Origin of the sequence: Mobilicoccus pelagius NBRC 104925, assembly GCF_000247995.1 — a bacterium.
GTDB classification, from domain to species: Bacteria; Actinomycetota; Actinomycetes; order Actinomycetales; family Dermatophilaceae; genus Mobilicoccus; species Mobilicoccus pelagius.
Map to the genome: position 1 here is coordinate 1 of NZ_BAFE01000007.1, position 112,510 is coordinate 112,510.

111 protein-coding genes and 2 tRNA genes (1 of these 113 cut by a window edge) are annotated in these 112,510 nt (G+C 72.3%); 42 read left to right on the forward strand and 71 right to left on the reverse strand.

The window, feature by feature from the left end:
• Position 1 precedes the first annotated feature (1 nt).
• The 5 genes from MOPEL_RS01520 to rpsB all read right to left on the reverse strand — a co-directional run bounded on the left by MOPEL_RS01520 (position 2) and on the right by rpsB (position 4,272).
• Entirely contained in the window at positions 2-835 is an 834-nt protein-coding gene (locus MOPEL_RS01520; RefSeq protein ID WP_040632346.1) for a phosphatidate cytidylyltransferase, read from the reverse strand.
• Between the two features lie 32 nt (positions 836-867).
• Positions 868-1,425 (reverse strand): ribosome recycling factor, encoded by a 558-nt coding sequence (frr, locus tag MOPEL_RS01525; protein WP_040632316.1) that lies wholly within the window; start codon positions 1,423-1,425, stop codon positions 868-870.
• A 145-nt stretch (positions 1,426-1,570) separates the two neighbouring features.
• Positions 1,571-2,296 (reverse strand): UMP kinase, encoded by a 726-nt coding sequence (gene pyrH / locus MOPEL_RS01530; protein ID WP_009481084.1) that lies wholly within the window; start codon positions 2,294-2,296, stop codon positions 1,571-1,573.
• A gap of 166 nt (positions 2,297-2,462) precedes the next feature.
• Positions 2,463-3,290 (reverse strand): translation elongation factor Ts, encoded by an 828-nt coding sequence (gene tsf / locus MOPEL_RS01535; protein ID WP_009481085.1) that lies wholly within the window; start codon positions 3,288-3,290, stop codon positions 2,463-2,465.
• Positions 3,291-3,339: 49 nt separating this feature from the next.
• Positions 3,340-4,272, reverse strand: coding sequence for a 30S ribosomal protein S2 (gene rpsB, locus MOPEL_RS01540; protein ID WP_009481086.1), 933 nt, complete (start codon positions 4,270-4,272; stop codon positions 3,340-3,342).
• 390 nt (positions 4,273-4,662) lie between these two features.
• On the opposite strand from rpsB, the gene MOPEL_RS01545 reads away from it, so the two are divergent.
• Entirely contained in the window at positions 4,663-5,835 is a 1,173-nt protein-coding gene (locus tag MOPEL_RS01545) for an aminotransferase class I/II-fold pyridoxal phosphate-dependent enzyme (protein ID WP_009481087.1), read from the forward strand.
• A gap of 663 nt (positions 5,836-6,498) precedes the next feature.
• The gene (locus tag MOPEL_RS17520) at positions 6,499-6,957 is read left to right on the forward strand and encodes a M23 family metallopeptidase (RefSeq protein ID WP_051992166.1); all 459 of its coding nucleotides are present in this window, start codon (positions 6,499-6,501) and stop codon (positions 6,955-6,957) included.
• Here the strand turns inward: MOPEL_RS17520 and MOPEL_RS01555 are convergent.
• The 4 genes from MOPEL_RS01555 to MOPEL_RS01575 form a co-directional block, all read right to left on the reverse strand.
• On the reverse strand, positions 6,933-7,730 hold the full coding sequence (locus MOPEL_RS01555) for a DUF3152 domain-containing protein (protein WP_040632318.1): 798 nt from the start codon (positions 7,728-7,730) through the stop codon (positions 6,933-6,935). The genes MOPEL_RS17520 and MOPEL_RS01555 overlap by 25 nt on opposite strands.
• A gap of 79 nt (positions 7,731-7,809) precedes the next feature.
• A complete protein-coding gene (locus MOPEL_RS18690; protein WP_040632319.1) occupies positions 7,810-8,961 on the reverse strand; it encodes a tyrosine recombinase XerC in 1,152 nt (383 codons plus the stop codon).
• 420 nt (positions 8,962-9,381) lie between these two features.
• Entirely contained in the window at positions 9,382-10,578 is a 1,197-nt protein-coding gene (dprA, locus tag MOPEL_RS01570; protein WP_009481092.1) for a DNA-processing protein DprA, read from the reverse strand.
• Between the two features lie 67 nt (positions 10,579-10,645).
• The gene (locus MOPEL_RS01575) at positions 10,646-11,947 is read right to left on the reverse strand and encodes a YifB family Mg chelatase-like AAA ATPase (protein ID WP_009481093.1); all 1,302 of its coding nucleotides are present in this window, start codon (positions 11,945-11,947) and stop codon (positions 10,646-10,648) included.
• Positions 11,948-11,966: 19 nt separating this feature from the next.
• On the opposite strand from MOPEL_RS01575, the gene MOPEL_RS01580 reads away from it, so the two are divergent.
• From MOPEL_RS01580 to MOPEL_RS18695, 13 genes are all read left to right on the forward strand, one after another.
• Positions 11,967-13,379, forward strand: coding sequence for a recombinase family protein (locus tag MOPEL_RS01580; protein ID WP_009481094.1), 1,413 nt, complete (start codon positions 11,967-11,969; stop codon positions 13,377-13,379).
• Positions 13,376-13,768, forward strand: a complete 393-nt coding sequence (locus MOPEL_RS01585; RefSeq protein ID WP_040632322.1) for a hypothetical protein — start codon at positions 13,376-13,378, stop codon at positions 13,766-13,768. The genes MOPEL_RS01580 and MOPEL_RS01585 overlap by 4 nt, the downstream gene beginning before the upstream one ends.
• A gap of 190 nt (positions 13,769-13,958) precedes the next feature.
• Positions 13,959-14,204 (forward strand): phiRv1 phage protein, encoded by a 246-nt coding sequence (locus MOPEL_RS01590; protein ID WP_009481096.1) that lies wholly within the window; start codon positions 13,959-13,961, stop codon positions 14,202-14,204.
• On the forward strand, positions 14,201-14,536 hold the full coding sequence (locus MOPEL_RS01595) for a hypothetical protein (protein ID WP_009481097.1): 336 nt from the start codon (positions 14,201-14,203) through the stop codon (positions 14,534-14,536). Before MOPEL_RS01590 ends, MOPEL_RS01595 begins: the two co-directional genes overlap by 4 nt.
• Entirely contained in the window at positions 14,533-14,832 is a 300-nt protein-coding gene (locus MOPEL_RS01600) for a hypothetical protein (protein WP_040632324.1), read from the forward strand. The genes MOPEL_RS01595 and MOPEL_RS01600 overlap by 4 nt, the downstream gene beginning before the upstream one ends.
• On the forward strand, positions 14,829-16,097 hold the full coding sequence (locus MOPEL_RS15590; RefSeq protein ID WP_009481099.1) for an AAA family ATPase: 1,269 nt from the start codon (positions 14,829-14,831) through the stop codon (positions 16,095-16,097). The genes MOPEL_RS01600 and MOPEL_RS15590 overlap by 4 nt, the downstream gene beginning before the upstream one ends.
• Positions 16,098-16,407: 310 nt before the next feature.
• Positions 16,408-16,911 (forward strand): hypothetical protein, encoded by a 504-nt coding sequence (locus tag MOPEL_RS01610; protein WP_009481101.1) that lies wholly within the window; start codon positions 16,408-16,410, stop codon positions 16,909-16,911.
• 164 nt (positions 16,912-17,075) lie between these two features.
• Positions 17,076-17,765 (forward strand): hypothetical protein, encoded by a 690-nt coding sequence (locus tag MOPEL_RS17525; RefSeq protein WP_169316265.1) that lies wholly within the window; start codon positions 17,076-17,078, stop codon positions 17,763-17,765.
• Positions 17,762-19,231, forward strand: a complete 1,470-nt coding sequence (locus tag MOPEL_RS01620; RefSeq protein ID WP_009481103.1) for a terminase large subunit domain-containing protein — start codon at positions 17,762-17,764, stop codon at positions 19,229-19,231. The genes MOPEL_RS17525 and MOPEL_RS01620 overlap by 4 nt, the downstream gene beginning before the upstream one ends.
• A 13-nt stretch (positions 19,232-19,244) precedes the next feature.
• A complete protein-coding gene (locus MOPEL_RS01625; protein ID WP_009481104.1) occupies positions 19,245-19,523 on the forward strand; it encodes a zinc ribbon domain-containing protein in 279 nt (92 codons plus the stop codon).
• Between the two features lie 83 nt (positions 19,524-19,606).
• Positions 19,607-19,915 (forward strand): hypothetical protein, encoded by a 309-nt coding sequence (locus MOPEL_RS01630; protein WP_009481105.1) that lies wholly within the window; start codon positions 19,607-19,609, stop codon positions 19,913-19,915.
• Positions 19,912-20,424, forward strand: coding sequence for a hypothetical protein (locus MOPEL_RS01635; RefSeq protein WP_009481106.1), 513 nt, complete (start codon positions 19,912-19,914; stop codon positions 20,422-20,424). Before MOPEL_RS01630 ends, MOPEL_RS01635 begins: the two co-directional genes overlap by 4 nt.
• A 156-nt stretch (positions 20,425-20,580) precedes the next feature.
• Positions 20,581-20,712: a hypothetical protein gene (locus MOPEL_RS18695; RefSeq protein ID WP_009481107.1), complete on the forward strand. Its 132-nt coding sequence runs from the start codon at positions 20,581-20,583 to the stop codon at positions 20,710-20,712.
• Between the two features lie 12 nt (positions 20,713-20,724).
• Here the strand turns inward: MOPEL_RS18695 and MOPEL_RS01640 are convergent, their stop codons facing one another.
• From MOPEL_RS01640 to rpsP, 11 genes are all read right to left on the reverse strand, one after another.
• Positions 20,725-20,970, reverse strand: coding sequence for a hypothetical protein (locus MOPEL_RS01640; RefSeq protein ID WP_040632327.1), 246 nt, complete (start codon positions 20,968-20,970; stop codon positions 20,725-20,727).
• Between the two features lie 66 nt (positions 20,971-21,036).
• On the reverse strand, positions 21,037-21,312 hold the full coding sequence (locus MOPEL_RS01645) for a magnesium chelatase domain-containing protein (RefSeq protein WP_009481109.1): 276 nt from the start codon (positions 21,310-21,312) through the stop codon (positions 21,037-21,039).
• Positions 21,312-21,674 carry a YraN family protein gene (locus MOPEL_RS01650; RefSeq protein WP_009481110.1) on the reverse strand — a complete coding sequence of 121 codons (363 nt, stop codon included), beginning with the start codon at positions 21,672-21,674 and terminating at the stop codon, positions 21,312-21,314. The genes MOPEL_RS01645 and MOPEL_RS01650 overlap by 1 nt, the downstream gene beginning before the upstream one ends.
• A gap of 673 nt (positions 21,675-22,347) precedes the next feature.
• Complete coding sequence (locus MOPEL_RS01660) at positions 22,348-22,665, reverse strand: DUF2469 domain-containing protein (RefSeq protein WP_009481112.1); 318 nt, start codon at positions 22,663-22,665, stop codon at positions 22,348-22,350.
• Positions 22,662-23,408: a ribonuclease HII gene (gene rnhB, locus MOPEL_RS01665; RefSeq protein WP_009481113.1), complete on the reverse strand. Its 747-nt coding sequence runs from the start codon at positions 23,406-23,408 to the stop codon at positions 22,662-22,664. The genes MOPEL_RS01660 and rnhB overlap by 4 nt, the downstream gene beginning before the upstream one ends.
• Positions 23,409-23,524: 116 nt before the next feature.
• The gene (gene lepB, locus MOPEL_RS01670; protein WP_009481114.1) at positions 23,525-24,349 is read right to left on the reverse strand and encodes a signal peptidase I; all 825 of its coding nucleotides are present in this window, start codon (positions 24,347-24,349) and stop codon (positions 23,525-23,527) included.
• 199 nt (positions 24,350-24,548) lie between these two features.
• Positions 24,549-24,890, reverse strand: coding sequence for a 50S ribosomal protein L19 (gene rplS / locus MOPEL_RS01675; RefSeq protein WP_009481115.1), 342 nt, complete (start codon positions 24,888-24,890; stop codon positions 24,549-24,551).
• 217 nt (positions 24,891-25,107) lie between these two features.
• Positions 25,108-26,313 (reverse strand): tRNA (guanosine(37)-N1)-methyltransferase TrmD, encoded by a 1,206-nt coding sequence (trmD, locus tag MOPEL_RS01680; RefSeq protein WP_009481116.1) that lies wholly within the window; start codon positions 26,311-26,313, stop codon positions 25,108-25,110.
• Between the two features lie 9 nt (positions 26,314-26,322).
• Entirely contained in the window at positions 26,323-26,832 is a 510-nt protein-coding gene (rimM, locus tag MOPEL_RS01685) for a ribosome maturation factor RimM (protein WP_009481117.1), read from the reverse strand.
• Positions 26,833-26,989: 157 nt separating this feature from the next.
• The gene (locus tag MOPEL_RS01690) at positions 26,990-27,226 is read right to left on the reverse strand and encodes an RNA-binding protein (RefSeq protein WP_009481118.1); all 237 of its coding nucleotides are present in this window, start codon (positions 27,224-27,226) and stop codon (positions 26,990-26,992) included.
• A 2-nt stretch (positions 27,227-27,228) separates the two neighbouring features.
• On the reverse strand, positions 27,229-27,741 hold the full coding sequence (gene rpsP, locus MOPEL_RS01695) for a 30S ribosomal protein S16 (RefSeq protein WP_040632356.1): 513 nt from the start codon (positions 27,739-27,741) through the stop codon (positions 27,229-27,231).
• A gap of 411 nt (positions 27,742-28,152) precedes the next feature.
• Between rpsP and MOPEL_RS01700 the strand changes: the two genes are divergently transcribed.
• Together MOPEL_RS01700 and MOPEL_RS18700 are read left to right on the forward strand one after the other, a co-directional pair.
• On the forward strand, positions 28,153-28,704 hold the full coding sequence (locus tag MOPEL_RS01700; protein ID WP_009481120.1) for a PAS domain-containing protein: 552 nt from the start codon (positions 28,153-28,155) through the stop codon (positions 28,702-28,704).
• Positions 28,701-29,621, forward strand: coding sequence for a methyl-accepting chemotaxis protein (locus tag MOPEL_RS18700; RefSeq protein WP_051992167.1), 921 nt, complete (start codon positions 28,701-28,703; stop codon positions 29,619-29,621). The genes MOPEL_RS01700 and MOPEL_RS18700 overlap by 4 nt, the downstream gene beginning before the upstream one ends.
• Before the next feature lie 78 nt (positions 29,622-29,699).
• Here the strand turns inward: MOPEL_RS18700 and MOPEL_RS01710 are convergent, their stop codons facing one another.
• Complete coding sequence (locus MOPEL_RS01710) at positions 29,700-30,632, reverse strand: GNAT family N-acetyltransferase (protein WP_009481122.1); 933 nt, start codon at positions 30,630-30,632, stop codon at positions 29,700-29,702.
• Positions 30,616-31,707, reverse strand: a complete 1,092-nt coding sequence (locus MOPEL_RS01715; protein ID WP_009481123.1) for an amidohydrolase family protein — start codon at positions 31,705-31,707, stop codon at positions 30,616-30,618. The genes MOPEL_RS01710 and MOPEL_RS01715 overlap by 17 nt, the downstream gene beginning before the upstream one ends.
• Before the next feature lie 274 nt (positions 31,708-31,981).
• Between MOPEL_RS01715 and MOPEL_RS01720 the strand changes: the two genes are divergently transcribed.
• Positions 31,982-32,518, forward strand: a complete 537-nt coding sequence (locus MOPEL_RS01720; protein WP_009481124.1) for a PAS domain-containing protein — start codon at positions 31,982-31,984, stop codon at positions 32,516-32,518.
• Entirely contained in the window at positions 32,515-33,426 is a 912-nt protein-coding gene (locus MOPEL_RS01725) for a methyl-accepting chemotaxis protein (RefSeq protein ID WP_009481125.1), read from the forward strand. Before MOPEL_RS01720 ends, MOPEL_RS01725 begins: the two co-directional genes overlap by 4 nt.
• A gap of 896 nt (positions 33,427-34,322) precedes the next feature.
• Here MOPEL_RS01725 and ffh read toward each other — a convergent pair.
• Together ffh and MOPEL_RS01745 are read right to left on the reverse strand one after the other, a co-directional pair.
• Positions 34,323-35,999 (reverse strand): signal recognition particle protein, encoded by a 1,677-nt coding sequence (ffh, locus tag MOPEL_RS01740; protein ID WP_009481128.1) that lies wholly within the window; start codon positions 35,997-35,999, stop codon positions 34,323-34,325.
• A gap of 213 nt (positions 36,000-36,212) precedes the next feature.
• The gene (locus tag MOPEL_RS01745) at positions 36,213-36,566 is read right to left on the reverse strand and encodes a TraR/DksA family transcriptional regulator (RefSeq protein WP_051992168.1); all 354 of its coding nucleotides are present in this window, start codon (positions 36,564-36,566) and stop codon (positions 36,213-36,215) included.
• A 140-nt stretch (positions 36,567-36,706) separates the two neighbouring features.
• On the opposite strand from MOPEL_RS01745, the gene MOPEL_RS16985 reads away from it, so the two are divergent.
• The 9 genes from MOPEL_RS16985 (at position 36,707) to dsdA (ending at position 47,093) form a co-directional block, all read left to right on the forward strand.
• Positions 36,707-38,056: an NYN domain-containing protein gene (locus MOPEL_RS16985; protein WP_009481130.1), complete on the forward strand. Its 1,350-nt coding sequence runs from the start codon at positions 36,707-36,709 to the stop codon at positions 38,054-38,056.
• A 326-nt stretch (positions 38,057-38,382) separates the two neighbouring features.
• A complete protein-coding gene (locus tag MOPEL_RS01755) occupies positions 38,383-39,105 on the forward strand; it encodes an AIM24 family protein (RefSeq protein ID WP_009481131.1) in 723 nt (240 codons plus the stop codon).
• Between the two features lie 411 nt (positions 39,106-39,516).
• Positions 39,517-40,146, forward strand: a complete 630-nt coding sequence (locus tag MOPEL_RS16375) for a DnaJ family domain-containing protein (RefSeq protein WP_083841685.1) — start codon at positions 39,517-39,519, stop codon at positions 40,144-40,146.
• Positions 40,146-41,642, forward strand: coding sequence for an alanine/glycine:cation symporter family protein (locus MOPEL_RS01765; RefSeq protein ID WP_009481133.1), 1,497 nt, complete (start codon positions 40,146-40,148; stop codon positions 41,640-41,642). The genes MOPEL_RS16375 and MOPEL_RS01765 overlap by 1 nt, the downstream gene beginning before the upstream one ends.
• A gap of 52 nt (positions 41,643-41,694) precedes the next feature.
• Positions 41,695-43,779, forward strand: coding sequence for a prolyl oligopeptidase family serine peptidase (locus MOPEL_RS01770; protein ID WP_009481134.1), 2,085 nt, complete (start codon positions 41,695-41,697; stop codon positions 43,777-43,779).
• Between the two features lie 71 nt (positions 43,780-43,850).
• On the forward strand, positions 43,851-44,015 hold the full coding sequence (locus MOPEL_RS17530; protein ID WP_009481135.1) for a hypothetical protein: 165 nt from the start codon (positions 43,851-43,853) through the stop codon (positions 44,013-44,015).
• Between the two features lie 596 nt (positions 44,016-44,611).
• Positions 44,612-44,818 carry a hypothetical protein gene (locus tag MOPEL_RS01780; protein ID WP_009481136.1) on the forward strand — a complete coding sequence of 69 codons (207 nt, stop codon included), beginning with the start codon at positions 44,612-44,614 and terminating at the stop codon, positions 44,816-44,818.
• A 172-nt stretch (positions 44,819-44,990) separates the two neighbouring features.
• Positions 44,991-45,668 carry a GOLPH3/VPS74 family protein gene (locus MOPEL_RS01785; protein WP_009481137.1) on the forward strand — a complete coding sequence of 226 codons (678 nt, stop codon included), beginning with the start codon at positions 44,991-44,993 and terminating at the stop codon, positions 45,666-45,668.
• Positions 45,669-45,794: 126 nt separating this feature from the next.
• Positions 45,795-47,093, forward strand: coding sequence for a D-serine ammonia-lyase (gene dsdA, locus MOPEL_RS01790; protein ID WP_009481138.1), 1,299 nt, complete (start codon positions 45,795-45,797; stop codon positions 47,091-47,093).
• A gap of 213 nt (positions 47,094-47,306) precedes the next feature.
• Here dsdA and MOPEL_RS01795 read toward each other — a convergent pair whose 3' ends face one another.
• Positions 47,307-48,683, reverse strand: a complete 1,377-nt coding sequence (locus tag MOPEL_RS01795; RefSeq protein WP_009481139.1) for an ammonium transporter — start codon at positions 48,681-48,683, stop codon at positions 47,307-47,309.
• Positions 48,684-48,931: 248 nt separating this feature from the next.
• Between MOPEL_RS01795 and MOPEL_RS01800 the strand changes: the two genes are divergently transcribed.
• A complete protein-coding gene (locus tag MOPEL_RS01800; RefSeq protein WP_009481140.1) occupies positions 48,932-49,327 on the forward strand; it encodes a DoxX family protein in 396 nt (131 codons plus the stop codon).
• A gap of 74 nt (positions 49,328-49,401) precedes the next feature.
• Here the strand turns inward: MOPEL_RS01800 and ftsY are convergent, their stop codons facing one another.
• From ftsY to smc, 4 genes are all read right to left on the reverse strand, one after another.
• Entirely contained in the window at positions 49,402-50,580 is a 1,179-nt protein-coding gene (gene ftsY, locus MOPEL_RS01805) for a signal recognition particle-docking protein FtsY (protein WP_040632331.1), read from the reverse strand.
• An 83-nt stretch (positions 50,581-50,663) separates the two neighbouring features.
• A complete protein-coding gene (locus MOPEL_RS01810) occupies positions 50,664-50,930 on the reverse strand; it encodes a hypothetical protein (protein WP_009481142.1) in 267 nt (88 codons plus the stop codon).
• A 130-nt stretch (positions 50,931-51,060) separates the two neighbouring features.
• Positions 51,061-51,741, reverse strand: coding sequence for an isochorismatase family protein (locus MOPEL_RS01815; RefSeq protein ID WP_009481143.1), 681 nt, complete (start codon positions 51,739-51,741; stop codon positions 51,061-51,063).
• A gap of 10 nt (positions 51,742-51,751) precedes the next feature.
• The gene (gene smc / locus MOPEL_RS01820; protein WP_009481144.1) at positions 51,752-55,543 is read right to left on the reverse strand and encodes a chromosome segregation protein SMC; all 3,792 of its coding nucleotides are present in this window, start codon (positions 55,541-55,543) and stop codon (positions 51,752-51,754) included.
• A gap of 327 nt (positions 55,544-55,870) precedes the next feature.
• On the opposite strand from smc, the gene MOPEL_RS01825 reads away from it, so the two are divergent.
• Positions 55,871-56,728, forward strand: a complete 858-nt coding sequence (locus MOPEL_RS01825) for a hypothetical protein (RefSeq protein ID WP_009481145.1) — start codon at positions 55,871-55,873, stop codon at positions 56,726-56,728.
• A 176-nt stretch (positions 56,729-56,904) separates the two neighbouring features.
• Here MOPEL_RS01825 and MOPEL_RS01830 read toward each other — a convergent pair whose 3' ends face one another.
• Both MOPEL_RS01830 and MOPEL_RS15600 read right to left on the reverse strand, forming a co-directional pair.
• Complete coding sequence (locus MOPEL_RS01830; RefSeq protein ID WP_009481146.1) at positions 56,905-57,213, reverse strand: acylphosphatase; 309 nt, start codon at positions 57,211-57,213, stop codon at positions 56,905-56,907.
• Positions 57,214-57,257: 44 nt separating this feature from the next.
• Positions 57,258-57,857 carry a hypothetical protein gene (locus tag MOPEL_RS15600; RefSeq protein WP_009481147.1) on the reverse strand — a complete coding sequence of 200 codons (600 nt, stop codon included), beginning with the start codon at positions 57,855-57,857 and terminating at the stop codon, positions 57,258-57,260.
• A gap of 189 nt (positions 57,858-58,046) precedes the next feature.
• Between MOPEL_RS15600 and MOPEL_RS01840 the strand changes: the two genes are divergently transcribed.
• Positions 58,047-59,072: a Gfo/Idh/MocA family protein gene (locus MOPEL_RS01840; RefSeq protein WP_009481148.1), complete on the forward strand. Its 1,026-nt coding sequence runs from the start codon at positions 58,047-58,049 to the stop codon at positions 59,070-59,072.
• A gap of 71 nt (positions 59,073-59,143) precedes the next feature.
• Here MOPEL_RS01840 and MOPEL_RS01845 read toward each other — a convergent pair whose 3' ends face one another.
• The 11 genes from MOPEL_RS01845 to MOPEL_RS01895 all read right to left on the reverse strand — a co-directional run bounded on the left by MOPEL_RS01845 (position 59,144) and on the right by MOPEL_RS01895 (position 70,226).
• Positions 59,144-60,352: a cysteine desulfurase-like protein gene (locus MOPEL_RS01845; protein ID WP_009481149.1), complete on the reverse strand. Its 1,209-nt coding sequence runs from the start codon at positions 60,350-60,352 to the stop codon at positions 59,144-59,146.
• Between the two features lie 119 nt (positions 60,353-60,471).
• A complete protein-coding gene (locus tag MOPEL_RS01850; RefSeq protein WP_051992170.1) occupies positions 60,472-61,113 on the reverse strand; it encodes a biliverdin-producing heme oxygenase in 642 nt (213 codons plus the stop codon).
• A 239-nt stretch (positions 61,114-61,352) separates the two neighbouring features.
• Positions 61,353-62,252, reverse strand: coding sequence for a bifunctional DNA-formamidopyrimidine glycosylase/DNA-(apurinic or apyrimidinic site) lyase (gene mutM, locus MOPEL_RS01855; RefSeq protein WP_009481151.1), 900 nt, complete (start codon positions 62,250-62,252; stop codon positions 61,353-61,355).
• Positions 62,252-63,139: a ribonuclease III gene (gene rnc / locus MOPEL_RS01860; protein WP_009481152.1), complete on the reverse strand. Its 888-nt coding sequence runs from the start codon at positions 63,137-63,139 to the stop codon at positions 62,252-62,254. The genes mutM and rnc overlap by 1 nt, the downstream gene beginning before the upstream one ends.
• Before the next feature lie 11 nt (positions 63,140-63,150).
• Entirely contained in the window at positions 63,151-63,345 is a 195-nt protein-coding gene (rpmF, locus tag MOPEL_RS01865; RefSeq protein WP_009481153.1) for a 50S ribosomal protein L32, read from the reverse strand.
• 1 nt (position 63,346) lies between these two features.
• The gene (locus tag MOPEL_RS01870) at positions 63,347-63,922 is read right to left on the reverse strand and encodes a YceD family protein (protein ID WP_009481154.1); all 576 of its coding nucleotides are present in this window, start codon (positions 63,920-63,922) and stop codon (positions 63,347-63,349) included.
• Positions 63,923-64,115: 193 nt separating this feature from the next.
• Positions 64,116-64,607, reverse strand: a complete 492-nt coding sequence (coaD, locus tag MOPEL_RS01875; protein ID WP_040632332.1) for a pantetheine-phosphate adenylyltransferase — start codon at positions 64,605-64,607, stop codon at positions 64,116-64,118.
• Between the two features lie 68 nt (positions 64,608-64,675).
• Positions 64,676-65,137, reverse strand: a complete 462-nt coding sequence (locus MOPEL_RS18270; protein ID WP_009481156.1) for a glutaredoxin domain-containing protein — start codon at positions 65,135-65,137, stop codon at positions 64,676-64,678.
• A gap of 86 nt (positions 65,138-65,223) precedes the next feature.
• The gene (gene rsmD / locus MOPEL_RS01885; RefSeq protein ID WP_009481157.1) at positions 65,224-65,838 is read right to left on the reverse strand and encodes a 16S rRNA (guanine(966)-N(2))-methyltransferase RsmD; all 615 of its coding nucleotides are present in this window, start codon (positions 65,836-65,838) and stop codon (positions 65,224-65,226) included.
• 9 nt (positions 65,839-65,847) lie between these two features.
• Positions 65,848-68,232, reverse strand: a complete 2,385-nt coding sequence (locus MOPEL_RS01890; RefSeq protein ID WP_009481158.1) for an ATP-dependent DNA helicase RecG — start codon at positions 68,230-68,232, stop codon at positions 65,848-65,850.
• Complete coding sequence (locus MOPEL_RS01895) at positions 68,232-70,226, reverse strand: DAK2 domain-containing protein (RefSeq protein ID WP_009481159.1); 1,995 nt, start codon at positions 70,224-70,226, stop codon at positions 68,232-68,234. Before MOPEL_RS01895 ends, MOPEL_RS01890 begins: the two co-directional genes overlap by 1 nt.
• A 459-nt stretch (positions 70,227-70,685) precedes the next feature.
• On the opposite strand from MOPEL_RS01895, the gene rpmB reads away from it, so the two are divergent.
• On the forward strand, positions 70,686-70,883 hold the full coding sequence (gene rpmB / locus MOPEL_RS01900; RefSeq protein ID WP_009481160.1) for a 50S ribosomal protein L28: 198 nt from the start codon (positions 70,686-70,688) through the stop codon (positions 70,881-70,883).
• Between the two features lie 431 nt (positions 70,884-71,314).
• Here rpmB and thiL read toward each other — a convergent pair whose 3' ends face one another.
• On the reverse strand, positions 71,315-72,286 hold the full coding sequence (thiL, locus tag MOPEL_RS01905; RefSeq protein ID WP_009481161.1) for a thiamine-phosphate kinase: 972 nt from the start codon (positions 72,284-72,286) through the stop codon (positions 71,315-71,317).
• A 170-nt stretch (positions 72,287-72,456) separates the two neighbouring features.
• On the opposite strand from thiL, the gene MOPEL_RS01910 reads away from it, so the two are divergent.
• Both MOPEL_RS01910 and MOPEL_RS01915 read left to right on the forward strand, forming a co-directional pair.
• Positions 72,457-72,690, forward strand: coding sequence for an Lrp/AsnC family transcriptional regulator (locus MOPEL_RS01910; protein WP_009481162.1), 234 nt, complete (start codon positions 72,457-72,459; stop codon positions 72,688-72,690).
• Between the two features lies 1 nt (position 72,691).
• Positions 72,692-73,189 (forward strand): DUF3515 family protein, encoded by a 498-nt coding sequence (locus MOPEL_RS01915; RefSeq protein ID WP_009481163.1) that lies wholly within the window; start codon positions 72,692-72,694, stop codon positions 73,187-73,189.
• Between the two features lie 39 nt (positions 73,190-73,228).
• Here MOPEL_RS01915 and MOPEL_RS01920 read toward each other — a convergent pair whose 3' ends face one another.
• Positions 73,229-74,344 (reverse strand): D-alanine--D-alanine ligase family protein, encoded by a 1,116-nt coding sequence (locus MOPEL_RS01920; protein WP_009481164.1) that lies wholly within the window; start codon positions 74,342-74,344, stop codon positions 73,229-73,231.
• Between the two features lie 415 nt (positions 74,345-74,759).
• On the opposite strand from MOPEL_RS01920, the gene MOPEL_RS01925 reads away from it, so the two are divergent.
• Complete coding sequence (locus MOPEL_RS01925; RefSeq protein WP_009481166.1) at positions 74,760-75,983, forward strand: FUSC family protein; 1,224 nt, start codon at positions 74,760-74,762, stop codon at positions 75,981-75,983.
• A 147-nt stretch (positions 75,984-76,130) separates the two neighbouring features.
• On the opposite strand, the gene MOPEL_RS01930 is transcribed toward MOPEL_RS01925, so the two are convergent.
• The 5 genes from MOPEL_RS01930 to leuC form a co-directional block, all read right to left on the reverse strand.
• Entirely contained in the window at positions 76,131-77,138 is a 1,008-nt protein-coding gene (locus MOPEL_RS01930) for an NAD(P)H-dependent glycerol-3-phosphate dehydrogenase (protein WP_009481167.1), read from the reverse strand.
• Positions 77,135-77,890 (reverse strand): lysophospholipid acyltransferase family protein, encoded by a 756-nt coding sequence (locus MOPEL_RS01935; RefSeq protein ID WP_009481168.1) that lies wholly within the window; start codon positions 77,888-77,890, stop codon positions 77,135-77,137. Before MOPEL_RS01935 ends, MOPEL_RS01930 begins: the two co-directional genes overlap by 4 nt.
• Positions 77,891-78,086: 196 nt before the next feature.
• Positions 78,087-78,494: an HU family DNA-binding protein gene (locus tag MOPEL_RS01940; protein WP_009481169.1), complete on the reverse strand. Its 408-nt coding sequence runs from the start codon at positions 78,492-78,494 to the stop codon at positions 78,087-78,089.
• Positions 78,495-78,975: 481 nt separating this feature from the next.
• Positions 78,976-79,563 (reverse strand): 3-isopropylmalate dehydratase small subunit, encoded by a 588-nt coding sequence (leuD, locus tag MOPEL_RS01945; protein ID WP_009481170.1) that lies wholly within the window; start codon positions 79,561-79,563, stop codon positions 78,976-78,978.
• Between the two features lie 28 nt (positions 79,564-79,591).
• The gene (gene leuC / locus MOPEL_RS01950) at positions 79,592-80,983 is read right to left on the reverse strand and encodes a 3-isopropylmalate dehydratase large subunit (RefSeq protein WP_009481171.1); all 1,392 of its coding nucleotides are present in this window, start codon (positions 80,981-80,983) and stop codon (positions 79,592-79,594) included.
• Positions 80,984-81,100: 117 nt separating this feature from the next.
• On the opposite strand from leuC, the gene MOPEL_RS01955 reads away from it, so the two are divergent.
• On the forward strand, positions 81,101-81,859 hold the full coding sequence (locus tag MOPEL_RS01955) for an IclR family transcriptional regulator (RefSeq protein ID WP_009481172.1): 759 nt from the start codon (positions 81,101-81,103) through the stop codon (positions 81,857-81,859).
• 271 nt (positions 81,860-82,130) lie between these two features.
• Positions 82,131-82,940, forward strand: coding sequence for an alpha/beta fold hydrolase (locus tag MOPEL_RS01960; protein ID WP_009481173.1), 810 nt, complete (start codon positions 82,131-82,133; stop codon positions 82,938-82,940).
• A gap of 134 nt (positions 82,941-83,074) precedes the next feature.
• On the opposite strand, the gene MOPEL_RS01965 is transcribed toward MOPEL_RS01960, so the two are convergent.
• Both MOPEL_RS01965 and MOPEL_RS01970 read right to left on the reverse strand, forming a co-directional pair.
• Positions 83,075-83,147, reverse strand: a tRNA-Glu gene (locus MOPEL_RS01965).
• A gap of 69 nt (positions 83,148-83,216) precedes the next feature.
• Positions 83,217-83,288, reverse strand: a tRNA-Gln gene (locus MOPEL_RS01970).
• A gap of 218 nt (positions 83,289-83,506) precedes the next feature.
• Between MOPEL_RS01970 and MOPEL_RS01975 the strand changes: the two genes are divergently transcribed.
• Both MOPEL_RS01975 and MOPEL_RS01980 read left to right on the forward strand, forming a co-directional pair.
• Positions 83,507-85,204, forward strand: coding sequence for a glutamine--tRNA ligase/YqeY domain fusion protein (locus MOPEL_RS01975; RefSeq protein WP_009481174.1), 1,698 nt, complete (start codon positions 83,507-83,509; stop codon positions 85,202-85,204).
• 98 nt (positions 85,205-85,302) lie between these two features.
• A complete protein-coding gene (locus MOPEL_RS01980; RefSeq protein ID WP_245544685.1) occupies positions 85,303-86,214 on the forward strand; it encodes an NAD-dependent protein deacetylase in 912 nt (303 codons plus the stop codon).
• 279 nt (positions 86,215-86,493) lie between these two features.
• On the opposite strand, the gene MOPEL_RS01985 is transcribed toward MOPEL_RS01980, so the two are convergent.
• Positions 86,494-87,786, reverse strand: coding sequence for an L-cysteine desulfidase family protein (locus tag MOPEL_RS01985; RefSeq protein WP_009481176.1), 1,293 nt, complete (start codon positions 87,784-87,786; stop codon positions 86,494-86,496).
• Positions 87,787-87,848: 62 nt separating this feature from the next.
• Entirely contained in the window at positions 87,849-88,142 is a 294-nt protein-coding gene (locus MOPEL_RS18040; RefSeq protein ID WP_009481177.1) for an amino acid permease, read from the reverse strand.
• Between the two features lie 540 nt (positions 88,143-88,682).
• Here MOPEL_RS18040 and MOPEL_RS01995 point away from each other — a divergent pair.
• Positions 88,683-88,934 (forward strand): PAS domain-containing protein, encoded by a 252-nt coding sequence (locus MOPEL_RS01995; protein ID WP_040632337.1) that lies wholly within the window; start codon positions 88,683-88,685, stop codon positions 88,932-88,934.
• Between the two features lie 62 nt (positions 88,935-88,996).
• On the opposite strand, the gene MOPEL_RS15605 is transcribed toward MOPEL_RS01995, so the two are convergent.
• The 5 genes from MOPEL_RS15605 to MOPEL_RS02020 form a co-directional block, all read right to left on the reverse strand.
• Complete coding sequence (locus tag MOPEL_RS15605; RefSeq protein ID WP_009481179.1) at positions 88,997-91,345, reverse strand: putative bifunctional diguanylate cyclase/phosphodiesterase; 2,349 nt, start codon at positions 91,343-91,345, stop codon at positions 88,997-88,999.
• Positions 91,346-91,430: 85 nt separating this feature from the next.
• Entirely contained in the window at positions 91,431-92,231 is an 801-nt protein-coding gene (locus tag MOPEL_RS02005) for an HAD family hydrolase (RefSeq protein WP_009481180.1), read from the reverse strand.
• A complete protein-coding gene (gene gltX, locus MOPEL_RS02010; protein WP_009481181.1) occupies positions 92,228-93,778 on the reverse strand; it encodes a glutamate--tRNA ligase in 1,551 nt (516 codons plus the stop codon). Before gltX ends, MOPEL_RS02005 begins: the two co-directional genes overlap by 4 nt.
• Positions 93,779-93,901: 123 nt before the next feature.
• Positions 93,902-94,678, reverse strand: coding sequence for a fumarylacetoacetate hydrolase family protein (locus MOPEL_RS02015; protein ID WP_009481182.1), 777 nt, complete (start codon positions 94,676-94,678; stop codon positions 93,902-93,904).
• 1 nt (position 94,679) lies between these two features.
• Positions 94,680-95,546, reverse strand: a complete 867-nt coding sequence (locus MOPEL_RS02020; protein ID WP_009481183.1) for an SGNH/GDSL hydrolase family protein — start codon at positions 95,544-95,546, stop codon at positions 94,680-94,682.
• 302 nt (positions 95,547-95,848) lie between these two features.
• Between MOPEL_RS02020 and MOPEL_RS02025 the strand changes: the two genes are divergently transcribed.
• Positions 95,849-96,709: a hypothetical protein gene (locus MOPEL_RS02025; protein WP_009481184.1), complete on the forward strand. Its 861-nt coding sequence runs from the start codon at positions 95,849-95,851 to the stop codon at positions 96,707-96,709.
• A gap of 269 nt (positions 96,710-96,978) precedes the next feature.
• Positions 96,979-97,335: a hypothetical protein gene (locus MOPEL_RS02030; RefSeq protein WP_009481185.1), complete on the forward strand. Its 357-nt coding sequence runs from the start codon at positions 96,979-96,981 to the stop codon at positions 97,333-97,335.
• A gap of 111 nt (positions 97,336-97,446) precedes the next feature.
• Here MOPEL_RS02030 and MOPEL_RS02035 read toward each other — a convergent pair whose 3' ends face one another.
• The 13 genes from MOPEL_RS02035 to MOPEL_RS02100 all read right to left on the reverse strand — a co-directional run.
• Positions 97,447-97,935, reverse strand: coding sequence for a DUF1707 domain-containing protein (locus tag MOPEL_RS02035; RefSeq protein WP_141631123.1), 489 nt, complete (start codon positions 97,933-97,935; stop codon positions 97,447-97,449).
• A 130-nt stretch (positions 97,936-98,065) separates the two neighbouring features.
• The gene (locus MOPEL_RS02040) at positions 98,066-99,151 is read right to left on the reverse strand and encodes a branched-chain amino acid aminotransferase (protein WP_009481187.1); all 1,086 of its coding nucleotides are present in this window, start codon (positions 99,149-99,151) and stop codon (positions 98,066-98,068) included.
• 197 nt (positions 99,152-99,348) lie between these two features.
• Positions 99,349-100,452, reverse strand: coding sequence for a 3-isopropylmalate dehydrogenase (locus MOPEL_RS02045; protein ID WP_009481188.1), 1,104 nt, complete (start codon positions 100,450-100,452; stop codon positions 99,349-99,351).
• A gap of 64 nt (positions 100,453-100,516) precedes the next feature.
• Entirely contained in the window at positions 100,517-101,770 is a 1,254-nt protein-coding gene (locus tag MOPEL_RS02050) for a C40 family peptidase (RefSeq protein WP_083841686.1), read from the reverse strand.
• A 454-nt stretch (positions 101,771-102,224) separates the two neighbouring features.
• Positions 102,225-103,253, reverse strand: a complete 1,029-nt coding sequence (ilvC, locus tag MOPEL_RS02055) for a ketol-acid reductoisomerase (RefSeq protein WP_009481190.1) — start codon at positions 103,251-103,253, stop codon at positions 102,225-102,227.
• A 65-nt stretch (positions 103,254-103,318) separates the two neighbouring features.
• Positions 103,319-103,822, reverse strand: coding sequence for an acetolactate synthase small subunit (gene ilvN / locus MOPEL_RS02060; RefSeq protein WP_009481191.1), 504 nt, complete (start codon positions 103,820-103,822; stop codon positions 103,319-103,321).
• Positions 103,819-105,657: an acetolactate synthase large subunit gene (locus tag MOPEL_RS02065; RefSeq protein WP_009481192.1), complete on the reverse strand. Its 1,839-nt coding sequence runs from the start codon at positions 105,655-105,657 to the stop codon at positions 103,819-103,821. Before MOPEL_RS02065 ends, ilvN begins: the two co-directional genes overlap by 4 nt.
• A 399-nt stretch (positions 105,658-106,056) precedes the next feature.
• A complete protein-coding gene (locus MOPEL_RS02070; RefSeq protein WP_051992171.1) occupies positions 106,057-107,844 on the reverse strand; it encodes a M12 family metallo-peptidase in 1,788 nt (595 codons plus the stop codon).
• A 342-nt stretch (positions 107,845-108,186) separates the two neighbouring features.
• The gene (locus MOPEL_RS15610) at positions 108,187-108,696 is read right to left on the reverse strand and encodes a SixA phosphatase family protein (protein WP_009481194.1); all 510 of its coding nucleotides are present in this window, start codon (positions 108,694-108,696) and stop codon (positions 108,187-108,189) included.
• Positions 108,697-108,719: 23 nt separating this feature from the next.
• Complete coding sequence (gatB, locus tag MOPEL_RS02085; RefSeq protein ID WP_009481195.1) at positions 108,720-110,288, reverse strand: Asp-tRNA(Asn)/Glu-tRNA(Gln) amidotransferase subunit GatB; 1,569 nt, start codon at positions 110,286-110,288, stop codon at positions 108,720-108,722.
• The gene (gene gatA, locus MOPEL_RS02090) at positions 110,285-111,820 is read right to left on the reverse strand and encodes an Asp-tRNA(Asn)/Glu-tRNA(Gln) amidotransferase subunit GatA (protein WP_009481196.1); all 1,536 of its coding nucleotides are present in this window, start codon (positions 111,818-111,820) and stop codon (positions 110,285-110,287) included. The genes gatB and gatA overlap by 4 nt, the downstream gene beginning before the upstream one ends.
• 49 nt (positions 111,821-111,869) lie before the next feature.
• Positions 111,870-112,166 (reverse strand): Asp-tRNA(Asn)/Glu-tRNA(Gln) amidotransferase subunit GatC, encoded by a 297-nt coding sequence (gatC, locus tag MOPEL_RS02095; protein WP_040632343.1) that lies wholly within the window; start codon positions 112,164-112,166, stop codon positions 111,870-111,872.
• Positions 112,167-112,239: 73 nt separating this feature from the next.
• Positions 112,240-112,510, reverse strand: the 3' portion of a protein-coding gene (locus MOPEL_RS02100) for a secondary thiamine-phosphate synthase enzyme YjbQ (RefSeq protein ID WP_009481198.1). Its footprint extends 140 nt past the window's final position; only the last 271 of its 411 coding nucleotides appear in the window; its start codon lies beyond the right edge, outside the window; it ends in the stop codon at positions 112,240-112,242.

Consider the following 112,510-nt stretch of genomic DNA (forward strand, 5'->3'; position numbering starts at 1 on the left):
CTCAGACGAGCAGACTCATGACGAGCCACGCGACGGGCGCCGTGAGCAGCAACGAGTCGATGCGGTCCATGATTCCCCCGTGGCCCGGGAGGATGTCACCGAGGTCCTTGATGCCGAGGTCTCGCTTGAGCATCGATTCGGCGAGGTCGCCGAGCGTGGCCGTGGCGACCGAGAGCAGACCGAGCAGTGCGCCGACCCACACCGGCCCCCCGAGTAGCAGCGGGACGGCGACCATCCCCGCGACGAGACAGCTCACGGCCGAGCCGGCGAGCCCCTCCCACGACTTCTTCGGACTCACCGAGGGCGCCATCGGGTGACGCCCCGCGACGACACCGACCGCGTACCCGCCGATGTCGCTGCAGATCGTCACGAGGACGAACGTCACGACCCGCCACTGCCCGTCCTCCTCGGTGAGCATGAGGGTGGGGAACGCCGAGAGGAACGGCGCATACGCCGCGATGAACACCCCCGCGCTCACGTCACGCGTGGCCCGGCCGATGCCGAGGACACTGCGCCACGTGACGATCGCGAGGAGGGTCGCTCCGAACGCGACCATGAGGCCCGGGCCACGACCGAAGTACGCCCCGAGATGCATCGCCACCGTGCCGAGGAGGATTGGCACCACCGGTACCGAGAACCGCCCCGAGGCGAACGCTCGGGACAGCTCGACCACGCCGATGCCGAGCGCCGGCACGACGAGGACGAGCCATCCCCAGCGGACGATGAAGAGGCTCGCGAGGATGAGCGCACCGAGACCCACGCCGACGCCGATGGCGACGGGCAGGTTGCGTCCGGCCTTGCTCGGCGGTCGCTTCGTGGTCGGAGGGGCCGTCATGTCCCGTGTCAGCATCTCTCGCGTCGGCCGGCTCACACCTCGGAGAGCTCGGTCTCCTTGCCCTTGAGGAGCTCGTCGACGAGGTCGACATGCTTCTTCGTCATGGCCTCGAGCTCCTTCTCGGTGCGCACGCCCTGGTCCTCACCGATCTCCCCGTCCTTGACGGCGCGGTCGATCTGGTCCTTGGCGTGACGACGCACGTTGCGGATGGCCACCTTGGCCTCCTCGCCCTTGCGCTGCGCCATCTTCACGTACTCCTTGCGGCGCTCCGCGGTGAGCTCGGGGAGGATGCAGCGGATCGAGTGGCCGTCGTTGCTCGGGTTGACGCCGAGGTCGGACTCACGGATCGCCTTCTCGATGTTCGCCATCGCGCCCTTGTCGAACGGCGTGATGAGCATCGTGCGCGCTTCCGGCGACTGGAACGACGCGAGCTGCTGCATCGGGGTCGGGGCGCCGTAGTACTCGACGAGGAGCTTGTCGAACATCGCCGCGTTCGCGCGACCGGTGCGGATCGAGGCGAAGTCCTCCTTGGCCACCTCGATGGCCTTGCCCATCTTCTCCTCGGCCTCGAACATCGTCTCGTCCAACATGTGGGTGCCTTTCACTGTCACGTTCGCTCGCCGTGCCGGATGTCGGCACGGGTGGATCCCATGCTGTCAGACGTCCGCGCGTCTCGCCGGGCATGGACCGGGGTGATGTGGATCGGGGCGGGGCGCCCGAGGCTGTGGTGCCGTGTCAGCCCGCGTAGACCTCCGTGCCGAGCGCCTCGCCGCGGAGAACCCGGGAGATCGTCGACTCGCCCTGCATCGCGAACACGATCATCGGCAGGCCGTTCTCCATGCACAGGCTGAACGCCGCAGCGTCGACGACCTTGAGATTGCGGGCGAGGGCCTCGTCGTAGGAGAGCCGGTCGAGCTTCTGCGCGTCGGGGTTGATGCGCGGGTCGGAGTCGTAGACGCCGTCGACGCCGTTCTTGCTCATGAGCACCGCGTTGCAGCCGATCTCGAGGGCGCGTTGCGCAGAGACGGTGTCGGTGGAGAAGTACGGCATGCCGGCACCGGCGCCGAAGATGACGACGCGGCCCTTCTCGAGGTGGCGGATCGCACGGCGCGGGATGTACGGCTCGGCGACCTGGCCCATCGTGATCGCCGTCTGCACACGCGTGTCGATGCCCTCCTTCTCGAGGAAGTCCTGCAGCGCAAGGCAGTTCATCACGGTGCCGAGCATGCCCATGTAATCGGCGCGGGACCGCTCCATTCCGCGCTCCTGCATCTCAGCGCCACGGAAGAAGTTGCCGCCGCCGACGACGACGCCGACCTGGACGCCCTCACGGACGGCCTCGGCGATCTGCCGCGCGATCCCCCGCACGACGTCGGGGTCGACCCCCATCGATCCTCCGCCGAACGCTTCGCCGGAGAGCTTGAGCAGCACACGCTGGTACGCACGCGGGGTGTCGGTCACGGGTTTCTCCCTGTCAGTCGAGTCCAGGTCATCCTCCCATCGGCGCCCGGCTCGTCCCAAACCATGGCGGCCGCCCCGAGGGTGGCGGATGTCACCCGCCCCGGACGCGACGGAGCCCGCCGCCCCGAGAGGGGCGACGGGCTCCGTCGTGAGGAGAGGTAGACGATCAGGAGCCGACGCGCAGACGCGCGTAGCCCTTGGCCGTGACACCGGCCTCCTCGAGGACCTTCTTGACCTGCTTCTTCTGGTCCTTCGCGAACTTCTGGTCGAGAAGGACGTTCTCGGCGAAGAAGCCGTTGACGCGACCCTCGACGATCTTGGGCAGAGCCTGCTCGGGCTTGCCCTCCTCGCGAGCGGTCTCTTCGGCGATTCGACGCTCGTTGGCGACCATCTCCTCGGAGACCTCCTCACGCGTCATCACGGTCGGGCTGAACGCGGCGACGTGCATCGCGACGTCGTGCGCGACGGAGTCGTCGTCACCCTCGTAGCCGAAGAGGACACCGATCTGCGGGGGCAGGTCGGGGCTCGTCTTGTGGAGGTAGGAGACGACCTTGGGGGCCTCGACGCGCGCGACGCGACGGATCTCCATCTTCTCGCCGATGCCCGCGCTGGCCTCGTCGAGGAGCGTCTTGACGCTCTTGCCCTCGACCTCGGTCGCGAGGAGGGTGTCGGCGTCGGACGCACCGGAGGTGACGGCCGCGTCGAGCACCTTGGCGGCGAGCTCGCCGAACTTCTCGCCCTTGGCGACGAAGTCGGTCTCGCAGTTGACCTCGACGAGCGTGCCGACGCCACCGTCGACGTGAGCGGTGACGAGGCCGTTGGAGGCGCTGCGGCCCTCACGCTTGGTGACGCCCTTGAGGCCCTTGACGCGAAGGATCTCGGTGGCCTTGGCCTTGTCGCCCTCGGCCTCGTCGAGCGCCTTCTTGACGTCCATCATCCCGGCGCCCGTGGCTTCACGGAGCGCCTTGATGTCAGCGGCGGTGTAGTTCGCCATGCGTAATCCCTATCTGTTCGAGTCGGAAGGGGGGTGCGAGCGAGAGACCTCAGGCCTGCTCGCCGTCGGCCTGCTCGACCCCCGCCGCGGCAGCGGCCTCGGGCTCGGTGGCCTCGGCGAGGGCGGCGGACTGCGCCGGGTCCTCGGTCGTCGTCTCGGCGCTGGCTTCGGTGGCCTCGGCCGCAGGAGCCGCGGCGTCGGTCGCGTCGGCGGCCTTCTCGCCGGCGAGGAGCTCGCGCTCCCACTCGGCCATGGGCTCGGCCTGGGCGGCGTCCTCGGAGGAGGAACCCTGGTTGCGGGTCATGAGACCGTCGGCGACGGCGTCGGCGACGACGCGCGTGAGGAGCGTGACGGAGCGGATGGCGTCGTCGTTGCCCGGGATCTTGTAGTCGACCTCGTCGGGGTCGCAGTTCGTGTCGAGGATCGCGATGACCGGGAGCTTGAGCTTGCGCGCCTCGGTGACAGCGAGGTGCTCCTTCTTCGTGTCGACGATCCAGACCGCCGAGGGCACCTTCTGCATGTCGCGGATACCGCCGAGGGTCTTCTCGAGCTTCTCCTTCTCGCGACGGAGGACGAGGAGCTCCTTCTTCGTACGACCGCTGCCGGCCACGTCGTCGAAGTCGATCTCCTCGAGCTCCTTGAGGCGCGTGAGGCGCTTGGAGACCGTCTGGAAGTTGGTGAGCATGCCACCGAGCCAGCGGTGGTTGACGTACGGCATCCCGACGCGCGTCGCCTGTTCGGCGATGGCCTCCTGGGCCTGCTTCTTCGTGCCGACGAAGAGCACCGTGCCACCGTGCGCGACGGTCTGCTTGACGAACTCGTACGCGTCGTTGATGTAGGTGAGCGTCTGCTGCAGGTCGATGATGTAGATGCCATTGCGCTCCGTCATGATGAAGCGCTTCATCTTGGGGTTCCAGCGACGCGTCTGGTGCCCGAAGTGGACGCCGCTCTCGAGGAGCTGGCGCATGGTGACGACGGCCATGCCGAGGTCTCCTTCTCGTTCGTACCGGTTCATCGCCCCGCCGCGGGAGTGCGGACGGAGCGCCTGGTGCTCCCGGCGCCCGCCACCGCTCCTCCGAGGAGGGGCGGACCTTGCGGCGGGACGTCCCGGTCGCGTCCGTTCCGCGAAGGGACGGACGGGCCCGGTGTGGGGCACGCGAATTCCACCGCCAGGCCCGGGTCGAGGCGGTGAGCCGCGACACGACACAGTGGTGGTGGGCTCCATTCTAGTGGTCGGAACGGCACGGAGGCGAATCCGCGGGGGCGGACGAGCCACGTCCGGGGCCGGCCCTCGCGAGACCACACCCCGCCTCCGCCGAGGGTCCCTCCACCGCCCCGCCCGCCGCCCCGTCCCGCCCGCTAGCCTCGCCGCATGGAGAACCCGCTCGTCCCCGTGATGGCCCCCTACGCCTCGACGATCTTCTCGGAGATGAGTGCCCTCGCGCTCCGCACGAACTCCGTCAACCTCGGGCAGGGGTTCCCCGACGTCGAGGGGCCGCAGTTCCTCGTCGACCTCGCGTGCGAGGCGATCCGCGGCGGGCAGAACCAGTACGCCCCCCGGACGGGGCTCCCCGAGCTCCGCCGGGCCATCGCCGACCACCAGCGCCGCTTCTACGGTCTCGACGTCGACCCCGAGACCGAGGTGCTCGTCACCGCCGGCGCGACCGAGGGCATCGCCGCCGCGATCCTCGCGCTCGTCCGCCCCGGCGACGAGGTCGTCACGTTCGAGCCGTACTTCGACTGCTATCCGCCGATGGTCGCCCGCGCCGGCGGCACGCTGCGCACCGTGCCGCTGCGGTTCCCCGACCACGCCGTCGACGAGCAGGCCCTCGCCACCGCGTTCTCCGACCGCACGCGACTCGTCGTCCTCAACACCCCGCACAACCCCACAGGCAAGGTGTTCACCCGCGACGAGCTCCGCCTGATCGCCGAGCTCGCCCGCCGCCACGACGCGTGGATCCTCACCGACGAGGTCTACGAGCACCTCGTCCTCGACGACACCCCCCACGTGCCGATGGCGACCCTGCCCGAGGCCGCCGACCGCACGCTCACGATGTCCTCGGCGGGCAAGACGTTCTCCATGACGGGATGGAAGGTGGGGTGGATCACCGGCCCGGCCGAGGGCCTCGCCGCGGTCACCTCGATGAAGCAGTGGCTCACGTTCACGACCTCCGGGCCGTTCCAGTACGCGATCGCCCACGGCCTCGCGATGGACGACGCGGCCTACGCGGTCACCGCCGACGAACTCCGCGCCCGGCGCGACCAGCTTCTCACCGGTCTCGCCGACCTCGGCATCCGGACGAACCACCCCGAGGCGACGTACTTCGTCCTCGCCGACCTGTCCCCGCTCGGCCTCGACGACGCCCTCACCGGCACGACCGCGTTCGCCGAGGAGCACGGCGTCGTGGGCATCCCTGCCGCCTCGTTCGTCACCGGAGCCGAGGTCGAGGCGACCGCCCCGCTCGTCCGCTTCGCGTTCTGCAAGCGCGAGGAGATCATCGCCGAGGGGTTGCGTCGCCTCGGTGCCGTGCTCGGACGCGGCTGAGGCCGCGCCCGCTCCGGGATCACCCCCGCCACCCGCACCGCCGCCGCCACCTCGGGTCGCTACCTCGGGTCGCCACGGAACGGGGGGCGGCCCTCCACAGGCGGACGAGACGTCGCGCGCCGTCCACCGGTCCACCGTCGGGTGGTCCGGGCGACGGCGTCCTCACCGCATCCTCACCGGGTGAAGCTCTCCCCCGCGCTCCTCGCCGCCGGGCTCCTCCTCCCGACCTCGGCCGCTGCGGCCGCCGGCCTCGGCCCTCACGTCGCGGCACCTCCACCGACCCCACGGCCTGCCGCGACGTCCCTCCCTGCGCCCGGGGCGGCCCCGTCCACCGCGCACGGCGGCCGGTCCTCCCCGTCGTCGCCGGCGCCACCCACGGCCTCGTCCTCCGAGCGGTCGCAGGCGCGGGCACACACGCCCGACCCCGGCCCGTCCGCCGCCTCGGCCGGAACGGCCGCCTCCGCGACGACCTCGCCCCCGCCGTCGCCGTCGCCGTCGCCCTCGCCACGGCCCATCCAGGCGGCGGGCTCGTCTCCCCCGGCGACCCCGTCCGTCCGGACACCCGGGCGGGGTGCCGCCGCCGCTCCGGGACGCACCACCGGGGGTCCCCCGCCGCCCGGTGACACGTCGGTCCCGTGGACGGCTCCGGTCGTCCCGCCGAAGGTGGCGAGACCTTTCGACGCGCCGGCACAGAAGTGGCTCCCCGGTCACCGGGGTGTCGACCTCGTCGCGGCGGAGGGGACGTCCGTGCTCGCTCCGGCCGACGGACGGGTCGCCTTCGTCGGCAGGGTCGCGGGCCGCGCCGTCGTCTCCGTCGACCACGTGGCCCCGGACGGTGTGGGGATCCTGCGGACGACGTACGAACCGGTCGTCGCCGCCGTGGCCGTCGGCGCGACGATCCGCCGCGGCGAGGTCCTCGGAGACCTCGGGCCCGCCGCGTCGTCGCACTGCGCGGCGACGGGATGCCTGCACTGGGGAGCCCGTCGGGACGAGACGTACGTCGACCCGATGAGCCTGCTCGGCGGCCGGGTCAGGTTGTGGACCCCGCGAGAAGGGTCGGTCCCGCCACGGGCGACGCACGGGCGGGACGTCTCGGGTCAGCGCGCGCCCGGAACCGGGTAGGGGTGCGGCCGGCAGCCCTCGAGACGGAGTGTCTGCTGAAGCATGACGGGTGCCTCGGCGCCCTTGCCCGGGCAGGAGCGGTGGCTGTGACCGATCGCATGCCCGACCTCGTGGTTGACCAGGTAGATGCGGTAGTTCGCGAGATCGTCGCCGTACGTGGGCGCACCGTGGACCCACCGCCACGCGTTGATCATCACCTTGCCGTGGTGGTGGCAGGAGAGACGCCCGCCCGTGCGCATCGGGGCACAGACCTCGTCGACGAGGCGCGGGCTCGCGAACTGGATCCGGATATCGGGCCGCACCCCGGCCTCATGTCGGGAGGGCGAGACGTTGACGAATCGGACTCCGTCCTTCTTCTGCCAGCCGCGGGCGTCGGTGAGGTCGGCCCGCACGGCGGCGGGGAACCCCGCGGCGATCTCCTCCAGCCCCTCCTCGACCTCGGCGGTGTACCGCACGACGTGGCCGGGGGCCTCCGCCGCCGGGGTGTCGGCGCCGGGGACGGGGACGACGCGGGTCCTTCCCGAGGCGGACTCGGGCACGGTGAGATCCGCGGGGTCTCCGGCGGTCGCAGAGATCTCCCCCGGGGTGGGCGCCGTGGTGGGCGACGAGGAGGCGGTCTGCGGAGTCCCCGACACGGCGGGCATCGACGAGGCCGACGTCGCACCGGGGGTGGGCGCTCCGGGGCCGTTCGCGCCGGCGCCACAGCCTGCGAGGAGCAGGGCCGCGCCCACCGCGGCCCGTCCCCGTCGTCGACCGGTCGCACTCGTCGTCATCGTCCTGCCCCGTTCCTCGCTCGTCCCCGGATCCGTCGGTCGGATCGGCGCCACGCCGGCGCCCCTGCATCTGCGGCGATCACGCCCGCGGGTGTGCCTGCGTGTAGGACCGCAGCAACCGGTCGGTCGACACGTGAGTGTAGATCTGTGTGGTCGAGAGGCTCGCGTGGCCCAGGAGTTCCTGCACGGTGCGGAGGTCGGCGCCACCTTCGAGGAGGTGCGTCGCGGCGGAGTGTCGGAGCCCGTGCGGCGAGAGATCCGGGAGCCCCTCCCCTGCGGTCGCCCGGTGGACGAGTTCGCGCACGCGCCGCGGGTCGAGCCGCCCGCCGCGCACGCCGAGGAGGAGCGCGGGCCCGCTGTGCGCCGTGGCGAGGTGGGGCCTGCCGTCGGTGAGCCACCGCCGCACGGCGTCCCTCGCGGGGGTGCCGAACGGGACGACGCGCTCCCTGTCGCCTTTGCCGACGACCCGGGCGGTCCTCTCGTGGAGGTCGACGTCGTCGACGTCGAGACCGACGAGCTCACCGACGCGACATCCCGTCGCATAGAGGAGTTCGAGGACCGCCTGGTCGCGGAGACGGACGGCCGCGTCGACGGGATCGTCCTCGGGGGTAACGGCGATCGCATCACTGAGCGTCGTGGTGGCGGACGGGGTGGTACGGCACGTCGCGTCGTCGCGCGTGGGGACACCGTGTGTGGCGTCCTCGCGTGGGGGAGGGTCGCCGTCGGAGAGGTCATGCGTGAGGAGGTCGCGCGTGGGGTCGCCGTGTCCTGGGGGGCCGCCGCAACCGTCGGTCTCGGGCCGGGGAGCGACGGGCGCGGACCCGCGCGCCGAGGACCGGGGGCCGTCGAGGAGGGATTCGACCTGGTCGACGCGGAGGACGCTCGGGAGGGGTCGGCCGCGGCGGGGCGAGACGAGCCGGGCGGCGACGTCGGTGTCGAGGTGCCCTTCACGGGCCGCCCAGCGGGAGAACGCGCGGGCCGAGGCGGAGCGGCGGGCCGTCGTGGAACGGGCGTCCCCGCGTGCGGCCCCGTCGGCGAGCCAGGCTCGCAGGACCTCGAGGGTGAACGCCGTGAGCCCGTCGCCGCTGCCCTGGATGGTTCGGGCGAACGCGAGGAGCGAGGCGACGTCCTGGCGGTAGCCACGCACTGTGTGCGGCGACCGGCCGCGTTCCGCCTCGAGGTGACGGACGAACGCCGCGAGCACCCGCTCGTCGCCCTCCCCACGTGTCATGTCCTCACCGTCGCAGAGGGACGAGTGCCATGCCAACGCGGCACGCGGGCCTCACCGATCTCCCGAGTTCACACGAAGGCCGACCACCCGTGAACGAGCCGGATGGGTGAAGGCGGGGAACGGGGTGCGGGGGTCGCGGCGCGGGGAAGTCGCGGTGCCGGGGGGCGCGGTTCGGGGGGTCGCGGCGCGGGGGGCGCGGCGCGGGTGGAGTAGGTGGGGGTGGAGAAGGCGGGGGCGGTCGAGCCCACGGGTTCGGGGCGGCGTCCTCGACGACGGACCGGACGCGGAAAGAGGGCAACCGCCCGCCGGGGCCGTCGTCCTGCTCGACGGTCTGCGCCGTACGACGGATGCGGTGATCTCGGCGCGCCGCGTTCCTTCGAGGAGGGCGCGGCGACGACGACGCATGGGCGCGTGGGAGGGTCACGCGAGTCGCCAGCCGTCGTCGGTGCGGCGGGCGAGGCCGAGGAGTTCGAGACGTCCGAGGGCGGCGCGGACGGTGTTCTCGGTCTCCCCGGCGAGCACGCTGAGCCGTTCGACGTCGGCGGCCTTGCGGCGGGGCAGGACCTCGAACACGCCCCGGTCGGCGCCGTCGAGGCCGTCGCCGGGGCGGCGGGGTACGGGCGTCTCGGGGGCGAGGTCCTCCCCCATGACGCCGACGAGCTCGACGACCTCGTCGGCGTCGGTGACGAGCTGCGCCATGCCGGACCGGATCATCTCGTGGCATCCGACGGAGGCGATGGACGTGACCGGTCCGGGGACGGCGACGACGACCCGGTGGTGGGCGGCGGCCGTGCCCGCGGTGTTGCGGGAGCCGGAGCGGCGGCCCGCCTCGACGACGACGGTGCCGAGCGTCATCGTCGCGATGAGACGGTTGCGGAGCAGGAACCTCGAGCGGAGCGACGTCGCTCCGGGAGGCATCTCGCTCACGAGTGCGCCGGTGTCGGCGACGTGGCCGAGGAGGCGGTGGTGCGCGGCCGGGTAGGGGCGGTCGACGCCCCCGGCGAGGACGGCGACCGTACGTCCCCCGACCGCGAGGACACCACGGTGGGCGGCGGCGTCGATGCCGAACGCCCCGCCGCTGACGACGGTGACGTCGCGTTCGGCGAGCCCGGCGGCGATGTCGGCGGCGACGGACTCGCCGTACGCCGTGGCGGCTCGCGCACCGACGACGGCGACGGACCGGCGCATCGCCGCGCCGAGATCGAGCGGTCCGCGGACCCACAGGACGTGCGGCGGGCACGCGAGATCACCGAGTCCGAGCGGCCATTCGGGATCGGTGGGGACGAGCAGGCGCGCAGCGCACGCGGCGGTGTCGTCGAGGACCGAGGCGAGGTCGAGGCGGGTGAGCCGCGGCCGGAACCGGTCGAGGGCGCTCTCGCTGCGGCCGAGCAATGCACGGAGGGCCCCGACGGCGCCGAGCTCGCGGACGAGGCGGGAGGCGACGGGATCGCCGGGCTCCGCGAGCGCGCTCCAGGCGACCCGCGCGAGGACCTCGGGGTCGAGACCGTCGAGTCCTGCTTCGACGGCGTCGAGGACGGGGTGGCCGAGGCCCGGGAGAACCGTGGCGGCGCGGGACGCGTCCTGGGGCCCGACCGTGCCGGGCGAGGTGGAGGTCATCGTGGGGTCTCCTGGATCGGGAATGGGGCGCCGTCGGGGTGGGAGGGGCCGGTCGCAGGAGGGGCGGTCATGCGGCGACCCCTGCCTGGGTGCGGAGTCCCAGGGCGAGGCCCACGTCGTCGCGGCCGGGTGAGTCCCCGCCCCGCAGGTCGGCGACGCTCCACGCGATGCGGAGCACGCGGTCGTACCCGCGGAGGGTGAGCATCCCCCGATCGAGGGCGCGGTCGAGATCTCCGGTGACGGCCTTGGAGAGGCGCATCCTCGTCCCCCGCAGGGCGGGCCCGGGGACGTGGGCGTTGAGGTGGAGGCCCAGGTCGGCGAGCCGGACGCGCTGCGCCTTCCTCGCGGTCGCGACGCGGGCGGCGACGACGGCGCTCGACTCACCGCCTGCCTCGGCGAGCGCTGGGCGGGTGACGGCCGATACGCGCAGCTGGAGGTCGACCCGGTCGAGGAGAGGCCCCGCGAGCTTGCCGAGGTAGTCGCGTCGCGCCCGCGGCGAGCAGGAGCAGTCGAGGCCTTTGCCGTGGGCCTTGCCGCACGGGCACGGGTTGGCGGCGAGGACGAGCTGGAACCGGGCGGGGAACCGCGCCGCCGACCTCTGCCTCGCGACGACGACCTCTCCCGATTCGAGCGGTTGACGCAGGGATTGGAGAACCCGGGCCGAGAACTCGGGGCTTTCGTCGAGGAAGAGGACCCCGGCGTGGGCCTGGGAGATGAGACCCGGGCGGACCATGCCGCTGCCGCCACCGATGATCGCGGCGGGCGAGGCGCCGTGGTGGGGTGCGACGAACGGGGGGCGTCGGACGAGGTGCCCGCCGGCGAGGAGGCCGAGGACGGAGTGGACGGCGGACACCTCGAGCGCCTGCTCGTCGGGCAGATCGGGTAGGAGTCCCGGGAGGCACTCGGCGAGCATCGTCTTTCCGGCCCCGGGCGGCCCGACCATGAAGAGGTGGTGCCCGCCGGCCGCCGCCACCTCGAGCGCGAGGCGGGCCTCGGGCTGGCCGACCACCTCGGCGAGATCGCGCTGTCGCGGGGTGAGGGCGGCGACCTCGGGCGGTGGGGTCGCGTCCTCGACGTCGGTGCCCTTCTCGACGGCGAGGTGCCGCCCGACGATCTGGGCGAGCGAGGACGCGCCGATGACCTGGACCCCGGAGACGAGGGCGGCCTCCCGCATGTTCTCGACGGGGACGACGACCTTCTCGTAGCCGGCGCGGCGGGCGGCGAGGACGAGCGGCAGGACCCCGGTGACGGGCCGGACGGACCCGTCGAGCCCGAGCTCGCCGAGGTGGACGATCTCGTCGACGACCCGTGCCGGTGCCTTCTCGGCGGCGACGAGCACGGCGATGGCGATGCCGAGGGGCAATGTCAAGCGGGTACATACTTAAGCCATGACCAACAACCGGGCAGCGATCTACGCGCGCATCTCCCGCGACGCCGACGGCCGAGCGATGGGCGTCGGGCGCCAAGAGGAGGACTGCCGCGCCCTTGCCGATCGGCTCGGGCTGAGCGTGGTCGAGGTGTTCACCGACAACGACATCGGCGCATCGACCCGCAGCCGCAAGCGACGCCGCCCCGGATACGAGGCGCTGCTCGACGGGGCGCGAGAGGGCCGGTTCGGCACGATCCTGGCGTACTCGAACAGCCGCCTCACGCGCCGCACGCTCGAGCTCGAGGATCTGATCGTGCTGCACGAACGGCACGGCGTGCGGATCCGCACCGTCGTGTCCGGGGATGACGACCTGGGCACCGCCGACGGCCGGATGATCGCCCGGATCAAGGCCAGCGTCGACGCCGCCGAGGCCGAGAGGGTGAGCGAACGTGCTCGCCGCGCCAAGGACCAACGGGCGCTTTCCGGGACGCCCCTGGGTGGGCGGCGACCGTACGGGTACGAGCCGGGCGGTCTCATCATCCGTGAGGACGAAGCGGCTCGGGTACGGGAGGCGACGGCGGAGATTCTCGCCGGGGGGTCCGTGCGCGGACTTGTGGCCCGGTGGAACCGGGAGGGTGTGCCGACCTCGACGGGCGGCCAGTGGGGGCAGTCGTCGCTGCGGGCGATGCTCCTGCGCCCGAGGAATGCGGGCCTCATGGTCCACCGTGGGGCGATCGTCGGCGCCGCGGCGTGGCCGGCCATCGTTCCCGAGGAGCAGTGGCGTGCCCTCGTGGACCTGTTGAGCGACCCCGGGCGTCGGACAAGTCCCGGCCCCGAACGGAAGTACCTGGGGTCCGGCCTGTTCCGCTGCGCCGTGTGTGGAGGGACCGTGGTCGGCGGGCACGCGAATCAGCTCCTCGTGTACCGCTGCCGTCCTGGGTGTGTGTCCCGCGGAATGCTCGAGGTTGACGACCTCGTCACGGGCGTCATCATCGAGCGTCTCCGCCGACCCGACTTCGCCGACGCGCTCGCCGTCGCCGCCGCGCCGGGCGTCGACGTGCCCGCCCTCGAGCTCCGCACGACGGTCCTGAGAGACCGGCTCAACCGACTCGCCAAGGGCTACGCCGCGGGCGTCATCGACTCGTTGCAGCTCGCGGCGGGATCGAAGGTGCTGCGCGCCGAGCTCGAGGGGGTCCGCGAGCGCATCGCCGCGGCGTACCAGGGGTCGGCTCTGAGCGGCATCGCCGATGCTCCCGACCCGGGTGAGCGATTCATGGACGCGGACCTAGCCCGGCGGCGTGCGGTCCTCGACGCGCTTGTGGTGGTGACGTTGGACAAGTCGGGGCGGGGGCGGCCGAAGGGGTGGGCGCCGGGTGACTCGTACTTCCGGCCCGAGACGGTGCAGATCGAGTGGAGGGGGGTGACGTCGTGACCGGGGAGCACAAGGTGCGCGAGAGGTTGTTCCGCGAGCTGAACGGCAAGCTCGAGGTGCCGGAGGGGGCGGTGCGGGTCGTGTGCATGAAGCACGAGCGCCCGAAGCGGCTGCTGCTGGCGCTCCCCGGTGCTGACGGGTGGACCCTCTCGACGATGCGGGGGTACGCGCCGGGGGCGTCGGATGAGGGGGCAGGGCATCCCCACGTGGAGCGGGGCGGGGCGCGCCTGTCGTTGGATCAGGGGCAGATGGGGGACGTGGTCGTGATGCCGTGCCCGAGCTGTTCTGCCCGCCCGCGGGTGACGTTCGAGCGGGTGTGTCGCGTCCTCGACCGTGTGAGGTCCGCTGGGGCGGTGAGGGTTCCGCTTTCGGCGTTTGACCAGCGGTAACGCTGCTGGATCGGAGCGGCTGAACAACGTAGACTGACGTCACCAGGCACATCGAGCGCGCATCAAGTCACACGCGCTGCGGATGCCCTGGGGGCAGACTCACGAGACGCCACCGGCCAGACGCCGACGAGTCGTGGGACCGAGGTCCTCCATCGGGACCTCGATTCCACCGTGCTCGGACGGAGTCACAGTGCCCACACAGCAGCTCAAATCTCGCGAGACCCGCGCCCTCGCCGGCCGCATCGCCGCCCTCTCCCGGTCTCGGACCGCCGATGACCCTGAGTTCATCGACACCCGCCGCCGCCACAAGGAATCCGCCCTGGCGGACCACATCAAGGCCGTCGTCGATACCGCTCCCCCGCTGACCGACGAGCAGCGGGAACGCCTCGTCGTCCTTCTCCGCCCCTCCGCGACGAACGGGGGTTCGGGGCGATGACGACACGAGAAAGCCGCCGCACCTCCCAGCACGACGGCATCCCCAACAACAACGCCCATCGTACCCGCGCCGTCGCTGGTGAACTCACTCTCGACCTTCGTGGCGCTGCGTCCCGCGAGATCGTCTCGCGCCTGTACGAGGTCCAGGTAGTGCCCGTCGGCACCATCGTCGTCCTCGACGTCGATAGTGCGTCCGAGTGGACACCGAGTGTCAGCTCGGCCGTGCGTGCAGTCGGGTGCCGGGCCGACTTCGTGGTGACGTCGACTGACGGTCTCGCCCTCTCCCGCTGGTACGGCGCCATCGCTGACGTGCTCGAGCGAGACCAGTCGTGAATCGCCGCCGAGGACCGTGGTTCGTCCACGCGTGGATCGTCGGCCCGCGGGGTCGGTGGGTGCTGCTGCGGGGCGTGCGCTCTGCGCTGCTACGTCGCTACGGCATCGTCGCAAGCTACTCGGCGTCGCACCGCGGCGTGGTCGTCCTCGCCCGCCGGCGGGGCGACGTCGAGGCCGTCCTCGAGGCCGTCGGCGCTCGGCTCGTCGTGCACGAGGACGTCCCGGAGGCGACGGTCGCCCAGGTCGTGCCCACCCCCGAGGCGATGCAGCTCGAGTTGCTGGGGGGTGCCGCATGACGTTCGCCGACTACCCGGATGTTGACGTCCCGCCGCCCTACGACGAGGTCGAGGACGAGGGTGTCATCGCCGAACGGACTCGCCGACTGTTCCCCCGGATCGATTGGCACGCCCTCTGGGCCGACGAAACCGAGGAGGAGTGGCTACTCGAACCCCTCATCTCCGCCCGGCGCCTCGTCTCCCTCTACTCGCCACCCAAGGTCGGCAAGTCCCTTCTCCTCCTCGAGGTCGCCGTCGCGCTGTCCCGCGGCACACCGTGCCTCGGCACCCGTCCACCCCGCCGCGTGAGAGTGCTCTATGTCGACTTCGAGAACGACCCCCGCGGGGACGTTCGCACCCGACTCCGCGCCATGGGCGTCGGACCGGACGACCTCGACCACCTCGACTACCTGTCCTTCCCCTCGATGGCCGTCCTCGACAGCGAACGCGGCGGCCTCGAGCTCGCCGAAGCTGTGCACGCGTACGGCTCCGAGGTCGTCGTCATCGACACCGTGTCCCGCACTGTCGCCGGCGAGGAGAACAGCAACGACACGTGGCTGAACTTCTACCGTCACACCGGGCTACGGATGAAGCAAAACGGCGTGGCGATGATCCGTCTGGACCACTCCGGCAAGGACGCCGACAAGGGCGCGCGTGGCGGGTCCGCGAAGGCCGGCGACGTCGACGCCGTGTGGCGCTTGACGCGTGTCACGGAAGACAGGTTCCGCCTCGAGTGCACCGACTCCCGCATGCAGATCGACAACAAGGTCTTGCACCTCACCCGCCAACGTCTGCCGCACCTGCATCACGAGGTGGACGGCGCGTCTGTCCTCACCACCCGTGAGGAGCGCATCGAGCACCTCATCGCCGTCCTTGAGGTGCTCGAGGTTCCCGCCGACGCCAGCCGGACGGCCGTCAAGAAGGCTCTCAAGGAGCGCGGGGAGAGCGCCCGGACTGAGGTCCTCGCCGAGGTCGTCCGACGCCGCAAACACCTGTTCCCGAACCTTGGGAACAGGCCCGAGGACGGGGCCGTGGGAACAGCCGGGGACAACCAGCCCGCCGATTCACAGAATGCCTGCTCACCACCTGTTCCCACCCTCCGGGAACAGGTGGGAACAGGTGGGACAGACACCTGTTCCGCTGTCCCCCCCTCTATAGAGGGGGACAGCGGACAGAACAGGGAACGGGACGGCGCCTGCCGGGTGTGCGGAGAGGCCCTGCACCCCGCCCTCGTCGAGGGCGGAGACACCGTTCATCCGACGTGCGACGCCGGGGGTGACCGATGACGACCACCTACCCCGGCCCCCGCCCGGCGCCTCGTCCGGGCGTCTGCGATCTGCATGACCGTGAGCCGCTCACGGCATCGGGCACATGCCCGTGGTGCCGCGCGGAGGCGCTCGCCGCGACGCCGCCGCCGATCCCCGGCCCGCTCCGTCCGGCGCGGCTCGGCGAGCTCGTCACCGCACTCCCCACCACACCGAAGCGGCAGAGGACCGCCATGCCGCCGGACTACGCCCGAAGCCCATCCGTACGCGATTGGGACGTTTCACGTACGACGAGCGTGACCAACACCACATTGACGACCGAGGAGACCCGATGACCCACCCCGGGCCCAACATCTGGGCAGACGCCGACCCCGAGCAGCTCGCCCACCTCCGCCAAGCCGCATGGAGGTGGTTCGACTGCGACCTCCACGAGCTCAACGACCACGGCCTCCGCGGCCTGCTCCACACGCTCGAAGCGCACGCCAAGGCCCTCGCGGAGAAGGCCGCCAAACTCGACCGACGAGTGATCGCCCTCCGCGCCATCAAGGACCAGCACGACGCCTGGCTCCGCGAGGAGGACGACGACGCCCTCACCCTCCCCGGCCTCGTCGCCACCGTCTGCCGCGTCGACGGCGTCGAGCTCGGAGTCACCGCCAACCCGCACGAGGCCGTGGAGGACGCCCCGTTCTCCGTGTTCGTGCCGTGGCCGGTGATCGTCGACCCGTCGATCCCGCGGCGGCTACGGGTGGACCTCATCGAGTGGCCGCTGCACGAGCTCGTCGGGCCGCTCCCGGCTGAGGTGCTGGCCCGTGTCCGTGGTGAGGGGGAGGCATGACCGAACAGGATGGGGTTTTCCCGGGCCCTGGGAAGGCCGGGAAAAGTCCGAAGCGGGGTAGGCCGCCCAAGTACTCGCAGGAGCAGCGGGACGCGGCTGTGCGGCTCGCAGAGGAGTTCGGTCATGCCGAGGCGGGACGGCGTACGGGCATCCCGCCTCGGACGGTGGAGTACTGGACTCGGCAGGCCGGTGTGCGGGTGGCGGAGTCGCCGTCGGCCGAGAGGACGGCGGTGGCGCGCACCCTCGCGGCTGAGCGTCGCGCGGAGCTACAACGGGTCGCGGTGGAGGAGCTCGAGGCGCCGCTTCGTGCTGCTCTCGGCGATGTGACGCGCCGGTTGGACCTGCGGCGGGCGTTGACGGAGGGTATCGCCGACGCACCCGAGGAGGACCTCGAGGCCGTCATGGACCCGAAGACGATGGCGGTGCGTGCTGAGGTCGAGACGGGTGACCTTGGGCGCCTGCTGCGCAAGGTGCGCCTGTTGGAGCTCGGCGCCGGCATGTCGACGGCGGACGCCGTGCGGGCCCTGTCGACGCTGCTGCGGGACCGGGCCCTCGTCGGGCAGGCTCAGGCGGCCGGAGAGGGTGCGTGCCCGGCGTGTGGCCGCTCCGGTGAGGCGGGCGGGGATGTGCTGTTCGTGGAGCGGTACGCCCTGACGGAGCCGGGGCAGGCGGCGCGGCTGCTGCGCACGGATCGGGTCGAGGGCGGGGCGACGGTGCCGTTGTGGGCCGGGTCGCGGGTCGTCGACGCCGCCGGCCGCCAGGTCACGCACGAGGGGCGTCCGTTGCGGGACCCGCGGTTGTCGGAGGACGGCACGGTCGTCGTCGACGCCGAGATCGTCGAGGAGGACCGGTGAGGGTCATCACGACGGAGTACGCCCCGACGCCGCGGCAGCGGGAGCTTCACGAAGCCGTCGAGCCGCTCGTGCTGTACGGCGGCGCGGCCGGCGGCGGGAAGTCCCGGGCGATCCGAGAGGAGGCGTTGTCGTTCGCGCTCGCGGTGCCGGGGTCGCGGCAGCTCGTCCTGCGGCGGACGTTCCCGGAGCTGTCGCGCTCGCACGTGCAGGCCTACCGGCTCGAGCTGCCCGCCGAGCTGGGCACGTACGCCGACGCCGCGCACGAGGTGCGCCTCGTGAACGGGTCGGTGATCGAGCTCGGCCACTTGCAGCACGAGGGCGACGTGCAGCGTTACCAATCGGCGGAGTACGCCCGTATCTACCTGGACGAGGCCACCGGCTTCACACCGTTCCAGATCACGTACATGCAGTCGCGCCTGCGTGTCGCAGGGCCGGTGCGGGACCGCATGGACGAACTCGGCCTCGTCCCGTCGATGCGGCTGTCGGCGAACCCGGGCGGACCGTCGCACGCTCACGTGAAGGCCGAGTTCATCGACCCGGCCCCGGCGGGGACGACGTTCACCCCGGCGGCGACGCTCGAGGACCCGAACCCGGCGGCGCGCCGGTTCATCCCGGCCCGGGTGACGGACAACCCGCACATCGACGCGTCGTACGTCGACCGGCTCAACGGCCTCGACGAGGACACGCGGCGAGCTCTGCGCGACGGCGACTGGGACGTGTACGCGGGCATGGCGTTCGGTGAGTGGCGCCGCGAGGTGCACGTCGTCGACCCGGCACGGATGCCTGGCCCGGACGAACTCGCTGCGTACCCCCGCGCAGTCGGGTGCGACTACGGCCTGTCGGCGCCCTACGCCGCGGTGTGGCTCGCGCGGCTCGGCGACGGCCTGCTGTACCTGTACCGGGAGCGGTACGCGCCCGAGCTGACCCCTCATGAGCAGGCCGAGCAGATCAGAGACGCAGAGACGCGGGCGGAGAGGGATCGGCCGTGCCCGGTCGCGCTGGACCCGAGCACGTGGGCGCGCAACCCTCACCACGTCACCCGTCACCCCGGCCGCACCGTCGGTGATCTCGAGCAGGGACCCCCGGCTGGTTCCATCGCCGCCGCCTACCGGGACGTCCTCGGCAGCCGGGTGGAGAAGGCCGACAACGACCGCATGGCCGGCGTGGCGTTGCTGCGCGACAAGCTGCGGGTGCGCGCCGACGGTGCGCCGCGTCTGGTCGTGTCGGCCGCGTGCGTGGAGGTCATCCGCACGTTGCCCGCCCTGCCGCGTGACCCTCGACGGCCCGAGCTGTACCTCTCGACGGGCACCGAGGACCATCTCGCCGACGCGCTGACCTACGGCGCCAAGGTCCTCGCCGCCGCCCCGGCCGCTCTCCCTGAACCGGCTGGCATCGGCCGCTTCGCCGAGGGGTACGGCCCGGTCATCCCCACCGCCACCCGCGGTATCGCCAACATGCGCTTCTGAGAGGAGACACCCCATGCCCGACGCACTCGCCGCCCTACTCCGTCCAGACGACAACGACAAGCGCGAGAAGCCCCAGCCCGGCCGCACCGTGAGGTGCCAGTCCTGCGGCACACGTGTGCCCATCGACGACGAGGAGGTCCGCCAGCGGCACGCCCGAGGGCGTTGCACCCTCACAGCTCAGCTCGACGCCGCGCACGAGCAAGTTCGGGAGGAGGTCGCAGTCACCCATGCCGCCCTCGCCGCGCCGGTCGTCGGGTCCGATCTCGGGCACGTGCGCGACATGCCGTTCTGACCCGCGAAGGGTTGTCGGCCCCCACCGATAGAGTGTGACTCAGATCACATGAACGTTCCCTCGACTGGAAGGACACCCACGTAATGCGTTCCACCACAATCACGTTCGGCGAAGGACCGGCACCTGCCGGGCGACGCATCAAGGCTCAGGACGGCACCGAGACCATCACCCTCACCGGTCTGACCACCCACCTCGCCGACAAGATCACCACCGTCATGCAGGCCCTCGATGTCACCATCGAGACGAGCAAGGCCACCACCGAACAGCCCGCGGAGAAGACGTCTCCGAAGCCGAAGGTGACGGACCTGAGCGAACACGCGCGCGCCGAGATCGCCAGCATCGACCAGCAGCGCGCCCTGGACCGCTGGGCCGAGACGGGGGTGCTCGCATGAGCGTCACCGACGCCACCGTCGAGCAGGTGCAGCCCTTCGACGTCGAGCGGAACTGCTACGTGCGCCTCGTCGGCCCCGAGACGAAGGCCGCGGCCCGCAACGAACTCGGCGGCGTCGTCCTCGGCGGCGAGGTGATCCGGTGCTCCGTCGTCACCGCGCGGTTCTACATCGACAGCCTCCGTGGCGTCGCCTGCGATGAACGCGGGGTGAAGCTCGAGGGCCGCGACCTTCCCGTGTGGGCACGCGGCCGCACGACCCTCTCGGCCGAGGAGGCGTCCTCCCAGACGTCTGGTCAGGACTTCCGCAAGCCCGCGCTCCGCAATGGCGACCCGATCGAGTTCGTCGCCGCGGACGAGGCCGAGGGTGCCCTCGTCACGTTGAAGCTGACCAAGGTGACGCTCACCGACGGCCACGGGCGGGAGTACGGCCCCGGCAGCGTGATCCGCGGCCGACGGACTGACCTGGCCCGGTACGCCGCCCGCGGACGCGCCGAGGTCGTCGAGGCGTAACCCCCAGACCCGACCCGCGTGTTCGTCCATCCTCACCGGGTCACGGGCGCTCCGGTCACAGCCTGCTCGGGAGCACCCACACCGAGGCCGGCACCGTGAAGTGGAAGCACGGTGCCGGCCTCACCCTTTCCCGTTGCGATAGCGGAGGATTCACGCATGGAGATCACCGTGGAGTTCACCACCGACGAGTTCGAGACGATCACGGCCGCCGCCGAGCGGCACGGCATGAGCGTGGAGGACTTCACCCGATCCCCCTGGTTCAGACTGCATGCCCTCATGTCAGCCTAACCCGTTGAAGCTCTAGCGTGCTGCGCTGGAAGCGGTCAAGCGGCGCCGATGTTTGAGCACGGATCGCCGGCGTCGGAGGCCGAGCGCCCGGTCGTGCTGTGCCGCGTGCCACCCGTTGCACCAGGCGATGCCCTCGGGCGTCGGCGCACGATGTGGGGTGTGGTGGGCGGGGACGCCGTCGATGTAGGCGATGGCGCCGTCGACGAACGCGTCGCGCACGGACGGCGTCGTCATCGGTTCCATCTTGATCGGGTCCACGCTGGACACGGTAGCGGCAAGGCAGGGCACCGTATGCGCTGTGTGAGATACCGGACGCCCGACGATCTAGTAACGCGTTTGCGTGTCGATTGACAGGTCGAAGTGGGAGCCCATCTTGGGCAGTGAGGCGGGCGAGAGGTTGACCGTGATGCGACGGTTGGGGATCTCCAGCCCGCTGTTCCCGCCGGCGGCCTTGATGCGGTCACCCGACTGACGGCAGGCGGCATCGGGCAGACCGCCGATGACGAAGGCGGGGAGGCCGGGGACGATGTCGGCCTCGATGTGGACCACAGCCCCCTCGAGGCCGGTGAGGGTCACGCTCGTCGTGCGTCCGAGGGTCATCACGCCACCGCCACGAGGTGTTCGACGGTGGCTGGGCCGGTGGGGGGCCGCATGACGGCGACGACGTCGATGCGGACGTCGCGGGTGCCGGTGCCGGGGTGGGCCTCGACCCAACACCCGGCCAGTCGACGCAGACGCGCGACCTTGACGGGCGTCACCGCAGCGGCGGGCCCGCCGTAGTCGAGGCGCCTGCGGGTCTTCACCTCACAGACGACGAGACAGTCATCCTGTCTGGCGACGAGGTCGATCTCGCCGACCTCGCACCGCCAGTTGCGGTCGAGCACCACCATTCCCGCCTCGGTGAGATACCGGGCGGCGAGACGCTCGCCGTATTCGCCGAGGGCCCGTCGTTGGTCCGTCATCGTGCGTCACCTCCGCCGCCCAGCCTGGCGGCGAGGTCACACGGCCGTCGGACGCAGCGGGCGGGCTGTGGACGCCGCCCCACCCCCGGTCGAGGTTGTGGAGCCGGGGCGACCGGCCCCGTGGACCGCCACCCGATCGAGACACCACGGCCACTGAGGACCACGGTGGATCGACGCGGAGGGCCGGCGGTTCGGCGCGGCGCAGGGACGAGCCGTGCGGCGAGGTCGGGATGCCCCTCGACGGCGCGGACGGCGAAGCGGGCCGTCTCCCCGGCGTGCAGGTGGAGGGGGCTCCCCGTGACGGATCCCGGGCAGGCGAGCCCATCGTCCACGGAGCCGTCGCGGCCGGAGAGCTCCAGCTCGACGTGCCCTTCCCCACGCAGTCGGCCACGACGACGAGGTCGCGGTCGGCGTCGATCGGTACGGTGGCCGAGACACCTCCCCCGACAGGCTGGAGAAGGGCGAGGGAATCCGGCCGCGCAGTCGGCGGCGCGGTGCGCTGCACGGGAGCGTCGTCCTCGGCCCCACACCCCGACAGGGCGGCGGAGGCGGGGACGACCATCACCGCTCCGACCACACGGCAGTGAGGCGGACGAGGCGGCCCTCGCGTCGTGCGCGGCACGAGGGAGGAGTTCGGGTGGGGTGCCACGTGCGGCGCCCTACGCGCGCGGCGTCAGAAGCGTCCGTCCTCCGGCACCTCGAGATCGCTCTTCGCGAGTTCCTCGATGTTGACGTCCTTGAACGTGACGACGCGGACGTTCTTGACGAACCGGGCGGGGCGGTAGACGTCCCACACCCACGCGTCGGACATGCTCACGTCGAAGTACACCTCGCCGGAGTCCGAGCGGACCTTCACGTCGACCGCGTTGCACAGGTAGAACCGGCGCTCGGTCTCGACGACGTGGGTGAACAGCCCGACGACGTCGCGGTACTCGCGATAGAGCTGCAGCTCCATCTCGGTCTCGTACTTCTCGAGGTCCTCGGAACTCATGACACCTTCCCCTTCACCGATCCATCATCACCCATGTCGGGCAGCACGTCGCCCTCCGGGACGTCGTCCGTCGTGGCCGCACCGCCCGTCGCAGTCCCCGCGTCGGCCCCTCGCCGTGGCGCGACGGGCTCGTCGCCGAGGAGCCGCCACGACCGTCGGTGCAGCTCGCACGGGCCGTGGTCGAGGAGCGCCGCGCGATGCTCGGGGGCGGCGTATCCCTTGTTGACGTCCCACCCGTAGTGCGGGTGGGTGCGGGCGAGGTCGATCATCCGGGCGTCGCGCTCGACCTTGGCGAGGATGCTCGCGGCGGCGACGCTCGAGCACGTCATGTCGGCCTTGATGCGGGTCTGCACATGCGGGACGGCGACGTCGGGCCACGGCGGCACCGGTGCGAGGTCGAACAGTGCCTCCTCGGCGGCGCGGCCCGTGAGCCAGTCGTGCTTGCCGTCGAGGACGACGACGTCGGGGACGACCCCGCATTGCTGCAACGCCCGCATGCCCGCGAGGCGCAGAGCGGCGACAATCCCGAACTCGTCGATCTCCTCAGGCCCGGCGTGGCCGACGCCGTGGGTGTATGCCCAACGTCGGACGCGGGGGGCCAGCGCCTCCCGGACGGGCGCGGCGACGAGCTTGGAGTCCTTGACCCCCACGGGCGCGGTCGGCGTCTCGGCGGTGACGACGACGACGCCGACCGAGACGGGCCCGGCGAGGGCGCCGCGACCGACCTCGTCCATGCCCGCCACGAGGACGTGTCCGTCTCGGGCGAGACCTCGTTCGACGCGCAGGGAGGGTCGGGTCGACGTCGCGCCAGGTCGATGCCGGGGCGCGGCTGTGGCGCGGGACGTGGTGTGGGCGGAGGTCACGGTGCCCCGGTGGGAGTCGGCGTGGAGCCGGGCGTCGGTGTCGCCGTCGGCTGCGGCACGGTGCCGAAGGTGTACTGCTGCTCCCCCAGCCACGTGAGGCGGTCGAGGGGCCACACGACGGCGAAGGCGCGTCCGACGACGTGGTTGATCGGCACGGAACCGACCATGCCGGGGTCGCCGTCGCCCTCCTGGAACCGGGAGTCGCGGGAGTCGGAACGGTGGTCGCCGAGCACCCATACGCGTCCCGCGGGGACGGTGACGTCGAACTCGAGATCGCTCGGGGTGTCGCCGGGGTGGATGTAGGGCTCGTCGATCGCGGTGCCGTTGACGGTGATCCGCCCGTCGGCGGAGCAGCAACGTACGTGGTCGCCGGGCAGGCCGACGACGCGCTTGACGAGGTGGTCGCCCTCGTCCTCGGGCAGGAGACCCGCCCACGTGAGGGCCTCGTTGACGCGTTCGCCGAACCCGCCCTGCGTCGGGGGCTCCACACGCGGGTCGAGCCAGCCGCCCGGGTCGGCGAAGACGACGACGTCACCGCGTCGGAGGTCGAACGGCGTGGGGGTGAGCTTGCTGACGAGCACCCGGTCGTCGCGGACGAGGGTGTTCATCATCGACGCGGACGGGATCCAGAACGTCTGGACGAGCCAGGTCTTCGCGACGAGGGAGAGCACGACGGCGAGCGCGACGACGATGACGATCTCGCGGACGAACACGAGCGTGCCGTGGAGGAAGGGCGATCGCCCCGATCCGCCTGCGGCGATCGCGCCGCCGGCGTTCCCCGCCTGCGAGGGGCGTCCCCCGGTGTCGTGCGATCGGCTCATGTTCGTCCTGTCGTCGTGTCGTGTGGGCGGTCGAGGCGTCCTCGGACGACGACGGGCCCCGACCCATCGGGCACCGTACCCCCTGGGCGACGCGTGGCCCGGGAGGGGGCATCGACGAGAGGGCCCGCGCCGGGTACGACCGCGCCCCGGTCGACGAGGTCGGGCCGGGGCGCGGTGGTGAGCAGCGGGTGACGCGTGGTCAGCGCTTCTCGCGGATCTTGGCGGCCTTGCCGCGCAGGTCGCGCAGGTAGTAGAGCTTGGCGCGACGGACGTCGCCGCGGGTGACGACCTCGATCTTCTCGACGACGGGGCTGTGCAGCGGGAACGTCCGCTCCACGCCGACGCCGAAGCTCACCTTGCGGACGGTGTAGGTCTCGCCGATGCCGCCGCCGTGACGACGGATGACGACGCCCTGGAACACCTGGACACGGGTGCGGTTGCCCTCGATGACTCGCACGTGCACCTTGACGGTGTCACCGGCGCGGAACTCCGGGATGTCGGTGCGCAGGTTGGCCTTGTCGACCATGTCGAGCTTCTTCATGACGTCTTCGCTTTCTCGGCGGTGCCACGGGCCACCCCGGGTGAGTGGGTGATGCTGCGTGCGTCACGAGGCCGCATGCGCCGGGCACCTCCTGCGACCGCAGGCGGGCGGAGGAGCCGAGCTGCACGTCCCCCCGTGGTAGGGGCCGTGTGAATCGTGACGCGACGATCCATCTTGCCAGAGAGCGGGCGGGCGCGGAAATCGGTCCCGCCCCTCGTCAGGCCCCGCGTCGCAGGGAACGGGTGAGGACGACCGTCCCCGGCTCCGTCGCGGCGCTGCGGGCGGGGCGGAACCCCGCATTGCGGTACAGACGGCAGGGGCGGGACCCGCGGCGGGGCACGTCGATCCGGGCGAAGCGCGCCTCGGGGTCCGCCTGGGCGAGCGCGTGGTCGAGGAGAGCGCCGCCGATCCCCCGTCCGGCTACGTCGGGGGCGACGACGAGCCCGTCGATCTCCCAGGCCGTCGGGCCTGCCTCCCCGGAGGGGTCGTCGTGGCGCGTGCGGCCCCGGACGGCGGCGACGAGTCGCCCCTGCGGATCACGCACGGTCCACGTGCGCCAGGGCGCGCCGGCGGCCAGCGTCGCGCGGACGTCCTCGATCGTCTCCTCCCCTGCAACCTCGGGGAGGCAGCAACGGCGGAGGACGAGGAGCTCCCCGGCGTCCGCGGGCGTCGCGGTCGTGATCGGCAGCTCGGCCTCGCCGGAGAGCACCGCCGAGGGAGGTAGGAGGTCGGGCCGGCGGGCAGCGGTGCGGGCGAGGCGCTGCTCGTGCCGCCACCGGGCGATCGCGCCGTGGTCGCCGCCGAGGAGGACGGACGGCACGTCGCGCCCCTCCCACGAGGCGGGCTTGGTGTAGACGGGGTACTCGAGGAGACCGTCCTCGTGCGACTCCTCGACGAGGGACTCGGCGTTGCCGACGACGCCGGGGACGAGCCGGGCGATCGCCTCGACCATCGCGAGCACGGCGACCTCGCCGCCGTTGAGGACGTAGTCGCCGAGGGAGAGGATCTCCACCCGCCCCTCGAACACGTCGCGGGCGTGGTCGTAGACGCGTTCGTCGATGCCCTCGTAGCGGCCGCACGCGAACACGAGGTGCTCCTCGCGGGCGAGACGGTGGGCGGTCGCCTGCGTGAACGGCGCCCCGCCCGGGCCGGGGACGACGAGGCGCGCCCGCGGGGACGCCCCCTCCCCCGGCGCCTCGCCGAGGACCGCGTCGAACGCCTCGGCCCACGGCTGTGGCTTCATCACCATCCCGGCGCCACCGCCGTAGGGCGTGTCGTCGACGGTGTGGTGCCGGTCGTGGGTGAACCCCCGCAGGTCGTGGACCCGCAGGTCGAGCAACCCGTCGCGACGGGCCTTGCCGATGAGGGACAGGTCGAGCGGCGCGAGGTACTGGGGGAAGATCGTGACGACGTCGAGACGCATCCGGGCCCCTCAGGACTCGAGGTCGAAGAGACCGGGCGGGGCGTCGACGACGACGTGGGGGTCGTCGGAGTCGACGGCGACGTGGGGAACGAGGGCGGCCACGAACGGGACGAGACGGGTGCGGCCGTCGAGGAGACGCACCTCGAGAAGATCCTGCGCGGGCCGCACCTCGAGGGCGACGACCTCGCCGAGGCGGGTGCCCGCCGGGTCACGGACCTCGGCCCCGACGAGATCGTCCTCGTACCAGGCGTCCTCGTCCTCGGCCTCGTCCTCCTCGGCGACGAGCCGCGTGCCCCGGAGGGCCTCGGCGCCGGTGCGGTCGGCGACCTCCTCGAACCGGAGCAGCCACACGCCCTGGTGGACGCGGGTACCGGCCACGGTGAGCGTGCCGCGGTCGGGCTCGGTGTCGAGCACGGCGCCGGGGGCGAACCGCTCCTCGGGAGCGTCCGTGTGGAGCTGCACGGTGACCTCACCCCGCAATCCGTGGGGCTTGCCGATACGGGCGACGACGGCGGTCATCGTTCTCCTTCTGGGGTCACGAACTGAGGTCCCGGGCGGGGCGGCAGAAGCGGAGCCCCGCCGACGACGGCGCGGAACCGGGGAAACGGCGCGGATCCCCGCACCTACTCTGCCGGAGGGGCAGGAGGAGCGGGGATCCGAGGTGCGTCGGGAGGCGTCAGCGGTCGAGATCGACGATGTCGATCCGCACCTGACGGCCACCGGCGAGAGCGCCGACGATCGTGCGGAGGGCACTCGCGGTGCGGCCGGAGCGTCCGATGACGCGGCCGAGGTCGTCGGGGTGGACCCGCACCTCGAGCAGCTCGCCACGGCGGAGCTCACGGTGCCGGATCTCGACGTCGTCCTCGTGGTCGGCGATGCCCCGAACGAGGTGCTCGAGCGCTTCTTCGAGCATGATCAGGCTTCGGTGGGCTGCTCGGTCGCGGCCTCGGCGGCCTCAGGAGCGGGAGCGTCCTCGACCGGGGCCTCGGCCGGAGTGGTCTCGGCAGCCTCGGCGGGAGCCTTGCCGGCCTTCGCCTTGGACTCCTTCTTCTTCGGCGGGTTCTTCTCGTAGTCCTCGTCGGCCTTGCCGGCAGCGGCCATGGCGGCCTCGTAGAGGTCCTTCTTGCTCTGCTTCTCCGGCTGGGCCTTGAGGGTGCCCTCGGCACCGGCCTCGCCCTTGAACTTCTGCCAGTCACCGGTGACCTTGAGGAGGGCCGCGACCTGCTCGGTCGGCTGGGCGCCGACACCGAGCCAGTACTGGGCGCGCTCGGAGTCGATCTCGATGACCGAGGGCTCACGGGTGGGGTGGTAGAGGCCGATCTCCTCGATCGCACGCCCGTCGCGCTTGGTGCGCGAGTCCATGACGACGACGCGGTAGAAGGGGCTGCGGATCTTACCCATCCGCTTGAGACGAATCTTGACGGCCACGGTGGTGGTCTCCTCGTTGGATCGTGAGCACGGCGAGACCGGCGGGAGGAAGAATGCCGGGGAACCGATGCTCGGGGTGTAGGCGCCCGAGATCCCGGCGAACTCTGGGCCGGGCGGGTACAGCGACCCATTCTGCCAGACGGCGACCGCCGCGGGGAATCGCACCCACCTGCTCGCCGCGCGCGATCACACGCGCGTGGGAGGCGCGTCCATGAGGATCCCCCGCCCCGCCCCGCCCCGCCCCGCAGCGGGACGCGCGCGACGCCGAGGACGACGAGGGGGACGGTGATGGGCGAGGTCGCGCCCCGGTCGGGCGCAGGGGACGAATCACTCAATCCGGCCCCGGCTGCGCCGACAGGAGGGAGTCCCGCCGCCCACCGTGGACGACCCACCGAGAGAACGGAATCATCGATGCGCCGCACGTCCGTCACGCCGACCGGCAGGGAGGTCACGTTCGGCGACGACGAGGTGGTCGTCAGCAAGACCGACCCCAAGGGCGTCATCACCTACGCCAACGACGTCTTCCTCCGGGTCAGCGGATACGCCGAGCACGAACTCATCGGGCAGCCGCACAACATCATTCGCCACCCCGACTTCCCGCGCGGGGTGTTCAAGCTGTTGTGGGACACCCTCGAGGCGAAGCAGGAGATCTTCGCCTACGTCAAGAACATGACGAAGAGCGGCGACACGTACTGGGTGCTCGCCCACGTGACGCCGAGTCTCGACGCGTCGGGCCGGATCGTCGGCCACCACTCGTGGCGGCGTCGGCCGGAGCCGGCGGCCGTGCGGGAGGTCGAGGGGGTGTACGACGTCATGCGGGCCGAGGAGGCGCGGCACACGCGGACGATCGAGGCCGCGGAGGCGTCCCTCGCGCTCGTCGGCCGGGTGCTCGCCGAGCGAGGGCTCTCCTACGACGAGTTCGTGTGGGATCTCATCGCACGGACGACGAGTCTCACGCGATGAGGCGCCACACGCGGCACGACGACACCGCACCCGCGACGTCTGCCCCGACACCGGAGGCGTGCGACGCGATCGAGTCCGTCCTCGAGCGTGCCCTCGCCGGTGACCTCGACGCGCGCATCGTCCTCCTCGACGCGCCGGAGGAGCAGGTCCGGATCGCCCACCGGGTCAACGACCTCATCGACCTCTTCCAGGCGTTCGCGCTCGAGACGGAGCTGTCCCTCCGCGCCGCCGGGGAGGGGCGTTACCACCGCCTCTTCCTTCCCCGCGGCATGCCGGGGCCGCTCAAGAAGAGCGCGCAGCGGATCAACGCGGCACGTCAGTCGATGCTCGACCGCGACCGGACCCTCGAACTCCGGGACGCCGAGCGTCAGGGTCTCGCCGACGGGGTCTCGGAGATCTCCGAGCGTCTCACGCACGCGGCACGGGACCTCCACACGTCGGCGACGGGCCTGTCGGACTCGACGCGCACGGCCGTCTCCGAGGCGGAGTCCGCTCTCGCGACGGTGACGCGGCTCGAGCAGGCGAGCGCCGACATCGACCAGGCCGTCCGGCTCATCGCCCAGGTGGCCTCGCAGACGAAGCTCCTCGCCCTCAACGCGACGATCGAGGCCGCCCGCGCCGGGGACGCCGGCAAGGGGTTCGCCGTCGTCGCGGCGGAGGTGAAGTCGCTCGCCGAGGAGACGACGACGTCCTCGGACCGTATCGCCGAGCAGGTCGCGGCGACGCAGGCCGCCGCGCGGGAGGCGGCCGACACGATCGGCGCGATCACCGCCGCGATCGAGGGCATCGACGGCCGCGTCGCGGAGATGTCGACGGCCATCGAGGGCCACGACGGCCTCGAACCGTTGTCGTTCTCGCTGCAGACGGAGGTCGACCGCCTCCAGGCGTCGGGCAGCGACGGCCCCGACGATCACTGATCGTCACGAGGACGATCCCGGCGAACGTCACGACCGTCGACGAACGTCCGTCGAGCACCCGGTGAGCACCCGTGGGCGTCAGCGCCGTGTGGCGTGGGCGAGCCGGTGGGCGTCGAGGGCGACCCGGGTGACGGCGGAGGGCCCGTCGAGGTCGGCGGTGGTGACGGCGGTGTGTGCCCAGGGCGCTCCCGTCGAGGGGACCCCGCCGCCCCGTCCGACGAGGACGACGGCGCCGGTGGCGGCGTCGGCGAGCCGTTCGGCCCAGGCGGCGTCCGGCCTTCCGGTCGCCGGGCCCGTCGGACGCAGGACGGGCACGCCCATCTCGGCCGCGAGCGCGCGGGCGGCGGCGACGTCGCGTGGTCCGGGTTCACCGGCCCCGGCCTCGACGACGACGACGGGACCGGCGACGTCGTCACGGTCGTAGGGCTCCGCGGGCCAGTCGTAACGGTCGACGCCGTAGACGACGTGGTCGCGCCATGCGTCGCGCCCCTCGGCGTCGGCGAGCCACAGGTAGCGGGGGTAGGCGCCGCGGCGACGGAACCCCAACGAGCGGAGCAGTCCCGCCGACCGCACGTTACCGGGTTGCACGGCCGCCTCGACCCGGTTGAGCCCCAGACCGTGGGGCATCGGGGCGAACGCGACGTCGACGACCAGCCGCAACCCCTCGGCGAACAGGCCCTTCCCGGCGTACGGGTCGTAGGCGTCGTAGCCGAGGACGCCGCTGAACGCGCGACCTCGTTGGATGCCGGTGAGATTGACCTTGCCGACGATGTCGTGACCCCGCACGCGGACGTGCGGCAAGGCCCGCACGAGGAACGTGCGGTGCTCGTCGCTCTGCCGCCGCAGGTGGAACGCGAGGTCGTCGGGGTTGACGGGGTTCCACGGCCGGATGCGTTCGCGGGAGGTCTCGACGGCTCGCCGGTAGGCGGGGACGTCCGTCTCGACGACGGTGTCGACACGTACCCGCTCCCCCACCGCGGACAAGGGGCGCAGCTCAGCGGACAACGGCACCCCGCAGGACGATCCGGTGCGGGTCGGCGATCGTGCGGACGTCCTCGCGGGGATCGTCGCGGTAGACGACGAAGTCCGCCTGGGCGCCCTCGACGAGGCCGTCGCGGTCCAGCCATTCGCGGGCCCGCCATGTCGCGGCCGAGATCGCCTCGAGGGCGGTCATGCCCGTCTTCGTGAGTTCGGCGATCTCCTTCGCGACGAGACCGTGCGGGAGGCTGCCGCCCGCGTCGGTGCCGACGAAGATCGGCACGCCGGCGTCGTGGGCTGCGCCGATCGTGTCGTAGCGGCGCTCGTGGAGGTCGCGCATATGCGCGGCGTAGCCGGGAAACTTCTTCTCCCCGGCGGCGGCGATGTCGGGGAACGTCGCGATGTTGACGAGGGTCGGCACGATCGCGATGCCCTGCCGCGCAAAGATCTCGACCGACTCGGGCGTGAGGCCCGTGGCGTGCTCGATGCAGTCGACGCCCGCGGCGGCGAAGTCGAAGAGGGACTCCTCGGCGAAGCAGTGGGCGGTGACGCGGGCGCCCTCTTCGTGGGCGGCCTCGACGGCGAGGTCGAGTGCGGACCGCGGCCAGCACGGGCCGAGGTCACCGGCGGAGCGGTCGATCCAGTCGCCGACGAGCTTGACCCAGCCGTCGCCGCGACGCGCCTCCTCCCGGATGCACGTGACGAGCTCCTCCGGCTCGATCTCGCGAGCGAAGTTCGGGATGTACCGGCGCGTACGGGCGATGTGCCGCCCGGCGCGGATCAGTTCGGGCAGGTCGTCGCGCTCCTGCACGAAGCGGGTGTCGAGCGGCGACCCGGCGTCGCGGATGAGGAGCGTTCCGGCGTCGCGGTCGGTGAGGGCCTGCTCGACGGCCCGCTCGGGTTCGACCGCGCCGCGGGAGTCGAGGCCGACATGGCAGTGCGCGTCGACGAGCCCCGGCAGCACCCATCCGTCGACGGTCTCGACGTCGCCGGCGGCCTGCGCGGGCCGCTCGAACGTGAGGCGGCCGTCGACCACCCACATCTCGTCGACGATGTCCTCCGGCCCGCGGAGGATCCGACCTCGGACGTGCAGTACGGGCGCATTCATGCCCCGACACTACCGATCTCGCCCCCGCCCGGGACGTGACTCGCGCCCGCCGCGTCGGAGCCGCCGCGTTCGAGGCGTCCTCCCCCGCCGCATCCGGCCGCCGTGTCCCGACCGCGGCCACCGCAGGCGACGTCCTCCTACGAGCCCGCCGCCATTTCGCCCGGCATGCGGAGGAATCGGACAATGCGCACCTCGCAGGACAATCCCCGCGAGGACGACAGGACAGGCGGCGGCGTCGTGCCGCCATTCGCTCGTCCTGATCACGGAGGAACGCGTGGCACCCATCCCCACCGGACGCGAACGCACGTTCTCCCCGGACGACCTCATCGTCTCGAAGACCGATCCGAAGGGCCGCATCACGTACGCGAACGACGTGTTCCTCCGCATCTCCGGCTACGAGGCCGAGGAGGTCGTCGGGCAGCCGCACAACCTCGTCCGGCATCCCGCGATGCCCGCCGGGTTGTTCAAGCTCCTCTGGGACACGATCTCGGACGGGCGGGAGGTCTTCGCCTACATCAACAACCTCGCGAAGAACGGCGACCACTACTGGGTGCTCGCCCACGTCACGACCGCCGACGACCGGGGCCACCTCGACGGATATCACTCGAGCCGCCGCGTTCCCGACCCGCACGCCGTGCGTGCGGCCGAGGCGGTGTACCGGGACATGCTCGCCGTCGAGTCCCGCACCTCGGGCGGGCGCGCGGCCGCCGAGGCCGGTCTCGCCCACCTGAACGGCGTCCGCGAACGGGACGGCCGCAGCTACGACGAACTCGTCTGGTCGCTCATCGAGACGGGAAGGCGCTCCGCATGAGACGCCGACGCAGAACGCAGGGACTCCCCACGGCCGGAACCGAGAGGCCGGCGGAGACCGGTGAGCACGCCGAGGGGATCTCCCACGTGCTCGGCGTCGTCCGGTCCGCCGCCCGCGGGGATCTGCGCCCGCGCGTCGACGTACGGCGCACGTTCGGGCCGTGCACGGAGATCGGCACGGAGGTCAACCGTCTCCTCGACCTCATCGACGCCTACATGCGGGAGGCCGAGGCGTGCCTCGAGGCCGCCGCCGAGGGTCGGGCGTATCGCCGCATCATGCTCACCGGCATGGTGGGGGCGTTCGGTCGGGGCGCGGCACAGATCAACGGTGCCCGCGACCGGATGCTCGCCGCGGGCGAGGAACTCGCGGCCCAGGAACGGACCCGCAGCGAGGTCATCGCCTCGACGGTCGACGTGTCGGCGCGGGTGGCGGAGGCGGCCGACCGGCTCTCCGACGCCGCAGCCGACCTCGGCGCTGCCGCGGGTTCCGCCGTCGAGCGGGCGCGGGACGCGATGGCGTCGGTACGTTCCCTGGAGACCGCCGGTGGCGAGATCCAGAAGGCGTTGACGATCATCTCCTCGGTCGCCGACCAGACTCGGCTCCTCGCGCTCAACGCGACCATCGAGGCCGCCCGCGCCGGCGAGTCGGGCAAGGGGTTCGCCGTCGTCGCCGGCGAGGTGAAGACCCTCGCGAACGAGACGACGAGTTCGTCGGCCGACATCGCGGCGCAGGTCGAGGTGACGCAGTCGGCGGTGCAGCAGGCCGTCGCGGCGATCTCCGCGATCGCGGAGACGGTCGACGGCGTCCACGTCCGCGTCGAAGAGGTCCACGGCGCGGTGAGCGGCGACGGTGGGCTCTCCCACCTCGCCCGCGACCTCGACCGCGAGGTGGGCCGTTTCGCCCACTGACCCTGTGCGGGGTGACGGGCCGAGCCGAGGCCGGGACCGCCGCTCCGGGAGTGCGACGTCGGACGAGGAACGACAGTCCGGGGGCGAGCGCGAACCCGAGGACGGTGAGGGGCCCGGCGGACTCGCCGGTCTTCTGCCGGGCCTCGGGGACGAGGGAGTCGACGAGCATGACGAGCAGGACGCCCGCGGCGAAGGCCCGGATACCGCTCTGGACGGGGCGCTCACGACGTCGGCGACGAGGTAGTCCGCCGTACTCGCGAGGCCGCAGACGGCGGTGACCCCGCCCCACAGGGCGAGGATGAACTCGCGGCCTCGGCCGAACCCGCGCATGTCGGTCGCCGAGCCGATGGCCTCGGGGAGGTCGGACACGAAGATCGTGACGAGCAGCGCGATGCCGACCCCGCAGGAGGCGAGACCGATGCCGAGGACGGCCTGTTCGGGGATGCCGTCGAGGAACGCGCCGAGGGCGAGGGCGGCGCCGCCCTGCTCGCGGCGACGTCCCTACACGGACGGCTGCGTGGAAGGCGTCGCGTCGACGCCGTGGTGGCGGCGCAGGTGGTGACGGGGTTCACCGTTCCCCGCCTTCTCGGCGAGGGCGTTCGCCGCGAGGTAGACGAGGGCGCCGAGGGGAGGCAGATCGCGACGGGCACCAGGCCGCCGTGACGGAGGCCCTCCTCGAACAGTTCGAAGGAGATGCTCGCGATGAGCGCGCCCCCACCGAAGCCGAGCACAACCCCGACGAGCCGTGACGACCACGGATGCAGGACACCGAGCAGGGCGCCGAGGAGCAGTGACGAGGCGGCGACGAATCCTCACACGGCAGCAGCAGACACGCCCTTCATCATGACGCGACGCGGCCGGAGGTCCGAAGATCCCCGGCCGCGTCGACCGTCACGTCACTTGAGGAACTTGTCGAAACCCTTGGGGAGGCGGGAGGCGTCGAAGTCCTTCATCGCCTCGGCGAGGTCGGCGGGGTCGGGCTGGCCGCCCTTGCCGCCGCCGAGCGCACCGAGGGCGCTGCCGGGAGCCGCGTCGCCCGCGGCCCCACCGCTGAGGGCGGCCTCGATGGCGGCCTCACGCGCCTGCTGCGCCTTGACCTCGAGTTCCTTCTCCTGCTGGGCACGCTTGGCGGGGTTGCCGCTCTTGCCCTTCTTCTTCTGCGCCGGCTTCTTCTTGCCGCCGGGGCCACCCATGCCGGGCATCCCCGGCATTCCGGGCATCCCGCCGCCACGCTTGAGCTGGCGGATCATCTTCTGCGCCTCGCCGAAACGTTCGAGGAGCGCGTTGACCTCGCTCACGTGCACGCCGGACCCCTTGGCGATGCGGGCGCGGCGGGAGCCGTTGATCTGCTTGGGGTGGGTGCGTTCGAACGGCGTCATCGAGCGGACCATCGCCTCGACGCGGTCGAACTCCTTGTCGTCGAGCGCGTTGAGCTGGTCACGCATCTGGTTCATCCCCGGCATCATGCCGAGCAACTGCTTGAGGTTGCCCATCTTGCGGACGGCGGCCATCTGCTGCAGGAAGTCGTCGAACGTGAAGTCCTCGTCGGCGAGGAACTTTCGGGCCAGCTCGTCCTGCTCACGACGGTCGAACGCACGCTGTGCCTGCTCGATGAGGGTGAGGACGTCACCCATGTCGAGGATGCGGGAGGCCATCCGGTCGGGGTGGAAGACCTCGAAGTCCTTCGTGTTCTCACCCGTCGAGGCGAACATGATCGGCTTGCCCGTCACGTGCGCGACCGAGAGGGCGGCACCACCGCGGGCGTCACCGTCGAGCTTGGAGAGGACGACGCCGGTGAAGTCGACGCCGTCGGCGAACGCCTGGGCGGTCTCGACGGCGACCTGACCGATCATCGCGTCGATGACGAAGAGGACCTCGTCGGGGCTGATCGCGTCGCGGATGTCCCGTGCCTGCTTCATCAGCTCCATGTCGATGGCGAGGCGGCCGGCGGTGTCGACGATGACGACGTCGCGCTGTTGACGCCTGGCCTCCTCGACACCGGCCTTCGCGACGGAGACGGGGTCGCCGTATCCGCGGGTGCCGGAGCCGTACTCGACGGCGGCGTCGTACCCGGCGACGTTTCCGCGCTCGGGCGCGTACACCGGCACGCCGGCCCGCTCACCGACGACCTCGAGCTGGGTGACGGCGTTCGGGCGCTGCAGGTCGGCGGCGACGAGCATCGGGGTGTGCCCCTGCTGTTTGAGCCAGTGACCGAGCTTGCCGGCGAGGGTCGTCTTACCGGAACCCTGCAGACCGGCGAGCATGATGACGGTCGGCGGGTTCTTCGCGAACTGCAGGGTGCGCGTCTGACCGCCGAGGATGCCGACGAGTTCGTCGTTGACGATCTTGACGACCTGCTGGCCCGGGTTGAGCGCCTCGTGCACCTCGGCGCCGAGCGCACGCTCGCGCACGGCCGACGTGAAGGCGCGCACCACCGGCAGGGCGACGTCGGCATCGAGAAGAGCGACTCGGATGTCGCGGATCGTCTGGTTGACGTCCTTCTCGGTGACGCGGCCCTTTCCCCGCAGGTGCTTGAAGGTCAGCGTGAGGCGGTCGGACAGGTTGTTGAACACGCCCCCAGGCTAACGGACGCCACACGACGCCCCCGCGCCCGAAGTCCGCACACGGAACGGCACGACCGGCGGCGTGCCGGGACACGGCCCGTGCCCGCGGCGGAAGCGGGCCCTCACCCGGCACTCGCTCCGCCCGGTCACCCCGGGGTGGACGGGGGATGCCGCACGACGCCGATCCCCCACCCGCACGATTCGTCCGGCCCGGCCCTGTCATCACCGCCGCGAGGCGCACTCCACGCAGCGGTCGGCCTGGGGTCGGACTGCGAGACGTTCGACGGGGATGGGGCGGCCGCACCCGACGCAGGTGCCGTCCCACCCCGCCTCGACACGCGCGAGGGCGGTCTCGACGTCGGCGAGACGCTGCCGTGCCGAGTCCGCCGTCGCCGCGCTCACGGCCCGGTCCCACGCGATCGTCGTCCCCTCCGGGTCGTGCTCGTCGTCGGTGTCCGAATCCCCCCGCGCCTCGGCGAGTATCCTTGTCGTCTCATCGAACTCGGCGACACGCGCCGCCACCTCCGCCCGCGCCTCCCGCAACGCCTCGGTGAGGCCCACCGCCCGATCGTCCATCACCCCAGGCTACGGACGCGGCGCCCCCGCCGCCCGCTCCCACCACGTCGACCGATCCGTCGACCGGCCTTTCGACCACCAGGTCGCCGCGAGCCCCCGGCGCAGGTGGACACCCGGCGGGACTCTGAGAGGGTGGAGGCATGAGGTCCTGCTGCGCGGTCTATGTCGATGTCGGTTACCTCCTGGCGGCTGCGGCCACCCGTGTGACCGGCAGCTCCCTGCGTCGCGGCGTCCAGGCGGACTGCGCCTCCCTCATCACCTGGCTCGTCGGCCACGCCGAGGCCGACTCGGGCCTCCCCCTCCTCCGCGTCAACTGGTACGACGCCGGCGGACGCCCCGGCGGTATGCCCGACGCCTCCCAGGACGAGATCGGCCAGATCCCCGGCGTCAAGCTCCGCCTCGGACGTCTCTCCTACTCCGGCGAGCAGAAGGGCGTCGACGTCCGCATCGGCCTCGACCTCGCCATCCAGGCTCGGCAGCGCGTCGCCGACGTCGTCTACCTCGTCTCCGGCGACGACGACCTCACCGAGGCCGTCGAGGACGCCCAGAGTCACGGCGTCCAGGTCGTCCTCCTCGCCGTTCCCCGCCACGACGAGAAGCCCCTCGCCGTCTCCAAGCACCTCCTCCGCGAGGTCGATCGCACCCAGATCATCGATCAGGGCGCCATCGACCACGCCTTCAAGCCGACGGCCATCCCGGAGGCACTCATCCCCTCCCCCGCCGGAGACGACGACCACGGCCTCGACCAGAACATCGACGGGACACCATCGACGCTCTCGGAGACATGCCCCCAGGACGCCGATGCCGCGCCCGGCGCGAGGACTCCCGCCGATGCCGGGCCGCCCACCACCGACCACCCCACGGGCACCACGACCTCCGACGCCTCCGCGCGCCCCGTGCCCGGCCCCCCGAGGGAGCGCCGCCGCACCGTCCGCATCCACGGCGCCGAGTCGCTCCGGCCCGACGAGCCGCCGGCACCCTCCGCTCCCGGAACGCCCGCCGTCACACCCCGGGAGCCGGCACCTCCGGCCACCGACGCCACCCCCGCACCCACCTCGCAGATGGCGCCCGCACCCGGGGAGCACCCCACGTCGACTCCCGTCGCTCCGCCCGCCGCCGAGACCACCGCCGAGACCACCGCGGCGCCCGCGACGCCGTCGCCCGCGATCCTCGCCCGCCGCAAGGCGAGCGGGGTGGCGCTCCCGGGCGCGGGCGCGGTCCCGCCCACCCCCGCCCCCGACGACGACGGGCTCTCCCCCGCGGTCGTCGACGCGGTGGCCCGACAGGTCGTCGCGGCCTGGTGCAGTTCGGCGACGCCCGACGCCCTCGCCGAACTCAAGGCGGCGGCCCCGGTCATCCCCTCCGAGCTCGACCGTGCCCTCCTCGTCGACCTCGCCAGCAAGAGCGACGACGGCGATCTCGACGACGAGACCCGCCACCAGATCCGGGCGAGGTTCTGGCACCATCTCGGCCGCGTCCGCCCCGTCTGATCGCGGCCCCCACGACGCACCTCATCGCCCCGGAAGGCGCCCCGCCGACCGGGCGCGGGCCCGTCCTGCAATCACCGATGAGGAAAGCGGCGTCCGGGCAACCTGTCACGACGTCCTGACCCGTGAGTTCTCCGGCGGCGCCCGCCGACGCCCGCATCGGTGATCGCAGAACGGGCCCCGGCCGGACCGGGAACGGGACCGCAGAGCAGCCGATTCCCCCAACCGCGGGAGGCCCGTAGAGTCCTCCACAGAGCCACCCGGAAGCCGCCGACGGGCGGGTATCGGGCGCCTAATGTGGGCGGCCCCGACCGACGAAGAGGTGACGCATGACGATCTACGGCCCGTTGTTCGAGCAGTACGCCGAACAGGACGCGCGGGAGCCGTTCATCCGGCAGAACTCCAAGATGCTCAAGGTGCGCATGGACGGGCCGCCCATGTGGGCACGGGCCGGGTCGATGGTCGCCTACCAGGGCGAGATCCACTTCGAGAACACCGGCTCCGGCGGCCTCGGCAAGATGCTCCGCAAGGCCGCCACCGGCGAGGGCCTGAGCATGATGCGGTGCTCCGGCCGGGGCGACCTCTTCCTCGCGAACATGGCCGCCGACGTGCAGATCCTCTACCTCGAGAACGACATGGTCTCGGTCAACGGCGGCAACGTGCTCGCCTTCTCCGACGGGATCCAGTGGGACGTCCACCGGGTCTCCGCGCGGGGCGCCGCGATGACGGGAGACCTCTTCAACGTCGCCCTCCGCGGCACCGGGTTCGTCGCCGTGACGACGAGGGGCGAGCCCGTGGCCCTCGACGTCGCCTCCGCCCCGACCTTCGGCGACGCCGACGCCGTCGTGCTGTGGACCCAGGGCGTGACGATGGACGTCCGCGTCGACACCGGCGGGCTGCGGTCCCTCGTGCGGGGCGGGAGCGGCGAGACCTTCCAGATGGCGTTCGGCGGCGTGGGTCACGTCATCGTCCAGCCCGCCGAGAACGTCCACCCCTCCGCCGGGTCCTCCGGGGGCGGCGGCAGTTTCCTCGGCGATCTCTTCGACGGCTGACCGCCCGCCGCACTCGGACGGCGCCGTGGACGCCGCCGCGTCAGGCGTCGGTGTCGCGCCGCGTCCCGTCCGAGTGCGGTGGCATCCCGGCGGAGGTCGTCGACGTCCCGTCCGAGTGTGGGAGCGTGTCGTCCTGCCGCCCGAGAGGAGCGTCGGGTCGTGTCCCCCGTGCGTGCGCCGTTCCCGGCGCGTGCGCGTTACGCGATGTCGCGAGGGCGAGGCCGATCGCTCCGGCCACCGCGGCCACGAGTCGCCGGGCGGCGCGTCGGCGGGTTCCCATGCCGTCAGCGTACGGAGACGTCCCCTCGCGAGAGCAACCCGGTGAGCCACACGCCGACCGTGCGGCGGGCCGTTCCCTCTCCCCCCGGCGTGCACCGGTCCCCGCCGGGGCGACGGGCGACAATCGTCGTCATGACGTTCCACGAGAGCTGGGTCGAGCGGCAGATCCGGGAGGCGACCGAACGGGGCGAGTTCGACGACCTCCCCGGCACGGGGAAGCCGCTCGATCTCCACGACGTCGACGATCCCGACTGGTGGGTCAAGCGGTTCGTCCGTCGGGAGGGGCTCGACGCGTCGGCGACCATGCCGCCCGTGATGCAGCTGCGCGCCGAGCACGCGGGCTTTCCCGGTTCGCTGCTCGACGTCCACCGGGAGGACCGGGTGCGGGAGATCCTGCAGGATTACAACCGTCGGGTCGTCGAGGACCGACTGCGTCCGGTCACCGGCCCGTCGATGCCCGTCGTCGCGCCGAGGGTCGACGTCGACGCGATGGTCGAGAGATGGCGTGGGCTCCGCCCGCCTCCCCCGCCCCCGATCGTGACGCCGTCGCCCGTGGCCGCGGCCGCGCCATGGTGGCGCCGGGCCTGGGCACGCCTCCGAGAAGGACGCCACACCACCGGCACGTCAGCCACGACGACGTGCCCGCATTCGTCGCCCGCTTTCCGACCCGTGAGCGGTGATCGACGGGAGACTGGTGCCACTCTTGCCGGGCCGCGTCGGGCGGCCCGTCGACCACGACCGCGGAGAGCGAGATCCTCGTGATGAAAGACCTCCAAACGATCAGCGGGTGGCTGTGGAGCACCCCCATGGTGCTGCTGGTCCTCGGAATCGGCACCGTGTTCACGGTGTGGATGCGGGTGCCGCAGATCCGCCGGATCCCCGACATGCTGTCCCAGCTCAAGAGCGGCGGCGGCTCCGACCGGGGCATCTCCTCGTTCGAGTCGCTCGCGATGGCGCTCGGCGGCCGCGTCGGTGTCGGCAACATCGCCGGGGTCGCCGCCGCCATCGGTGTGGGTGGCCCCGGAGCGATGTTCTGGATGTGGCTCACGGCGATCGTCGGTGCTGCCGTCGCCGTCGTCGAGTCCTCCCTCGCGCAGGTGTGGAAGGAGGAGGTCGAGGGCGAGTACCGCGGTGGCCCGGCCTACTACATCGAGAAGGGCCTCAACGCGAAGTGGCTCGCCCTCGCGTACGCCGTCGCGACGATCCTCGCAACGACGATCACCGGGCCGACGATCCAGGCGAACAGCATCGCGGTCTCCGCGAAGGAGGCCTTCGCCATCGACCCGCGGATCACGGGCCTCTTCGTCGCGACGCTGTTCTGCCTCGTGGTCTTCGGCGGCATGAAGCGCATCGGCCGTGTCTGCGGCCTCATGGTGCCGTTCATGGCGATCGCCTACGTCCTCGTGGGCATCGTCGTCCTCGTCGTCAACGCCGAGCACGTGCCGGCCATGTTCCGCCTCATCTTCGAGAGCGCGTTCGGCATGGATTCGATGTTCGGCGGCATGCTCGGCGCGGCGATCCTCTGGGGCGTGCGTCGGGCGGTCTACTCCTCCGAGGCGGGCACCGGTTCGGGCGCGCAGGCCTCCGCCGCCGCGGAAGTGAGCCACCCCGTCAAGCAGGGTCTCGCGCAGGGCTTCTCCGTCTACGTCGACACGCTCGTCGTCTGCACGATCACAGGCCTCATGATCCTCGTGACGAACAGCTACAACGTCCTCGCCGAGGACCACTCCGCCGTCGTGCAGTACCTGCCGGGCGTCGATGCCGGGCCGGCGTTCACGCAGAACGCGATCGAGACGGTCGCGCCCGGGTTCGGCGCGGCGTTCGTCGCGATCGCGATGTTCTTCTTCGCGTTCACGACGCTGCTGTCGTTCGGGTTCTACGCCGACACGAACATCGCCTACATCCTTCGTTCGCACCGTCACGAGCGCACGATCATCCGGGTCTTCCAGGTGGTCCTCGCGGCGTCGATCCTCGTCGGTTCGTTCCGGAAGTCGGACTTCGCCTGGTCGCTAGCCGACGTGGGCCTCGGCCTCTACACGTGGATCAACCTCGTCGCGCTCATCCCGCTGGTCCCCGTCGCGATCCGGGTGTTCCGCGACTACGAGAGGCAACGCAAGGCGGGCGAGGACCCGGTGTTCCGCCCCGAGAACGTCGGCGTGACGAACGCGCCGCTGTGGGACTCCATCGCCGACCACTACGAGCGCACGGGTGAGGCGCTGCCCGCGGCGGACTCCCCCATGAAGGACCATCAACGCTGAGGCGCCTGCCCGTATCGGGCGGGGTGTCGGAGGAGACCGCTACGGTCGGGGCATGGAGTACCCCACCACCCGACGCGACGACGTCGTCGAGACCCTGCACGGACACCGGATCGCCGACCCTTACCGGTGGTTGGAGGATCCGGACTCCCCCGAGACGCAGGCGTGGGTGAGCGCGCAGAACGCGCTCACCCACGCGCATCTCCGGGACCTCCCCGGTCACGAGCGATGGTCGGCGCTCATGCGGGAGATCGTGTTGCGACCCGTCGTCGGGGTCCCCGTCCACGAGCACGGGTGGTACCTCGTCTCCCGCAACGACGGCACCCGGCCGCAGAACACGTGGTACGTCGCCCGCACCCTCGAGGAGCTCGAGGCCGGTGGGCGGGTGCTCCTCGACCCGTCGTCCTGGTCGGCGGACGGCACGGCCTCGCTCGCCGGTCTCTCGACGACGGGCGACGGCGGCCTGCTCGCCTACACGGTGAGCGAGGGCGGCTCGGACTGGCAGCACGTCCGCTTCCTCGACCCCGAGACCGGCGCGGACGTCGAGGACGAGGGCGGCGCCGAGATCGTCACGAAGTTCGGGGCGCTCGTGTGGTTGCCCGACCACCGCACGTTCCTCTATCGCCGGTACGGCGACGCCCGCGCCGAGGGCACGGCGACGACGGCGCTGCCACGGCCGGTGCTCATGGCGCACACGTTCGGCACCCCGAAGAAGGAGGACCGGGTCGTCCTCGACGTCCCGGAGGACCCGCGACTCGACATGTGGCCGGAGGCCTCGAGCGACGGGCGATGGATCGTCGTGCCGATGAACCACGGCGCCGACGACGCATTCGCCGTCCGCGTCCACCGCGCCTCGGGTTCGACGCTCGACGAGCCGCTCGACGTCCTGCCGGAGTTCCGCGACCACGTCGAGGTCGTCGACGTCGTCGGGGACGTCCTCTACGTCGTCACCGACGCGGACGCACCGCGTGGCCGAGTGGCGCGTCTCGACCTCGCCGCGTTCGAGCGGGGCGAGGACCCCGCCTGGGAGACGGTCGTCCCCGAGGGCGAGGACGCCCTCCAGGGTGCGGTCGTCGCCGGGGACGTCCTCCTCACCCACCACCTGCGCGACGCGAGCCCCGTGCTCACCCGGTACGACCTCGACGGTCACCGACTCGGTGCGCTCGACCTCGACGCGGGCAGCGTCCTCTCCCTCCAGGGCGAAGCGGGCCGCGACGAACTCCTCGTGAGCGTGAACTCCGTGACGGCGCCCGTGCAGTCGTTCGTCGTCACCCCGTCCACGGGGGCGATGCGCGAACTGTCGTTCCTCGACGGGGACGGATGGACGCCACCGCAGGTCACCGTCACCCGCCACCGCGCGGCGAGTGCCGACGGCACCCGCGTCCCCTACTGGCTGCTCCGCCGGGCAGATCTGCCCGTCGACGGCCCGGTCCCCACACTCATGTACGGCTACGGCGGCTTCAACATCCCCATCGGGGCGTCGTTCTCCGCGATGAACGCGGGGTGGCTCACCGCGGGCGGCGCCGTCGCGATCGCGAACCTCCGCGGCGGCGGTGAGTTCGGCACCGAATGGTACGAACAGGGCACCCGCTCCCACAAACAGAACGTCTTCGACGACTTCGCCGCGGTCGGGCAGCACCTCGTCACCACCGGGGTGACGACGCCCGACCACCTCGCCGCGTACGGCGGATCGAACGGGGGCCTGCTCGTCGGGGCACTCCTCACGCAACACCCGGAGCTCGTCGCGGCCGCAGTCCCGATGGTCGGGGTGCTCGACCTGCTCCGCTTCCACCGGTTCACGATCGGCGCGGCGTGGATCTCGGACTATGGCGACCCCGACGTCGCGGAGGACTTCGAGGTCGCCCTCGCCTACTCCCCGCTGCACCGCATCCGCGAGGGCGAGCGCTACCCGGCGACGCTCGTCGTCACCGGCGACCACGACGACCGCGTCGTCCCGGCGCACAGCCACAAGTTCACGGCCACCCTTCAACGCGCCCAGGGCGGGGACGCGCCGATCCTCACGCGCATCGAGACGTCGACGGGCCACGGCGCCGGCAAACCCCGGGCCGTCGCCGCGCAGGAGGCCGCCGACATGCTCACGTTCCTCGCCCACCACACCGGACTCACCCCGCCGGAGTGACCCCGGCCGCTCGACGCGCGCACCCCGCCCGCCGGTCCTACCCTTGTCGCACCCGACCACCAGGAGGAACGATGAGCCAGAACGACGCCCGCGATACCGCCGACGCCGCGAACGCCCCCGAGGAGACGCAGGTCGACGCGACGCACACCGAGAACGCCGACGAGACCACCGCCGGCCCCGCCGAGGCCAAGGACCCGGGTAACGACAACCCGGCCACCAACGCGCCCGTGGAGTGACCCTCCGGCTCATCCCGTCGGCCCCGTCCCCTCGTGGGGGCGGGGCCGACGTCGTTGCCGGGCCCACGCCCCGTGCGTCGCGTCGTCGCGTCGTCGCGTCGTCGCGTCGTCGCGTCGTCGTGCCGTCGTCGTCCACGGGGGCGCTCGCGACGGACCCACCGTGGACGGCACCGTTCGTAGCGTCGGGGCATGACCTTGCGTCCCCTCGCCCTCGCGTCCTGCCTCCTGCTCACCGGGTGTGCCCTCCCCTCGGTGCCCCCCCCCCCCCCCGGCACGAGCGCCTTCCGCCACCCCGGCGGCCCCCGCCACCGCGACCGCCATGCCCCCGAGGGAGGCCCCGACGCCGGTCTCCGCCCCGTCGTCGATCCCCCTCGCGTACGGGATGCACACGAACCGGCCCGGCGACCTCCTCGCGGTCTTCGCCGACGTCGGGTCGTCCGCGGAGGCCCGCCTCGATCGGCGGCGCCACGGCCGTGCCAGGGGGGACGCCCGGCGATCGACGGCGGTGCGCGGCATGCCGTCGACCGGCCCGACTGCCCGGGCCGCACGATGACCCGCACGCGTTTGGCGCCTCGACGACACGGGTACAACCGGCCATGAGCAACGAAGACGCCGCCAAGGCCGAAGCCGTCGAGACCGTCAAGCAGGGCGCCGAGTCGCACCTCTCCGGTGCGGAGACCGAGACCGTCGAACAGCACCTCAAGGACGGGCTCTCCGGTGCCGACGTCGACCTTCCCGACGAGAAGGTCCGCGAGATGGCCCAGGAGATCCACTCCGAGAAGGACGCCCAGATCGAGGGGTGACGCCCCGTCCGATCGCCGCTCCGGGTCCCTCCGGCGCGGCGATCGGCGTCTCGGACGCCCTCCTCTCCGCCCGGCCTCCCCGTCGAGCGGGTTCCTCCCGGGTGACACCGTCCTCGTCGACTCCTGACATCCGTCACGGCGTCACGCGAGGGTGCGGCCCTAGCGTGGAGGCATGATCATCGCCGAAGAACTCCTGCTTCTCCTCACCCGCGACGACGGGCGACCCGAGAGTGCGTTCACCCAGGACACCTACGGATACGCTGCCGCGAACCTCGCCGACCTCGTCCTCGCCGAGCGGATCACCCTCGACGAGCGCAAGGACCCCCGCGTCACCGTCGTGGACCCGACCCCCGTCGGGCACCCCGCCCTCGACGCGGCCCTCGCCAGGCTCACGGAGAAGAGCGGCAAGAAGATCTCCGGCCTCGTCCAGGACGGCAAGGTCGCCGCCCGGGACGAGGTCGTCCGCGCACTCGCCGACGCCGGGGTCGTCGGCGTCGAGCCAAAGCGCATGCTCGGACTCGTCGCCGAGAAGCACCCCGTCCGCGACACCGCCGCGGAGCGCGCCCTCCGCGAGCGCCTCCGCGCCGTGCTGCACGGGGCGACCGCCACCCCGGGCGAGGCGACGCTCCTCGCCGTTCTCCAAGGGCTCGGCGTCGTCCGCAAGGTCCTCGCCGAGGAGTCGTCGGGCATGTCGAGGAGGGAGGTCAAGGCACGCATCGAGACGGCGACGACGACCGCCCCCGAGGGCGAGGTCGTCGGCGAGGCCGTGGTGCGGGCCATCCAGTCGATGAACGCCGCGATCGTCACGGCGGCGATCATCCCCGCGACGACGGCGGGGGCCTCGTCCTGAGGCACGGCCGTGCGTCATCACCGTGAGGTGACGAACCTCGCCGCCGATGCCCCCGTCGACGCCACCGCCGGCGCCCTGCGACGCGTACACCCACGCGACGGGCGGCCGGGGCAGGAGGATGGGTGCATGACCCGCGACCTGCTCGCCGACGTGCGCCTCGGCGTCCCCACCGTCTGGACCCCACCCTCGCGCGACGACGCGGCCCCACCCGCGCCGAGCCTCGCGCTCGCGGACGTCCATGCGGCCGACGCGAGGCTCCGACGGTTCGCGCCGTTCCTCGCCGGGGCGTTCGACGGCCCGTGGTACGACGGGCCGCGCGGCGTCGAGGAGGGCGTCATCGACTCCCCGCTCACACCGATTCCCGCGATGCGCGACGCGCTCGGGCTGCCCCACGACCTGTGGCTCAAGCGCGACGACGCCCTGCCGGTCTCGGGGTCGATCAAGGCGCGGGGTGGCATCTACGAGGTGCTCGCCCTCGCCGAGCGGATCGCGCTCGAGTCGGGCTGGGCGGGCGGCGATCCGGAGCGTGGCGACCACCGCGACTTCGCCGGCTCCGAGCTCCGCGACCTCTTGTCGGGGTACACCGTCGCCGTCGGGTCGACGGGCAACCTCGGCCTCTCGATCGGGGTCATGGCGCGGACGCTGGGGTTCCGCGCGGTGATCCACATGTCGGCCGACGCGCGTGCGTGGAAGAAGGACATGCTGCGGGGCCTCGGCGCGGAGGTCGTCGAGTACGGGGGCGACTACGGCCTCGCCGTGGCGACGGGCCGCGCGCAGGCGGAGAAGGATCCGCGCACGCACTTCGTCGACGACGAGACCTCCCGGGAGCTGTTCCTCGGGTATGCGGTGGCGGGGTTGCGGCTCGTCGACCAGCTCGAGGCCGCCGACCTGCTACCGAGTGCGGCACATCCGCTACACGTCCACCTTCCCTGCGGCGTCGGCGGCGGGCCGGGCGGCATCGTCCACGGCCTCCACCTCGCGCTTCGCGAGCGCGGCCTCGACACGACCCACCTCCACTGTTGGTACGCCGAGCCGGTGCAGGCACCGTGCATGCTGCTCGCACTCGCCACGGGCCGAGGCGACGACGTCGACGTGCAGGAGTTCGGTCTCGACGGGGCGACGCTCGCCGACGGTCTCGCCGTCGGTCGCGCCTCGCGGCTCGCGTGGTCGGCGACGAAGAACCGTGTCGCCGGGGCCTACACGGTGCGTGACGCCGACCTCATGGATCTCCTGCGACGGCTGGACGCCACCGAGGGTCTCCGCCTCGAACCCTCCGCCCTCGCGGGGGTCGCCGGGCCGACGGCGCTCCACGAGGCCGGGATCGACGTCGGCGACGCCCGATCGCCGCGATCCCGCCACCTTGCCTGGGCCACCGGCGGCTCCCTCGTCCCCGCCGCAGAGATGGAGACCTACCTCCGCGGCTGAGCCGCCCACCCCACCTCGCGCTCACCCACCCCGAAGATCCCGTTCCCGCCGGCCCCGATCGGTGAGGTGCCGAGAAGCTGCGACGACGCCGACGCGGTGGGCGGACGCAGCGCCGGACACGACCACGCCCGGCCGGACGTGGAGGGGGCGTCCGGCCGGGCGGGAGAGGGGCGCCGTCCGCGTGCGGGCATGCGCGCGGAGCAGGTCGAGAGGTCAGCTCACGGGGGCCTCGTCGTGGAGGATGCCGTTGCGCTCGGGGGTGGGGCTCCACACGCTCTCCTCCGCGCCGAGTCCTCCGCCCTCGGTGGTGCGGATGCTGCCGTCGGCGAGGATCTCGTACGCGCTCTCGGCGTGGAGGACGCGGTCGATGCCGGAGAGTTCGGCGTCGCGGTCGATGCGGAACCCGACGGTCTTCTCGAGCACCCACCCGAGGGCGTAGCTCGCGACGAACGACACGACGAGCACGATGAACGCCCCGATCGCCTGGCGTTCCAGCTGGTCGAACCCGCCTCCGTAGAACAGTCCGTCGATCCCGGCGGGTGCCGAGGACGAGGCGAGGAGGCCGATGAGCAGGGTGCCCGCGAGCCCACCGACGAGGTGCACCCCGACGACGTCGAGGCTGTCGTCGTACCCGAACCGCTCCTTGAGGCCGACGGCGAGCGCGCACAGCACGCCGCTCACGGCGCCGATGACGACCGCGCCGACCGGGGTGACGGCGTTCGCGCCGGGCGTGATGCCGACGAGGCCCGCGACGATGCCGGAGGCGGCGCCGAGGCTCGTGAAGTGGCCGTCGCGGAGCCGTTCGGTGAGGAGCCAGCCGAGGATCGCCGCCGCGGGGGCCGCGAGGGTGTTGACGAACGCAACCGCCGCCGTCGTGTTCGCGGCGAGCGCGGAGCCCGCGTTGAACCCGAACCATCCGAACCACAGCAGCCCGGCACCGAGCATGACGAGCGTGAGGTTGTGGGGGCGCATCGGCTCCTGCCCGAAACCGTGCCGGTTGCCGAGGACGAACACGAGGGCGAGGGCCGCGGCGCCGGCGTTGATGTGGATCGCGGTGCCGCCGGCGAAGTCGATCGCCTTGAGCCCGTTGGCGATCCAGCCGCCGTGGCTCGTGACGACGCCGTGGGCGTCGACGGTGTCGAACGCGAACACCCAGTGCGCGACGGGGAAGTAGACGAGCACGGCCCAGATCGCCGTGAACAGCAGCCACGTGGAGAACTTGGCGCGGTCGGCGATGGCACCGCTCACGAGGGCCGTCGCGATGATCGCGAACATCGCCTGGAAACCGACGAACGCGAGCGCAGGCACCGACCCGGAGACCGCGTCGGGCGAAAGGAGGGTCGTGAGCCCGGCGAACTGCGTCGGGTCGCCGACGAGCCCGTGCCAGGAGTCGCCGAACGCCTCGGAGTAGCCGACGAGCACCCAGAGCACGCCGACCGTGCCCATCGTGCCGAGGCTCATCATCATCATGTTGAGCACGCTCTTGGCGCGCACCATGCCGCCGTAGAAGAAGGCCAGGCCCGGCGTCATGAGCATGACGAGTGCTGCGCTGACGAGGATCCAGGCGGTGTCGCCGCTGTCGATGGTCATGTCGAGAAGCGTGCGCGGACCGTGTTTCGCCCCTGTAGTCGTCGTGTTTCGGACGGATGAAACCTCGCGCCCGATGTGACGGGAGTGTTTCGGAAGGCGGACGCCCGTCTCACTGGTCGAGAAGAACGCGGGTCGCCCGCCAGGTCCTTCCCCACCTCTGTGGGTCGCGATGCTGCCCCACTCGGTTCCCGGCTCGTCGTCACCACCCCGTGTCGACATCCACGACGGTCGGGAATGCCCGTTTCGGGATGTCCCTCTACCGTGGAGTGATGTCGAAGACCTCCGCAGACACCACCGCCCTCCGCCTCGCCGCCCTGTGCGCGGGGATGGGGGCGCTCCACTTCGTCAAGCCTCAGCCGTTCGACGACCTCATCCCGCCGACCCTGCCCGGGTCGGCGCGCTTCTGGACGTACGCCTCCGGCGTCGCCGAGCTCGGCACCGCCGCCCTCCTCGTCAACCCCTCGACGCGCCGCCTCGGCGGGCGTGCGGCCTCCGCCCTGTTCGTCGGCGTGTTCCCCGGCAACCTCCAGATGGCGTGGGACTGGCGTCACGAATCGCTCCCCAAGCGGACGGTCGCCCTGCTGCGCCTCCCCCTCCAGGCCCGCCTCGTCGCCCAGGCCGAGAAGGTCCACAAGGGCGCCTGACCCCCGCAGACATCGAGAAGGAGGCCCGTCCCACGCATCGTGGGACGGGCCTCCTTCGTTCGGGGCGGATGGGCTCAGGAGCCGAGCAGCGCCTCTGCGAACGCCTTGGGGTCGAAGGGGGCGAGGTCGTCGGGCCCCTCACCGAGGCCGACGAGCTTGACCGGCACCCCGAGCGCCTTCTGCACGGCGACGACGATGCCGCCCTTGGCCGTCCCGTCGAGCTTCGTGAGCACGATCCCGGTGACCTCGACGACCTCGGAGAACACCTCGGCCTGCCGCATGCCGTTCTGGCCGGTCGTCGCGTCGAGGACGAGGAGCACCTCGTCGATGGGGCTCTGCTTCTCGACGACGCGTTTGACCTTGGCGAGCTCGTTCATGAGGTCGGTCTTGTTGTGCAGGCGCCCCGCGGTGTCGAGGAGGACGACGTCGGCCTCGGCCTCGTTCGCCTCCCGCACCGCCTGGTAGGCGACGGACGCAGGGTCGGCCCCGTCACGGTCCGAGCGCACCGTGGGCACACCGACGCGGGCACCCCACGTCTCGAGCTGGTCTGCCGCCGCGGCGCGGAACGTGTCGGCCGCGCCGAGCATGACGTCGCGGTCCTCGGCGACGAGGACACGGGCGAGCTTGCCGATCGTCGTCGTCTTGCCCGTGCCGTTGACGCCGACGACCATGACGACGGCCGGACGCCCCCCGACCCGGGACGACGCGATGCGGCGGTCCATCTGCGGCTGGAGCTCGGTGTAGAGGTCCTCGAGCAGCCAGCCCCGCATCGTCGCCGCGTCACGCACGCCCTCGGCCGCCACACGCTCCTTGAGCCGGGCGACGAGCGACGCACTCGCCTCGACGCCGAGGTCGGCGGCGAGGAGCGTGCTCTCGACGTCGTCCCACGTGTCCTCGTCGAGCTGTCCACCCTGGAGGAGGGAGAGGAGACCGCGGCTCAGGGCGGAGTCGGACCGGGCGAGGCGGGAGCGGAGCCGCCGGAGGCGGCTCCGCGTCGACTCGGGGGTCTCGACGGAGGGCGCCGACGGCTCGGTGAGCACGTCGGAGCGTTCGAGGGTGTCGACGCCGCCGGTGGCCGTGCTGCCGTGGGCGTCACCGCCAGAGACGCCTGTGAGGTCGGGGCGCGTGCCCGCGTCGATTCGGCGACGGCGCGTGCCGCCCCGCACGAGACCGATGATGGCGCCGACACCTGCGACGAGCAGGACGCCGACGACCGTGATAAGGGCCCAGAGGTCATTGAGAAGCCAGTCCACGTCGTCAGTCTCGCAGACCGCGCCGTCACCCGCCGGTGCCACCGGTGGGGGCGCACCCGTCGGGGCGCGACCTCAGGTCGGGATCAGGAGGCGCGCGTGAGCGATCCGCGGCGGGCGCGTGGGGCCGCCGCGACACCCTGGGAGAGCAGCGGCGTGAGGTCGAGCGGCTGCTTTTGCCGAGCGACGAACACGTTGTTGCGACGACGACGGGACGGGCGCCGCGCCGAGCGCGTGAACGTGTGCTTGTTGACGAGCGTCGCGCCACGGCGGCGCGCGGGGATGACGACGGCGGCGGTGAGCAACGCGCCGATGACGGTGACCATCGCGATGGAGAGGAGTACGACGTCCATGCCCCTCCAGTCGGCAGGCGCGGCCGCGGTTGAACCTCCGCGAGCCCTCCCGACGGTCACGAACCCATCACGATACCTGCGCGGATCCCCTTGAGCGCCACGCTGATTCACGCGGCCACGGAACGGCGCCTCAGCTGTCGATGCTCGGGAAGCGGGGTTCCTTGATCTGCCGCGACATCGCGCGGAAGTTGGGGTGCTCGCACGTGTGGAGCCACTCGAAGATCGCCATCTCCGTGCTCGTCACCCGCGCCCCGGAGACCCCGAGACGCTTCATCGCCGTGTGGGTGTCACGCGGGTCGCGCGACCCGCACGCGTCGGAGACGACCCAGGCCTGACGCCCCGACTCGACGATGCCGAGTGCCGTCTGGAGGAGACACACGTGCGCCTCCGTGCCGGCGAGGACGATCTGGTCGCGGCCGGGCGCGACCTCGTCGAGCAGGTCGAGGAGTCCGTCCTCGCAGGCGCCGAAGTGCATCTTCGACATGACCCGCAGGCACGCCTCGGGCAGGGCGTCGACGAGCGGGCCGAGCTTGTCCGGGTTCTGTTCCGTGCCGACGACGGGCACGCCGCACTGCTGCGCCCCGTGGACGAGGAGTCGGGCCCGCTGCCGCACGGCGGCGTCGTCGTGGATGACCGGCATCAGCCGTTCCTGGAGGTCGACGAGGACGACGACGGATGTCTCCGCGACGAGGCGCAGGCTGCGGTCCGGGCCGCCGCCGGGGCCGCCGTGGCGGGCCGCGCGGCGTCCCGCCCGGGTCTGCGGCGCCCCGCCGGTCGTGTCGGGCATCTCCATGTCGGACGAACTGCTCACGGTGGCCTCCTCAGGCGGGTTGGTCCACGCGTTGGGAGACGACGGTCGTGATGCCGTCGCCCCGCATCGTGACCCCGTACAACGCGTCTGCCACTTCCATCGTCCGCTTCTGGTGAGTAATGACGATGAGCTGACTGGAATCGCGGAGTTCCTCGAAGATCGTGAGGAGCCGCCCGAGGTTCGTGTCGTCGAGGGCGGCCTCGACCTCGTCCATGATGTAGAAGGGGCTCGGGCGAGCCTTGAAGATCGCGACGAGCAGCGCGACGGCGGTGAGCGAGCGCTCCCCACCGGACAGCAGCGAGAGCCGCTTGATCTTCTTGCCCGGCGGGCGGGCCTCCACCTCGATGCCCGTCGTGAGCATGTCGCTCGGGTCGGTGAGCGTGAGCCTCCCCTCACCGCCGGGGAACAGCCGGCCGAACACGCCCTCGAACTCCCGTGCCGTGTCGGCGAACGCGTCGGCGAACGCCTGCTCGACGCGGGCGTCGACCTCCTTGACGATGTCGAGGAGGTCGTCGCGGCTGCGCTTGAGGTCGTCGGTCTGCTCGGTGAGGAACGTGTGCCGCTCCTCGAGCGCGGCGAACTCCTCGAGGGCGAGGGGGTTGATGCGGCCGAGGCGCGCGAGGTCGCGTTCCGCCTTGCGGAGGCGCTTCTCCTGCTGCTCGCGGACGAACGGCGCCCCCTCCTCGTCGGGGACGGGGGTGAGCGGCGGCAGCGAGGGCGTCCTGCGGCCTTTCTCGGCGGGTGTGCCGTCGGTCTCCGGCGCCGCGGCGTCCTCGGCACCCTCGGCCGCCTCGGTGGAGCGCTCGGTCGACGAGCTGTCGCCCCCCTCCTCGGAGGCGTCGAAGGTGTCGGATCCGTTCTCGCGGGCGGCCGCGGCGGCGACGCGGGCGGCGGCGCGTTCGCGGGCCTCCTCCTCCATACGGGCGGTGATGAGTTCGGGGGTGATCTCGGGGATGCGGCGGTGTGGCCCGAACTCCTCCACGAGAACGTCGTGGTCGATGCCGAGCTCCTCGACGGCGCGGGCGCGGAGCGCATCGATGCGGAGGCGCTGCTCGGCGCGGGCGATCTCGTCGCGATGGACGGAGTCGGTGAGGTCGCGCACGCGGGCGGTGAGGGACTCGACGGTCGACCGCGTCCCGGTGAGTTCCTCCTCGAGGCCGGTGCGGGCGGCGGCGGCCTCGTCGCGGCGGGCGAGGGCGATGTCGACGGACCGGCCGACGAGACGGGCGGCCTTCTCGGCGCCCTCCTGGACCTCGCGGGCGAGCGCGACCTGCGCCTGACGGTGACGGCGACGCTCCTCGGCCTGGGCGCGGGCCGCGCGTTCCTGCCGGGCGGCGTTCTCGAGGCCCTCGGCGCGCCCGGTGAGGGAACGGATGCGCTCCTCGCGGCTGCGGAGTCGCAGGCGGGCCTCGGTCTCGGCGGCACGGCACGCGGCGGCGGCCTCGGCGAGTCGGTCGCGCTCCTCCGTGGACGGCTCGGCGTCGTCCTCCCCCGCGGCGGCGGCAGCGTCCGCGTGACGCTGTTCGAGCTCGGCGAGGCGGGCGCGGTTCTCCTCGATGCCGGTGCGGACGGCCTCGGCGGAGGCGGTGATGCGGTCGGCTTCGGCCTTGGCGCTGCGCGCCTGGGAGGCGAGGCGCCCGAGCTGTTCGGCGACCCCGGCGAGGCGCGCGTCGGAGGCGTGGAGGTCGGCGAGGGCGGCCTCCTCGGCCTCCTCGAGGGTCTCGAGCGTCGCCCGTCCGGAGGCGAGGGCGAACCGCGCCTGGTCGCGGCGGGCCTCGGCCTCGCGTTCGGCGGCGCTCGCCTCCTCGACGGCGGCCTCGACCTCGATGAGACTCGGCTGGGACTGCCCGCCACCGTGGAGGAGGCCGGGCGCGACGACGTCACCGGCGCGGGTGACGGCGGTGACGTCGGGGTGCGCGGCGTGGACGTCGAGGGCGGCGTCGAGATCCTCGACGAGGAGGACCCCGGCGAGGAGGTGCTCGACGGCGGGGCGCAGACCCGCGTCGCACGTGACGACGTCGAGGGCCCACACGGCGTCGGCGGCGAGGCTCTCGGCGGCGGGGCGCGTGCCCGTCGACGGCGGGGTCTCCCCGGCGACGAGGAGGCTCGCGGCGCCGGCCTCGCCCCCGGAGAGGGAACGCAGCGCCGCACCGCCCTCGGCGAGGGAGGAGACGGCGAGGCCGTCGGCGGCGCGGCCGAGGGCGGCGGCGACGGCGGTCTCCCGGCCGGTCGCGACGGTGACGAACTGGGCGATGCGGCCGAGGACGCCCTCGACGCCGCGTTCGAGGAGCACCTCGGCACCGTCGGCGCGGGCGAGCCCCATGGCGAGGGCCTCCCTGCGGGCGGCGGCGTGGGCCCGGTCCGCCTCGGCGGCACGTTCGGCCTCCTGGGCCTCCTCGACGACGGCCCGTGCGGCCTCGACGGCGGCGGCGGCCTCCTCGTAGGCGGCGTCGAGACCCTCCTCGCCCTCCTCCTCGTCGGCGACCCCGGCCTCGAGCACGGCGAACTCCCGTTGGGCCTCCTCGGCACCGGCACGGGCGCGCTCCGCCGAGGTCTGGAGTCGACCGAGCTCGGCCTCCCCCGCCTCGATGCGGCTGCGGGCGGCGGCGACCTTACCCGCGAGCTTGGCGAGCCCCTCGCGGCGGTCCGCGGCGGCCCGCACCTGGCGCGTGAGACGGTCCTGCTCCTCCTTGGCGGCGCGCTCGGCCTCCTCCCGGCCACGGACGGCGTCGGCGAGCGCGGTACGGGCGTCCTCGATCTCGGCGGCGAGGGCGGCCTCGTCGGCGCGCACGGCCTTTGCCTGTTCGAGGAGCGTCTCGGGGTCGCGGCCGCGGGAGGTGTCCTCGGGTTCGGGCTCGGAGAGGAGCCGCACCCGTTCGGCGGCGAGGGAGCCCGTCGCGGTGAGTCGGTCGCGCAGCGAGGAGAGGGTGAACCACCGCTCCTGCGCCTCCGCGTGGGTCGTGCGCAGCGCCTCCGCCTTCGCCTCCGCCTCCGCGAGACGCGCCCGGACGGCGACGAGTTCGGCCTCGGCCGCCTCCCGCGCCTCGATCTGCGCCCGCTCGTCGGCGACGTCGGCCTCGAAGCTCGTCGTCATCTGGACGAGGTCGTCGGCGAGGAGACGCAGCCGGGCGTCGCGGGCCTCGGCCTGGACGACTCCGGCGCGACGCGCGGTCTCGGCCTGGCGTCCGAGCGGCCCGAGCTGGCGGCGGATCTCGCTCGTGAGGTCCTGGACCCGGCGGAGGTTGCCCTCCATCGTCTCGAGCTTGCGCAGGGCGCGTTCCTTGCGCTTGCGGTGCTTGAGGACGCCCGCGGCCTCCTCGACGAACCCGCGGCGCTCCTCGGGGGTAGCGCGGAGCACGGCGTCGAGCTGACCCTGCCCGACGATGACGTGCATCTCACGCCCGATGCCGGAGTCGGAGAGCAGTTCCTGGATGTCGAGCAGACGGCAGCCCGTGCCGTTGATCGCGTACTCGCTGCCGCCGGTGCGGAACATCGTCCGGCTGATCGTCACCTCGGTGTACTCGATCGGCAGCGCCCCGTCGGAGTTGTCGATCGTCATCGTCACCTCGGCGCGTCCGAGCGGCGGCCGCCCCGACGTCCCCGCGAAGATGACGTCCTCCATCTTGCCGCCGCGCAGGCTCTTGGCGCCCTGCTCACCCATGACCCAGGCGAGGGCGTCCACGACGTTGGACTTGCCGGAGCCGTTGGGCCCGACGATGCACGTGATCCCCGGTTCGAGCTGCAGGTGCGTCGCCGACGCGAACGACTTGAAGCCCTTGAGGGACAGGCTCTTCACGTACACGGCGGGTCGGGCTCCTCGGGGCGACGGCGAGCGATCCCGCCCACCCTAGCCCGCCTCCGGCCCGGCCCCCGGCAGCAGGCGGGCCGTGACGGGCCACCCGTCGGGCCGAGGCCCTTCCCGTCGGCGCCCGCGTCGGTATCGTGGATGGTGCCGGCCACCGGGCGACCCACCGTCGTCCGACCCGTGGCGACATCCCGCGCCACGACACGATCCCGCGACGAGGACGCCGCACCGCGACCACCCCGCCGCCACGAGGCCAGGAGCCGAACCGAGGGACCGCACCACCGCACGACCGCCGCACCGACCGCACATCCTGAGGAGCCTCCGATGATCCGTACGCGATTCGCCGCCGTTCTCGCCGCACTGCCGCTCGCACTCGCGGGCTGCAGCGGTGCGCAGACGCCGGCCGACACGGCGGCGAGCGCCCCCTCGTCGAGCCAGGCGGCCTCCGCCTCCCCCACCGCCGGGCAGGAGGTCGACACCGCGACGTTCTTCTCGGACTCGGCCAAGGCCATCACCGCCGCGAAGACGTACACGATGACGATGCTGATGGAGAACGGCGGGCAGAAGGTGACGATGACCGGCAGCGGTGACGTCTCCGACCAGAACCGCCCCAAGGCCGACATGACGATGTCCGCCGACGGCGGCGGGCAGCAGACGCGGATGATCGTCGACGGCGACTCCGTCTACATGCAGATGCCGGGCGTCGCCGAGGGCGGCAAGTTCGTCAAGATGCCGCTGCAGGCCCTCAGCCAGGCGGGCGGGCAGGACCTCACGAAGATGATGAACCCCGCCGAGAACCTCCGCATGACGCAGAACGCGGTGGAGAAGGTCGTATACGCCGGGCCCGACTCCGGGCTGCAGAAATACACGGTGACGATGAACCCGCAGAAGCTCCAGCAGTCGCTGCCGACGGCGGCGCCGAGCCCGAGCGGCATGCCGTCGTCGCTCCCCTACGACGTGTGGCTCGACGACGCGCACCTCGTGCTCAAGATGGTCATGACGATGGACGGCACGACGATGACGATGACCGCCGACGAGTACGGCGAGCCCGTCTCGATCGTCACGCCCCCGCAGGAGTCCGTGACGCAGATGCCGGGCATGTCGACCTCCGAGCCGGGCACGGTCGCTCCCGCCCCGGCGCCCACGGCCACGCCCGCACCCGCGCCGACGACGACGAAGTGACCCGACCGGCTCCGGCCACCGTATGAGCCGCACCCCGGACGGACGACACCGCCCCGCACCCCTCACGGGGGCGGGGCCGTTCCGCGTAGGGGCCTGCGTGGGGGCGCCTCCGCGTGGAGGTCTCGGTGCAGGGTCGGCGCCGGAGCGGCCTGAGGGGCGGGCTCGGCTCCTCGCGCTCAGGCCTCGTGGAAACCCGTGACGCCGTCCCGGGGCTCCGACCACTGCGTCGTGCACGATGTGACGCGGCCGGGACGCCCGGTGCCGCCGGGGAGCTCCCGCACGAGCTCCTCGAGGCGCTCGACGTCGCCGCGCGGTCCCTGCGCGACGATCTCGACGCGTCCGTCGTCGAGGTTGCGGGCACGCCCCACGAGACCGAGTTCGAGGGCGCGCGAGCGGGTCCACCAGCGGAACCCGACGCCCTGCACCCGCCCGGAGACGAAGATCGTCGCCCGTGCCTGCTCGTCCGTGCTCTCGTGCGTGCTCATGTGTGCTCCTTCGGCTCGCGTGCGTGGCCGAGCCTACGGCGGGCTCACCCGGTGCGAAGCACCGACGTCGACTCGAACGGCACGTGCCGTCCCTCGCCCTCGTGCTGGACGTGGAGCGTGAGCACGCCGAACTCCCACCGCGGCCGCACGGGGCCGGCGGTCTCGATCTCGACGTCGGGGCCGAACGCCCCGGCCCCGACCTCGGCGACCGCGTCGATGGCGGACACGGCGACGATGCGTCCCACCGTCATCGTGCCGACGACGTCCGCCGCGCCGGGGAAGCGGATGCAGCGGCCGGCGATGCGCAGGAGGCGTTCCTGCGACGCGATGCGCACGGCCTCCACCGCGTCCCCGTCACCGACGGCGTGACGTCCGACGCAGACGCCGGCGGGGGTGTTGACGCCCGCGAACATGCGTGCGACGAGCCACCACTGCCACTCGGGGGCCCCGGGACCGGTCGCGGTGAGCACGACGTGACTCTCCCCCGCCGTGGTGACGATGCGGTGCGAGCCGACGACGAGACCCGCCGGGTCGATACCCGCCCGGGTCGCCGCGACGACGACGACGTCGGCGAGACGGTCGGCATCGGGCACACTGACCGGGCCGAGGTCGATCCCGGCGACGACGACGGACGAACGCACCATGGGCCCTCCTCGAGAGGTCGCCCGGCCCGCCCGCGCCGGGCGCGACCACCGGGCGCCCACTGCCGGGCGGTCGTTGCCGAACGCCCACTGTCGCCCGCGGGGGCGACGCCCCACGTGCGTGGCCGTGAACGTCACGTGAATGTGGCACCGGCATCCGGTGTCGAGGCGCCGCGCGCATACCGTGACGCCATGACCGCTCCGACGCCGCACCCCTCCCGCCCTGCCCCCTCCGACGGTTCTTCCCGCGAGATCGGCTGGGGCCTCGTCGGCGCCGGACGGTTCACGCCGCGGATGGCGCGGACGGTCGCGGCGACGCCGGGGCACCGCGTCGTCCGGGTCGGCGCCCGCGACGTCGACCGGGCCGCCGCCCTCGCCGCAGAGGTCGGCGGCCAGGGCGGGCACTACGATGCGGCGTGGTCCGACTCCCACGTCGACGTCGTGTACGTCTCGACGACCCACCCGTTCCACGAGGAGCAGGCCCTCGCCGCGATCGACGCGGGCAAGGCCGTCCTCGTCGAGAAGCCGATGGCGCTCACCGCCGGCTCCGCCCGACGCATCGCCGAGGCCGCGCGCGCCGCAGGGGTACTCGCGATGGAGGCGATGTGGCTGCGGCATCAGGAACTCGTCCGCACGGTCGTCGCGGAGGTCCGCGCCGGGGCGATCGGCGAGGTCGTCTCCGTCCAGGCCGACTTCGGCGCCCACCGCGAGTACGACCCGAGCGACCGGCTCTTCGACCGCGCCAACGGCGGCGGCGCCCTCCTCGACCTCGGCGTGTACGCCGCGGCGTTCGCGTGGCCGTTCCTCGGGCGGCCCGACGTCGTGCAGTGCGTCGGCGCCCTCACCCCGCAGGGCACCGACCACACGGCCGCGATGCAGTGGGGCTACGACGACGGCCGGGTCGCTCAGCTCACGTGCACGTTCCGTGCGCCGAGCCCGGGGCGCGGACTCGTCACGGGCACGGAGGGGTGGATCGAGGTCGCGCCCCACTACGCGAAGGCGCCCGGACTCGCCGTCGTCCACGACCGCAGCTCCGGCGCGACGAGGGAGATCCGCCTCGAGTCCCGCGGCTACGTGTGCCAGGTCGAAGAGGTCGGCCGCTGCCTGCGCGAGGGGCTGCTCGAAAGTCCCGACATGCCCCTCGACGACACGATCGGCGTGCTCGAGGTGCTCGACCGGGCCCGCGCGCAGCTCGGAGTCGAGTACCCCGAGCGCTGACCGCCGCGCCTTCCCCGGCCCGGGATGGGGCCGGGCGAGGGGCCCGCGCGATCGGGGTGCAGCGGGGGTGATCAGCCCTCGAGGAACGCGACGAGGCCGGCGAGGAGCCGGTCGACGTCCTCGTCGTCGGTGTACGGCGCGAGGCCGATGCGCAGTGCCGCGTCGTCGTGGAGGGCGAGGCGTCGCCGCAGCTCCTCGGCGTAGAAGAACCCCGCCGGGGCGTGGACGTCCCGCGCCGCGAGCGCCCGCGACGCGTCCGCGCTGGACCGGCCGGGGAAGGTGAGGAGGAGCGTCGGGGTGCGTCGGGCGGCGCGGGAGTGGACGACGACGGCGTCCCCGAACTCTGCGAGTCCGTCCGCGACGCGGCGGAGGAGGCGACCCTCATGCCGGCCGATCGCGTCGAAGGAGGAACGCAACCGCTCGCGTCGCGACGTCGCCTCGCCCGGGTCGAGACCCGCGAGGACGTCGACGGCGGCCGTGGCGCCCGCGAGGATCTCGTAGGGCAGCGTGCCGAGCTCGAACCGCTCCGGCACGTCGTCCGGCGACGGGAGGAGCTTGTCGGGGTGGAGCGACTCGAGCAGCGCCGGGTCTCCGACCAGCACCCCGCAGTGCGGTCCGAGGAACTTGTAGGGCGAGCACACGTAGAGGTCCGCGCCGAGCTCGGCGACGTCGACGAACTCGTGCGCGGCATGGTGCACCCCGTCGACGTACACGATCGCGTCGACGGCGTGGGCCGCGTCGGCGAGGCGTCGCACCGGCGGGATCGTGCCGAGGAGGTTGGACGCGGCCGTGACGGCGACGAGGCGTGTGCGCGTCGTGATCACCTCGGCGGCGGACTCCTCCGTGATCTCGGCGGTCACGGGGTCGACGTCGAGCCACCGGACGGTGATCCCGCAGGCATCGGCGGCCTGAAGCCAGGGGCGGACGTTGCTGTCGTGGTCGAGGCGGCAGAGGACGATCTCGTCCCCGTCGCGCCACGTCTTCGCGAGGGCGCGCGAGAGGTCGTAGGTGAGCTGGGTGGCGCTGCGGCCGTGGATGACGCCCCGCGCGTCCCCGCCGGTGAGGTCGGCGAACGCGGAACGGAACCCGGCGACGGCGACCGAGGCGTTGCGCTCGCCCGGCAGAATGGCGCCCCGGATCGACAGAGGCGCGGCGATCGTCGCCGCGATCGCTTCCCCCACCACGGCCGGCGTCTGGGTACCACCCGGTCCGTCGAAGTGCGCGACGCCGGAGGCGAGAGAGGGGAATTGGCGACGGAAGCGGGCGACGTCGTAGGTCACGGAGACCTCCTCATGGGGGGCGGACGGATTCCGCCGAGCCTAGCGGCGCCGCCCGGTGCCGGGACCCGTCGACGGCCCCGGCATCGACTCCCGCCCCCGGGGATCGGGTGATGCCCCCGTCAGCCGAGATCGGCGAACATCGCGGTGTTGAGGCGGAACGCCTCGACGGCCTCGTCCGCAGCCCGCTGCTTCTCCTCGGCGTCGAGGGGCAGGGCGTCGAGCGCCGCACGGTAGGCGTCCTTGTACGTCTTGGGCTTGTCGATGCCCTCGAAGCGGTAGAAGTCGAGCCCGTCGGTGATGTCGTAGTGACGCGTGAGGAGGCGGGGGATCACCTGACCGCCGGAGAGGTCGCCGAGGTAGCGCGTGTAATGGTGGGCGACGAGGCGGACGGGGTCGCTCGCGCACTCCTTCAGGCGGGCGACGTAGGCCGTGGTGCCCGGGGTGGGGGCGTTGTCGTCCCGCCAGCCGGGGGCGATCGCGTCGAGGTCCCGCTCGAGGGCGGGCAGCCGCCGCAGCTCCTCGTCGTGCAGCGGCGCGATGACGGGGTGGTCGGCGAGGGCGTCGACGGACTCCTCGAGCATGGAGTAGACGAACCACAGCTGCCGGGTGAGGGCGACGAACGCGTCGCGACCGGAACGGCCGGCGAGCAGATCCCCCATGAAGGAGGAGTTCTCGGCCTCGTCGTGCACGCGGGCCGTCGACTCCTTGAGGAGCGTGTGCAGGGGCGTCTCGTGAAGGGGCGTCTCGGCGGTGATCGTCATGTCTCCGAGGTTAGGCATGCCTCACCCACCCGGACATCCATCGAACGGTTGAGAACGAGGCGGTGCGACGGTGCCGACGCGACGGTGCCGACGGGTCCCGGACCGCGCCGGGCCGTACGTCCTCTCCGCCATGCCTGCGCACACGTGCACGCCGCGGCCGGAGAGGAGCCCTCGTCACGACGGTGACGGCATTCCTTCCGTGGCCGTCCCGAAGACGTCCCCCCCGCGCCGGAGGGAGGTCAGCCGGTCGGCGTGGGGGCGGCGCGCCGTACCCGCGGGCGCGGTTGGCAGCGCGGGCACGAGAACGAGCTGCGGTTCATGAACGTCTCTCGGCGGATCGGCGTCCCGCACCGCGCGCACGGCCGCCCCTCCTGGCCGTAGGCGTCGAGCGACCGGTCGAAGTACCCGGACTGCCCGTTGACGTTGACGTAGAGGGCGTCGAAGCTCGTGCCGCCCGCCTCGAGAGCGGCACGCATGACGTCCTGCACGTGAGCGAGGAGCCGCTCGATCGCGGGCCCGGTGACCGCGGCGGCCGGCCGCTCCCCGTGGAGACGCGCCCGCCACAACGACTCGTCGGCGTAGATGTTGCCGATCCCGGAGACGACGCCCTGGTGGAGCAGCAGACGTTTGACACCGCTGCGACTCGCCCGCATCAGCCGGGCGACGGCACGCGCGTCGAATACGTCCTCGAGGGGATCGACCGCGATGTGCGTCACCGATTCGGGGATGCCGTGGACGTACCCACCCCCGCGGGGGTCGGGCACGAGGTCGACGAGGGCGAGCCCCCCGAACGTGCGTTGGTCGACGAACCGGAGCTGCGTCCCAGCGTCGTCGAACGTGAACGTCGCATGCTGGTGCGGGCGGCGCTCGGCCGAGGGGTCCTCGACGAGCATCTGGCCGCTCATGCCGAGGTGGACGACGAGCGCCTCCGCCCCGTCGAGCGCGAGCCACAGGTACTTGCCGCGACGGTCCGCGGCGAGGACGGTACGCCCCGCGAGACGCGCGGCGAGGTCGTCAGGGCCCGGGACATGGCGACGCGCCACACGGGAACCGTGCAGCGCGACGTGGGAGAACGTACGACCGACGACGTGGTCGGCGATGCCTCGCCGGACGACCTCGACCTCGGGGAGCTCGGGCATCAGGCGCCGGCGACGTCCGTCGCTCCGGGGACCTTCGCGGAGTCGCACTGGCCCGACTCGGCCGGCTTCGACCCGTCCGGCTCGGAGAGCACCTGCCCGGTCGTGTCGTCCGTGGTCGTCTCCTGCGGGGTGACCTCGGCGTTGAGCACAGCGTCGGCGCGGCGGGTCAGTTCGGTCCACGCGGTGTGCGCGGCCTGCTGCTCCGCCTCCTTCTTGCTGCGGCCGACCCCGGTGCCGAGGTCCTCGTCGCCGACGACCGCGTGCGCCGTGAAGACCTTCTCGTGGTCCGGCCCCTCCTCCGTCACCCGGTACTCGGGCATGCCGTGGCCACCGGACGCGGCGAGCTCCTGCAGGCTCGTCTTCCAGTCGAGGCCCGCGCCGAGACGCGTCGAACTCGCAAGGAGCGGGTCGATGAGGTGGTGGACGAACATCCGCGCCTTGTCGAGACCTTCGGCGAGGTAGATCGTGCCGATGAGCGCCTCCATCGTGTCGGCGAGGATGGACGCCTTGTCGCGGCCACCCGTCGCCTCCTCACCTCGTCCGAGGAGGAGGTAGGAACCCACGTGGAGGGTGCGCGCCACCTCGGCGAGGGCACGCATGTTGACGACCGCGGCCCGCAGCTTGGCGAGCTGGCCCTCGGCCATCTCCGGGTGGTCGCCGTAGAGCGACTCGGTGACGACGAGCCCGAGCACGGAGTCGCCGAGGAACTCGAGGCGCTCGTTGTTGGGCACCCCGCCGTTCTCGTAGGCGAAGGACCGGTGCGTCAGGGCATGCCGCAGCAGCGCCTCGTCGAGGAGGACGCCGATGATCTTCTCGATGTCGGAGGCGAGGTCGGCCAGAGGACGGAGATCGCTCTGGCCGGCCTTCGCCCCGTTCTTGGAGCCCATCAGGGGGCTGTTCAGTTCTGGAGCTCGGAGCGCTCCGCCTCCGGGTAGTGACGCCCGTTGTACGTGCCGCAGGAGGGGCACGCCATGTGGGGCTGCTTCGGGGCGGCGCAACGGGGGCACGAGGCGAGCGTGGTCGCCGTCGTCTTCCACTGCGCGCGACGCGAACGGGTGTTGGAGCGCGACATCTTCCGCTTCGGGACGGCCACGTCAGTTCCTCTTTCCTTCGGTCTCGTCCCCCGTGAGCGACTGCAGCGCAGCCCACCGGGGGTCGAGGATCTCGTGCTGATGGGTCGGATCGTCGGCCAACGGACGACCGCATTCGGAGCAGAGCCCCGGGCAGTCCTCCCGGCAGACGGGCTGGAACGGCAGGGTGGGCACGACCGCGTCCCGGAGCACGGGCTCCAGATCGAGCGTGTCACCCTCGAGGACGAGCTGCTCCTCGTCGTCCTCGGCGTCGCTCGCCTCCCGATGGTGGGCGGCCCGATCGGGGTAGGCGAACAGCTCCTGGAACTCGGCCGCGACGGCATGGTCGACGTCCTCCAGGCACCGCACGCACGCCCCGGTCGCGGTCGCCCGCACCGTTCCGCTGGCGAGCACCCCCTCCATCACCGACTCGAGCCGAAGCTCGATGTCCAACGGGGCCCCTTCGGGCACCGTGAGGACGTCGGTTCCGAAATGCGCCGGAGCGGGAGCCTCGACGGACTCCTCGACCATGCTGCCGGGTCGACGCACGAGCGACCTGGTATCGATCACCAGGCGGTTCTCGCGGGCGGGGCTGCTCATGGTCACGGCTTTCGGGTCGACGGATGCGGGTGCGTCACGTCCTCGACGGGCCGCACCCGCGGGAGGCCCGGCGGGTACGGTCGCACGGCGAAGAACGGGACCGACTGTCAACTTTAACCGAGCACCCTCCTCGACGCACATTCCGGTGGGGGCGCGGGGAGGACGCGCGCTGCGGGCTCGGGGCGCGTCGGCGTCAGTGCGGGTCGCCGAACCGTGCCCGCAGGGCGGCGGCGACGGCGGGCGAGACGAACGGGGAGATGTCGCCGCCGAATCGGGCGACCTCCTTGATGAGGGAGCTCGAGACCTGCGCGTACTGCGGGTCGCTCGGGAGGAAGAGGGTCTCGACGTCGGCGAGGTGGCGGTTCATCACGGCCATGGGGAGCTCGTAGGAGTAGTCGGTCTCGCCGCGGAGCCCCTTGACGATCGCCCCGGCACCGGTGGAGCGGCACACGTCGACGAGGAGCTGCGCCTCGAAGGTGAGGACGCTGACGCCGTCGAGATCGGCGAGTTCGGACTCGAGGAGCTCGACCCGCTCCTGCGGGGTGAACAGGCCCGTCTTGTTGGGGTTGACGAGCACGGCGACGACGACCTCGTCGTAGAGACGCCGGGCGCGACGGACCACGTCGAGGTGGCCGAGGGTGACGGGATCGAACGAGCCGGGGCACACACATCGGGAGACGCTCACGCCTCGCAACGTAGCAGTGCGACGACCGGTGGGGGCCGCTCCCCCGCGCCCGGTCCGCCGTTCGTGGGTCAGGCGACCTTTCGGAGACCGACGAGGTGGCCGCGGACGAGGTTCGGATCCGGGTTCGTGCGGGCCTCCCCGTCGGGAAGGATGACGGTGGGTACCGTCTCGGCGCCGCCGTTGAGGTCCCGCACGAAGGCCGCCGCCGCCGGGTCGCTCCAGATGTCGACCCACGTCACCTCGTCGGAGAGGGATCCCAGACGCAGACGGAGACGCGTGCAGAACAGACAACCGGGACGCCAGTAGACGATGACGCGCTCCTCGCGCACGAGACGCTCCTGGGCGTCCCAGTGGCGGGGCGAGGGGGATGTGGCCCGCGGCGCGGTGCGCCAGAGGAGAGCGGCGAGGACGACGGCGACGACCGCCGCGGCCACGTGCCACTCGAGGAGCAGCAGCACCGACACGAGGAGGACCCCGCCGCCCACGAGGGCGGCGGTGTTCCACCACCGGGCGCGTTGAGACCTGCTCACATCTCCCGATACTAGGGGCGAAACGCGGCGTGCCTCTCGGACCGGGCCCTTTGGCCGGCTTCGTGACCGAGCCGTGACCCGTCCGTTCACGACTCGCGATCCGGCGGCTCCTCCTGCGGGTCGAGCGGCGGTTCGGCGTACCAGAGAACCGTCTCCCCCTGGGCGCGGGTGGCGAACCGGACGAGACCCGCGGGCCACGTGGGTTCCGGAGAGCGTGCGGAGCGTTCGACGACGACGATGGCATCCCTCGTGAGGAGAGGGGCGAGCAGCTCGAGGGTGCGGGCGAGTCGCTCGTCGGTGAGGTCGTACGGCGGGTCGAGGAACGCGACGTCCACCCAGGGATCGATCGGGCCGGCCTCGGGATCCCCCTCCCCGGTGGCGCCACGGAGGTACCGGTCGGCGTCGGAGACGACGATCTGCGCCGGCGCGTCGAGCTCGGCGACGTTGCGCCGCAGCGTGCGTGCTGCGCCGTTCGCGATTTCGACGAGGACGGCTCGGGAGGCGCCGCGGCTCACCGCCTCCAGGCCGAGGGCGCCGGAGCCCGCATAGAGGTCGAGGACGACGGCGTCGTCGAGGACGTCGAGATGCTCGAGGCGCGAGAACAGCGACTCGCGTACCCGATCCGTCGTCGGGCGGGTGTCGCGCCCGGTGGGGGCGGTGAGGCGGCGGCCGCCGTAACGGCCGGCGATGATGCGGGGCACTGCTCCTCCTTATCCGCGGGTGAGGAACTCGGCGGCCTCGTCGTCGACGGCGGCGAGCACCATGCGACGCAGGGCGGGATGTCCCTCGAGGACGGGGTCGGACGCGAGGAGGTCCGTCGCGTCCTGCCGGGCCGCGGCGATGATCTCCTCGTCGTAGACGAGACGCAACGCCCGCAGCCGGGTGCCGCCACCGCTCTGCCGGGCGCCGAGGACGTCGCCCTCACGACGTTCGTGGAGGTCGACGTCGGCGAGGGCGAACCCGTCGGTGAGCTCGGCGACGGCCTGCACCCGCCGCTGCGACGCCTCGTTCTGCGAGCGGGTGACGAGGAGGCAGAGCCCCGGCGCGCTCCCTCGGCCGACGCGTCCGCGCAGCTGGTGGAGCTGGGAGACGCCGAACCGGTCGGCATTCATCACGACCATGACGGTCGCGTTGGGTACGTCGACGCCGACCTCGACGACGGTCGTCGAGACGAGGACGTCGACGTCCCCGGCCGCGAAGGCCGTCATGATCGCGTCCTTCTCCTCGGCGGGCAGCCGGCCGTGGAGGACGCCGACGCGGATCCCGGCGAAGTCGGGGCGGGCGCGCAACTCGTCGGCGACGTCGCCGACGGCGGAGAGGTCGCTGATCGCGAGCTCGGGGAGGTGCGGCGTCGTGGGGGCGGTGAAGAGCGCGTCCTCGCTCTCCGGCGCGTCGGCGTCGAAGGCGCGCGGGTCGTCGGTCTCGCCGCGCTCCGCCTCGTCCTCCGGTGCGGACGGGACGAGGAGCTCGGTGTCGTCGGTGTCGTCGCCGTCGATGCGTGGGCAGACGACGTACGCCTGGTGGCCGGCCCGCACCTCCTCGGCGACGCGTTCCCAGGCCCGGTCGTACCAGCGGGGGTTGTCGACGACGTGCGTCGCGATGGGCGAACGCCCTCGCGGCAGCTGACGCATCGTCGTCACGTCCATGTCGCCGAACACCGTCATCGCGACGGTGCGCGGGATGGGCGTCGCGGTCATGACGAGGAGGTGCGGGCGGGCGCCGTCGCCGACCTTCTCGCTGAGCGCGTCCCGCTGCTCGACGCCGAACCGGTGCTGCTCGTCGACGACGACGAGCCCGAGGGAGTGGAACGCGACCTTGTCCTGCAGCAGGGCGTGGGTGCCGACGACGATGCCGGACTGCCCCGTGGCGATGTCGAGGAGGGCCTTCTTGCGGGCCGCCGTCGACATGCTGCCGGTGAGGAGCGTGACGCGCGTCCCCGTGAGGTCGCCGCCGAGGAGGCCGGCCTCGGCGAGGTCGCCGAGCATCGCGGTGATCGATCGGTGGTGCTGGGTGGCGAGGACCTCCGTGGGGGCCAGCAGAGCGCACTGGCCGCCACCGTCGACGACGGCGAGCATCGCCCGCAGCGCGACGAGCGTCTTACCGGAGCCGACCTCGCCCTGGAGGAGGCGGTTCATCGGTTGCTCGCGCGCGAGGTCGGCGGCGATCTGCTCCCCCGCCTCGCGCTGGGCCTCGGTGAGCTCGAACGGGAGCCGGTCGTCGAACCGGGCGAGGAGTCCGTCGGCGGGGGGCACCCGTGGTGCGGCGACGCCGGTGCGCGCCTCGCGGCGCCGTTCGGCGAGGACGACCTGGATGGCAAGGGCCTCGTCGTAGGCGAAGCGGCGACGGGCGCTCCCGAGGTCGGCCCGGGTGGCGGGCAGGTGCCGCAGCCGCATCGCCTCGGCGAACGTCGGCAGGCCCTGTGCGGCGCGGATCCCCTCGGGGAGCGGCTCGTCGATCTCGAGCGCGTCGACGACGAGGCGGGCGGCGTGTCCGACGCTCCACGAAGTCATCTTCTTGACCTGCCGGTACACGGGGATGATCTGCCGGTCGAGCCTCACCGCCGACGCCGGGGGGCGCTCGTCGAGGAGGTCGTAGAACGGATGGGCGATCTGCCACCGGCCGTTGAACTCGGTGACCGGCCCCTGGAACAGCCCCGCCGCCCCCTTGACGAGGCGGGTCTCGTGGCCGTAGGCGGTGAAGAAGACGATCGTGAGGTCGCCGTCGTCGGTGGCGACGGTGGCGGTGAGCATCCGCTGCCCGGAGCGGCGGCCCGCCCGCATCTGCTTGGTCGTCACCTGGGTGATCTCGCCGGGGACGACGAGGTATCGCCCTGGCCACAGCCCGCGCAACGACGTACTCACCTGGCCGAACCGGGTGGGGACGAACCACAGGAGATCCTCGACGGTCTCGATGCCGCGGGCCGAGGAGAGCGCGGAGCACGTGCGCTCGGCGAGCACCGACGTGAGACGCGTCGAGAGGTCGACGGGCCGCATGAGCGGTACCGGCTGCGGAAGGTCGACGCCCGGGATGTGCACCACGCCCGCGAGGGGGCCGTGGTCGCTCGTGTGTCCGACCTTGCCCGGCTTGCCCGTCATCACTCCACTCCGATCAAGAGGTCGTACACGGCCTGACCGCCGTCGAGGACGACGATCTCGGCCTCGTCGAGGACGCCGCCGAGGTCGTCGGCGACCTCGGCCCCGAGGCCGACGCGCCCCTGCCCCTCGACGATCGTGACGATCTCGGCGGGGATCTCGCCCGAGGCGTCGTCCCCCCGGAGGAGTCCGTGCACGAGGTCGACGGCGACGGCGCGGGCGTCGGAGCCCACCGTCGTCACCGTGTCCTCGACGACACCGAGGACGTCACCGGGACGACAGGGGCCGGCATCGGTCTCGCCGGACGACGTGGCGGTGGCGACGAACCCGCACCGCACGGCCGCGGCCGCCTCGGCCATGCCCGCGACGGAGTCGGGGTCGTCGAGGTCGGCGACGGCGAGGGCGGCGAGGCCCTGGACGAGGTGCGCGGCCGGCACGACGACGAGATCGATCCCGTCCTCGGCGGCGATCTCGGCCGCCGCCGACGCGGCGAGGACGGCGTCCCCGTCGTCGGGGAGGACGGCGACGCGCCCCGCTCCCGTGCGGCGTGCGGCCTCGACGAACTGGGAGGGGGTGACCCGGCGGCCGGGGGCGTCGGCGAGGACGACGGCCCCGTGCGCCCGGACGAGGGGTTCGAGGTGCGGCGCCTGGACGCACGCGACGACGCCGAGCGCCCGGGGGGCGGGCACGTCGGAGACGTGCGCCGCCGGCTCACGCGCGGCGGAGGAGGCGGGGACGTCGCCGTCGAGGAGGAGCGGGGGGGACGTCGGGCCCGCCGGGCCCGTCTTCGTCGGCGCCGACCCGTACTCCCCGCGGTCGGACGACGCGGAGCCTCCCCCGGCCGAGGGACGCGACGGAGACGCGCACCGGAGGGAGACGTCGCCGCCGGACCGGCGCCCGTCACCGTCCCCCACCTCGGGTCGTGCCGTGTCGTCATCGGAGACGCGGGAGGGGGTGGCCTCCCGCAACGACGTGATGCGTACTGCGTAAGGGCGCCCGGCGTCCATGCCCGCCTCGACGGCGAGCCCCGGCTCGTCGGTGTGGACGTGGACCGTGCGCAGGGCGGCGTCGCCGGCGACGAGCACGCTGTCGCCGATCTCCCCGAGTCGTGACCGGAGGCGTTCGGCCGCGCGGTCGGCGAGACCGTCGAGGAGGTACATCACCTCGTAGGCGGGGGCCACCTCCTCCGGCGTGCACGGGGCTCCGGTGCCCTCGCTCCACGGCAGCAGGGCGGTATCGGCGTCGTCGGTGCCGTCGGGTGACCCCGCGACCACGGCGCGCAACGCCTCGAGGACGACGACGAACCCGGCACCCCCGGCGTCGACGACACCGGCGCGGGCGAGGGCCTCGAGCTGGCCCGGGGTACGGGCGAGGGCCGCACGAGCGGCGTCGCACGCGGTCGCGACGACGTCCGCGAGGGACGTCGTGCCCGCGGCGACGGCGGACGACGCGGCCTCCGCCGACGCACGGGCGACGGTGAGAATCGTGCCCTCGACAGGGTGGGCGACGGCACGACGGGCGCGACGATCGGCCTCCTCGAGCACCGCCGCGAGGAGGGGCCCGTCGATGCCCGAGTCGTCGACACCGGGCGAGGACGCGACGGCCGCGGCGAGCCCGGCGAGGAGTTGACTGAGGATGACGCCGGAGTTGCCCCGGGCGGCGAACAGCGTCGCGCGGGCCAACAGGGCGGTCCCCTCGACGACGCCGGGCGCGCCCTCGCCCTCGTGCGCCTTCACGAGGAGGGCGTCGAGGAATGCCCGGAGCCCGGCGTGGAGGGTGAGGTGGAGGTTGGTGCCCGTGTCCCCGTCGGGGACGGGGAACACGTTGAGGGCGTCGACGGCCGCACGGTGACGACCGAGATCCTCCCGCGCCCGGAACAGCCAGCGGCGCAGCGCAGCGGCGTCGAGGATCTCGAGAGGCCCGGGCCGTGCGGCGTCGTGGGCGGGGGCGTCGTCGGGGACGCCCTGGGTGCCGTGGGTGACGGGGATCTCGGTCACGGCCCCATCCTCACATCCACCTCCGACACCCCATCCCTCCCGGGCCGGGTGATTCCCCCTCGGCCGGGTCGTACCGCCGTCGGGACGGTCTCGACGGTCGGGTCCTGAGAGCGGGGTCGCCCGACCTGCGACGACGTCTCACGGACGCGCGCGAAGCCACGTCGAGACCGTCCTCGGGGCGTGTCGACGGCCGGCTCGATCCCAGGCTCGCCGGGTGATGTCCCTCCCCCACGGCCGCCACGGGGCGCCCCGGCCCACACGGGGTTCCGGAGGAGAGAGGATCGGGGGTTCACCTCACCAAGCCTGCGTGGCCGACCGGCGCATTTGGGCGGCCCGTGGCCCGTGGCGTACGCTGGGCCGGTTATCACCGACCGATGCGTCGCCGCCCCGTGCCCACGGCACGGTGCAGGGTGACCCCGGTCGGGTCAACCGTTCATCGTGAATCACCAGGAGTGACCTGTGGCTGCCACCTGCGACGTCTGCGGCAAGGGACCGACCTTCGGTCACAACATCTCGCACTCGCACCGGCGCACCAACCGTCGTTGGACGCCGAACATCCAGAAGGTGCGTGCCTTCGTGGGTGCCGAGGGCAAGACCCCCAAGCGTCTCAACGTGTGCGCCTCGTGCATCAAGGCCGGTAAGGTCACCACGCGCTGACGCGAGCGAGTCGAGTCCTCGACCTCCGGGTCGAGGATCACGCTCACGACATCCGGCGTCGGACCCCTCCCCCAGGGAGAGTGGTTCCGGCGCCCTTTGTCGTCCCCGGACGCCGTCCACGCCGCACGCCCCCCTCGCCGCAACCGTGCGGTCGTCGTGCCCACCTCCTCGTCGCGCCCACACCGCCCCTGCCCCGGAGCGGTCGCCCCGGCGCGAGCAGAGCCCCCACGACATGGGCGCACGTGGGCGCGCTGACCCGCACCGTAGTCCTCACGTGCCGATCGCCCACGCCCTCGTCGCCCTCGTGTGACGCGTGCGCGGCGGATTGTCCGTGAGGCGTCCGCCGTCGGCCGGTGACGCGATCGTTCCGTCGCTCCTCGGCCCTCCCCGCGCCCCGGCCCCGAGCCTGGAGAACCCCCGGTGACGGAGGGTCACCTCGACGCGTCGAAGTGGTCCCATCCGCCGCCGGATCGGGGGGTACCGTCGACGAGCATGCCGCCGCGCGTGTCGCCCGCGTCCTCGACGCGTCCGATCACCCGCCAGCCCTGCGGCAGGGATTCCTCGTCGGCGAACGTCGCGAGGAGCGAGTGCTCCTCCCCGCCGGTGAGGATGCAGTCGAGCGCAGCCTCCTCCCCCACGACCGCCGCCAGGGCGGCGACGTCGTCGTGGAGGAGATCGGTCGTGAGAGCGAGGACGACCCCGCTCGCCCGGGCGATGCGCCCCGCGTCGCGGACGAGGCCGTCGGAGAGGTCGATCATCGCGTGGGCGCCGTGGCGGGCGGCTGCGGGCCCCTGCGCGAGCGGCGGCGCCGGGCGCAGGTGCGCCTGCACGAGGTCGGGCGCGACCGCTCCTCGCTCCTCGCGGAGGAGTGCCCACCCTGCGGCGGACCGGCCGAGGGTCCCGGCGACGGCGACGACGTCGCCGACGCGGGCGCCGCTGCGGAGCACGGGGCGTCGTCCCTCCATCGAGCCGAACGCGGTGACGCTCACCATGACGGTGCCGGCGTCGGCGCCGGAGAGATCGCCGCCCACGGCGCTCGTCCCGGCGGCGCGGGCGGCGCACCCGATGCCACGGGCGAGATCCTCACACCACGAGACGGGCGTCCGCGGGTCGGCGGCGAGGGTGAGGAGCAGCCCCGTCGGCACCCCGCCCATCGCGGCGATATCGGCGAGGTTCTGCGCAACGGTCTTGTGACCGACGTCCTCGCCGGTCGACCACTCGTCGATCCAGTCGTGGCCGCGCACCATGGCGTCGGTCGTCGCGAGGTAGCGGCCGTCGCCGGCGGTGAGCCAGGCGGTGTCGTCGCCCGGCCCGACGAGGACGCGGGCGTCGGGGCCCTGCAGGAGGGGGACGATGCGGGCGAGGAGCTCCTCCTCGGTGACGTCGGCGAGATGAAGGGTCACGTGGCTCTCCTGAGGTGGCGGGGCGGCGGGGTGACGATCCGTGGCGGACGCTCCGACCTCACGGATCGAGATGGTCGGGCCGGTGTCGCACCCTCGAGGGCACGGTACCGTCGGATGACGGGCGGGGCCCATCCTCGGGTTTCGCCGTCGCCCCAGAGCAGGAGGCACCCATGGTCCAGGCCTACGTCCTCATCCAGACCGAGGTCGGCAAGTCGAGTTCGGTGGCGGAGGCGATCCGTGGTCTCGCGGGCGTCGTGGCCACCGACGAGGTCACCGGCCCCTACGACCTCGTCGCCAAGCTCCAGGCGGAGAGCGTCGAGCAGCTCGGGTCGCTCGTGCTCGCCAAGGTGCAGGACGTGCCGGGCATCACCCGCACGCTCACGTGCACCGTCGTCCACGGCTGAGGTGACCCACCCGATCACGTGTCGCACGCCACGCGTTCGCCGCCTGCCGCACCTACTGCGTGCGCGGGCGGCCGTCGGCGTCGCCGCCGTCCTCCTGCTCGGTGCCTGCGGCTCGGCCGTCGAGGTGGCACCGCCCGCCGCGGCGGACGATCCCGCCTGCGCGGCGATCACGTGGCCCGGACAGGTCGCGCAGCGGCCTCGCACCTCGACGTCCCCGGACTCCCCCGCCACGGCCGCCTGGGCCTCGCGGGGCGCGCCTGCGATCGTCGCACGCTGCGGGGTGCCGGTGCCGGGCCCGACGCGGGACGAGTGCCTCGGCGTCGACGGCGTGGACTGGGTCGCGCGGCGGCTCGAGGACGGGATGAGCTTCACGACGTACGGCCGCACCCCGGCGATCGAGGTCCTCGTGCCGAGCGCGTACGCGCCGGAGCCGCTCGTGCTCTCCTCCTTCGCCTCCGCCGCGCAGACGGGTCGACCCACGGGTCACCGCTGCCGGTGAGGTCCCGCGATGCCCGCGCCCCCGCCGGCCGACGGAGCGTCAGCGCAGGCCGACGCGGCGGGTGAGGGCGAGGTCGATGAGCTCGGTGATGAGGTCCCGGTAGGTCATACCGCTGGCGAGCCACATCTGCGGGTACATCGAGTGGGGGGTGAAGCCCGGCATCGTGTTGATCTCGTTGACGACGACGTCGCCTTCGGGCGTGTAGAAGAAGTCGACGCGGGCGAGGCCCTCGCATCCGGCCGCCTCGAACGCCTCGGCGGCCATCGTGCGGATGCGGTCGGCGTCCCCCTGCGGCAGTTCGGCCGGGCAGGAGAGGACGACGTCCTTCTCGTCGAGGTACTTGGCGTCGAAATCGTAGAAGCCGTGTTCGGAGTCGACGACGATCTCGCCGAGGAGGCTCGTGCGGGGCGCGTCGTGGCCGCGTCCCTGGAGGACTCCGCACTCGATCTCGCGCCCGACGATGCCCTGCTCGACGACGACCTTGGGGTCGTGGGCGCGGGCGGCCTCGACGGCGGCGGGGAGTTCCTCACGGGAGTGGACGCGGGTGATGCCGACGCTCGAGCCGGCCCGGGCGGGCTTGACGAAGAGGGGGAAGGTGAGGGCGCAGGCGGCGTCGATGGCGGCCTGCGGGTCGGTGCACCACTGCCGATCGGTGATCGTGACGAACGGCCCGATCGGCAGGCCGTGACTCGCGAAGACGCCCTTCATCGCGTGCTTGTCCATCATCGTCGCGGAGGCGAGTACGCCGCAGCCGACGTAGGGGATGTCGGCAAGCTCGAGCATGCCCTGGAGCGTGCCGTCCTCGCCGAACGGGCCGTGGAGCAGCGGGAACACGACGTCGACGTCGCCGAGGGCCGTGGCCCCCTGGGCGCCGCGGACGTCGACGACGGTGCGGTTGTCGGTGGCGAGCGGGAGGCGGAGGTCACCTTCACCGGTGACCTCGGGCGTGTGGCCGGGCGCGAGGGCGAGGGCCGTGAGGTCCGCGCCGCCGAGGACCCAGCGTCCGTCGCGGGCGATGCCGATGGGGACGACGTCGAACCGGTCGGTGTCGATCGCCGACATGACCCCGGCCGCGGTGGCGCAGGAGACGGCGTGTTCGGAGGATCGGCCGCCGTACACGAGGGCGACGCGGGTCTTGGGCTGCGGGGTGCTCATCGTTTCCGACATTACCGCCAGGACGGGCCGATCCGTTCCTGCACCGTCGGGGCCCACCCTGCGGCGTCCGGATGCCCCGCCTTCGCCGCCCAGCCTCCGCGGGTGGGCCCCGACGATTCCTCGTGCAGGGCCTGCGTGCCGGGCGCCCTCCGGCCGCCACCACCGGCGCGGTTCCCGCCCACTGTCATGCCCCTCCTCGACGCACCACACCGGGCAGCGACGCCCGGGTGCCTGCCGGCGTCCACCGACACCCTCACGACGGATCCCGCCCGGCGGTGCGGTCGGCGGCTGCGGCAGGCCCGACTGTTTCAATGGAGGGGTGGATCGCACACGGGTCGAAGTCGAGCCGGAGGGGCCATGGTCGCCGCTCCGGTCCGTGGGACGTCGTGTGCCCCGCCCCCTCCGCCGAGGATCGGTGCGATTCCTCGACTGGGCGTGGCCCGGGCATCCGACGCGGTGGCGTGACCTCCCGCGACGCCTGCGCCCGAGGCTCGTCGAGATCGCCCGACTCACCTCTGCCTCAGTCGTCGCGTTCGTCCTCGTCTACGGCCTCACCGGCCAGCGGCAGGACCTCACGGGCGCCCTCACCGCGATGCTCGTCGTGCAGGCGAGCACGTATTCGACGATCAAGATGGGCATCGTGCGCGTCGGCGCCGTGCTCACCGGTGTCCTCGTCGCCGTCCTCCTCACGAACTGGTTCGGTCTGAGCTGGTGGTCGCTCGGTGCGGCGGTGGCGATGTCGCTCACGATCGCCCGGGTCCTGCGCCTCGGCGACCAGATGCTCGAGGCGCCGATCTCGGCGATGCTCATCCTCGCGGTCCACGGCTCCGGCGTCGCAGTGCAGACGCGGGTCGTCTCGACGCTCATCGGCGCCGCGGTGGGGATGACCTTCGGGCTGCTCCTCGCACCGGCGGTACCCGCCCGCAAGGCGGCGATCGAAGTGCGTCGTGCCGCCGACGAGGTGGGTGGGCTCCTCCGCGCGTCGGCGCAGTCGATGCGCGACCGTCAGGTCGTCCGCAGCGACGTCGAGGGGTGGCTCGACGGCACCCGCCAGATCGGTGGCCAGGTCGCCGTCGCCTCGGCGCGCGTCTCGGAGGTCAAGGACAGTCGTCGCCTCAACGTGTGGGCTCTCGGCACGAGCAGCGGGGAGGCGACGCTGCGTGCGGGGCTCGACACGGTCGACGGGGTGCTGCGTGCCGTCGCCGCGCTCTACACCGTCATGGCGCGTGAGCTGCCACGCGACGGCACCGCGGAGGACCCCTTCGACGAGGCGATCCGGCCTGCGTTCGCCGTCGTCCTCGACACGATGGCCGAGTCCGTCCACGCCTTCGGCATGTTGCTCGAGACGGAGTTCGAGGGCGACCCGGCCGAGGTCGAGGAGCACTTCACCCGCACCCTCGACAACCTGCGCGAGAGCCGCGCGATCCTCACCGAGCTCATGCTCGTCGACCCGGCCGCGGGCACGGAGCAGTGGATGCTGCGCGGGTCGGTCCTCTCGGCCGTCGAGCAGACCCTCGACCAGCTCGACGTGCTCGAGCGGGTGCGGCAGGACCGCGAGGAGCGCCTCCGCCGCCCGGGGCTCGTCGCGGTGCTCGGCTCGGCCGACCTGCGCCCCCGCCCGTTCGCCGACACGGAGTGAGGCGGCGGCACCGAAGCGGTGCGTTCCCGACGACGCCCCCGTGAGGCGACGCCGTCGCAGGAGGTGCGCCGGCAGTGCCCGTCGACGACGCGGCCGCCGTGGCCTGCGAGGCCACCCGATTGTCGACCAGATCACGGCGACCTGCCGTCAGGCCTTCTCGGGCTTGCGCTGCCGACGCATGAGCGCGTCGACGATGAGTTCCGGCCGCTGCCCGTCGGCGACCATCGCGACGACGGACTCGACGATCGGCACCTCGACCCCCGCCTCGCGGGCGAGGGCGAGGATCGATTCGCACGAGGTGACACCCTCGGCCGTCTGGCCGATGGAGGCGACGACCGACTCGACGGTGCCGCCGCGGCCGAGTCCGACGCCGACGCGGTGGTTGCGGGAGAGCGGCGACATGCACGTCGCGATGAGGTCACCCACCCCGGCGAGGCCGGAGAACGTCGCCGGGTCGGCGCCGAGCGCGACGCCGAGCCGCACCGTCTCGGCGAGGCCGCGGGTGATGACGCTCGCCTTGGAGTTGTCGCCGAGGCCGAGTCCCTCGGCCGCGCCGACCGCGAGCGCGATGACGTTCTTCGTCGCGCCGGCGATCTCGCACCCGGTGACGTCGGTCGAGGTGTAGGGGCGGAACCAGGGCGAGGCGCACGCGGCGGCGACGAGGTCGGCGGTGTCCGGGTCGAAGGCGGCGACGACGCCCGCGGCGGGCTGCCGTTCGGCGATCTCCCGGGCGAGGTTGGGGCCGGAGACGACCGCGAGGCGCTCCGGCGCCACACCGGTGGCCTGGAGGATCACCTCGCTCATGCGGCATCCCGTGCCGAGCTCGATGCCCTTGGCGAGGGAGACGAGGGTGGCACGTTCGGGCAGCCGCGGGGCCCACTCGGCGAGCCCGGCGCGGAGCTTCTGCGCGGGGATCGCGAGGACGACGAGGTCGGCCTCCTCGAGGGCCTCGTCGACGTCGGCGGTGGCGTGGACCTCGTCGGGGAGGTCGATCTCGGGCAGGTAGTCGCCGTTGCGCCGAGTCTCCGTGATGCGCGTGGCGAGCTCGGGACGACGTGCCCAGAGACGGACGTCGAGACCGGCGTCGGCGAGGACGAGGGAGAAGGCGGTTCCCCAGCTTCCGGCCCCGACGACGGTGGCGCGTTCGGCGATCATGGCTGCTCCTCGAGGTGGGCGGGGACGCGGCGACCGAGCGCGGGATCCCACCGCCCGGACGGTGGTGTCTCCCCGCGGATCTCGGCGACGAGTCCGGTGATCGCGTCCATGACGCGATCACCGGCGGCGACGAGATCGTCGCGGGTGACGGTACCCGCCGCGAGATCCGCGAGGTCGACCGGTGGCCCGACGCGCATGTGTATCGTCTTGCGTGGCCAGGGCCGCAGCCGGGTGGAGCCGCGGGGCACGAGCTCCTGTGCGCCCCACTGGCCGAGGGGCACGAGGGGGCACCCGGTCGCGAGGGCGATGCGGACGACCCCGCTCTTGGCACGCATGGGCCAGAGGTCGGGGTCCTTGGTGATGGTGGCCTCAGGCATGACGACGATCGTCCTGCCGGCGCGGACGGCGGCGCAGGCCTCGGCGTAGGCGCTCGCAGCGCGTCCGGTGCCGCGATGGACGGGCACCTGCCCGGTGGCGGCGAACCATCGGCCGAGCACCGGGATCCGGAACAGGGAGTCCTTGGCGAGGAAGAACGGCGGGTGCCCGTTGTCGAGGAGGAACTGCGCCACCGCGAACGGGTCGGCGTAGGAGATGTGGTTGGCGGCGACGACGCAGCCACCGCTCGGGAGGTGCTCCATCCCCTGCCAGTCCGCGCGGGTGATCGCGCGCACCGTCCCGAGGACGCTCGCCGTCGCCGACCGGTACGCGAAGGATCGTTCGATCCCGGGCTGGAGCACCTTGGAGAACGCCACACCGTCCCTCTCGACTCGTCGCCGCGGCGCCGGGCCACGGTGGTTCGTCGGACATCCTCGCCGGAGCCGGGGGCTGTGTCGAGGATCACGCCCCGACGATGTCGAGGGCGTGTTCCATCAGGGCGCGGCCGGACACGACGACGCCCCACCCACCGGGTGAGGGGACCGGTGGGCGGGGCATGCGGGTCGTCGGGGTTCAGGCGGTCTTGCGAGCGCCCTTGCCCTTCTTGCCCTTGGACGCGGCGATCGCCACCTCCGCCTTCGCGCGGACCTCGGCAGCGGTCCCCGCGGCGGCACGAGCGGCGGCCGGGCCGGACTTCGGCAGGGTCGCCGGCTCGGCGACGTACAGCTTGAACGCCGTGCCGGGCCGGAACTTCGGCACGGCCGTCGACTCGATGCGCACCGACTCGCCGGTGCGCGGGTTGCGACCCGTGCGGGCCGCGCGGTCGACACGCTCGAAGGTTCCGAAGCCGGTGATCCCGACCTTCCCTCCGTGAGCGACCTCACGGATGATGACGTCGAAGATCGCCTCGATGGCGTCCGAGGCGGCCTTGCGCCCCCCCAGACGCGACTCGAGCGCGTCGACCAGATCAGCCTTGTTCATTGCTCTCCCTCCAGAGACGGGTGGCTCGCGATGCGGGCCGGTTTGAGCCGTGGCAAGAGGCTCAAGACCCCTCCACGTCCGTGTGCAAGGCCCGGTGTCCTCGGGCCGTCCAGATGCAGTGCTCGCGAACGCGCCCGACAGGGAGCGGTCACGGTGGGACGGGCTGCCCCACGACCACTTATCGGCACGAAGTCACCACGCCCGCAGGGGAACCGGCCGCACCCCCGTCGGACACCCCTGCGACGCGGACCGATTCGGGCATGAATCACCAGGTCAGAGGGTGCGCCGGCAGAGATACGTCGGGGTCCCCCGCGGGCCGTCCTCGGGCCGAAAACGGGGTGCCGACAGGGCGACAGCGCGACAGGGGGACCTCCGGACGTCCGATCCGGGGAGGGCACGAGGAACGCCCGGTCGGTGGATCCGGCCGGGCGTTCGTCGGGGCGGGCGACGCCCCTGGGGGCGTCTCGTCGAAGGGAGGGGGTCAGCGCGTCGTGGGCTTGAACGACGGGCGTGCGTCCTCGTAGGCGGCGATGTCGGCGTCGTGGGTGAGAGTGACGTCGACGTCGTCGAGGCCGTTGAGCAGGCGGTACCGCTGGTAGTCGTCGACCTCGAACGGCACGACGGTCTGCCGACACGTGATCGTGCGGTTCTCGAGGTCGACGGTCACGGGCGTGCCGGGTTCCTCCTCGAGCATCTTCTGGAGCTGCTCGACGTCCCCGGGTTCGCAGCGGGCCGTGAGGAGCCCGGCCTTGCCGGAGTTGCCGCGGAAGATGTCGGCGAAGCGCGACGAGATCACGACGCGGAACCCGTAGTCGAGCAGTGCCCACACGGCGTGCTCGCGGGAGGAGCCGGTGCCGAAGTCGGGACCGGCGACGAGGACGCTGCCGCCCGCGTACTCGGGGCGATTGAGGACGAAGTCGGGCTCGGCCCGCCAGCCGGCGAAGAGACCGTCCTCGAACCCCGTGCGCGTCACCCGCTTGAGGTAGACGGCGGGGATGATCTGGTCGGTGTCGACGTCGCTGCGACGCAGGGGGACGCCGACGCCGGTGTGCACCGTGAACTTCTCCATCAGAGATCTCCTGGGGCTCGCGCGGCGGTCAGAGGTCGGCGGGCGCGGCGAGGCGCCCACGCACCGCGGTGGCGGCGGCGACGGCGGGGCTGACGAGGTGGGTCCGTCCGCCCTTGCCCTGACGGCCCTCGAAGTTGCGGTTGCTCGTCGAGGCGCACCGCTCCCCCGGGGCGAGCTTGTCGGGGTTCATCGCGAGACACATCGAGCAGCCGGGGAGGCGCCATTCGGCACCGGCGGCGGTGACGACGGCGTCGAGGCCCTCCTGCTCGGCCTGGGCGGCGACCTGTCCGGAGCCGGGCACGACGAGCATCCGCACCCCGTCGGCGACGCGGCGTCCACGAAGAACGTCGGCGACCGCGCGGAGGTCCTCGATGCGACCGTTCGTGCACGAGCCGACGAAGACGGTGTCGACCTCGACGTCGCGCAGGGGGGTGCCGGGCGTCAGGCCCATGTAGTCGAGGGCGCTGCGGGTCGCCGTGCGCTCGGCCTCGTCGGCGACGGTCTCGGGGTCGGGGACGGAGGCCCCGAGGGGCGCCCCCTGGCCGGGGTTCGTGCCCCATGTGACGAACGGGGTGAGTTCGGACGCGTCGAGGTGGACCTCGGAGTCGAACGTCGCGTCGTCGTCGGTGCGGAGGGTCTTCCAGTACTCGACGGCGGCGTCCCAGTCGGCGCCCTTCGGCGCGTGCGGGCGGCCCTTCAGGTAGGCGAACGTCGTCTCGTCGGGGGCGATCATCCCCGCGCGGGCACCGGCCTCGATAGACATGTTGCACATCGTCATCCGCGCCTCCATCGACAACGCCTCGACGGCGCTGCCGCGGTACTCGATGACGTGGCCCTGCCCGCCGCCGGTGCCGATCTTTGCGATGACGGCGAGGATGACGTCCTTGCTCGTCACGCCGGGCGGGATCTCCCCGTCGATCGTCACCGACATCGTGCGGAACGGCTTGAGCGGCAGGGTCTGCGTCGCCATGACGTGCTCGACCTCGCTCGTGCCGATGCCGAACGCGAGGGCGCCGAATGCGCCGTGGGTGGAGGTGTGGGAGTCGCCGCAGACGACCGTCATGCCGGGCTGGGTGAGGCCGAGCTCGGGGCCGATGATGTGGACGATGCCCTGCTGGGCGTCGCCCATCGGGTGCAGTCGGACGCCGAACTCCTCGCAGTTGCGGCGCAGGGTCTCGACCTGGGTGCGGCTCGTCTCGTCGGTGATCGGGCCGGGCAGGGTGGGGACGTTGTGGTCCTCGGTCGCGATGGTGAGGTCGGGGCGTCGGAGACGTCGTCCCGCGAGCCGCAGGCCGTCGAACGCCTGCGGGCTCGTCACCTCGTGGACGAGGTGGAGGTCGATGTAGAGCAGGTCGGGTTCGCCGTCGGCGGACCGCACGACGTGGTCGCGCCAGACCTTCTCGGCCAGGGTGCCGCTCATGGTGCTCCTTCACATGCTCGCTGCCGGGCGGGTGGGTGCCAGGCTAGGTCGAGGGTCGGAGAAGTTCAGGATGTGAGGCACTTGCGTCTCATGGGTCGAGACGGCAGGATGGCGTCCATGGAGAAGTCCAGTGGTGTCGGAGTCCTCGACAAGGCCGCTCTCGTCCTCGGTGCTCTCGAGGCCGGTCCGGCGACGCTCGCCCAGCTCGTCGCGAGCACGGGCCTCGCACGCCCGACGGCGCACCGCCTCGCCGTGGCGCTCGAGCACCACCGGCTCGTCTCCCGCGACATGCAGGGGCGGTTCATCCTCGGCCCGCGCCTCGGTGAACTTGCCTCGGCCGCCGGTGAGGACCGTCTCCTCGCCGCGGCCGGCGCCGTGCTCGGCGCGCTGAGGGACCACACCCACGAGAGTGCCCAGCTCTTCCGCCGCCAGGGCGACATGCGAATCTGCGTCGCCGCGGCCGAGCGCCCGATGGGCCTGCGCGACTCGATCCCGGTCGGCGCGACCCTGTCGATGCTCGCCGGCTCCGCCGCGCAGGTGCTCCTCGCCTGGGAGGAGCCCGACCGTCTCCACCGCGGCCTCCAGGGTGCCGAGTTCACCGCGACGACCCTCTCGGGCGTCCGCCGCCGCGGATGGGCGCAGAGCGTCGGCGAGCGCGAGCCGGGCGTCGCCTCGGTGAGCGCCCCGGTGCGCAACCCGGCCGGTCGTGTCATCGCCGCCGTGTCGATCTCCGGCCCCATCGAGCGGGTCTCCCGCCAGCCCGGCCGTCTGCACGCCGCCACGGTCGTCGCCGGCGCGAACAAGCTCACCGAGGTCCTGCAGCGGGCGCACGCCGCCCAGCAGGGTACGACCTCCGACCCCCGCCACTCGGTCTGATCGCAGGCCCCAGACACCCGTGCCTCTCGGCGCCGGAGCCGCCCCTGTGCGGCGCTGCCCGGCCCGCCCCTACCGGTGCCGCCCGGCCGGGAATGCGATCACCGAGGTCGGGGCGGAGACGCCCTCTCGACGTCTCTGCAGGTCAGGCCGTCGGCGCCCTCGGCCCCCGAGGTCGTGCGCGCCGTCGGTGATTGCAGTCCGGGCCCGCGGGCGTCGTGTCGCCCGGTCGGCGCCGGGTCGGCGCGACGCCGCGGCAGCCTACGATCCGCACATGGAACGCCTCGTCACCTGCCCGAACGGCACGACGCTGTGCATCGACGAGCGAGGTGACGAGGACGGCCCTCTCGTCGTCCAGCTCGAGGGGCACTCCGCCCAACTCGTCTCGACGCCGGAGTCCTTCTGCGACCGTCTCGCCGGGCGGGGATTCCGCATCGTCCGCGTCGACAGCCGCGACGTGGGTCGTTCGAGCCGCTTCGACGGGGTCGAGTACACGCTGGCGGACATGGTCGAGGACGTCCACGGGCTCCTCCAGACGCTCGGCCGTCCCGCGGTCGTCTGCGGCCGGTCGATGGGTGGCGCGATCGCGCAGCTCCTCGCCCTCACCCACCCCGACGACGTGCGCGGCCTCGGCCTGTTCTTCACGTTCGCCAAGGAGACCGTCGGTCCTCCACCCGCTCCCGTCACGCCCGCGCCGTTCACGGATCTGCCGACGTATCTCGACTGGGAGCGGCGGGCGTTGCCGACGATCGCCGGGCCGCGGTTCCCCTTCTCCCCCGAGTACGTGACGTGGCACGCGGAGACGACGTGGCGACGGGGCGTCTCGTGGGCCGGCATGGAACGGCAGCGTCGGGCGATGGGTCTCCAGGATCCCTGGGCGGATCGGCTGGGCCGTCTCGACGTCCCGGTCGTCGTCGTCCACGGCACGGACGACCCCGTGGTCCCCGTCGCGGCCGCACACCGCCTCGGTGAATTCGTCTCCCATGCCGACGTGCGCCTCGTCGTGGGGCTCGGACATCAGCAGCCCGAGGAGCTCGACGACGTGTTCGTCGCCGCGACGCGCGACGCCTGCCGCGACCTCTGACCCTCCCGGCGGCCGGCGCCACCCATCGCCCCTCACCCACACGACTGCGGGGGCACGATGTGGCGGTGTCGAACGGGAAGAAGCCCCCGGACACGACGAAAGCCCGCCTCCGAGGAGACGGGCTTTCGGTCTTGTAGCCCCGACCGGATTCGAACCGGCGCTACCGCCTTGAGAGGGCGGCGTGCTAGGCCACTACACAACGGGGCCGTCGAACTGCTGGTGAAGACTATCTGAACGATAGTCCTCGTCCAAATCGAGGCGAACCTCGTTTCGGAGCTGGGGTACCAGGACTCGAACCTAGACTAACTGAACCAGAATCAGTCGTGCTGCCAATTACACCATACCCCATGGGGTATCCCAGGCCCGTTCGCCGCCCGTTGCCGGGTGCGCGGCGTGCCCGCGATCACGAGGAGAAACTGTACCGGTTCATCGCCGGGCAACCCAAATCCGTACCCTCATGGAACACGGGCATCGCCCTCGCCGGGCCTTTCCCCGTGAACCGTCCCACCTCCATCGCCGTCACGGCGAGCGGTCGGCGAGGCGGCACCCACGGTAGAGTCGAACCCATGACCGAGGCCGCATCCCCTGCCCCCACCAGCGACTTCGTGCGCGACGAGATCCGCGCCGACATCGAGGCCGGTACCTACGGCGGGCGGGTTCAGACCCGGTTCCCCCCGGAGCCCAACGGCTACCTCCACATCGGTCACGCCAAGGCGATCTGCGTCGACTTCGGCATCGCCCGCGACTTCCACGGGTCGTGCAACCTCCGCCTCGACGACACGAACCCGGACGTCGAGGACGTCGAGTTCGTCGACTCCATCCAGGAGGACATCGCGTGGCTCGGCTTCGAGCCCGCCTCCGTGCTCTTCGCCTCGGACTACTTCGAGCAGCTGTACGCGTGGGCCGAGTGGATGGTCGAGCAGGGCAAGGCGTACGTCGACGAGCAGGACGGCGAGACGATCTCGGCGCAGCGCGGCGGCTACGGCAAGCCGGGCGTCGAGTCGCCGTTCCGCGACCGCCCCGCCGAGGAGAGCCTCGCCGAGTTCCGCAGGATGCGCGCCGGGGAGTACCCCGACGGCTCGCGGGTGCTGCGGGCGCGGATCGACATGCAGAACGAGAACATGCAGCTGCGCGACCCGGTGATGTACCGCATCCGCCGCAGCCACCACCACCGTACGGGCGACACCTGGTGCATCTACCCCACCTACGACTGGGCGCACGGTCAGTCCGACGCGATCGAGGGCGTCACGCACTCCCTCTGCACGCTCGAGTTCCGCAGCAACCGGCCGCTCTACGACTGGTACCTCGCGCAGCTCCCCCTCGAGACGACCGCGCCGAAGCAGCGGGAGTTCGCGCGGCTGGAGCTCACACACACGGTGACGAGCAAGCGTCGTCTCAAGTCCCTCGTCGAGGACGGTGTCGTCGACGGGTGGGACGACCCGCGCATGCCCACGATCTCGGGCCTGCGTCGTCGGGGCTACCCGCCGACCGCGATCCGGGAGTTCTGCTCCTACATCGGTCTCACGAAGACGAACAGCCGTCACGACATCGAGCTCCTCGGGAGCTTCGTGCGCACGCACCTCAACCGCACGAGTCAGCGCCGCATGGCCGTCCTGCGGCCGCTCGAGGTCGTCATCGACAACTGGCCGACGAACGAGGACGGCACGCCGACGGTCGACCACTTCGACGTCGTCAACAACCCGGAGAACCCCGAGAACGGCATGCGCAGCGTCCCGTTCACGGGCCGGCTGTTCATCGAGCGGGACGACTTCGCCGAGGTCCCGCCGCCGAAGTTCTTCCGCCTCTCCCCCGGCCGTGAGGTGCGCCTCCGCGGCGCATACCTCGTCACGTGCACCGGTGTCGACAAGGACGAGGCCGGTGAGGTGACGCGGGTCCACGTGACGATGGATCCGGAGTCCCGCGGCGGCGCCGCGCCCGACGGCCGCAAGGTCAAGTCGACGATGCACTGGGTGTCGGCGGACCACGCGATCGACGCGCAGGTGGCCCTCTACGAACGGCTGTTCACCGCGCCCGTGCCCGGTGAGCGCACCGGCGACCCGATGGACGACCTCAACGCCGACAGTCGCGAACTCCTCTCCGCCAAGGTCGAGCCGGCCCTCGCCGACACCGCGCCGGGCGAGGTCGTGCAGTTCGAGCGGCTCGGCTACTTCGCGCACGACCCGCGCACGCCGATGCTGTTCCACCGCACGGTGGGCCTGCGCGACGAGTGGGCGAACATCCAGAAGCGCGCGAAGAAGGGCTGACAGACCGCCCGCGTCACGGCGACGCACGCCGCACCGACCGGCGCCACACCGACGACCGGCCCGCCGCGCGGCGGGCCGGTCGCGGCATACTCGGCGGCGTGAACGCACCGCACACCGACCTGGACGTCCTCCACGAGATCGCCGACCTCGTCGCCGGCGGGCGGGTGTGCGTCCTCACCGGCGCGGGCATGAGCACCGAGTCGGGCATCCCCGACTACCGCGGCCCCGACGGGCAGCGGCGGGTGCAGCCGATGACGTATCAGGAGTTCACGGCCGGGCCCGACTCGCGCCGCCGCTACTGGTCGCGGGCGCACGTGGGCTGGCAGCGGTTCGCCGCGTCGCGCCCCAACGCCGGGCACCGCGTGGTCGCCGCGCTGCAGCGCCACGGGTTCGCGGACTCGATCATCACGCAGAACGTCGACGGGCTGCACCAGCGGGCGGGCGCCGCCGACGTGCTCGAACTGCACGGCACGCTCTCGCTCGTGCGCTGCCTGACCTGTGAGAACCGCATCCCGCGCGAGGACATGGAGGCGCGGCTCGCGCGGCTCAACCCCGGGTTCGCCGAGCGGGTGCGCACCGGCGAGATCCGCCCCGACGGCGACGTCACCCTGGCGGACGCGGACGTCGCGTCGTTCGTCCTCGCGACGTGCGAGCGCTGCGGCGCCGACACCCTCAAACCCGACGTCGTGTACTTCGGCGAGAACGTGCCCAAGGACCGCGTGGCCCGCGCGTACGAGGCCGTCGACGCCTCGCAGACGCTCCTCGTGCTGGGGTCGAGCCTCAAGGTGATGAGCGGTTACCGGTTCGTGCGGCACTCCCACAAGGCGGGGCGGCCCGTCGCGATCGTCACGCGCGGACGCACCCGCGGCGACGCCGAGGCGACCCACCGCCTCGACGCCGGACTCGGCGAGACCCTCGTCGCGCTCGCCCGCACACTCGGCCTGGAGGAGGACTTCGGGCCGGTCGTCGACGGCGAGTACGCCACCGGCCTGCCTCTCGGCCTCACCTGAGACGGCTCGACCCACCTCGCTGGGTCGAACCGCCGTTCATCGGGTATCGACCCGCCGAACCGACCCGGCCGTGCGACCGCTGCGTGCCCTCCCGGCTGGGTTCGTGTCCGAGGCCGAGGAACGCACGACGAACCCGGGAGAGGTGGGCGCCGTCGCCGCCATGGGCGCCGGTTGCGCGGACCTGCCGCTCCGACACGGGCGGGGCGATCCACTGCCGCGCCCCGGGCGGGAACCTCGTAGGTGTGGGCACTCTCCGCGCGTCGTGAACGCGCGGAGGCGTCAGGCGTTCTTGCTCCGCATGATCGCGAGGACCTCGCGGTCGGTGCCCGTCATGCCGTCGCGGACGAGGCGGCCGATGAACCGGGCCGTCTCGTCGGCGTCGCGGCCGGCGATGCCCTCGTCGTACGGCATGCGGGAGCCCGCCATCGCCGAGACGACCGCCCGGTAGGCCGAGCCCACCGACGAGGAGACCTTGTTGGCGCAGCCCGTGCCCGCGCCGTCGCACAGCATGCCCATGACGTCGGCGGCCATGAGGCGGATCGCCGCATCGGCCGTCTCGAGGTTGCCGTCGAGCAGCCACGACATGCCCACGGCCGCGCCCATGCCGGCCGTCGTCGTGGCGCACAGCCCCGACAGGACGGGCAGGTGGGCGTGCAGGTACAGGGCCGCGAGGTGCGACATCGCGATCGCCCGGGTGCGCTGCTCCGGGGTGGCGTGGACGTGGTCGGCGACGACGCACACCGGCACCGTCACGGTGATGCCCTGGTTGCCGGAGCCGGCGTTGGTCATGGCGGGCAGCGGCGCCCCACCCATGCGGGCGTCGGACGCGGCCGCGGTGAGGGCCACCATGCGGTTCGCCAGGTCGTCCGAGGCGAGGCCCTTGTCGACCGCGACGAGCAGGTTGCGCCCCAACGCCAGGCCGTACTCCCCCGATCGGCCCGCCTCGACGAGCGCCATGTTGAGCCGGTCGGCCTCGTCGGCGACGGACAGCTCGGCCAGGTCGGCGGTGAGGGCCGTCTCCACCACCTCGGCGAGCGAGGACGACGTGAGCAGCTCGACGTGGGGGTCGATCGTGTCGGGCGGCGGCAGCGGGCGTTCCAGCAGGGCGACCCCGTCGCGTTCGATCACGACGACGTCGGTGTGGCCACCGACGATGCACACGCGGGCGGAGTGCTCGTCGCCGAACACGCGGGCCTCGGCCCACAGGATGTACGGCTCCTCGGCCAGGCCCACCCGCACGTCGCGCGCGTCGACCATCTCACGGGCCCGCGCCGCCGCACCCGCGTCGAGGTCGGCGAGGACGCCGAGCCCGGCGTCCGGGTCTCCGCCCAGGGCACCGGCCGCGGCCGCGATCGCGAGGCCGCGACGCCCCGTGCCGGGGACGGCGACGCCCATGCCGTTCTTGAGGACGTTGGCCGACAGGCGCGCCTCGATGCGGCGCACCGGTTCACCCAGTCGGCGCGCGGCCTCCGCCGCGGCGAGGGCCAGGGCGACGGGCTCGGTACAGCCCGTCGCGGGGCGCACGCCCGCGTTCAGGGCGGCCAGCAGCTGTGCTCGACGTTCGTTGTTCACGACGGACATCCTTAGAGATCAGGAGAAGACGAGGAACGGGGAGACCACCGACAACAGGCCGGTCACGAGAGGTACCCGAGGTCGGGGAACGCGCCGATGTTCCTGATGTCCCATTGCCCCACCATGAGGAACCCGAGCAGCGCCACCACGGCGAGCTTCGTGAGCACCATGCCCGTCGAGATACGGAAGAGAATCCTTTCGGCGCGCGAGGCGAGCAGCACCAGCGCGCAGATGACGGCGAGGCCGTAGAACGGGTTGTCCGACCAGACGGCCTCGGTCACGCCGAAGGAAGGAAAGAACGAGGCGCTGTCGTTGGTGATCGCCGTGGAGTACACGAACACCCAGATGGTGGGCATGACGAAGTAGCAACCCGAGGAAGAATCCCCAGTTCTTGCCAAGGTGTCCGGCGATGACGCCCGGGTGGTCCTTGCACTCGGGCGGCTCGGCGAGCGTGTCGATGAACAACCGCTGGAAGAGGTACATCGCAGGGTGGGCGATGACCGCGGACACGAGGAACACCCAGAGACCGACGAGCCCGACCTCGACGGGCAGGAAGACGATCCCCGCCCCGATCGCCATGCCGACGCTCATGATGATCCAACCCCAGTCCGTGGAGCCGAAGCGGGTCGCGATCTTCCATTCCTCCTCGGACATGCGGGCGTGCTCGGCGCGGCTCCGCCCGCGCCGTTCGAGCTCCTGGGGGGCCTCGACCGTGCGGCAGCGACGGGTCGTGTGCTCATCAGTGCTCCTCCGAGAGGGGATCCCGGCGCCCCATTGAAGAACCCTCTCACCATGAGAATCTCGTGTCATCCATTTACTCCTACACGGGACCGACGCCGGACGGCAGGGGCGACGGCCGACACCACGCACCGGCCCCCGAAGACGAGGCCGACCCCATGCTCGAACGGTACGTATCCCTGGTCGCCTTCCTGGGTGAGGCTCTCGGCCCCCGATGCGAGGTCGTCCTTCATGATCTGGCCGACCCGGAGCACTCCCTCCTCGAGGGCAGCATCGCCGCGGTGGCCCAACGTCTGTCGGTGTCCGAACCGACCGTCTACCGGTACCTCACCAAGTGCCGGAGGAGCTCGGGGGCGCCGCCCGGGGGATCCGAGGCGCCCTCCGTCGCCGCCTCGCCGTCCGAGCGGTGAACAGCCCGTCGTGGGCGGCTGGCTGCGTGGATCCGTGATCGGGCTCCGGTGGGCCCCGTCGCTCAATCGCCCCGTCGCCCCGTGGCGGTGACCGCGTCCTTCCCCGCGGTCACGCCCGCCACCGCACGGACGGAGGCGATTCCCTGGGCCTCGGCGTCGGCGGCGGCGAGGATCTGCGCGGCGGGCGTCGGCCTGCCGAACAACCATCCCTGCACCGCGGGGCAGCCGAGCTGCGCGAGGAGCTCCGCCTGTTCCTCCGTCTCCACGCCCTCGGCGACGATCCCGCCGATGTGGAAGCTCCGGACGAGGTGGAGCACCGCCCGGATCTGCCCCGCCGCGTCGCGGTCCTCCCCGAGCCGCGAGACAAGGGAGCGGTCGATCTTCACGCATGACAGCGGCAGCCGCCGCAGGGTCGTGAAGGACGCGTAACCCGTGCCGAAGTCGTCGAGGGCGAGACCGAACCCGTCGGCGCGGAAGGCCTCGAGGGTCGCGATCGGTGGGGAGTCCTCGTCGACGAGGAGCGACTCGGTGATCTCGAGCTGCACCGCCGACGCGGGCACGCCGCAGACGGACACTGCCTCGAGCACCGAGGCCCGGAACCCCGTCTGGTGGAGCTGGGCCGGTGACACGTTGATCGACACGGAGACGTCGTCACCGAGCCGTGCGCGGAGCAGGGCGAACTCGGCGAGCGCCCGCCGCAGGATCGTGTCACCGAGGTCGCAGATGAGGCCGGTCTCCTCGGCGAGCGGGACGAACTCGGCGGGGGTGAGGACACCCAGCTCCGGGTCCTCCCAGCGGGCGAGCGCCTCCCATCCGCGGAGCCGGGAGAAGCGCGGCCCCGTGTGGATCGGTTGGAACGCGACCGAGAGCCGATCCTCGGCGATGGCGGCACGAAGCGCTTCGGCCATCGCCGACCGATGTCGCAGCCTCGCGTCGAGTTCGTCGTCGTAGACGACGCACCGGTCCTTTGCCCGGGACTTCGCCTCGACGAGGGCGGCATCGGCCTGCTGCAGCACCGTCTCGACGCCGCCGCCGGGCACGATCTCGCCCACCGCGACACCGGCCGCCGTCGAGATCTCCTCGACGTGCCGCGACGAGACGGGCACCGGAGTCGCGACGGCCTCGTGCACCCGACCGACGAGACGACGGACCGAGGCGTCGTCGCCGACCGTCCTGACGACGACGAACTCGTCGCCGCCGTACCGCGCCACCATGCCGTCCCCACCGAACGCCCGGTCGAGTGCCCGGGCGAGGCCTCGGAGCAGCCGGTCCCCCTCCCGATGTCCCCACGTGTCGTTGAACCGTTGGAACCCGTCGACGTCGACGACGACGGCCGCCAGGCGGAGGCCCGGCGCGAGGTGTCGGTCTGCGACACGGGTGAACGCCTCGTGGAACGCCGTGCGGTTGAGCAGGCCCGTGACGGGGTCATGCGTCGTCCGATGACGACTCCTCGCCTCCGCGATCGACGCCTGCGACAACGACATCATCACGCGACCGAACAGGGTGAGGAGCAGGACCGCCACGAGCAGGGACCGCACCAGCTCGTAGGTGTCGGTGTGGCCGGGAACCATGAGCGAGACGATCGCGAGCACCACCCCGAGGAGGACGAACACGGCACGCGTGGGCCCGGATGCGATCCCCGGACACGGCCTCGCCGGAACGGCCCCCGACCGGCGCACCGACGGGTGAGTCACCGCCACGGCGAGCATCATGTAGCTCGTCATGTAGCCCAACCACAGCCAGCTCTGGCCGTGCTCTCGGCCCTGCGCCTCCATGACGAAGAATGCGGCGTCGAGGAAGGTCTGGAACGACACCGCGCCGAGAACCCATCTCCAGGCAGGCAGCTGGGGCTCCACTCGCATCGTGACGTAGACGGCCTGGGAGACGGCCACGACGTCGATGAGGGGAAACACGACGTTCATCGCGGACACGCCGGCCACGTCGCGGTCGACGACCCCTGCGCACGTCCACAGGACGAGGAACATGCCGACCGTCGCCGCGAGGGTGTCGACGCAGGAGCGCAGCGCCACGGCCCTGCCGTTGACGCCGGCGTTGAGGAGCACCAGCCAGCCCATGAACGCGATGTATCCGACCAGGAAGAGGAGGTTCGACACGAGCGACCACCGCGCCGACTCGGGCCCCACGAACATGGCGACGACCGCAGGCAGGAACAGTGCCTGCGACAGCGTGAGCAATCCCCAGATCCGACGCGGGCGCGCCCCCAGGACGTGCGGCCACACGCCCACGACGACGAGACAACCGCCGGCGGTGAGGGTGAGGAGTGCCGCGCCCCAGCCGGCCGGATCACGGGCATAGGCCCAGGACGTGAGCCCGGTGACGCACACGGGCACCGCGATGCGGATGGCGTTCACGCCCGGCGTGCGGGCGCGAGGGCTCTCCCGCAGCTCCATGTCCGTATCCTCCTCCTTCCTCATGTCGACCCGGGGCCGCGCATCCTGAGACGGATCGTCCCGTCGACGAGGTCGTTCGTGGTCGTCAGGGGCGGAGGACCGGTCCCCGCCCGACAACGGGTCCAAGGAGCGCGGTCACCTCGGCGAGGCCGGCGACGATGCGCACTCGCGGGTCGTCGACGGGCGTGCCCCATCCGGCGTTCCGCGGCTCGGGTCGGTCGGGCCGCTGGATCCACGCGACGCGCATCCCGGCGGCGAGGCCACCCTCGACGTCGGTGGGCAGGGTGTCGCCGACGACGAGGGTCTCCTCCCGGTTGCCGCCGACGAGTTCCATCGCCCGGGTGAAGATCGCCGGGTCGGGCTTGCCGACGCCGAGGGTGTCGGTCGTGACGACGGGCCCCCTGCCGCGCAGGCCGACGGCGTCGAGCTTGACCTCCGTCTGCTCCTGGCCGGAGTTCGTGACGAACCCGACGGCGACCCCCGTCGCGGCGGCCGCGTCGAGGAACGCCAGCGCGTCGTCGAAGGCGACCTGCGAACGGGCGAACGCCTCCCGGTAGGCCGCCTCGAACGTCTCGAACCCCGTCTCGGGCAGGCCGGCGGCGCGGCACGCCTCGTGGTAGCGCGCCGCGCGCATCTCCGGGAACGCGTACTCGCCGCGCGTGTAGGCGTCGAAGTAGCCGCCCGGGTCGTCGTAGAAGACGTCGGAGATCCGTTCGTGCACCTCCCCCGGCCGATCCGGCCACGCGGCGGCCGCGCCGACCCGGCACGACCCCCGCATCGCGGCCTGCGTGTCGACGAGAGTGTCGTCGATGTCGAGGAGGAGCCCACGTACGGGCGCGGCCCAGGGATCACCCTGGGCCGCGCCCGGACTCGGTATCCTGCTCACAGCGTCGCTCGCAGCGCGCGCAGACGCGTGAGGGTCGAGTGACGACCGAGGATCTCCATCGACTCGAACAGCGGCGGCGAGACACGCTGCCCCGAGATCGCCGTGCGCAGCGGCCCGAAGGCGAACTTCGGCTTGAGCCCCAGGCCCTCGACGAGCGCAGCGCGCAAGGCGGCCTCGATGTTCTCGTGCGTCCACCCGCGGCCCTCGCCGAAGATGTCGCCCTCCTCGGTCGAGATCCCCTCGAGTGCCGTGACGGCCGCGTCGAGCACGGCCGGCGCGTCGTCCTTGAGCTGCCCGCGGGCGTCGTCGGCGACGGGCACGGCGTCGTCAGGGGCGTAGAACGGCGCGACCTGCGGACCTGCCTTCGTCAGGTGGGTGAGACGCGGTTGGATGAGCGCGGTGATCGCCTCGAGGCGACCCAGCTCACCGAGGTCGGGACGCTCCGGCAGGACGCCCTCCGCGACGAGGTAGGGCAGCAGTCGCGCCGCGAGTTCGTGCGTCGGCAGCTCACGGACGTACATGCCGTTGAGCCAGTCGAGCTTCGTGAGGTCGAAGACCGGCCCGACCGGGTTGACCTTGTTCCACTCGAACCCGTCGCTGAACTCCTCGAACGAGAACATCTCCCGCTCGACACGCTCACCGTCGTCGTCGGTCTCGATGATCGGCGGATAGCCGAGCAGGGCGAGGAAGTTGACGAGCGCCTCCGGGAGGTAGCCCTCGTCGCGGAACCACGTGAGCCGCGCCTCGGGGTTCTTGCGCTTGCTGATCTTGCTCTTGTTCGCGTTGCGCAGCAGCGGCATGTGCGCGAACTTCGGCTCGGGCAGCCCGAGCCAGCGGTAGAGCAGCAGGTGCTTCGGCGTCGAGGAGATCCACTCCTCACCACGGACCACGTGGGTGATGCCCATCTCGTGGTCGTCGACGACGACGGCCATGTGGTACGTGGGGAAGCCGTCGGCCTTGCGGATGACCTGGTCGTCCGGACGGGGCGCCTTGAGCGTGCCGCGGATGAGGTCGTCGAACTCCAGCGGGACGTCGTCCGGGATGAGCATCCGCACGACGGGGGTCTCGGAGAACCCCGGCAGCTGTGCCCGCTCCTCGCGGGTCTTGCCGTGGCAGAGCCGGTCGTACCCCGTGACCGGCGACTTCGACCTCTCCTGCTCGGCCCGCAGCTCCTTGAGTCGCTCCGAGGAGCACCAGCAGTAGTAGGCGTGGCCACTCTCGATGAGGCGATCGATGTACGGCGCGTACGTGTCGAGTCGCTCCGACTGCCGGTACGGCGCGTACGGTCCTCCGACATCGGGCCCCTCGTCCCAGTTGAGCCCCAGCCAGTCGAGGGTGTCGAAGAGCTGCGCCTCGCTGTCCTCACGGAAGCGCGCGCGGTCGGTGTCCTCGACCCGCAACACGAACCTCCCCCCGTGCTTGCGCACGAAGGCCAGGTTGAACAGGGCCATGTACGCGGTACCGACGTGCGGATCGCCGGTGGGCGACGGCGCGACGCGAAGACGCGGCGTGATCGCAGAGGGTTCGGAGGCAGGTGTCGTCGTCATGATGGGCCCAGCCTACCGAGCACGACGGACAGGTTTTCGCCGCTCGCCCGGCCCCTGGACCTCGCGCGCCGCCGCCGCGGCCTCGGAGGAAGGCCGGGCGGCGGCGGAACCGGACCAGGCGACTCAGCGCCGGACGAACGGGTTGGACAGGGTGCCGATCCCCTCGATCTCGACCTCGACGCGCTGACCGTCGGTGACCGGCCCGACCCCGGCCGGGGTGCCGGTGAGGATGACGTCGCCGGGCAACAGCGTGAACGCCCGCGAACATGCCTCGACGAGGGTGGGCACGTCGAACACCATGTCGGAGGTCCGGCCGTCCTGCACGACCTCGCCGTCGCGGCGCGTGACGAGACGAAGGTCCTCGGGGTCGAGGTCGGTCTCGATCCACGGCCCGAGCGGGCAGAAGGTGTCGAGGCCCTTCGCCCGCGCCCACTGACCGTCTCCGCGCTGCAGGTCCCGGGCCGTGACGTCGTTGGCGCACGTGTACCCGAAGATCACGCTCTTGACCTGGTCGGCCGGCACGTCCTTGCACATGCGTCCGATGATCACCGCGAGTTCACCCTCGTAGCTCACCTCGTTCGTGAGGTCGGGCATGACCACCGGATCGCCCGGTCCGACGACCGCCGTGTTGGGGACGAGGAACATCAGCGGCTTGGTGGGCAGGTCGTTGCCCATCTCCTTGGCGTGGTCGGCGTAGTTGCGGCCGATGCCGATGATCTTGCTGCGCGGGATGACCGGGGCGAGCAGCCGGGCGTCCGCCATGTCGACGCGCTGCCCGGTCCCGGAGACGGGCGTGTACAGCGGGTCCCCGCCGACCTCGGCGATCCACTGCTCGTCGCCCTCGCCCTGCACGATGCCGTAGCGCGGGTCATCCCCGGTGGTGAAACGTGCGATCCGCATGTCATCTCCTTTGCGTCAGCGACCTCAGGACGGCGTCTCCGATGACGCGATAGCCCTGGTCGTTCGGGTGGATGTCGCCGCGGCTGCACATCCACGTCCACGTGCAGATCCGCGCGACCCTGACCGGAACCCTGCCATGCCCGGGCAGGTCGACGCGACGCAGCCACCCGTCGTCGAACGACTCGGTGACGTACGCGACCCGCACCCCCGCGTCCCGGGCCGCTCCCCGGACGGCGGCGTTGACCTGGGTACGAACGATTCCCGACAGGCTCGCGGCCGCCCGGGTCGAGGTGCCGCGCAGGGAGGCGGCCTGGAAGGGGTCGTAGTAGTCGAGAACGAGGATCCGCGCGTTCGGAGCCGCGCGACGGAGCTCGGTGAGGAGCGAGGTCAGCCGAGGTCGAAGCCTGCCGATCGAGCGCTGGGTGCAGCGCACGTCGACGCGGTACGTCCGCCCGCGCTCGGAGAGGCACCGCAGCAGATCAATGGCGCCGAGCGAGACCGTCACCAGCGTCGTGTCGGGATGGGCGCGCAGGAACGCCAGAGCCGCCGCGCGTTGGCTGCCCTCTCGATAGGCGCATCGCCCGCCGGTACGCATGGTCGAGGTGCCCTCCCCCGTGCAGGCGAGGTTCGTGATGCGAACCGGAGTGCCACGCCGCGCCATGCCCGACGCGACCCGGGCGGCGTAACCGCCGCGCTTCTCATCACCCTGGCCCGGCTGGTAGCCCGCCGAGAGCGAATCACCGAGCACCAGGTACGGCCGCACCGTCGCCGTCGTCTCGGCAGGAGAGGCGGCCGCGGTCGGCAGGCCCCCGGCGAACAGTCCCAGAACGAACGAGAGAACGACGACACCCACAGGCAGACAACGCATTTGGCCTCCTGAGAAGAGCGCGGTCCCGACCAGAGTACGGTCCGGACACCAGCGACACCGGCCGCACGACGCGCAGCGATCTCGCGGCGGTGTGCCGCCGTCGGTCGGAGGCAGGGAGGCGGAGACGACCTACGCATCTCGCGCAACAAAGACCGGTCATTGGTGATGCCTGCGACAGGCGCAACGGCGTGACCAGCGGAATCGCACTTCTTCCCTGCCGTGGGTCGTCCCGCGACAGCTCTTTTGTTGCGCGAGATCCGCCGGCACCTCGTCGCTCGCGGGCCTCGGCTACCCTCGTCGCCGTGGAGCGACGGGCGGAACAGCAGTGGCGGGCGCAGGAACGAGCCCATACCGACGCGATCGACCAGCTCACCGACGCCCACCTCGCCCGGCGGCGCACCGGAGCCGGCCACCCTGTCGAGGACTTCCTCTTTGTCTACTACCGGCATCGGCCCGGGCAGATGCGGGGTTGGCACCCCGGGGCCAGGGTGAAACTCCTCGGTGACGATCCCTGCGGCCGCGGCGCCTGGGCGTTCTACTCCCACGACGAGGAGGGCGTCTTCCTCGACGTGGACGCCTACCTCGCCAAACGGGGTGACACGGTGCGGTTCGTCCACGACCTGCTCGCGGCCACCGCCGCCCGGCCCCCTCACCTCGGGTGTTTCGGCCTGCACGAGTGGGCGATGGTGTACGCCCTCCGCCCCGGCGAGCAACGACACGAGAACTGGCCGTTGCGGCTCGGCCAGGCCGAGACCGACGCCGTCACCGAGTCACTGCCGATCCGGTGCAGCCACTTCGACGCCTACCGGTTCTTCACCCCGGCCGCGCGTCCCCTCAACCTGCTCTCCCCCACCCGCGAGTCCCAGACCGACCACGAACAACCCGGCTGTCTGCACGCGACGATGGACCTCTACAAGTGGGCGACGAAACTCGGTCCACTCGTCCCGGGTGCGCTGCTCGTCGACGCGTTCCGACTCGCCCGCTCGGCCCGCGAACTCGACATGCGGGCATCGCCCTACGACCTGCGCGAACTCGGTTTCGACCCCGTCCGCATCGAGACCGCCGAGGGCCGGGCGATCTACGTCGCCGCCCAGCGCGACCTCGCGACCCGGGCCGAGCCGATTCGTCGGCGTCTCGTCGAGGTCTGCGGCGCCGTCCTCTGACGGGACCCGAACCGTCGTGACGCCCTCCTGCGTCCGCGATGACGGCGCGGACGCCGCGCGGCAGACGACCGGCGCGTCCGCGCTTGGGCTCGGAGCGTACGCGCGACCAGCGGTTCCCGCCTGACGGTCGCCAACCCGACCGAACCCGTGGAAGGTCCCCACGACGTCCCGCGCCGCCCTACGCTGGAATCCGGGGCAAGCGAAGGCCGGTGTCCTCGCACGGGGCTGCCCATGGAGCGAGGAGCCCCGACCGACGAAGGGAGCCGGGGATGGATCGCACCAGCGACCTCACCCGTCACCGCTGTCGGAGTGTCCGGTTCTCGCCGACCTTCGTCGCGACGCTCGCCGTCGTGGTGGGCTGCGGAGCAGTCGCCCGCGTCCTGGGTCTCGGCTACATGAACACGCCCGACGTACTCGGGTACGACTTCGGCCAGACACCGGGTGCCTATCTCGCCTACGAGTTCCTGTTCATCGGCGCGATGTGCGCCCTGGCCTGCGGCGTCGTCACACGTGCGACGTATGCGTGGCAGCGCCGGAGTGCGCGTCCTCGGATCGCCCGCCGCGACGTCATGGCTCTGGCGGCCCTCGTCGTCCTGCTGTCGACGGTCTGGCTCCTGATGCCATAGCCGAACCATCAGGTTCGACGTCCGATCATGGCCGCGATGAGGGTGTTCACCCCTCAGTACGGGTGTCCGGCCCTCCCCGCGGTTCCGCGTGCGGTGCGCCAGAGTCGACGGTTACTCTTCAGCGGAGTCGTCGTCGCAGGAGCCGCCTCGAGTGAGGGCAGGCAGCACGGTCCACACGATGGGGATGAGCAGGAACCACAGCCACGCCCGGTCCATCGAGTCGTTGGTGAGGAAGAACAACGCCACCGCGACGAGCGGGACGACGCCCTGGATCGCTCCGGCGATCTTGGGGTCGAGCCTACGCCCGGAGCTCTGCGACACCTCTCCCGACGGATCGGGAGCGGCCACCGCTGCGCCCGTGGGGCGCTCCTCGACGGGCGAGACCGGCGGGATGGGCGAGAGCCCACCACCGGCGTGAACGCCGCCGTCGACGTCCCGAAGGTCACCGCGTTCGATCGCCTCGACCTGCTGGATCGACTCCGCGCGTCGCAGAGCGGTGGTGCGACGCTCGTGCTCGCCGGCCTCCATGTAGCCGCGACGCCACGCCTCGCCGAGCCTCTCGGCCGCTGCCTGCCGGGCCTGCTCCATACTCTCGTCCATGGTCTCCCCGATCGTGGATGGTGACACCGACTCTACGGGCCGGCCTCGGCGAACACGCATGAAGCACGGCGTCCGGCCGCGGCGGGGCGCGGCCGGATGCCGTCGCTCGGGTGGAGTGCCCGAAGCCGGCTCAGACGAGCCGTTGCATCCACCCGCGGGTGTCGGCGGTCTTGCCGTACTGGAGGTCGAGCAGGGTCTCGCGGATCTTCATCGTCGCCTCACCCGGCTCGGTCGAGACCGTGCACTCGCCGCCATCCCACTTGAGGGTGCCGACGGGGGTGACGACGGCGGCCGTGCCGCACGCGAAGACCTCGGCGATCTCGCCCGAGGCGACGCCGTCCTTCCACTCCTGGATGGGGATGCGGCGCTCCTCGACGGTGAGGCCCATCTCGCTGCCGAGCTGAAGGATCGAGCTGCGGGTGATGCCCTCGAGGATCGTGCCGGTGAGCTGCGGGGTGACGAGGCGGCCGTCGCGGTACACGAAGAAGAGGTTCATGCCGCCGAGTTCCTCGATGTACGTGTGCGTCGAGGAGTCGAGGAACACGACCTGGTCGCAGCCGTACTCGGCGGCCTGCACCTGACCGGCGAGGGAAGAGGCGTAGTTGCCGCCGCACTTCGCGGCCCCGGTGCCGCCGTCGCCCGCACGGGCGTAGTCGGTGGAGAGCCACAGCGAGACGGGCTTGATGCCGCCGGAGAAGTAGGCACCGGCCGGGGAGGCGATGACGTAGTACGTCGCCTCGTTCGCGGGGCGCACGCCGAGGAACGCCTCGGAGGCGATCATGAACGGCCGCAGGTAGAGGCTCGTTTCGCCGGTGCCGTAGTCGGGCACCCAGTCCTGGTCGGCGTCGACGAGCACCTTGATCGACTCGACGAAGTCGTCGGTGGGGAGTTCGGGCAGCGCAAGTCGGCGTGCGCTGCGCTGGAGGCGCTCGGCGTTGGCCTGCGGGCGGAACGACCAGATCGAGCCGTCCTCGTGGCGGTACGCCTTGAGCCCCTCGAAGATCTCCTGGCCGTAGTGGAGGACGCTCGCCGCGGGGTCGAGCGAGATCGGCCCGTAGGGCAGGAGATCGCCGTTCTCCCAGCCCCCGTCGCGGGTCCACCGGATGCGCACCATGTGGTCGGTCATCGTCTTGCCGAAGCCCGGGTCGGCGAGGACGCGGGCGCGCTCCTCGGCGGGAATACGGTCGGTGCGGCTGTTCGTGGTGAACGTGAGCATGGGGTTCCTCTCCACGGCGACGGGGATGGATCGGGGGCGCGGTGCCGACGACGGTGGTCGAGGCGGTGACGGGCCCGTCGTCCGCAGAATAACGGACGGCGGTCAGGCACGCCCCGGCGCTGCACCTCTCCGAACGAGGCGCAGGGACGAGGTTCCATGGCGAGGCGCAGAGCTGCCCGGCCGTCGTCGCGGAGATCTCAGGCGAGGCGACGGACGACGGCGTCGCCGATCTCGCTCGTCGAGCGGGATCCGGCGCCGCGGGAGGTGAGGTCGGCGGCGACGGCCTCCTCGATGCGGGCGGCCTCGGCGGAGCGTCCGGAGTCGGCGAGGAGCATCGCCGCCGAGAGGATCGCCGCGGTGGGGTCGGCCTTGCCCTGCCCGGCGATGTCGGGTGCGGAACCGTGGACGGGCTCGAACATGCTCGGCACGGCCGGGTCGGGGTTGATGTTCGCGCTGGCGGCGAGGCCGATGCCGCCGGTGACGGCGGCGGCGAGGTCGGTGACGATATCGCCGAAGAGGTTGTCGGTGCAGATCACGTCGAACCGGCCGGGGTCGGTCGCGAGGAAGATCATCGCGGCGTCGACGTGGAGGTAGTCGGTGCTCACGTCGGGGAACTCGGCGCCGACCTCCTCGACCGTGCGACGCCAGAGGTGTCCGGCATAGGAGAGCACGTTGTGCTTGTGCACGAGGGTGAGGTGCCGGCGGGGCCGCGCCTGGGCGCGAGCGAACGCGTCGCGGACGAGCCGCTCGATGCCGAAGCGGGTGTTGACGCTCACCTCGGTGGCCACCTCCGCGGGGGTGCCGACGCGTAGCGCTCCCCCGTTGCCGGTGTACGGACCCTCGGTGCCCTCACGGACGACGACGAAGTCGATGCCGTCGGGGGCGACGCGGGCGACGTCGAGGGGGCTGCGCACGCCGGGGAACAGGCGGGAGGGGCGCAGGTTGACGTAGTGGTCGAGCTCGAACCGCAGCCGCAGGAGGAGCCCTCGCTCGAGGACGCCGCTCGGCACGCTCGGGTCGCCGATCGCGCCGAGGAGGATCGCGCCGTGTCGACGGAGGTCGTCGAGGGTGCCGTCGGGGAGCGCTTCGCCGGTCTCGTGCCACACGCGGGCGCCGAGGGGGTACGCGGTCGTCGTGAGGCCGTCCTGGCCGAGCACGGCGCGGAGGGCCTTGACGGCCTCGGCGGTGACCTCGGGTCCGATGCCGTCGCCCCCGATGACGGCGACGTCGAGGGGCGCGCCGGAACCGTCGGTGGGAGAAGCGGTCTCGGACGTCACGGGATCTGCGGAGTGCGTGGGCATACCCTCATCCTAGCGGCGGCCGTCTCGCTCTCCGGTACGCATGATTCATGATGTGAGACGCACGTCAGCCGACGCGTCCCCCCATGGGCAGCAGGCTGCGGCGGTAGATCGGGGAGTACTTGATGACGGCGCCCGTGTGCGGCGCCTCGATCATCGCGCCGTTGCCGACGTAGAGGCCGACGTGATGGATCGAGCGCTCGCTCGACCCGAAGAAGACGAGATCGCCGGGCTGCAGGTCGGCGATGGGGACCCGGGAGGTCGCGCCGTACTGCCACTGGGCGGTCCGCGGCAGGCGCCCACCGGCCGAGGTCCATGCCCCGAGCGTGAGGCCGGAGCAGTCGAACGAGCCAGGGCCGGTGCCGCCCCACCGGTAGGGCTTGCCGAGCTGGGCACGCGCGAAGTCGATCGCGGCGGCTGCACCGGTCGAGTTCGGTGCGGGGAGATCGGTGGGGGCGGTGCCGATCGACGACGAGCCCGACGTCCGGGCCGACGAGGCGGCCGCGGCGGCGGCGCGGGCGGACTCCTCCATCTGCGCACGGATCCGGGCGGCCTCGGCGGCGTCTGCGGCCTCGCGGAGCCGGGTCTGACGACGCTGCTCGACCTCGACGCTCGTGCGGCGCAGCTCGGCAAGGCGGGCGACGAGGCGCTTCTCCTGCGCCTCGAGCTGACGCGAGCGCGCCTCGGCGGACTCGGCGGCACGTTGGGCGTCGGCGAGGGCGCTCGCGGCCTCGGCCGCGGCCTTCTCCTGGGCCTTCTTCGCGGCGTCGGCAGCGGCAGCGGCAGCGGCGGCCTCGGCCTGGGCCTCACGCGCGTCGGCGAGACGACCCGTGCGGTAGTCCTGTGCGGCGGTGACGTCGGCCTCGGCGCGTGCGAGGTCGGCGGTGGATCCGGCGAACAGCCAGGCGAACTCGCCGAGGCTGCCGCCCTGCATGTAGAGGCGGGCCGCCATGTGCTCGACGGCGCTCTTCGATTCGGCGGCACGCGCGGCGGCCGCATCGGCGGCGCGGCGGGCGCGGGCCGCGGCCTGGGTCTTCTCCGTGAGGAGGGCTCGGGCGCCGTTGGCCTTCTCCGCGGCCAGTTCGGCGTCGCGGTGCGCGTCCTCCTCGGCGAGGCGCGCGGCGTCGAGGCTCCTCTGGGCGGCGGCGACCTCGGCGGCCCCGTCCGTGGCCGCCTCCCTGGCGGCCTCGACCTCGGCCTGGGAGACGCTGCGCTCCGTCGGCGACGGGCTCGGAACGGGGTCTGCGTGGGCGATCCCGGGTGCGGTGACGCCGCACACGAGCGCCAGCGCCAGGGTCGTTCGTCCACGCCAGGTCATCATGCTCCTCGAGATCTACGGGTAGCGGTTGTCGTCGACCGCCCGGGCGCGCGACGCTGCCCGCCGGGACGAGGTGCGCACGGCGGGGCCGCAGGCGCACGGGTGTGGTGATTCCCCCCGATCACCGATTCCATTGGAGCACGCCCCACCGACAGCCGCCCGACGCCTTGCACACTTCAGAAGAAACCCTGACCGGTGCGAACACCTCTGCGCCGACTCGGGACACACGACGATGTCGCCCCGCGAGCCCCACCGCGTCGACGACTTCGCCCCGCTCCCCCCGCGTCACCTCGGCGCGTCCGCCCCACGGGCCCCCGCCACCGCCCCCTCGGCCGCCTCCGCCGGACCATCGAACACAGACCCCGGACCGCGGACACCCGGACGCCGGACCACGAACGGTGTCGTGGCCCGGCGTCCGGGTGACCCGTGAGGAACGGGCCGGAGGGGCACCGGGGACTCAGCGGGCGGCGGAGCCTTCGGTGTAGTCGGAGTCGGAGTCCTTGACCCAGGCCATGAGCTTGCGCAGCTCGCGGCCGGTGGCCTCGATGGGGTGCTGAGCACCCTTCTCGCGGAGGGCCTGGAACTCCGGCGCCCCGGCGTCCTGGTCGTCGATGAAGCGCTTGGCGAACGTGCCGTTCTGGATGTCGGCGAGGACGCCCTGCATGTTCTCCTTGACGTGGCTGTCGATGACGCGCGGGCCGGAGACGTAGTCGCCGTACTCGGCGGTGTCGGAGATCGACCAGCGCTGCTTGGCGATGCCGCCCTCGATCATGAGGTCGACGATGAGCTTGAGCTCGTGGAGGCACTCGAAGTAGGCGATCTCGGGCTGGTAGCCCGCCTCGACGAGGGTCTCGAAGCCGTACATGACGAGCTGGCTCGCGCCACCGCAGAGGACGGCCTGCTCGCCGAAGAGGTCGGTCTCGGTCTCCTCGGTGAACGTCGTGCCGATGCCGCCGGCGCGCAGGCCGCCGATGCCCTTGGCGTAGGACTTGGCGGTGTCCCAGGCCGTGCCCGACTCGTCCTTCTCGACGGCGAGGAGCACCGGCACGCCACGGCCGTCGGTGTACTCGCGACGCACGAGGTGGCCGGGGCCCTTGGGGGCGACCATGACGACGTCGACGCCCTCGGGGGCCTCGATGTAGCCGAAGCGGATGTTGAACCCGTGCGCGAAGAGCAGCGTCGCGTCCTTCTTGAGGTTCGGCTGGATCTGCTCGGCGTAGACCGTGCGGGCGTGCTGGTCGGGCACGAGGATGACGACGACGTCGGCCTCGGCGGTCGCGTCGGCCACGGAGAGGACACGCAGGCCCTCCGCCTCGGCCTTCTCACGGCTCTTGCTGCCCTCGGCGAGGCCGATGCGGACGTCCACGCCGGAGTCGCGCAGGTTGAGGGCGTGGGCGTGGCCCTGGCTGCCGTAACCGATGACGGCGACCTTCTTGCCCGCGATGATCGAGAGGTCGGCGTCGTCGTCGTAGAACATCTGTGCCACGAGGGGCTCCTTCGTTGGTGAGGGGTGCGTGAGGTGGGTGCGTGAGAGGTGGGGCCGGGCGGCGCTCAGTGGCGCGCGCTGCGGTCGCTGATCGAACGGGATCCGCGGCCGACGGCGACCATGCCCGACTGGACGAGTTCGCGGACGCCGTACGGCTCGAGGAGGGAGAGCAGCGCCTCCAGCTTCTCGACCTTGCCCGTGGCCTCGATGGTGAGGCTGTCGGGCGAGACGTCGACGACCCGCGCGCGGAAGAGGTCCACGGTCTCGAGCACGTGGCTGCGGGTCGTGGGGTCGGTGCGGACCTTGATGAGGATGATGCGCCGCTCGACGAAGCTCTCGAGCTCGACGACCTTGATGACCTCGACGAGCTTGTTGAGCTGCTTGGTGACCTGCTCGACGGGAAGCTCGTCGGCGTCGGCGACGACCGTCATGCGGGAGATCGCGGGATCCTCGGTCTCGCCCACGGCGAGGCTCGCGATGTTGAACCCGCGTCGGGAGAACAGGCCGGCGATGCGCGTGAGCACACCCGGCTGGTTCTGCACGAGCACGGAGAGCACGTGGCGGCTCATCGGGCACCTCCAGCCTTCTCGTTCATCGCGTCGATGGCGCGGGTCTCCTCCTCGTCGGCACGGTCCCACACGGGGGACATGCCGCGGGCGTACAGGATCTCGTCGTTGCTCACGCCGGCGGGGACCATCGGCCACACCATCGCGTCGCGGCAGACGACGAAATCGACGATGACCGGGCCGTCGTCGATCTCGAGCGCCCTGCGGATCGTGTCGTCGACGTCCTCCTTGCGTTCGCACCGCATCCCGACGCAGCCGTAGGCGTCGGCGAGCTTGACGAAGTCGGGGATGCGGGAGGAGCCGTGGCTCGTGTGGAGGTCGGTGTTGGAGTAGCGCTCGTCGTAGAAGAGCGTCTGCCACTGCCGCACCATGCCGAGCGAGGAGTTGTTGATGACGGCGATCTTGATGGGGATCTCGTTGATGACGCAGGTGGCGAGTTCCTGGTTGGTCATCTGGAAGCAGCCGTCGCCGTCGATGCCCCAGACGACGCGGTCGGGTTCGCCGACCTTGGCGCCCATGGCCGCCGGCACGCAGTAACCCATCGTGCCGAGTCCGCCGGAGTTGAGCCAGGCGCGGGGGCGTTCGTAGTCGATGAACTGCGCCGCCCACATCTGGTGCTGGCCGACGCCGGAGGCATAGATCGCCTCGGGGCCGGACAGGGCGCCGAGGCGTTCGATGACGTACTGCGGGGAGAGGAGACCGGACTCGGGCTCGGTGTACCCGATCGGGTAGGTCTCCTTCCACGACAGCGCCTCGGCGTGCCAGGCGGAGTAGTCGGCCTCGAACTCGTCGGCGCGGAGCTCGTCGAGGAGGTCGGTGACGACCTGGGTGCAGTCGCCGACGATCGGCACGTCCGCGGTCCGGTTCTTGCCGATCTCCGCCGGGTCGATGTCGGCGTGGATGACCTTGGCCAGCGGCGCGAAGGTCGAGAGCTTGCCGGTGACGCGGTCGTCGAAGCGGACGCCGAGCGCGATGATGAGGTCGGCCTTCTGTAGGGCCGTCACCGCCGACACGGAGCCGTGCATGCCCGGCATGCCGAGGTGCAGCGGGTGCGTGTCTGGCACGACGCCGCGCCCCATGAGGGTGGTGACGAGGGGGATCTGCGTGAGGTCTACGAGTTCGCGCAGCACGTCGCTCGCGCCGGAGCGCACCGCGCCGCCACCGAGGTAGAACACCGGGCGGCGCGAGGCGGCGATCAGCCTGGCGGCCTCACGGATCTGCTTGCTGTGCGGCTTCGTCACCGGCCGGTAGCCGGGCAGGGCGAGCCTGGGCGGCCACGCGAACCGGGTGCGCGCCTGGAGCGCGTCCTTGGTGATGTCGACGAGGACCGGACCGGGGCGGCCGGTCGAGGCGATGTGGAACGCCTCGGCGATCGCCCGGGGGATCTGCTCGGGGTCGGTGACGAGGTAGTTGTGCTTCGTGATCGGCATCGTGATGCCGCGGATGTCGGCCTCCTGGAAGGCGTCCGTGCCGATGGAGCTGCTGCCCACCTGCCCGGTGATCGCGACGATCGGCACCGAGTCCATGTGGGCGTCGGCGAGGGCCGTGACGAGGTTCGTCGCGCCGGGGCCCGAGGTCGCCATGCACACGCCGACCCGCCCGGTGGCGGCGGCGTAGCCCTCGGCCGCATGCCCCGCGCCCTGTTCGTGGCGCACGAGGATGTGACGGACCTTCTCGGAGTCCATGAGGGGGTCGTAGGCGGGGAGGATCGCACCGCCCGGCATCCCGAAGACGACCTCGACGCCGGTCTCCTCGAGGGAGCGGACGAGGCTCTCCGCACCCGTGAGCTCGTCGACGACGACCTGCCCCGAGCTCTGGGGGCCGGGGCCGGGCGCCACGGGTCCGGACGAGGACGTGGCATCGCCACGCGGGGCCCGCGGGGGCGGCGCGGGGCGCGGGGTGCGGGGATCGGTCACGGTGGGTCACCGCTTTCGTGAATTCGAGTCGTGTGGGGCGAGGTCGGGCACGGTCGTGTCACGGTCGATTCTGCCGTCCTCCCGGCCGGAGTCGGCGGGACGACCCACCCGGATCGGTCGCTCCGGGTGGGCACCCATGAAAAAACCCCGCCGTCCGCCGTGGGGACGATGGGGTATGCGCGTCAGCGAGGTGGGGCCGACGCGCTCACGTGAGTACGAGGATCATGGGCATGCGCCCACCTTGCCCGAGCGGACCCCGCCCGTCAAAGATGTGAGACGCCGATCTCGCATTGCGAGACCACATCTGAGGAGTGAGGTGGGTCAGCCGAAGGCGACCGCGTGCCATCCGGACCACGCACTTCCCGTGCCGCCGGAGACGGCGCGCACCCGGACGTGCACGGTGGTGCCGCGGGCACCCTTGAGCTGGGCCGACGTCCGCGTCGTCTTCGAGTACCAGGTGCGCGGCGTGGAGACGGCGCGCCCCTTGACCGTACGGATCGCCGCGTCGTAGCGCACGCCACGTGTGCCCGACTTCCACGAGACGACACCGCGGTTGTCGATCGAGACCTTCGGGGTGGCGGGCCCGGCCTTCTTCACCGCAGGGCGCGACACCGGAGCAGAGGCCCGCGTCACCCGGCCGGGCGTCCCCACGGCACGGGCACCCGAGGCGACGACGACCTCGACGGCCACGGCCCCTCCACGGACACCGGTGACGGTGACGCCCACTCCCCCGCCGTATGTCGTGAACGTCGATCCCGCGGGCAGCGCCCAGGAGGCGTCGTTGGCCGCGCCCGTCGGCGAGGCATCGAGAGAGACCGTGGCCGGCCAGGGACTGTCGGCCGTCGCGGGCTCCTCGCGGAGCACCCGCACTCCGGCCGCCATCGGCGTGTAGAGACGCGCGTCGCGACGGGTCCGATCGCGGTACTCCACCCAGTAGACCGCGCCCGAGCGGGGGTCGCGGATGCGGGCGGCCCGCACCCCGGTGAGGCCGGAGACGGGGCGGAGCGTGAGCGTGCGGGTCCCACCGGTGACGTCGACGTAGTCGCGGGTGTCGGCGAGCCCGACACGCACGGCCTGCGGGAGCGAGAGCGAGCCCGCGTTGTCCTGCGCGGAGGCGGACATCACGTCGTGGGGGTCGCCGTACTCCTCGAGGGAGCAGCCGGCGGCGAGACGACCGAGGTTCGCGTCGGTCACCGACCGGCAGTGCAGACCCTTGGCATGCGAGAGGCCGAGGTTGTGGCCGATCTCGTGAGCGAGGACGGGCCAGGAGGTGTCCGAGACGTAGACGACGCCTCCGGTCGACAGCTGTCCGCCCATCGAGGCGAGACCGTAGGAGCACCCGGCGTCGAGGGCCGAGCGCGGGAGGAGGACGACGAGGTGGCGGTTGTCACCCTCGGTGAACCCCGTCGCGCGCGCCGCCTCCGTCCACATGGAGAACGGGGAGTCGCTGCACGAGTACGCCGAGGCGTACGGCTTCGACACCGAGCCGAGGCGGAGCGAGACTGCGCCGCGGCTCTGCTCGCGCCAGTACGCGTCGGCGCCGCCGACCTGGGAGGCCACCTGGGCGGCCGTCGCCACCGTGCCCTGCACACCCTTCGGGCGCACGACCGCGACCGTGAGAGCGTGCACGGCCGGCGCCGAGGCACCCTGGGCGGTCCGAGCGGGGGCGAGGACGACGGCGCCCGTGCCCGCGACGGGAGTCCCCTCGTCGGAGAGATGACCGACGACGGCGTCCGAGAGCCCGGAGCCGCTCGGAGCGGGGCGGCGGGTCGCGGCGCGAAGCTCGGCGCGGTCGACGACGACGTCCGTGCCCTCGACGCGGCGGCCGGCGCGGATGTCCGCGACCGCGTCGGCGGGGACGGGAACGGTGAGACGCACACGGTCACCCGCGCCGACCGAGTCCGCGTCCCGCAGCGGGAGACGTTCCCCGTCTGGCAGACGCACGGCGGCGTCGACCCCTGAGGTGACGTCGGCGAGACGCTCGACGACACCTTCGACCGTGACCTTCGCGCCCGTCTCCTCGGCCCCGGTGGCGTGCGCCGCGGGAGCGAGCAGACTCCCCATGGCGGCGACGACACCCAACGTCACGATCCATCGGTGTTCCCGCATCCTGCGCACCCCTCATCCTTGATCCGACTCCGTCCCTGGAGGCGGGCCGCCCGCGTGGCAGAACGGGCGGCTCCTCCGTCATCGGCCGCGGAGGAGGAGGCTGAAGGATGTGGCGGGGGCGACTTTGGACGGGTGTTCGGTCATGACTTCGACCACGGTGCAGCGGTGAACAATTGGTCGAATCAATTCAGGTGTGATGTGAGTCACCGCACCTGATCGTCGGTATGGAGGGTGGTCCCGGACACCGCAGAGCCGGCCCCACCCGCGGGTGGGGCCGGCTGCGGAGAGACGGACGCAGGTCGCCGAGGACCTGCGGGAGGGTCGCTCCTCGTCCGCAGGGTCCTACCCGCTCGCGTGGCAGAACACGAGGGCGGTGTCGTCCGCCGGGAACGACGTCCAGTCGCCGGGGTGGGAGAGGACACCGACGGTCGCGGGCTTCCACACGTCGGGGAGGTCGCAGTGGACCTCGCCGCACGTCGCGAGCTCCTCGATGCCGGGGGCATGGGCGACGACGACGAGGGTCCGCACGTCGTCGGAGGCGGTGCGGACGACCTCGAGGAGGTCGTCGAGGCCGCCGTTGTAGATCGCCTCGTCGACCTGGGTGTCCTCGGCCTCGAACCCGGCGGTCTGCATCGCCTCCCACGTCTGCTGCGTGCGGGTGGCGGCGCTGACGATCGCGAGGTCGGGGGCGACGCCCTGCGCCTTGAGCCACGCGCCGGCGGTCCGCGCGTCCTCGCGGCCACCCTCGGTGAGCTCGCGCTGCTCGTCCCCGTCCGGGGAGTGCGGTTCGGCCTCGCCGTGCCGCACGACGACGAGAAGGAGGGCGTCGGGATCGGTCTGCTCGACAGTCATGGTTCCAGGATGCCCGTCTCGGCTCAGCCTTCGACGCCGAGGGTGGCGAGGATGAGCTGACGGACCTTGGTCGCGTCGGCCTGCCCCTTCATCTCCTTCATCACCTGACCGATGAGGGCACCCGCGGCCTGGACCTTGCCGCCGCGGACCTTCTCGGCGATGCCCTCGTTGCGGACGATGACGGCGTCGACCGCGGCCTGGAGCGCGCCGTCGTCGGAGACGACCGCGAGACCCCGGGCGTCGGCGACCTCCGTCGGCGTGCCCTCCCCCGCGAGGACGCCGTCGAGCACCTGCCGGGCCATCGCGTCGGTGAGACGTCCCTCGCGGACCATGCCGTCGAGCTCCACGACGGCCTCGGGGGTCAACGGCACGTCGGCGAGCTCGGTCCCGTCGGCCTTCGCCCGGCGGGCGACCTCACCGAGCCACCACTTGCGGGCGGCGGCGGGCGTCGCGCCCTTCTCGGCCGTGGCCGCGATGAGGTCGAGCGCGCCGGAGCCGAGGACGTCGCGCATCTCGAGGTCGGAGAAGCCCCATTCCTCCTGCAGGCGGCGACGGCGGGCGGCCGGGGGCTCGGGGAGCGTCGCGCGGAGCTCCTCGACGTGCTCCGGGCTCGGGGCGACCGGCACGAGGTCGGGCTCGGGGAAGTAGCGGTAGTCGTCGGCGTCGGACTTCGGACGCCCCGAGGTGGTCTCGCCGGTGTCCTCGTGCCAGTGGCGGGTCTCCTGGAGGATCGACCCGCCCGCCTGCAGTACGGCGGCGTGGCGGCGGATCTCGTACTCGACGGCGCCCTCGACGCTACGGAGCGAGTTGACGTTCTTCGTCTCGGTGCGGGTACCGAGCGGCACCTCGAGCTGCTCGGGGCTGTCGGGGGCGCCGACGCGGGGCCTCAGCGAGAGGTTGACGTCGCACCGCAGCGAACCCTGCTCCATGCGGGCGTCGCTCACGTCGAGGGCCCGCATGATCTCGCGGAGCGCCCCGACATAGGCACGGGCCACCTCGGGGGCACGGGCGCCGGCACCGACGATCGGCTTGGTGACGACCTCGATGAGGGGAATGCCCGCCCGGTTGTAGTCGATGAGAGAGTGCGTCGCCCCGGAGATGCGGCCGGTGGCGCCACCGACGTGGGTGAGCTTGCCCGCGTCCTCCTCCATGTGCGCCCGCTCGATCTCGACGCGATAGACCTCGGTGCCGTCCCCGTGCTCGTTCGGGATCTCGACGTCGAGATGACCGTCGTGGACGATGGGCTCGTCGTACTGGCTCGTCTGGAAGTTCTTCGTCATGTCCGGGTAGAAGTAGTTCTTCCGCGCGAACCGCGAGTACGGTGCGACCTCGCATCCGAGGGCGAGGCCGATGCGGATGGCCGAGTCGACCGCCGCCGCGTTGACGACCGGGAGCGCGCCGGGCAGGCCGAGGCACACCGGGCAGACGTGGGTGTTGGGTGCGGCGCCGAACTCGGTCGAGCAGCCGCAGAACATCTTCGACGCCGTCGACAGCTCGACGTGGACCTCGAGGCCCATGACCGGGTCGTACGCGGCCAGGGCGTCCTCGAGGTCGAGGGGCTCGACGTCGTCGTGGGTGAGGTGCTGGGTCATCGGGTGGCCTCCGACGTCGTCGTGGTCTCGGGCAGGGCGGGGATCTCGTCGAGGATGCCGCCGCCCCACTGCGCGTGGAGGCGGGCCTCGAGGGCGGCGCCGACGGCGTAGAGGCGGTCGTCGGCCATCGCGGGGGCGTAGACCTGGAATCCGCTCGGCAGGCCGTCCTCGGCGAGACCGTTCGGCAGGCTCAGACCGGGCAGACCGGCAAGGTTGGCGGGGATCGTCGTGATGTCGGAGAGGTACATCGCGAGCGGGTCGCCCTGCTCGGTCCCGAGGGGGAACGCCGTCGTCGGCGCGGTGGGCGAGACGAGCACGTCGACACGCTCGAACGCGGCCTCGAAGTCGCGCGCGATGAGCGTGCGCACCTTCTGCGCCTGGCCGTACCACGCGTCGTAGTACCCGGAGGAGAGCGCGTACGTGCCGAGGATGATGCGTCGCTTGACCTCGGGCCCGAACCCGGCGGCGCGACTCGCGGCCATCGTGCGCTCGGCGCCGCCGGCGTCGACGCGGACGCCGTACCGCATCGCGTCGTAGCGGGCGAGGTTGCTGCTCGCCTCCGCCGGGAGGATGAGGTAGTACGCGGCGACGGCGTGGGCGAAGTTCGGGCAGTCGATCTCGACGATCTCCGCGCCCGCCTCCCGGAGGTGCTGGAGCGACTCGTCGAAGCGGGCGCGCACGCCCTCGGCGAGCCCCTCCCCGAGGAGGTCGCGGACGACACCGATCCTCATGCCGGCGACGTCGCCGCGGCGGGCGGCCTCGACGACCGGGGGCACCGGGGCGTCGATCGACGTCGAGTCGCGGGGATCGTGCCCGGCGAGGACCTCGTGGAGGAGGGCCGTGTCGAGGACGGTGCGGCCGCACGGGCCGATCTGGTCGAGGCTGCTCGCGAGCGCGATGACGCCGTACCGGGAGACGGCGCCGTACGTGGGCTTGCACCCGACCGTGCCCGTGAAGGCCGCGGGTTGACGGATGGAGCCACCCGTGTCGGAGCCGACCGCGAGGGGGGCGGAGAACGCGGCGAGCGACGCGGCCGACCCACCACCGGAGCCGCCGGGCACGCGGTCGAGCGCCCAGGGGTTGTGCGTGTCGCCGTAGGCGGAGTGCTCGGTGGAGGATCCCATCGCGAACTCGTCCATGTTCGTCTTGCCGAGGATCGGCATGCGCGCGGCCCGGAGGCGTTCGACGACGTCGGCGTCGTAGGGCGGCACCCACCCGTCGAGGATCGTGGAGCCGGCCGTGGTGACGAGGCCCTTCGTGCAGGCGACGTCCTTGACCGCGACGGGCACGCCGGCGAGCGGCGGGAGCGTCTCCCCGGCGGCGCGGGCGGCGTCGACCTCCGCGGCCGTGGCGAGCGCCCCGTCGGCGTCGACGGCGAGGTAGGCGTGGACGGCGGGCTCGGTGGCCTCGATGCGCGCCAGGTGGGCGCGGGTGAGGTCGACCGACGTGATCGTGCCGTCGGCGAGGGCTGCGGCGAGGTCGGCCGCGCTCGCGTGGGTGAGGGCCTCGGGGGTGTCGAGAGTGGGGGGCACGGGGAGTCCTTCGCGGGGCGGGATCGGGTGCGGGCGAGGTGGGCGCGACTCAGTCGTCGGTGAGGATGCGCGGCACGAGGAACCGGTCGTCCTCGGCGGCGGGGGCACCCGCGAGGGCCTGCTCGGCGGTGAGGCCGGGGCGCACCTCGTCGGCGCGCATGACGTTCGACAGCGGCTGCGGGTGCGACATGGGCGCCACGTCCTCGGCCGCGGCCTCACGCACCTGCGCGAGCGAGTCGAGGATCACCGACAGGTCGCCGGCGAGCTGCTCGCTCTCGGCGTCGGTGAGGTCGATGCGCGCGAGCATCGCGAGATGGTCCACCTGGTCACGGGAGATCCTCGACATGCCCCTCAGTCTAGGTGGGCCCACCGACGACCCTTGCGACCTGCCGTGTCCCGCGGCGTCACGTCGACGGGCGTCAGCCCTCGACGACGGAGACGCGGACCTGCCGGTCGGGGTTGTCGACGTTGAGGTCGACGAACGTGATGCTCTGCCACGTGCCGAGCGCGGTGCGCCCGTCGACGATCGGCAGGGTCGCGTGCGGCGGCACGATCGCGGGCATGACGTGGGTGCGGCCGTGACCGCGGGTGCCGTGGGCGTGGCGCCACCGGTCGTCGGCGGGGAGAAGGTCGGCGAGCGCGGTGAGGAGGTCGTCATCGCTGCCCGAGCCGGACTCGATGACCGCGATG

Bases quoted from the DNA above. Each gene is read 5' to 3' on its own strand.
- MOPEL_RS01800 (WP_009481140.1), top strand. From the start codon at position 48,932: ATGTCCCTCTACCGTGGAGTGATGTCGAAGACCTCCGCAGACACCACC.
- frr (WP_040632316.1), bottom strand. From the start codon at position 1,425: ATGTTGGACGAGACGATGTTCGAGGCCGAGGAGAAGATGGGCAAGGCC.
- MOPEL_RS01595 (WP_009481097.1), top strand. From the start codon at position 14,201: ATGACGACACGAGAAAGCCGCCGCACCTCCCAGCACGACGGCATCCCC.
- MOPEL_RS01830 (WP_009481146.1), bottom strand. From the start codon at position 57,213: ATGAGCACGCACGAGAGCACGGACGAGCAGGCACGGGCGACGATCTTC.
- MOPEL_RS01920 (WP_009481164.1), bottom strand. From the start codon at position 74,344: ATGAGCACCCCGCAGCCCAAGACCCGCGTCGCCCTCGTGTACGGCGGC.
- MOPEL_RS02030 (WP_009481185.1), top strand. From the start codon at position 96,979: ATGGATCGCACCAGCGACCTCACCCGTCACCGCTGTCGGAGTGTCCGG.
- MOPEL_RS02050 (WP_083841686.1), bottom strand. From the start codon at position 101,770: ATGATGACCTGGCGTGGACGAACGACCCTGGCGCTGGCGCTCGTGTGC.
- MOPEL_RS02070 (WP_051992171.1), bottom strand. From the start codon at position 107,844: ATGCGGGAACACCGATGGATCGTGACGTTGGGTGTCGTCGCCGCCATG.
- MOPEL_RS01745 (WP_051992168.1), bottom strand. From the start codon at position 36,566: ATGGACGATCGGGCGGTGGGCCTCACCGAGGCGTTGCGGGAGGCGCGG.
- MOPEL_RS16375 (WP_083841685.1), top strand. From the start codon at position 39,517: ATGACGTTCCACGAGAGCTGGGTCGAGCGGCAGATCCGGGAGGCGACC.
- MOPEL_RS01630 (WP_009481105.1), top strand. From the start codon at position 19,607: ATGCGTTCCACCACAATCACGTTCGGCGAAGGACCGGCACCTGCCGGG.
- MOPEL_RS01700 (WP_009481120.1), top strand. From the start codon at position 28,153: ATGCGCCGCACGTCCGTCACGCCGACCGGCAGGGAGGTCACGTTCGGC.
- MOPEL_RS02040 (WP_009481187.1), bottom strand. From the start codon at position 99,151: ATGCTCACGTTCACCACGAACAGCCGCACCGACCGTATTCCCGCCGAG.
- MOPEL_RS16985 (WP_009481130.1), top strand. From the start codon at position 36,707: ATGAGGTCCTGCTGCGCGGTCTATGTCGATGTCGGTTACCTCCTGGCG.
- leuC (WP_009481171.1), bottom strand. From the start codon at position 80,983: ATGAGCGGCACCCTGGCCGAGAAGGTCTGGCGCGACCACGTCGTGCGG.
- MOPEL_RS01610 (WP_009481101.1), top strand. From the start codon at position 16,408: ATGACCCACCCCGGGCCCAACATCTGGGCAGACGCCGACCCCGAGCAG.
- MOPEL_RS01660 (WP_009481112.1), bottom strand. From the start codon at position 22,665: ATGAGTTCCGAGGACCTCGAGAAGTACGAGACCGAGATGGAGCTGCAG.
- MOPEL_RS01690 (WP_009481118.1), bottom strand. From the start codon at position 27,226: ATGCTCGAAGAAGCGCTCGAGCACCTCGTTCGGGGCATCGCCGACCAC.
- MOPEL_RS18690 (WP_040632319.1), bottom strand. From the start codon at position 8,961: ATGACACGTGGGGAGGGCGACGAGCGGGTGCTCGCGGCGTTCGTCCGT.
- MOPEL_RS02020 (WP_009481183.1), bottom strand. From the start codon at position 95,546: ATGCGTTGTCTGCCTGTGGGTGTCGTCGTTCTCTCGTTCGTTCTGGGA.
- MOPEL_RS02015 (WP_009481182.1), bottom strand. From the start codon at position 94,678: ATGCGGATCGCACGTTTCACCACCGGGGATGACCCGCGCTACGGCATC.
- MOPEL_RS01810 (WP_009481142.1), bottom strand. From the start codon at position 50,930: ATGGACGTCGTACTCCTCTCCATCGCGATGGTCACCGTCATCGGCGCG.
- MOPEL_RS02045 (WP_009481188.1), bottom strand. From the start codon at position 100,452: ATGCCCACGCACTCCGCAGATCCCGTGACGTCCGAGACCGCTTCTCCC.
- MOPEL_RS01580 (WP_009481094.1), top strand. From the start codon at position 11,967: ATGACCAACAACCGGGCAGCGATCTACGCGCGCATCTCCCGCGACGCC.
- MOPEL_RS01995 (WP_040632337.1), top strand. From the start codon at position 88,683: ATGCTCGAACGGTACGTATCCCTGGTCGCCTTCCTGGGTGAGGCTCTC.
- rplS (WP_009481115.1), bottom strand. From the start codon at position 24,890: ATGAAGAAGCTCGACATGGTCGACAAGGCCAACCTGCGCACCGACATC.
- rpsB (WP_009481086.1), bottom strand. From the start codon at position 4,272: ATGGCCGTCGTCACCATGCGCCAGCTCCTCGAGAGCGGCGTCCACTTC.
- MOPEL_RS01625 (WP_009481104.1), top strand. From the start codon at position 19,245: ATGCCCGACGCACTCGCCGCCCTACTCCGTCCAGACGACAACGACAAG.
- mutM (WP_009481151.1), bottom strand. From the start codon at position 62,252: ATGCCCGAGCTCCCCGAGGTCGAGGTCGTCCGGCGAGGCATCGCCGAC.
- MOPEL_RS01520 (WP_040632346.1), bottom strand. From the start codon at position 835: ATGACGGCCCCTCCGACCACGAAGCGACCGCCGAGCAAGGCCGGACGC.
- dprA (WP_009481092.1), bottom strand. From the start codon at position 10,578: ATGACCTCCACCTCGCCCGGCACGGTCGGGCCCCAGGACGCGTCCCGC.
- MOPEL_RS15590 (WP_009481099.1), top strand. From the start codon at position 14,829: ATGACGTTCGCCGACTACCCGGATGTTGACGTCCCGCCGCCCTACGAC.
- MOPEL_RS01910 (WP_009481162.1), top strand. From the start codon at position 72,457: ATGGTCCAGGCCTACGTCCTCATCCAGACCGAGGTCGGCAAGTCGAGT.
- MOPEL_RS01840 (WP_009481148.1), top strand. From the start codon at position 58,047: ATGACCGCTCCGACGCCGCACCCCTCCCGCCCTGCCCCCTCCGACGGT.
- MOPEL_RS01645 (WP_009481109.1), bottom strand. From the start codon at position 21,312: ATGACCCTCGGACGCACGACGAGCGTGACCCTCACCGGCCTCGAGGGG.
- MOPEL_RS01780 (WP_009481136.1), top strand. From the start codon at position 44,612: ATGAGCAACGAAGACGCCGCCAAGGCCGAAGCCGTCGAGACCGTCAAG.
- MOPEL_RS01555 (WP_040632318.1), bottom strand. From the start codon at position 7,730: ATGACGACGAGTGCGACCGGTCGACGACGGGGACGGGCCGCGGTGGGC.
- MOPEL_RS01870 (WP_009481154.1), bottom strand. From the start codon at position 63,922: ATGAGCAGCCCCGCCCGCGAGAACCGCCTGGTGATCGATACCAGGTCG.
- MOPEL_RS01795 (WP_009481139.1), bottom strand. From the start codon at position 48,683: ATGACCATCGACAGCGGCGACACCGCCTGGATCCTCGTCAGCGCAGCA.
- dsdA (WP_009481138.1), top strand. From the start codon at position 45,795: ATGACCCGCGACCTGCTCGCCGACGTGCGCCTCGGCGTCCCCACCGTC.
- MOPEL_RS01765 (WP_009481133.1), top strand. From the start codon at position 40,146: ATGAAAGACCTCCAAACGATCAGCGGGTGGCTGTGGAGCACCCCCATG.
- MOPEL_RS01975 (WP_009481174.1), top strand. From the start codon at position 83,507: ATGACCGAGGCCGCATCCCCTGCCCCCACCAGCGACTTCGTGCGCGAC.
- trmD (WP_009481116.1), bottom strand. From the start codon at position 26,313: ATGCGTCTCGACGTCGTCACGATCTTCCCCCAGTACCTCGCGCCGCTC.
- MOPEL_RS15605 (WP_009481179.1), bottom strand. From the start codon at position 91,345: ATGGAGCTGCGGGAGAGCCCTCGCGCCCGCACGCCGGGCGTGAACGCC.
- MOPEL_RS01940 (WP_009481169.1), bottom strand. From the start codon at position 78,494: ATGAACAAGGCTGATCTGGTCGACGCGCTCGAGTCGCGTCTGGGGGGG.
- MOPEL_RS15600 (WP_009481147.1), bottom strand. From the start codon at position 57,857: ATGGTGCGTTCGTCCGTCGTCGTCGCCGGGATCGACCTCGGCCCGGTC.
- MOPEL_RS01545 (WP_009481087.1), top strand. From the start codon at position 4,663: ATGGAGAACCCGCTCGTCCCCGTGATGGCCCCCTACGCCTCGACGATC.
- gatB (WP_009481195.1), bottom strand. From the start codon at position 110,288: ATGACCCAGCACCTCACCCACGACGACGTCGAGCCCCTCGACCTCGAG.
- rimM (WP_009481117.1), bottom strand. From the start codon at position 26,832: ATGACCGCCGTCGTCGCCCGTATCGGCAAGCCCCACGGATTGCGGGGT.
- MOPEL_RS01755 (WP_009481131.1), top strand. From the start codon at position 38,383: ATGACGATCTACGGCCCGTTGTTCGAGCAGTACGCCGAACAGGACGCG.
- MOPEL_RS01770 (WP_009481134.1), top strand. From the start codon at position 41,695: ATGGAGTACCCCACCACCCGACGCGACGACGTCGTCGAGACCCTGCAC.
- MOPEL_RS02035 (WP_141631123.1), bottom strand. From the start codon at position 97,935: ATGGACGAGAGTATGGAGCAGGCCCGGCAGGCAGCGGCCGAGAGGCTC.
- MOPEL_RS01890 (WP_009481158.1), bottom strand. From the start codon at position 68,232: ATGACGGGCAAGCCGGGCAAGGTCGGACACACGAGCGACCACGGCCCC.
- MOPEL_RS01650 (WP_009481110.1), bottom strand. From the start codon at position 21,674: ATGACGGACCAACGACGGGCCCTCGGCGAATACGGCGAGCGTCTCGCC.
- MOPEL_RS01635 (WP_009481106.1), top strand. From the start codon at position 19,912: ATGAGCGTCACCGACGCCACCGTCGAGCAGGTGCAGCCCTTCGACGTC.
- MOPEL_RS01850 (WP_051992170.1), bottom strand. From the start codon at position 61,113: ATGACGATCACCGCCGAGACGCCCCTTCACGAGACGCCCCTGCACACG.
- MOPEL_RS01825 (WP_009481145.1), top strand. From the start codon at position 55,871: ATGATCCGTACGCGATTCGCCGCCGTTCTCGCCGCACTGCCGCTCGCA.
- MOPEL_RS01930 (WP_009481167.1), bottom strand. From the start codon at position 77,138: ATGATCGCCGAACGCGCCACCGTCGTCGGGGCCGGAAGCTGGGGAACC.
- MOPEL_RS01725 (WP_009481125.1), top strand. From the start codon at position 32,515: ATGAGACGCCGACGCAGAACGCAGGGACTCCCCACGGCCGGAACCGAG.
- rnc (WP_009481152.1), bottom strand. From the start codon at position 63,139: ATGGGCTCCAAGAACGGGGCGAAGGCCGGCCAGAGCGATCTCCGTCCT.
- gltX (WP_009481181.1), bottom strand. From the start codon at position 93,778: ATGACGACGACACCTGCCTCCGAACCCTCTGCGATCACGCCGCGTCTT.
- MOPEL_RS01955 (WP_009481172.1), top strand. From the start codon at position 81,101: ATGGAGAAGTCCAGTGGTGTCGGAGTCCTCGACAAGGCCGCTCTCGTC.
- MOPEL_RS18695 (WP_009481107.1), top strand. From the start codon at position 20,581: ATGGAGATCACCGTGGAGTTCACCACCGACGAGTTCGAGACGATCACG.
- MOPEL_RS01785 (WP_009481137.1), top strand. From the start codon at position 44,991: ATGATCATCGCCGAAGAACTCCTGCTTCTCCTCACCCGCGACGACGGG.
- tsf (WP_009481085.1), bottom strand. From the start codon at position 3,290: ATGGCGAACTACACCGCCGCTGACATCAAGGCGCTCCGTGAAGCCACG.
- MOPEL_RS01715 (WP_009481123.1), bottom strand. From the start codon at position 31,707: ATGAATGCGCCCGTACTGCACGTCCGAGGTCGGATCCTCCGCGGGCCG.
- MOPEL_RS18040 (WP_009481177.1), bottom strand. From the start codon at position 88,142: ATGCCCACCATCTGGGTGTTCGTGTACTCCACGGCGATCACCAACGAC.
- MOPEL_RS15610 (WP_009481194.1), bottom strand. From the start codon at position 108,696: ATGACTGTCGAGCAGACCGATCCCGACGCCCTCCTTCTCGTCGTCGTG.
- gatC (WP_040632343.1), bottom strand. From the start codon at position 112,166: ATGTCGAGGATCTCCCGTGACCAGGTGGACCATCTCGCGATGCTCGCG.
- leuD (WP_009481170.1), bottom strand. From the start codon at position 79,563: ATGGAGAAGTTCACGGTGCACACCGGCGTCGGCGTCCCCCTGCGTCGC.
- lepB (WP_009481114.1), bottom strand. From the start codon at position 24,349: ATGAGCCGATCGCACGACACCGGGGGACGCCCCTCGCAGGCGGGGAAC.
- ilvN (WP_009481191.1), bottom strand. From the start codon at position 103,822: ATGAGCCGCCACGTGCTCTCCGTGCTCGTGCAGAACCAGCCGGGTGTG.
- MOPEL_RS17530 (WP_009481135.1), top strand. From the start codon at position 43,851: ATGAGCCAGAACGACGCCCGCGATACCGCCGACGCCGCGAACGCCCCC.
- MOPEL_RS01960 (WP_009481173.1), top strand. From the start codon at position 82,131: ATGGAACGCCTCGTCACCTGCCCGAACGGCACGACGCTGTGCATCGAC.
- MOPEL_RS18700 (WP_051992167.1), top strand. From the start codon at position 28,701: ATGAGGCGCCACACGCGGCACGACGACACCGCACCCGCGACGTCTGCC.